The organism is Pseudaeromonas sp. HNCC25DJ180 (assembly GCF_055413345.1).
The window spans coordinates 1-115343 of sequence record NZ_JBVAYF010000006.1 but is presented as its reverse complement, the minus strand read 5'-3'; the positions used below and the strand labels follow the sequence as shown (position 1 = coordinate 115343).

The window sequence follows — 115343 nt, the reverse complement described above, 5'->3', positions numbered from 1 at the left end:
AGATTAACGCTATGAATAAATTAGTAAAATGGATGGCTGCCGTAGCCATGGTGAGTGTACTTTCAGGTGGTTCTGCTAACGCGGCACTCTATTCTGCCGATGGTAGCAAGGGTGAAAGTCTGGTCATTACACTGTTGTCTGGTTACTCCAAGTCCGTGCTGGACTTCACCGCGACCCTGCTGGGCCTGGGTGATTACACGCTGGAAGGGAATTCACTGAAGGCTTATGGTGTAGAAGCCGATGAAGATAATGCCTCTTTGCTGTCTGGTGTAGCTAAGCAGTTGAAGAGCAGCACCGGGACTTTGACCATCAAACCCAACGCGGGCACCACATTCCAACTCACCAACATTGTTAGCACCAATGGTGTTAGCAGCTTCACTGTGAACAAGGTTCTGCCTGCTGTGCCTGAGCCAGAAACTTATGCCCTGATGGGTGTGGGTCTGCTGGGTCTGCTGCTGGCACGTCGCCGCAAGAGTGCAACTGTTTCCTTCGCTTAAATTTGGCTTGTAAAAGGCCGAGTGCAAAATAGGAATAATGGCTGGTAGCAAATGAGAATATTCTTGTTGCTGACGACCATTATTCCTTTATTTTTATGCGGCTTATTTTTACAGAGCAAGATGAGATTGTGCTGAGATAAGTTCAGTCGAAAATATGAGTGAATGCCGAACATCACTATCTAGCACTCTCTATATTGTCTGTAGCAAAAAAAGAGATAACCTGATCCCCGTTACCCATTTTATTATTCACGCTGAGTCTTGAGGTATTGGATTTGCGACAATTAGAGAAACATAAAGGGCAATACCCTTATTGCCTTGCGGTAGCTATGGGGTTGTCCCTGATTTCTCTGCATGCCCAGGCTCACTACGATGAGACCGACCATTTTAAGGCGCTGGCCTCACTCTCTACCCTGCATGACGACAACGTGTTTCGTCTGGCCGATGGTCAAAGCAGTGGCGATCTGAGTCGTAGCGACACCATCTACACCCCTACCTTGCGTGCCCTGTACGACAACACCTTTTCGCGGCAGCAAGTGTCGCTGGATGCCTCTATCTTCCAGCCCCATTATCAGAACAACAGCGAAATGCAGTATACCGGGCATGACACCTCAGTTCGCTGGAACGGTGCAGTGGGGGAGCTCTGGCATCCGCAGTTAGGCTACGAAAACAGCCAAAATCTTGCCTCGTTCGAAGATGTCGCCTTGGGCGTGAAAGACATGATCAATGAGCAGATCTTTTCGGGTGGCGTGGCGTATGGGGGTGAGCGCAACGGTAAGGCGCTGTTTGATGCCAGCCGTAAAGAGAAGTATCACGACACTCAGCGTTATCTCAACCTGGTCGATCAGGGGTTTGGTGTGGCGGGTGGCTGGATAACAGATAAGGGCACCCAGGGCACTCTGCGCTACGACAATCGAGATATCCATTTTACCGAGCCACTACAACAAGTGCTCAGTCGCGACTACAGCCAAAACAAGCTCAAGCTCGGCACCCTGTGGCCTGTGACGCCTAAGGTGAATCTGGGGGCCAGTATCGGGCGTATCGCCTGGCAATTTGATGCCAATGGCAGCCATAGCAGTGACTTTTTTGGTGGGGCCGATGCAAGTTGGCAATACAGTGAAAAGTTGCGACTCAGCACGGCATATAATCGTGATGCCGATGATCCTGGGGCTAATCTGCGGCTGAGTATGACCAATGCCTATAACCTGCAGGCCGATTGGCGTATGACAACCAAGCTGGGTTGGAATGCCTCCTGGAAGCGACGCAAGACCAGCTATGGCGTGGTGGAGAACTCCCGGTTACCCCAACAGAATGATACGACAGACAGCTATCGTCTGGGGTTGGGCTGGAGCCCGCGCGACTTCTTCAGCAGTAATCTCTTCGTGCAAAGTGAGGAGCGCAGTAGCAATCTCTCCTTCAATGGCTACCAAGACGAGCAAATCGGTCTGGATCTTCAATTCAAATACTAACAGGACAGGATATGAACGATATTGCATCGCTTCCCCATGTTCAGCCTGCGAATGGGCAGCAGGAGAGGGAGTCACAAGCAGCGGCGAGTCATTATGAGCTGATGACGCCCACCATGGCGACCCGACTGGGCGAGATGGAGAAGATCGCTCCACTGACTACCCTGTTCAAATCTTTTATCGATCCCATTGTGGTGGTCGCCAGCCTCTACCTGTTGCATTTCTTCTTCGAGGTGACCTTTAGCGGCCCGGAAGTCATTTTGGCGGCCATGGCCTTTTTGCTGACCATCATCTTTATGGATGGGGCCTTCTTGTTTCTGCCGGGAAGTTTTCGCTCCTGGCAGGGGCTCGGCAGCTTCATCGGCAGTTGGCTCTTCATTGTCCTGAGCCTGGGTCTCATCGGCTATGTCAGTGGCATAGCCGAGTACTTCTACCCCCCCTATATTCTCACCTGGTTTGTCGCTGCGCCCATGGCCCTGCTGTTGACCCATACCGGGGTAAAAAGCCTGCTGTTGCCATCCCTGTTCAAGGCCAAACGCCGGCGAGTAGCCATAGTCGGTGCCAACCAGGCAGGTCAGGCCCTGCGGGCGCGGATCTGCGGCAACCCCTATCTGAATATGGAGTTTGTGGGTTTCTTTGATGATCGCGAGTTGAATCGTCTGGAGGGGATTACCCAAGCGGATCTGCTCTGCACGCTCAACCAGATGCCGGAGTATATAGCGCAAAATGATATCAATCGAGTCTATATCTCCCTGCCCATGTCGTCACAACCCCGGGTGATGAAGCTGCTGGATGAGCTGCAAGACAGCACGGCCTCCATTTATTTCGTCCCCGACTTCTTTATCTTCGATATGATACAAGCTCATGTGGATCACGTGGCGGGCATCCCGGTGGTTTGCATCTGCGAGTCACCTTTCCGCGGTATCAAAGCTGTGATCAAACGCGCTTCGGATGTGGTCTTTGGCCTGATGATTCTGGCGCTGATCTGGCCCATCATGCTGGCGACCGCGGTGGCGGTAAAAGTGACCTCGCCTGGCCCTGTGATCTTCAAGCAGCGGCGTTATGGTGCTGATGGCAAGAGCATCATGGTCTATAAGTTCCGCTCCATGACGGTGATGGAAGATGGCGCCAAGGTGACTCAGGCGCAGCAAAATGATCAGCGCTTCACCCCCATAGGCGGTTTCTTGCGCAAGAGCTCGCTGGATGAACTGCCCCAGTTCCTGAATGTGCTGGAAGGTTCCATGAGCATAGTAGGGCCGCGCCCCCATGCTAACGCCCACAACGAGTACTATCGCAAGTTGATCAAGGGCTACATGATTCGTCACAAGGTGCGGCCTGGCATCACAGGTTGGGCCCAGGTAAATGGCTGTCGCGGTGAAACCGACACCCTGGACAAGATGGAAAAACGGGTACAGTTTGATCTGGATTACCTGCGCCACTGGTCACTTTTTATGGACATCAAGATCATCTTCATGACCGTCTATCAGGTGATCAAGCGGGAAGGCAACGCCTACTAGCCCCTTCAACCACCTCCTTGGCAGGGTGAGGAGTAGATTTTCTCCCTCCCCTTTTTTCAAGGAGGGCTGGGGTGGGGTTAGGCTCTTGAGCTCTAGAAGCCAGAGTCACCCCCTCCCGGCCACCCCCTGGCAGGGTGAGGAGCAGCATTTCTCCCTCCCCTTTTTTTCAAGGGGAGGGCTGGGGTGGGGTTAGGCTCTTGAGCTCTAGAAGCCAGAGCACCCCCTCCCGGCCTCCCCCTTAGCAGGGGGAGGAGCAGCATTTCTCCCTCCCCTTTTTTTCAAGGGGAGGGTTGGGGTGGGGTTAGGCTCTGGAGCTCTAGAAGCCAGAGTCACCCCCTCCCGGCCACCCCCTGGCAGGGTGAGGAGCAGCATTTCTCCCTCCCCTTTTTTTCAAGGGGAGGGCTGGGGTGGGGTTAGGCTCTTGAGCTCTAGAAGCCAGAGCACCCCCTCCCGGCCTCCCCCTTAGCAGGGGGAGGAGCAGCATTTCTCCTCCCTTTTTTTCAAGGGGAGGGCTGGGGGCTCTATTTAATTTGATCGAGCGTTTGCTTAATGTTGGCCAATACTGCATCGATTTCGTGAGCAATTTGCGGGTTGGTGAATCTGAGAACAATCAGATTCAGTGAGTTAAGATATCGGTCTCTGGTTTGATCGGCATCTTGCGCTTCAGGTGTGAAATGACTTTCTCCATCAATCTCTATGACCAAACGCTTGGATGGGCAGTAAAAGTCGACAATGTAGCAACCGATGCCATGTTGACGACGGAATTTGACATCAAGCTGTTGTTTATTAAGACGGTGCCAAAGAATTTTCTCTGGGTTTGTTATGTTGCCACGCAGCTGTTGGCGGAAACCAATTAGAGTTTTTGGATTAAAAATATTGCCCATCGGTCGTGCACTTCAAATCGATGATGATGTAGAAAGTTTAGGCGACCTTCGGGACTAGGTGACTGACATTGTTACCGTTACCCCTCCGGCCCCCCCTCTTGGCAGGGGGAGGAGCAGCATTTCTCCCTCCCCTTTTTTCAAGGGGAGGGTTGGGGTGGGGTTAGGCTCTTGAGCTCTAGAAGCCAGAGCCACCCCCTCCCTGCCTCCCCCTTAGCAGGGGGAGGAGCGGCATTTCTCCTCCCGTTTTTAGCGGGGGGTTAACGAATTTAAAAACAAATTGATACCAACAGAGTTGAGAGCGAATGACTATGCATAAGAAAAAAGTGATGACCACTAGGACACTGCTGAGTGCTGCGCTTGTCATGGCGTTGGCCTTGACGGGCTGTGGTGATGATAAGGCTAGCTCGCCGAGCCAGGTGTTGGCGCGGGTGAATGGCAAAGAGATCACAGTGCTGCAGCTCAACTATCTGTTGGCGCAAAACCAGAACCTGCCCAAGGCCCAGCAACGCAGCAAGCAAGCCCTGCTGGATGAGCTGATCCAGCAGGAGCTGCTGGTGCAACTGGCGACCGAGAAGAAGCTGGATCGCAACCCCAATGTGCTGCAGGCCATGGAGTTTGCCAAGCGCCAGGTACTGGCCCAGGCTGCTGCAGGTCAAGAGATGGCCTCAATCAAGGATCCTTCAGAGACTGACCTGAAGGCGTTCTACCAGGCTAATCCTCATCTGTTCGCCGAGCGTCAGGTGTATGCCTTGGCGGCCTTCCTGGTCAAGGCCGATGCCCTGACGCCAGAGACGGCGACCGCCTTGAATAGCTCCAGTACTGATGAACAGACAGCCAGCATACTCAAAGAGCACGGCGTCAACTTTACCAGCACTCGTACCTCTACCCCGGCTGAAGCCCTGCCGGAAGCCGTGGTCAAGCAACTCACCCAGATGCAGTTGGGCGACATAGTGCAAGTCAAAGAGGCGGGCAACATAGTGATGATGCAGCTTAAAGGGCGCACTGCGGCCCCCATGAGCTATGAGCAGTCGCGTTCTGCCATTTTGCAGCATCTCAAGCAGGGCAAGTTGCAGAGTGAAGGCAGCAGCAAGCTCGAACAGTTGAAGCAGAAGGCCAAACTTGAGTATCTGCAAAAGTTTGATGAAGGCACAGCGGCTAAAGTGGAAAGCCCAGCGGCCTCTGCGGCTCAAAGTAGCCAAGCCGCGGGTGATGATCATCTGAAGTCTGGTTTGAAGGGGCTGAAATAATGGTGAAGAAATGGTTGTTACTCATCGGCTGCCTGGCGGCCAGCGTGGCACTGCAGGCGGCACCGACGCCAGCGAACCGCTATACCCTGGGTGCCGGTGATGTCATCAAGGTTGCGGTCTATGACCACCCGGACATGCAGTTTGAAGCCGAGATCACCGATGACGGCACCCTGAGCGTACCGCTTATCAAGCGGGTCAAGCTGGCGGGTCTCACCTTTAGTCAGGCCGAAAATGAAATCGCCAAACGGCTGGAGCAGGGCGGCTATGTGCAGGATGCCCACGTCAACATACTGATCACCGGTTACCGCAGTCAGCTGGTCTCGGTCATTGGTGAGGTGAATCGTCCAGGTCGCTATCGCCTGGAGGGGGAAACCTCGCTGGTGACCATGCTGGCCAATGCCGGCGGCGTCGCGGCGGCGGGGGGCGATATCGTCTACCTGCTGCGGGATGGCAAGCAGCAGCAGTTATATCTGCCTTCGCTCATCCAGGAGGGTAACCCGGTCGTCAATATGATGCTCAAGTCTGGTGACCAGCTCTATGTGCCGCGCTTCAAGCAGGTGTTTGTCTACGGTGAAGTCAACCGCCCAGGCTCCTATCGCCTGGAGCCAGGTATGACTGTGATGCAGGCGCTGGCCCAGGCCGGTGGCTTTGGTCCCAAGGCCGACAAGAGTGGTATCGAGCTGCAGCGCAAAGCCAAGAATGGCGAGCTGGAGAAAAAAGAGGTCGAGCTGACCCATTCCCTACAGGCCGAAGATGTGATCTTCGTGACTGAAAGCCTGTTCTAACGGAGCCTTGACCATGAGTTTTCAACAATTCCTGCAGATCCTTAAAGCCCGCCGCATCGCCCTCTTGGCGGTGCTGTTTACCGTGGTGCTCACCGCGCTGGGGGTTTCGTTACTGCTACCCAAGCAGTATACCGCCGAAGCCTCCATCGCCATTGATACCGGCAAGCTCGATCCGCTCAGCAATATGCCCATGTCGGGGCAGCTGATCCCGGGCTACCTGGCCACTCAGGTGGATATCCTCACCAGCCATGAGACCGCCCGTAAGGTGGTGGAGTTGCTGAAACTGGATCAATTCGCCGAGGCCCAGCAGCAGTTTGCTGAAGACCAAAAAGGTAAGGGCGATATTCGCGATTGGTTGGCGGATAGTGTTCTCAAAGGGTTGGATGTGAAACCCTCCCGCGAGAGCAACGTGATTAATCTGACCTATACCTCGCCGGATCCTGCCTTCGCCTCGACCCTGGCCAATACCTTTATTGATGCCTATAAGGCGCTGATCATCCAGATCCGCTCCGGCTCGGCGCAACAGAACAGCATCTTCTTCCAGCAACAACTGAAAACGGTGCAGGGCAAGCTGGAGCAGGCCCAGGTGCGCCTCTCTGACTTCCAACAGGCCCAGGGCATAGTGGCCACCGATGAGCGGCTGGATATCGAGACCCAGCGTCTGGCCGATATCTCCACTCAACTGGTGAATGCCCAGGCCCAGAGTTTCGATGCGGAATCCCGTGCCCGCAGCGATAGCAAGGATGTGGCGCCAGATGTGCTGAATAACCCGCTGATCCAGCAGCTCAAGGCTCAGGTGGCGCAGCAGGAGGCCAAGTTCAAGCTGTTAGCCTCCAAAGAGGGCCCCAATCACCCGCTCTATAAGCAGGCTCAGGCCGAGCTGAGCTCTACCCGTCAGCAACTGAGCGCCCTGATCCGTCAGTACACCAAGGGGCTGGATAATACTGCCGATAACGCTCAACTGCGTCAGGCCAGCCTGCAACAGGCGCTAGCCGAGCAGAAAGCCAAGGTGCTGGAGCTCAAGGCTCAACGCTCCAAGCTGGATATACTGCAGCGCGATGTAGACTCAGCCCAACGAGTCTATGAAGTGGCCATGCAGAAGCTCTCTGAAGCCGCCATGGAGAGTAACTCAGATGCTACCAACGTGGCTGTGCTCAAGGCGGCACCAGAGCCGAGCAACCCTTCGAAGCCTAAGGTGTTGATCAATCTGATCCTGGCCTGCTTCTTGGGTTCCCTGCTAGGGGTGGGGTTTGCACTGCTGCTGGAGTTGCAGGATCGCCGCATTCGCTCCACCGCCGATATCGAGCAACTGTTGCAGATACCGGTGCTGGCCGATCTCAGCGGTCACTACAGCGCCAAAGCCATCAAGCCCGCCGCAAGCAGCCATCTGGCCCCTACTGTCTAAAGAGGATCGCAACATGTCGCAACAAGATGTCATCGAAGCGCCGACTCAGGTAGGCAAGATTGGTCGTGTGCTGCTGGAGAGTGGTCGACTCACCGAGCAGCAGGCGGAAAAAGTATTGCTGCGCCAGCAGGAGCGCAAGATCCGCTTCGGCGAGGCCGCTATTGAATTGGGTTATATCAAGGAGGCAGACATTCAGTTTGCCCTGGCCCGCCAGTTCTCTTACGCCTATCTACAACCGGGGGATGGCTTGGTCTCTGAGCAGGTGGTGGCGGCTTACTACCCTTACACCCCCTATGTAGAGCGGCTGCGCAGCCTGCGCAGCCTGCTCAACCAGCGCTGGATCCAGCAAGGGCACAAGGCCCTGGTGCTGGTCAGCGATGAGGCGGGTAGCGGCTGTACCGAACTGGCGGCTAATCTGGCCGTGGTCTTCGCCCAACTGGGCGAGCGCACCCTGCTGATTGATGCGGATTTGCGGGATAGTCAGCAGCACCTGCTGTTCAAGTTGACCAACCGTCAGGGCTTGACCGATATTCTGGCCGATCGGGCTGATATTGGCTGCATCCACAAGATCAACCGCCTGCCGGGTCTTTCCGTGCTGACCAGCGGTACCCCGGCCCCTAACCCCCAGGAGCTGTTGGCGCGCCCCCAGTTCAAGCTCTTGCTGGATGAGCTGGAGCAGCACTTTGATGTGATCCTGATTGACTCGCCAGCTCTTGATAGTTGTGTTGATGCCCAAGTTATTGCAGCACCGGTCCACGGCGTCGTTTTAGTGGCAAACCAAAATGAAACTAAAACTAAAGGATTACAAGAGGCAATAGGTCAAATAAGAAACACGGGATCTCAGATCTTGGGTTGTGTGTTAAATAACCATTAAAGGCTCTATATGGCTCAGAATCCAATGCTGGCTAACATAAATGTGAACCGATGGTCGGTCCATCATGGGCTACTATTGCTAGGTATTCTGAGCCTAGTTATTCCATCAATTTTACAACTAGATAAAGAGTTGTGGAATTCTGTGGATCAAGACCATGGTCCCATCTTATTGGCTGTGTTTGCTTGGCTATTATGGCGTGAAATACCTGATTTATTAGGCATGCCCACACGAGGTTCATTAGGCGGCTGGATTATGATCACTCCAGCACTTTTACTCTATGTGGTTGGACACTCACAGAAAATACTACCGGTAGAGGTGTTTGCATATATTCCACTTACTGTCGGGTGGATAGTCTTATATAAGGGGTGGACAGGGGTATGCAAAGTTAAATTTGTCTTGTTTTTCATGCTGTTTCTAATCCCATTGCCAGGGGTTGTAGTCGATGCATTGACCAATGAGCTAAAACAAGGTGTTTCGGCAGTAGCTGAACAATTGCTGTATTATCTTGATTATCCAGTCGCACGCAGTGGTGTCACATTGACGGTAGGAAATTATCAGCTATTGGTGGCAGATGCGTGCTCTGGTTTGAATTCTCTTTTTAGCTTATTTGCTCTGGGTGTGATTTATTTGTATTTGCAGCAATACAAATCGTTACTTCATAATTTTATATTGATAGTTTTTATTCCTCCAGTCGCCATACTGGCAAATATCATGCGTGTTATAGTGCTAGTTCTTGTGACTTATCACTTAGGTTCGGCAGCAGGGCAAGGTTTTATTCATGGTGTGGCGGGTATGTTCTTGTTCGTAATTGCCTTGTTGACGCTTTATTGTATTGATGCATTTTTGATTGTGTTGTTTTTTAAAAAAGTAAGCAGGAGATGATATGTTAAACACTAAAAGCTTACTGTTATCTTTAGTTATGATTTTATCCGCCATAGCAGCATATGCCATGCGGCCGCATGCACAGGGCCATGTCAGTATCGAAAAAAGCATATTAGAAAATAGCATTCCAAGGGAATTTGATGATTGGGTGGCTGAAGATGATAAATCCGGTCTAGTTGTTAATGGTGACGTACAGAAGCAACTTGATGATATATATAGTCAGGTATTGTCAAGAAGTTATATACATAAAAAAACCGGATATAGGATCATGCTATCAGTCTCTTATGGAGGAGAGCAAAGCCGGGCTCTACAGATCCATAGGCCCGAGGTGTGTTATGCGGCACAAGGCTTCCATATTTCAGATAAGAAAAAAACAACATTGGATATAGGTTCTACAAGAATACCGGTCATGGAAATGCTTGCCACATATGAAAACAGACACGAACCAGTCATCTACTGGGTAAGAATAGGTGATTCATTAGTCAGGGGAAATATAGAGCAGGGTTTGGCCAGAGTTCGCTATGGTTTACAAAGGCAGATACCAGATGGACTCCTATTTAGAATTTCAAGTATCGATACAGATTATGTGCAAGCGTCAGCTGAGCAAAAAAAGTTTATCTCGGAGTTGGTATCAAATTTAAGTGTAAAAGGTCGTCAGCTTATTCTTGGTAATAATTAATTGCCTTAACTTAGATAACAGAGATAATTGTGAATAAATCGTCTACATTTAAGGCATCTCTCTGGGCTCTGACCAATAGTGTTGGTACGCGGGGGCTGTCATTTTTATTTTTTGTTGTATTAAGTCGAGCATTATCACCATTGGAAATGGGAGTAATGGCTCTGGCGTTGAGTATTTCATTTATTGCTGATACTTGTACCGATGCCGGTTTAAGTGAATCAATTATTCGTAGTGATGATACCAGCAAGCAATTTTTACGGGCAGTAACAACAGTTCAGGTTGGTATAGGCGTTGGTTTTACTTTATTGGCAACTTTGCTAGCACCTCTATTTTCTCTTGTATTTAAGCAAGACTTGAGTCTGGTTTTGCCAGCTGTACTTCTTACTACAGTAATTAATGCGATCGGATTGTGTCCGCAGGCGCAACTTAAAAAAGAGTTGCGATTTAAAGAAATCACCATAAGAAATATACTCGGAACTATCTTTGGTGGTCTCGTCGGTATAACTATGGCTTATTTCAACTTTGGCGTTTGGAGCCTGGTTGCAATGAATATGGTCAATGGTTTAACCGGGACGGTTATCTGTTGTATAGCAGCAAAATGGTTGCCCTATCCAACAGTAAATTTAATATCACTTAAAGCTTGTAAAAAATTTGCCATGGGCATGACCGCTACACGAGTACTGGAGAATTCTATATCTAGAGCCGATCAGTTTATAGTTGGCTCTGTTTTCGGTGCGGCCGTTTTGGGCTTATATGCGTTGGCAGTTAAATTGTATGATGTGCTATTTCAGGTAATTTGTGGTCCACTGTCTGATGTGTTTTTCTCTAAGCTTTCAAGTTTGACAAAGGATCGAGAAAAATTCAATTTGGCATTTTTTAAATTTATAAGTATTTCTGCGTTGGTGGGCCCTGCTGTATTTACCTTGAGTGCCATATTCTTTTATCTGTTTCTAGTGGAAATATTTGGTGCCCAGTGGGTGGGGGCTAGGCCATACATTTTAGTTATCCTGCTCTTTGGTTCACTGCAATCTATAGCTTATATCCATAGTGTCGCCTTGGTTGCGTTAGGTTTTGCTGGTGCTAGATTAAAACTCGCATTGACTAGCATTACGCTGTGGTTAGTTACAATTATATTTTTGGTACACTATGGTCCACTCATGGCAGCAGTGGCATGGGCATGCAGGGTTACGGTTGTTGTGCCGCTACAAATATTCATGCTAAAGCGTAGAATGGAATTTACATGGTTAACGTATATGCGTGCAATTTTACCAGGGGTACTTGGAGTTGTCGCAGCATTATTGCCATTCGGTGTATATGTGACCCTGCAGCATGGATATGGCGTGCAGTACGCAACAATATATTCAGTCATCGTTTTCTTGGGTGCTGCCTTGCTATTAATAATTACGCAATTTTCAACGTCGGCATTCGCAAGGCATATGTTGATGGAAATAAAGAGTAAAGTCCAAGTCAGGCTGGGGGCATAATGAAGTTACTAATTGTAAACTGGGCTGGCTTAAATACCGGTGATGATGCGATGCTGGAGGCTGTTGTATGTCGAGTCAGGAGTCGTTGGCAGAATCCAGAAATTGCTATTATTGGTCATCATATTACTGCTGAACTGGCTGCCAGGCTCAATGTTTCTGTTGTCGGAGGTATATTCGAAACAGAGCAGGGGCTGCGTAAGTGGGGCGCTATTTCGACTGCTATCCGTTGGGCTGATGTGGTTTTGGTCGGTGGTGGGGATATCATTCGTGAACGGATTGCCTCACTACTGCCCTTTGCGTTGGCCATGTTATATGGCAAGCCTGTTGCCGCGATTAGTGTAGGCGTTGTTGATATCTCGTCTAGTCGATTTTGGCAGAGTTGTTTTCAATTTCTGATGCTAGGTGTTACCAAAATGTATGTGCGTGATAAGAGAAGCTATGAGCTCTTATCTCTAGGTAATACGGACAACAAAAAATTAATTCTTGCTCCTGATGTCGCATTTACCCATCTTGTCGGTTGCGAGTCATCAGATAGGCATGGCGGTACTCAGGCGCATATTAACGTCTGCGTGAATATTCGTGAGTTGAACGATGCGGCTTATCTAGGTGTTATGTCTTCAGGTAAGAGTACGTTAGTTGATACAGTAAAACAGCTGATCCTCTCCATTCCTCCAGAAAAAATGGGGCGAATTAAAATGGTTCCCATGGTTGATGATGCGGCCATCCATATTACCTGCGATAACCGGGATAGTGATTTACCGACACTCCGTTTATTGGCCGAGCAGTTGCAGCCGCATGGGATTGTGACAGAAATTATCGAGTCCAGACCCACGGGGTTGGGCGAGTTGCACAACTACCTCGCTGATTGTCAGTTAATCATTGGGGCTCGTTATCACTTTTTGATAGGTGCACTGGCCACCGATGCAACCCTGTATAGCATTCCCTATGCCGCCAAGGTTGCGCAATTGATGCAGCAGGTACCAGGTATCCATGACTGCGCCGGTCAGCACTATGAAGCCGCTTCTGAGAGTGAAATTCAGCAGCGCAGAGCCACAGTCAACGAAATGAGTAAACAGGCTGCACATGCCCTGGAGATGATATTGACGTTGCTGGCTGAGGCTCCTCGCTCTGTTTTTAAATCTCGAGTGTGTGGCTTGTCCTTGGCTCTATTGCTGGCGTTAGAACCATTGAGCCGTGGTTTACGAGTTAAGCTTGGTGCCCTATTGCGGGTGCTCAAGCCGGGTAAGGTGGGCGAGTGATGCGGATCCTATTTGTTTTTCCCATGCCTGCTATCGCACCGGTTGGTGGCTATAAGGTTGTGTATGAATATGCCAACCACCTTACTGTGCTTGGGCATCACATCACCATTGCCCATAAGTTTTTGCCTAATCCCGCGGGTGGCTGGCTAAAGAATAAACTGAGATTCTGGAAGTGGCGGTTCGATACGCGTCACTGGCGCCCCGACCCATGGTTTAATGTAGATCCTCGAGTCAAATTGACCCTGATCCAGGATGTTACGGAGCGTGAACTTCCTGCCGCCGATGTCGTTTTCGCCACATCATGGGAGACAGCGGAGCAGGTGGCCAAACTCTCAGCTCGCTGTGGGCGGAAATATTATCTTATTCAGCATTTCGAGAGCTGGAGTGGGCAGCGAGAGCGCGTACTGGATACCTGGCGCCTACCGTTGGAAAAGATTGTCATCTCTCGCTGGTTGGCCGGGATCGGCGCTGACATTGGCGAAAGTACTCATTATGTACAAAACGGACTCAGTATGGCGGAGTTCTTCATTGAAACGCCACTTCCGCAACGTGACCAGAATCTAATAGGCACCCTCTACCATAAATATGATTGGAAGGGGTTTGCTGACGTAATGGTGGCGATGCAAGAGTTACGTTCCCAACGTCCAGAGCTCAAACTGTTGGCCTTTGGGGCTTCACCGAACCCGGGTAATTTGCCGGATTGGGTCGAATATCACCAGAGCCCCAGCGGGGCGTCATTGCGGGCACTCTATAACCGCATGTCCCTATTTGTTTCGGCTAGTTGGGAGGAGGGGTGGGGTTTGACGCCTTGTGAGGCGCTGCTGTGTGGTTGTCCGATTGTGGTGGCTGATAATGGTGGTCATCAAGAATTTGCGCTAGCTGAACAGACAGCCCTGCTGTTTCCCGTCAAGGATATTACCGCCATGGTTTCCGCTATCGTCCGTCTACTAGAGGATAGCGCTTTGCGCCAGCAATTGGCGATACAGGGTGAAGCGTATATCAGGCAGTTAACATGGGATCGGGCAACGGCAAATTTGGTCAAGGTATTAGGGGATGATGATGGGAAATAGAGTGGTGCCGTTGACACAAAGACCCATGCTGCCTGAAATAGAGACACTGCTTCGTTGGCTGGTTTTTGCTTTGGTCTTCTTCCTATTTCTTTGGCCTAGCTATGGTGAATGGAAAATGGCCGGCGTGCCTAATTTAGCACCCCCAAGATTATTAAAGTTAATTTTATTCCTTACTTTTATTTATGCTTATTTATTCGGCAGGTTTTCTTTCTCCACTGTCCGGGAACGCTTGCGGGAGCATTGGGTCCTCTTCATTTCTATATTATTTTTTGAAATTTTCAGGTTGATCTCAATCTCGATGGATGAAAACGCGGGAGTTTTGTTTTATGGCTATATAAAGGAGACTGTTTTCACCAATTATTTAATGTTTTTTTCTTTGTTGGTTGTACTGAAGGATAAGGATGATGTTCTCGCTTTACTCAAACTTATGATGTTTGGTTCGTTTCTCCTTTCAATATTTGTTGTTATTGAGTCTGTATTAAAGTTAAATGTTTTCTATTATATAGTTAGTGATGCGAATGTTTCATCATCCTTTGCATTTCATGATAAAACACGGGATCTTACATACAGAGCTAATGGCATTTTTGAACACCCTTTAGTATTGGCTAATTTCGCTGTGATAATGCTTCCATTAGCCATGTTTATCAAGGCTAATAATATATTCAAGAGTGTTATTGGTAAGGTTTTTATAGTATTGGTTGTGGCTGGGTTGTTTGTCTGCGCATATCTTTCGTCTTCCCGTTCGGGAATGCTTATGTTTGCGACGTGTTGGATTGTTTGTATTGCATATCATGGTGTCATGTGGTTTAAGACGCAAAAAGATCACGTGTTAAAGACCTTGTTAGTCTGTGTGGGAATATTATTGGTCGGGTTGTGTCTGTTTGCTCTTTTTTATAGTGATGTGAGTTTTTTTTCAAACTCTTCATATGAAGAAATAATGAGTAGCCATAATAGATTGCAGTCATTTTATTCTGGTGTGCCTGCTGTTTTTCAATCGCCGGTTTGGGGGGTTGGTGATACTAAAGTTGCTTATGAAGTGGCAATGTATGCTACGTATGGTAAGGCGATAGACAGTTATTTTCTACTGATTGCAGCACAAAGTGGTATTTTTGCGTTGGTGTTTTTTATATCAATATTTATTATTCCCATTTTAGGTTGCTTGCAACGTAGTGCTAGATGTACTTCTGGGTTGAATTTATATTCTTCACTGATGTTGTCTTTTATGTTTTTCTTTTTGTTCCTGCTTTTTGTGCATGCCCTTCAAAGTGTAATCGTGTACCTATATGTTTTGCTGGCTTGCTATATTTCAATGGCTTCATCGAGTAGTCAAATTATTGCTGATGACAAGCAAATAGGGGGTCGATTTGCCTGCCGTAACTAATCGTTTAGCTATTGTTATCCTTAACTGGAATGGCTGGCGGGATACTATTGCCTGTCTGGATAGCCTACTGGTCGCGTTGCCGACCAATATTCGGGTCATTGTTTGCGACAATGATTCTCAGGATGACTCTCTGTCTCATATTCAGTCTTGGGCTAACGGCCAATTGGCTGCTGAGTTACCCCCGTTTATTGCGACGCGTGCTTCGCTACCTATTTCCTGTCGTCTTTATGATCGAGCAAGCGGCGAGCAAGGTGGCGCGAGTGATGATCCGCAATTGGTGCTGATCCAGACCGGGGCTAATCTCGGGTTTGCTGGCGGCAATAATGTGGGGGTGCGCTATGCGCTGGCTTGCGGGTTTGACTATGTCTGGTTATTGAATAATGACACGGTTGTTAATGCTTCATCCTGGCAAAGCCTGTTGGCACGCATGGAGCAGGACGCAACCATAGGTTTATGTGGTTCTACCCTGATTTACTATCATGAGCCCGACATCATTCAGGCCATGGGGGGTTCTTCGTTTGATTATGCTCGGGGCGTTGGTTCGCACTTGGGGGTCGGCTTGCCGCTGGCTGAGTTTGAACAACTCAATCAAGAGCAGATAGTCGGCATTGAACAGCAGATCGATTACGTGGTCGGGGCCTCCATGATGGTGTCTCGCTCCTTTCTCGAAACTATAGGTCTCATGAGTGAGGATTATTTTCTCTATTTCGAGGAGATTGACTGGGCGACGCGGGGCAAGGAGAAATTTTCTTTGGCATGGGCGGCAAATAGTCGGGTTTGGCACAAGGAGGGGGGCTCTATTGGCTCCAATCATCGCCAGCGGGCCTCCAATATTTCTCTAACCTATATGAGCCGTAATCGACTGCGTTTTGCTCGCCGCCATACGCCGCATTATTACGGGTCAGTTTGGCGCCGGATGCTCTTTGAGGCGGTGGTTTATACCAAGCGTCGGGATTGGTCAGCGGTAAAAATTATTCTCGGTGCTCTCTTGGCTTCATGGAAGGATCGCTAGTGTGAAAATTGTCTGGATAGCTAATGAATCGCCATACCCGGCCACCCATGGTGGACGGGTCGACATCTGGCGTCGTCTGTGTGCACTGCATGATGCCGGTGCCGAGATCTATCTCATCTTCTGGTGCGGGGATTCGCCTACTGAGCAACCCACGGCTGAACATCTCGATGTACTGAAACAGAAAACCAGTGGAATGTCCTATCATGTGATCGGTCGGGGGTTCTGGTCGCGGCTCTACCGACTCTTGATGCTCTGCCGCTGGCCACTATTGGTGTCGACCAGAGCGTTGGCGTCTGAGGCTATGGTGACATTAGCCGCCGAGGTGGCGGCATTTGCCCCTGATGCGGTATGGCTGGATGGTATCTATGGTGGATTATTGGCCGAACAGTTGGCAAACCAATGTCAGGTGCCACTTTTTATCCGTTCGCACAATATCGAGTATCTCTACTGCGAGCGCCAATATCAGAAAGCATCGACATTACGTAGTCGACTGGCTCAGTTTATGAGTCTTCCTCATTTGCAGAAGCTGGAAACCCACTTGCTAGGCAGTTGTCGCCAGTATTTTGATATTTCGGCAGATGACCTGGCCTTCTGGCAGGGCAAGGGGCTGACTAATGGCCAATGGTTACCACCTATGGTAGACACCCACTTTGCCGAGCAACTTTCAGCTGAGTGGGAGGCGGTACCTGAGTACGATATCGGCTATCTGGGAAACTTGTACTCACCAAATAATGTGGATGGGGTGTTGTGGTTTATCAAGCAGGTGGTCCCGCTATTGCGGCAATCCAACCCTGCACTACGAATATTCATCGCTGGTTCGAAACCTGTCACGGCCATTCGTGAGGCAACCGCTGCCTATCAGGTGACCTTGCTAGAGAGTCCAGCTGACGTTATTCCAGTGCTGCGTAATGCTAAGGTATTGGTTAACCCTGTATTTGCGGGCAGCGGTGTGAATATTAAGTCGGTAGAGATGTTGTTTACTCCAGCACAACTTGTTGCAACACAGCAAGGTGTGGCAGGGCTCCCGGATAGCGTGAAGGCACATTTTCAACTGGCTAACAGCCCGGATGAATTTAAGTGGGCTATTGAACAAACCTTGCAAGTTCAAGGTTCAGTCATGGCAGATAGACATGATGCTAGAAGCTATTTTGCTGCAGACAAAGCCAATGAATTGATAGTCAAGCTTCGTGCCTATTGCAATGAATAGCAGATATAGATGGTTAACGTATAAAATATTTCGAGGTGGAAATGAGGGCGTTGAATTTTGGTAGCCATCTGATACATCAGGGCATGTTATTTTTTCTGTTTACTATTGCTATTTTCAGTGGCCAAGTTCGCGCGACTGAAAAATATATGATTGGTGTGTACTATTTTCCAGGTTGGCGCGATTACACGCTACACTCCCCCTCACCAAGGCCGTGGAATACTATCAAGCCTTATCCTGGCCGTAAACCTATCCTTGGTTGGTATTATGAGGGGCAACAAGAAATAGCGAATAAACATATAGCTTGGATGAAGGAGTATGGCATTGATTATGTAGTTTACGATTGGTATTTTGGTGATTATAAACGCATCTATCTGGAACATGCATTAAATGCTTACCTTCGCGCCCCGAACAGGGACGGATTGAAATTCTCAATCATGTTGGCAAATAATGACAGCCGTGTAAATAGTCAGTCAGATTGGCAGAAGGTAGTTCAATACTGGATCAACAATTATTTTTCCCGCCCGGAGTATTTGCGTGTAAATAACAAACCTGTGGTTTTTATTGCTGATGCCGGTACCTTTGCCATACAGGCAAAAAAATTCAAAATGACGACAGCCCAGTTGCTGCAGTTAGCCCAAACAATGGCGCAAAAATCCAAGTTAAAGGGGCTCTATTTTGTTGGTGGTACCGGAGCATATGTTCCCATGATTACCACAGTGGCGAAAGGCGATGGTTATTCAGCTTTGTCTGCATATAACTATCATGGAGCACCAGATTCCAAAGTGTTTTCACATAGCTATCCTGAGTTAGACTCTGGCTACCAACAACATTGGGAGCGGTTTTTAAAAAAGAGCACATTACCCTATATTGTTCCTATGAGTTCGGGTTGGGATAAACGACCATGGGGGGGCAGTGGTGATCGTAGACATGACAATTCAATCTCGACACCTGAGCAATTTAAACATCACCTACTTGCTGCGCGAGATTTGATGGATAAAGCTCCCAAAACGACGAATAAAATGGGCGTGATTTGCTGTTGGAATGAGTTTGGTGAGGGTTCTTTTATTGAGCCAACAGCAAAATATGGTTTTGACTACCTAGAGAAAATTAAAGAAGTTTTCAAATCAGAAGAATAGTCTGCTGTTTTAACCGGATGTATCGTTTTTACTCTTGAAGGTGCTGGGTTAGGTCTGATTAATCAGGAGAAAGGCTCTAAATGGGGCTGCATAATGTATGTTATGTGTAAATATTTGTGACGCCCGCATCTTTTGCTCGCAAAGGTTACTAAATTAGGCTGAGTTTAGATGTATATAATTCCCTATTGCTGGAATGTTAGTGACTCTGCGGAGGGTTTATGCGACATGTTAATTATAAAAGTGATGTAAGTCCGGGCTATTGCTTTTTCTTGAGGGCGTGTTTGCTTTTGCTCCTTGTTTTTTCAATGCCTTCATATAGTGCAAACGACTATAACATTGGTGTTTACTACTTTCCGGGATGGCGAAATTTGACTCTGCATGCTCCCTCACCACGGCCATGGGAGGCAATAAAGTCATATAGTGAACGTAAACCAAAGTTAGGATGGTACCCGGAGGGTGAACAAGCCGTTGCGAATCAACAAATAGCGTGGATGAAGAGTTATGGAATCGATTATGTTATATATGACTGGTACTTTGCTGAGCATCAGGTTTATCTAGAACATGCTCTGAATTCTTATCTGAAGTCACCCAATCGTGCTGGGCTAAAATTTTCTATAATGTTAGCCAATAACGATTGCAAGATTATTGGTAAAAGCGATTGGCAGCAAATAGTACAATATTGGATCGCAAAGTATTTCTCTCGAACTGAGTATTTACGTGTTGATAACAAACCTGTCATTTATATAGCTGATGCAGGTACATTTTCTACACAAGCAAAAAAATACAATCTAACATCTGCTCAACTGTTAAAGATTGCTCAAGATTTGGCAAAAAAAGCTGGATATAAAGGAATCTATTTTGTCGGTGGAACCGGTGCTTATATTCCAATGATCACTACGGTAGCCAAAAGCGATGGTTATTCGGCATTAACAGGCTATAACTACCATGGGGCTCCTGACGCTACAGTGTTTTCTCATAGCTTTGCAGAGCTGGACTATGGATATCAGCAACACTGGGCAAGATTTATTAAGAAGAGTTCATTGCCCTATATCGTCCCCATGAGCTCTGGCTGGGATAAACGGCCGTGGGGTGGAAGTCACGATCCGTTGCATGACAACTCTTATTCCACCTCTGGCAGCTTTAGAGATCACCTATTAGCTGCTCGCAATGTGATGGATGCATCCCCTACTTTGACAAAACGTATGGGGGTCATTTGTTGTTGGAATGAGTATGGTGAGGGTTCATATATTGAACCTACGGAAGCAGATCAAAATGATTATTTGCAAGAAGTGCTAAATGCTTTTGGCTCAAATAAGTAATCATATCTAGTTATATAAGCCAGCTCTGATGTGGAGCTGGCGGTATATTAGTCAGTATGTAGGATGTAGAGTCATTTTTTTGAGATGTTACGCAGCTAACTATGTATGAATTATGTGATGTTTATCTGAATACTTAATAGTTAACATTAATAACATATATAATATACTCCAATACGTGTTCTATTATTGTGGATAGTGGGTTGTATATTGGAGAATAAAATATGAAATTTGTCATTGCGAAATATAAATTATTTGTAAGATTGTTTGTTGGTGTTTTGATAGGCATGTTGTACGCAAGTGCCACATATGGAGCCGGTGACTATAAGATCGGTGTGTACTATTTCCCAGGCTGGAAAGATTATACCCTACATGCACCATCGCCTAGACCTTGGGCGCCAATAAAAAACTATTCAGATAAAAGACCATTAAACGATTGGTATACTGAGGGTGGTGCGGACGTTGCAACACAACAGATTAACTGGATGGCTGATAATGGAATAAACTATATTGTCTATGATTGGTATTATGGCAATCCAGGGACTGTTTATCTTGAACATGCATTGAAAGCCTATTTGGCTTCACCTGTTCATAATCGCCTTTCATTCTCTATATTATTGGCGAATAATGATTGTAAATTGGATGGTTTGACAGATTGGTATAATATTGTTTCGTACTGGATTTCTAACTATTTCCAGTTGAGTGAGTTTTTGCGAATAGATAATAAACCAGTAGTGTTCGTTGCAGATGCGGGGACAATTAATGCAAAGGCCGCCCTATTTGGTGAAACGGCTGCTCACCTACTTGCTATAGCACAGCAGATGGCGAGGGATGCAGGATATTCTGGCATTTACTTTGTCGGTGGTACAGGTGCTTATCTGCCGATGATTTCATCTACAGCTTCAGATATGGGTTTTTCTGCTCTCTCTGCATATAACTATCATGGACTCCCGGATAGTCAGGTTTTTTCTCATTCGTTCTCTGAGCTCGATCTTGGCTATCAGACTCACTGGGCCAGATTTGCTAAACGTAGCTCTTTGCCCTATATAGTTCCAATGACAGCAGGGTGGGATAAACGGCCATGGGGTGGGAGCGGAGATCCTCTGCATGATAATTCATATTCGGATCCGGCTTCTTTTAAAACTCACTTGGTTGCTGCACGAAATTTTATGGATTCGAATCCCGATTTAACAAGAAAGATGGGCGTTATCTGCTGTTGGAATGAGTATGGTGAAGGCAGCTATATAGAGCCCACAGTCTCCTACCAAATGGAGTATCTACAAGCTATCCGAGACGTTTTTTTAAATAACTAAAAGTTCAATGTTGTAATTTTAATAAAATGTCATTTTATGTTAGTGTAGGGATGTCCTGTTTTTTCATGACGAGATTTGACAATGGTTTGGAGCTATTTTGAAAAACATACTATTTGTTCATCAGTCTGCCGAATTATACGGTTCAGATAAAGTACTACTACTGCTCTGCTCGGAATTGGCAAAGGGTGGTGTTTATCACCCAATTGTATTAGTGCCTGAATATGGTCCATTGATAGCTGAGCTTAAAATTCATAATGTCGAAGTGCATGTTGCGGAAGTCAGTAAGATAAGTCGTGCTGTTTTTACTCCTCTCGGTTTGTTCAGACTGCTATTTTCTGTTATTCGTGGTTGCAAGAATATTAATCATATTCTTAAAGGCCGAAAGGTTACACTGGTGCACTCTAATACGTTAGCTGTATTGTCTGGAGCTGCGTGGTCATTTCTTAATCGGAAAAAACATATATGGCATGTGCATGAGATTATTCTATCTCCTCGCTTGGTTAGTAAAATATATCCTCGACTAGTCTCTTTCTTTTCTGATTTTGTAATATCTAACTCTTCATTGACCGAGAAATGGCTGTTGGATGAACAGCCAGCGCTCGAGTCCCGCTCTGTCGTTATATTTAATGGTTTACCTGAGACACCAAAACCAAATTCAGACTTGATCAATACATTCAGAAAGGCAATTGGTGCGACCCCTGATGATAAGGTGATCTCTCTGGTAGGTAGAATCAGTAACTGGAAGGGGCAATTCTTACTGTTGGACGCTTTGCATATTCTTAACCAACAATCGAAATTAGTTGGCGTAAAGGTTGCGATAGTTGGTGATGCCGCTCCTGGGAAAGAGTTTTTATTGGATGAGTTGAAGCAGCGCATCCTATTATCGGAGTTACAACAGGTTGTTTCACTTGTGCCTTTCATGAACGATGTTTGGCCGGTATGGTATGGCTCTGATCTTGCTGTGGTTCCATCAACGGAGCCTGAACCTTTTGGCATGGTTGCTATAGAGGCTATGTCAGCAGGCGTGCCAGTCATAGCTGCAGGTCATGGTGGATTATTGGATATCATAGAGCATGAAAAGAGTGGCTTGTTATTTCTGCCGCGTAATGCTGATGAGTTGGCAAAAGCCATTGCGCGGATCTTGGGTTCGAGCGAACTGGCATCAAGCATAGCGAACGAGGGGCTGTTGCGACAAAAACAACATTTCAGCTTATCTGCTCAGATACAGAAGACCATCTCTGCTTATCAAAAACTCGAAAGCTAATAAATTAATCTACATGGATGAATGACCTGAGCAATGGTATAGCTCATGCGTGATTATCCTTATTTTTTTGGCAACTAGTAGATAGAATTGAACGATGCCCTTATTTAGTTAAGGAAACAAGATGAGTGAAAAAAAATCTTTGCGCATTCTGGGTACCCGTGGTGTTCCGGCGGCGCACGGTGGGTTTGAAACCTTTGCTGAGTATCTGGCTCTGTATCTGGTAAAAAAAGGGTGGCGAGTTATCGTCTATTGCCAGCTCGATGGTGAGGGGCCGATTACCGAGGATGTGTGGGAAGGGGTAGAGCGCGTCAATATTCCTGTGCCGCAATCAGGTGCCAAGGGTACCGTGATTTTTGACTGGATAGCCACCCGCCATGCCGCCCGACATAAGGATCTCTGCCTGACCCTGGGTTACAACACGGCCGTGTTCTGCGCCCTGCTGCGTATCAAGCAGATCCCCAATGTAATTAATATGGATGGCATAGAGTGGAAGCGGCAGAAGTGGGGCATGATCGCCAAGACCTGGTTTTATTTGAACGAGCTGGCTGGTTTGTGGTTGGGAAACCATCTGGTAGCGGATCACCCCGGTATCAAGCAGCATCTGCAGCGGGCAGTGAACCCGGACAAGATCACCATGATCCCCTACGGGGCTGATAGTGTTGAAAAGGGGAGTGCAGAGCCGCTCGCCCGTTATGGGCTGAAATCAGGTCAATATGGCATTTTGATTGCTCGCCCCGAGCCAGAGAACTCGATCCTGGAAGTGGTTCAAGCCTATTCCCGGCAGGCGCGAGGCATGCCCCTGGTGGTGCTGGGCAACTACAAGGAGGATCATGCCTATCAGGCATCGGTTAAAGTGGCCGCCTCGGATGAGGTGCTGTTTGTCGGTGCCATCTATGACAAGACGATAGTGCAGGCGCTGCGGGCTCATTGCCGCTTCTATGTCCATGGTCATCAGGTGGGGGGCACTAACCCCTCATTGGTAGAGGCGCTGGGGGCGGGGAATCCGGTATTGGCTCACGATAACCCGTTTAATCAGTGGGTGGCTGCAGATAGTGCCGTCTATTTCAGTGATATGGACAGCTGCGCGAGGCAAATCGATAGGCTGTTAATAGATAATGAACTGCTTTCCTCATTACATCTGAATGCTAAGAAAATTCATAGTGAAAAATTCACATGGGAAACTATCCTACACCAGTATGAAGTCCTATTGGATAGATGGTTGCCAAATAGTTAATTATGTCTTATATGGGCTGAGAAAAAATCCATTTAGATATTTCCTATGATGAGCAGTTGCTCACTGTAATGAGTTCTTTATATGAATAGTCAAGAAATTTTCACTTCAAAGGTTGCGATAATAATTAAGGCTCTTAATGAGGAAAAGCATATAAGGAAATCTGTCGAGTCGGCGCTGCTGGCAGTCGAGCCATTTTCTGGTTTGGTTATTTTGGCTGACAGTGGTTCGACGGATAACACAATTGATATTGCCTCTTCTTATCCCATTCATATCGTTCAGTTGGCAAATAGAAGTGAGCGTTGCTGTGGTATTGGTGCACAGCTGGGTTATCAGTATTTGGATTGTGATTATATCTATATTCTCGATGGTGATATGGAGATCAATGCAGATTTTCTTATAAGTGCTGTCTCACACTTGGAAAACAATCACCACTTAGGTGGTGTTGCTGGTTTAGTGGAAGAACTTGGCGGTGGAAATTATGAGTTTGAGTCTCGTAAGGCACAGTCTGATGGACGAGTGATTGGCCTTCAGAATGAGCTGGATATGGGGGGGCTCTACCGTGGTTCCTCGCTGAAGAAAATAGGATATTTAACTAATAGAAATTTGCATTCGTATGAGGAAAAGGAACTTGGTTTGCGATTGCGAGCAGCCGGGTTTCTTATGGAACGTATTAGTGCTCCAGCGATAAAGCATTATGGAAAAACAGATGACTCTCTGTCTTTGTTGTGGAAAAGATGGAAAAGCCACCATATTGATGGTCCCGGAGAATGGATGAGAGCTAACTTGGGGAAACTAGAATTTTTCCATATAGCATTAATGTTCAAACAGCTATGGATTGTTGTTGCATCTTGGGTTTTGCTTCTGGCTGGATTGCTACTGTCAGAAGTTAACATAAGTTTATTGTTGTTCTCGCTTGTTGTTCAACTACTATTTGCTATTAAGTTGATTCATAAGAATAAATCATTAAAAAATGGCCTAATTGGCTATCTGAATATCAATTTTTATGCGGCAGGTATGTTTAGAGGTTTACTCCGATCTCAGCGGAATCCGTCGGTGGCAATTGATTCGATTGTTATTAAATAACTGGAGAGTCTGTTTTTATCTGTAGTGATTTATATTTGACTTTGATCTGGCTACAATAAATCACTGTTTATATATAAACGTCCAGCATGAGTTTTGAATGTAGTGATTAGAGTGCTTTTGGCGTTGATGTTATTGACTTAAGAGTTACACTGCTGTGGCGGATTTTTACAAACGGCGCATTCCGCATGTGGCAAAATCTTGAAATGCAGTCATCAATGGCGCAGGGCGCAGTTATGCTTAAGAGTTGTTGGGGTTTTTTCAATGAATATTGATGTTAAAAACAGCGTTACGATTTTCCCTGTCATCATGGCGGGTGGTTCTGGATCTCGGCTTTGGCCGCTTTCTCGCGTCTTGTTCCCCAAGCAGTTCTTGAAGCTGGATGGCGAGCTGACCATGTTGCAAAACACGGTCGCGCGGTTAGAGGGGCTTGCCTGCTCAAACCCCTTGGTTATCTGTAACGAAGATCATCGCTTCCTGGTGGCTGAGCAGTTGCGTGAGCAGGGCAAGCTAGCAGGCAATATCATATTGGAGCCGGTTGGGCGCAATACCGCTCCGGCTATCGCGCTGGCGGCCCTGACGGCTCTGAAGAACGGCCAAGACCCGCTGCTGCTGGTGTTGGCGGCCGATCATGTGATCAAAAATCCGGTTGCCTTCCGCCATGCGGTGCAGGCGGCCGTGCCGTTTGCCGAGGCCGATAAGCTGGTCACCTTTGGCATAGTGGCCACCGCACCTGAAACGGGCTATGGCTATATCCGCCGTGGCGACAGCCTGGCCGATAGCGGCTACACGGTGGCTGAGTTTGTCGAGAAGCCTAACTTGGAAACGGCCAAGGACTATCTCGCCAGCGGCGACTACTACTGGAACAGCGGCATGTTCCTCTTCAAGGCCAGCCGCTACCTTACCGAGCTGAAAGCCTTCCGCCCCGATATCTACGCCGCTTGTGAACAGGCACTTGCTAGCGATGGCTCGGATATGGACTTTGTCCGTGTTGATAAGGTGGCCTTTGCCGCCTGCCCTGATGACTCCATCGACTATGCGGTGATGGAGAAGACCCAGGATGCGGTCGTGGTGCCCATGAATGCCGGTTGGAGCGATGTGGGCTCCTGGTCTTCTTTGTGGGATATCAGCGAGAAGGATGGCCATGGCAACGTCAACCATGGCGATGTGCTGGTGCAGAACAGCCACAATAACTATGTCTACGCCGAAAGCTCCTTGGTGAGTCTGGTAGGGGTAGAGGATCTGGTGGTGGTGCAGACCAAGGATGCCACCCTAGTGGCGCGTCGCGATCAGGTTCAGGATGTGAAGAAGGTGGTGGAGCAGCTCAAGGCCAGCGGTCGTAAAGAGCACCACATTCACCGGGAAGTGTACCGCCCTTGGGGCAAGTATGACTCCATCGACAATGGCGCTCGCTATCAGGTTAAGCGCATTACCGTGAAACCGGGCGAGAAGCTCTCCATCCAGATGCATCACCACAGAGCCGAGCACTGGATCGTGGTCTCCGGCACCGCTAGCGTCACCAATGGCGACAAGGTGCAGCTGGTCACCGAGAACCAATCTGTCTATCTGCCGGTTGGGCAAATCCATGCCCTGGAAAACCCTGGCAAGATACCGCTGGAGCTCATCGAGGTTCAGTCGGGTTCTTATCTGGGCGAGGATGATATCGTCCGCTTCGAAGATCGCTACGGCAGAGCCTAACCCCCTCCCGGCCTCCCCCTTGGTAAGGGGGAGGAGTAGATTTTCACTCTCCTTTTTTCAAGGGGAGGGCTGGGGTTAAGCTGATGTCCCCATGTAGGTACGATTAGCGAAGCGTAATCGTACGAATGACGGGCAATCGTACGAATGAAATCTGATTGAATCAGTATTTCAAATAAAACAGGCAAAGCCGCAGAGTAAACATCAAATACACAATTGAGGCTTACACTCCCATGCGTACGATTACGCTTCGCTAATCGTACCTACGAAATCTGGGCGTTCACTAACGACAACGAGGTGAGTATGGCTGGCAAATTGCTGGTAACAGGCTTCAAGGGCCAGGTCGGGCATTGTCTGGTGCAGCAGGCGACACAACTGGGGTGGGATGTCCTGGCGGTGGATCGCGATGAGCTGGATATTACGCAACGCGAGCAGGTGCTGCGGGTGGTCAACGAGTTCCGCCCGACGGCCATCATCAATGCGGCGGCCCATACTGCCGTGGACAAGGCCGAAACCGAAGTGGATGCCTCCTATGCCATCAACCGGGATGGACCGGCCTATCTGGCGGAAGCGGCTAATGCCGTGGGCGCCGTGATGCTGCATATCTCCACCGATTATGTCTTTGCCGGTGATAAGCCAGGTCTCTATCTGGAAAGCGATCCGGTCGCGCCGCAAGGGGTCTATGGCGCCTCCAAGCTGGCGGGTGAAGAGGCGGTAGCGGCGGCCTGCCCGCACTATCTGATCCTGCGCACCGCCTGGGTGTTTGGCGAACATGGCAACAACTTCGTCAAGACCATGCTGCGTCTGGCCGCCAGCCGTGATTCACTCGGCATAGTGGCCGATCAGCTGGGTGGCCCAACCTATGCTGGTGATATTGCCGCCGCTCTGCTGGAGATGGCCAGGCAGGCTTCGGCTCCTGGGTTTGCCGATTGGGGCATCTATCACTTCGCCGGTGAGCCCCATGTGAGCTGGTGCGGCTTTGCCGAGGCCATCTTCAAGGTGGCTGGCGAGCAAGGTGTGTTGGCCAAGTTGCCGGAAGTGAAGGGCATTGCCACCAGCGACTATCCGACCCCTGCCAGCCGTCCGGCCAATTCACGCCTCGACTGCAGCATGATCAAACGCGTATTCGGCATTGCCCCCAGTGACTGGCAGGCAGCACTACAACGTATTCAGGCTTATGTCTGAGGAGCAACGATTATGAAAGGGATTATTCTGGCGGGCGGTAGCGGTACGCGTCTGCATCCGGCAACACTTGGCGTCAACAAACAACTGCTGCCGGTCTACGACAAGCCCATGATCTACTATCCGCTGACTACCTTGATGCTGGCGGGGATCCGGGAAATTCTGATCATCAGTACCCCCAATGATCAGGCCACCTATCAGCGTATTCTGGGGGATGGCAGCAAGTGGGGCATCCGCCTGGAGTATGCCATACAGCCCAGCCCGGACGGACTGGCGCAAGCCTTCCTGATTGGCGAGCAGTTTATCGGTGATGACTCGGTCTGCCTCGTGCTCGGCGACAATATCTTCCATGGCCACGGCTTGAGCGAGACCCTGCAGAAGGCGGCCAGCCAACCCACGGGCGCTACCGTGTTTGGTTACTATGTGCAGGACCCTGAGCGCTATGGTGTGGTGGAGTTTGATCGCGACGGCAAGGCGGTCTCTATCGAAGAGAAACCGAGTGAGCCCAAGTCCAACTATGCGGTCACCGGCCTCTACTTCTATGACAACCAGGTGGTAGAGATTGCCAAGCAGGTTAAGCCGTCACACCGTGGCGAGCTGGAGATCACCGATGTGAACAACATCTATCTGCAGCGCGGCCAGTTGCGGGTGGAGCGCATGAGCCGCGGTGCTGCCTGGCTCGATACCGGTACTCATGACTCCCTGCTGGATGCGGCGATTTTCATCCGGGTGCTGGAGAAGCGTCAGGGTCAGAAGGTGGCCTCCCCAGAAGAGACCGCCTATCGCATGGGCTTTATCAACGGCGAACAACTGGCCGAGTTGGCCAAGCCGCTGGTGAAGAGCGGCTATGGTGCCTACCTGTTGCGAGTGCTGGAAGAACATAACCACTAAGTTCTGACCCCCTCCCGGCCTCCCCCTTGGCAGGGGGAGGGGCAGTCTTTCTCCCTCCCCTTTTTTCAAGGGGAGGGTTGGGGAGGGGTTAGGCTCTTTGGTTTTTAAAGCCAGAGCGACCCCCTCCCGGCCTCCCCCTTGGCAGGGGGAGGAGCAGTATTTCTCCCTCCTCTTTTTTTTCAAGGGGAGGGGCGAGATTAGCTTCAGGTGTTGGGGTGGGTTAAGTGAAACCCTCAAGTTTGGGAAGACTATGAAAATCATTGATACGGATATCCCTGAGGTAAAGATCATCGAGCCTCGGGTGTTTGGGGATGAACGGGGCTTCTTCATGGAGACCTGGCGTGATAACTGGTTCAGCGAGAACGTCTGTGAGCGCCGCTTCGTACAGGACAACCACTCCAAGTCCCGCCAGGGTATTCTGCGTGGTTTGCACTACCAGATGGAGCAGACCCAGGGCAAGCTGGTGCGCGTGGTGGCCGGTGAGGTTTATGATGTGGCCGTGGATCTGCGCCGCTCTTCACCCACCTTCGGCAAATGGGTCGGTGTGTTGCTCTCCGCCGACAACAAGCGCCAGCTCTGGGTACCGGAAGGTTTCGCCCATGGTTTCTATGTGACCAGCGAGAGTGCCGAGTTTGTTTACCGTTGCACCGATTATTACCACCCGGCCTCTGAGCAGAGCCTGCTCTGGAACGATCCGGCTCTGGGCATCGACTGGCCTCTGGTCAATGGCGAGCAACCTCTGCTGGCTGCCAAGGATGCGAACGGTACTCCATTGAAAGATGCGGTGACCTTCAAGTAAGCAGGCGGCCTATTGTTGCGCTTACCCGAACCATTAATTTAACTCGTTTAGGAATATGACTGTGAAAAGACTTCTGGTTACTGGCGGAGCTGGTTTTATCGGTGCCAACTTTGTTCACTACTGGCTGGCCAATCACCCCGGCGATCGGGTCGTGGTGCTGGATGCCCTGACTTATGCTGGCAATATCGAAACCTTGACGCCCCTGATGGGCAATCCGAATTTCCGTTTCGTCAAAGGCAACATCTGCAATAACGAGCTGGTGGAGCTGCTGCTGCGTGAAGAGCAGATCGATACCCTGGTGCACTTTGCCGCCGAATCTCACGTCGATCGCTCCATCACAGGGCCGGATGCCTTTATCGAGACCAACATCATCGGCACTCACAGCCTGCTCAAGGCGGCCCGTACCGTATGGCTGGCTGACCCGGCCAATCCGTTGCCCCATCGCTTCCACCATGTTTCTACCGACGAGGTGTACGGCACCCTCTCGTTGACCGATCCGGCCTTCACCGAAGAGACGGCCTACGCGCCCAACTCTCCCTACTCGGCCTCCAAGGCGGCGTCGGATCATCTGGTGCGCGCCTACCTGCACACCTATGGTCTGCAGGTCACCACCAGTAACTGCTCTAACAACTATGGTTACTATCACTTCCCCGAGAAGTTGATCCCCCTGTGTCTGACTAACATCCTCGACAGCAAGCCGCTGCCGATTTATGGCGATGGCAAGCAGATCCGCGACTGGTTGTTTGTAGAAGATCACTGCCGTGGTATCGAGCTGGTGCTGGATAAGGGCGTGGTGGGTGAGACCTACAATATCGGTGGCGTCAACGAGTGGCAGAACATCGACATCGTCAATCTGGTCTGCAAGCTGGTGGACGGCGAGTTTGCCGCCGATGCCTCGCTGGCTGCCCGTTTCCCGCAGGCGCCCCAGGCGCGTGGTGAAGGCGCTGCCTCCTTGATCACCTATGTGACCGACCGTGCCGGCCATGATCGTCGTTATGCCGTAGGCACCGACAAGATCCGCGCCGAGCTGGGTTATGTGCCGCAAGAGACCTTCGAGACCGGTATCGCCAAGACCATCAAGTGGTATCTGGCGAACGAAGCCTGGTGGCGTCCGCTGAAGAAGTAATGACAGACATGAATCGAGTTAAGGGCCTGCGGGCCCTTTTTCTTTGCGCGCGCCGGGCAGGCGCCCCCCAGCCTGTATTGGTATTGACGCTGATTTTTTGCATTTAGCGGTATTTATGACGCGATAAAGCATGGGTGAGAGCCTTATGCCAGTGATATAAAGTAGCCAGTGGTTGTAGATAGGGTGAATTCATGAAGGTAACCGTCTTTGGTATTGGATATGTCGGTCTGGTGCAGGCCGCTGTGCTGGCTTCGGTCGGGCATGATGTAATGTGCGTGGATGTGGACAGCGCCAAGGTTGAGGCGCTTAAAAAGGGCAACATCCCAATCTATGAACCCGGTCTGACACCCCTGGTACAAGAGAATTATGAGGCCGGGCGCCTGCGCTTTACTACCGATGCCACCGAAGGTGTGTTGCACGGTGAGCTGCAGTTTATTGCCGTGGGCACGCCGCCGGATGAAGATGGTTCAGCCGATCTCAAGTATGTGTTGGCGGTTGCTCGCACCATAGGCCAGTTCATGCTGAGCCCGAAGATCATCATCAACAAATCGACCGTGCCGGTCGGTACGGCCGACAAGGTGAAGGCGATGGTCGCGGCCACGCTGGTGGAGCGCGGTGTGGCGTTCGAGTTCGCCGTGGCCTCCAACCCTGAATTCTTGAAAGAGGGGGCGGCGGTTAACGATTGCATGCGCCCGGATCGTATCGTGATCGGTACCGACAATGAGCGGGTGAAAGAGGCGATGCAGGAGTTGTATGCCCCCTTCAATCGCAATCATGAAAAGATCATCTTCATGGATATCCGCTCTGCCGAGCTGACCAAGTACGCCGCCAACTGCATGCTGGCCACCAAGATCTCCTTTATGAATGAGATGGCTAACCTGGCTGAGCGTCTGGGCGCCGATATTGAGATGATCCGCAAAGGGATTGGTTCCGATGCGCGCATCGGTTACCAGTTTATCTACCCAGGCTGCGGTTATGGCGGCTCCTGTTTCCCCAAGGATGTGCAGGCGCTGATCCGTACCGCTGGCGGCGTAGAGTATCAGCCCGAGCTGTTGCAGGCGGTGGAAAACGTCAACGAGCGGCAGAAACATAAGCTGTTCAGCTTTATCCAGCGCCACTTCAAGGGTGAGCTGGCCGGCAAGACCATAGCTCTGTGGGGTCTCTCCTTCAAGCCCAATACCGATGATATGCGAGCGGCCTCCTCTCGGGTGCTGATGGAGTCACTCTGGGCGGCTGGTGTCACTGTGCAGGCCTATGATCCCGAGGCCATGAATGAGGCGCAACGCATCTATGGTTTGCGTGACGATCTGCAACTGGCAGGTACCCGTGAGGCGGTACTCAAGGGGGCTGATGCCCTGGTGATCTGTACCGAGTGGCCGCAATTCAAGGCCCCGGATTGGGCCTTGATCAAGAGCTCCCTCAAGCAGCCGGTGGTATTTGACGGCCGCAATCTTTATGATCCGGTTCGTTTGAAGCGCGATGGCTTCACCTATTACGCCATTGGCCGCGGTGAGTCGATCGTCGCTGTTGCCTGAACTCGGCATTCTGGCTGGTGTGGCAAAGGGGCTGCCGTTCCTTTGCCATTTGCGTCAAATAATTATCCAATGAGCAAGGGAGCAAACATGGCCGTTTTAGTCACAGGTGGTGCGGGTTATATCGGTAGCCATACAGTCGTTGAGCTGCTGAAGGCGGGTCAGGATGTGGTGGTGGTGGATAACTTCTGCAACTCGCATCCTGTGGTGCTGGATCGCATCGCGCAGATTGCTGGTCGGGCGCCGATCTTTCACGAGCTGGATGTGCGCGATGGCGCGGCACTGGCTCGTGTCTTCAGCCAGCTCCAGATTGACTCTGTGATCCACTTCGCCGGGCTCAAGGCCGTGGGTGAGTCGTGCCAGATCCCGCTCACCTATTATCAGAACAATATCGCCGCCACCTTGACCCTCTGCGAAGAGATGGCCAAGGCGGGCGTATTCAATCTGGTCTTCAGCTCATCGGCCACCGTCTACGGTGACCCTCATGCGGTGCCCATCCGCGAGGAGTTTCCGCTCTCGGCCACCAACCCCTATGGCCGCTCCAAGTTGATGGTCGAGGAGATGCTGCGGGATATCGCCAAGGCGGATCCGCGCTGGGGCGTTGTGCTGCTGCGCTACTTCAACCCGGTTGGCGCCCATGAGTCGGGGTTGATTGGTGAAGACCCTAACGGTATTCCCAACAACCTGTTGCCCTTTATTACCCAGGTGGCCGTGGGGCGTCGTCCTCAACTCTCGGTCTTCGGTGATGATTACCCGACACCGGATGGCACCGGGGTGCGTGACTATATCCATGTGGTGGATTTGGCCCTTGGCCATCTGAAAGCCCTGGCCCGCATCGCGGCGGCGCGGGGTGTCTTCACCTATAACCTGGGAACGGGCAAGGGCTACTCGGTACTGGAGATGGTCAAGGCGTTTGAGGCGGCCTCCGGTCGTGCCGTGCCTTACCAGATCTCTCCGCGTCGTCCGGGCGACATTGCCGAGTGCTGGTCAGAGCCGACTCTGGCCCTGAATGAGCTGGGCTGGCGCGCCGAGCGAGACTTGGCCTGCATGATGCGCGATAGCTGGCACTGGCAGTCGAGCAATCCCCAGGGCTATGCCAGCCAGGCATAACGGAAAAATCAGAAACCACCTCAAAGGGCCTACGGGCCCTTTGAGGTGGTTTCTGCCGCAGAAGAAAAATCTGATGGTGGAGTGAGCAATCATTTTCCATCTGGAGCTCTGGTGGGGTATCATTTGACATCGCAATCGATGCGAGTCAATAAGGATGACATTAAATGAAATGGATTGTTTTGACGCTATTAGGTTCATTGTGGGCATCAAGTGCCATGGCTGAAACTAGCGTGGTCAATGGTAGCTTCGAGAGTAACAACGTCACTAATTACCCTAACTATTTGTATGCTGCCGATGGTGTCAGCGCTCAGGGTTGGACATTTCAATCTGGTGCCGGGATTTCAGCTAACGGTACGGCTTGGTATGGCCAGACTGGTGAGGGTAATTACTTCGCTTTTCTGCAAAATAGCTCAGTGGTGCAGCAGTTGTTTACTGTGGATACCGCGGCCGATTTGACGTTCTCCTTCAACCTGGCTCAGCGCAGTGCCTGGAATAATGGCGGCGCTCAGACCATAGCTGTGCTTTTTGATGACACTGTGGTGGGCAGTTTTACCCCTTATGCCAATACGGGTTGGGATCAGTGGGCTAATTATAGTGTGGCGGCCAGCAATGTGGCGGCTGGTCAGCATCTGATCTCCTTTGTGGGAACCAACCCCAATAATGCGCCGGATACCGCTGTGTTTCTGGATAAGGTTGGTTTGAGTGTTAGCCCGGTTCCAGAACCTGAGACCTATGCCATGTTGCTGGTCGGGGTCGGGTTGTTGGGGAGCCTCAAGCGTCGTAAATTACGCTTGCATCACTCAGCGTGATCCAGATGTGATCCAACAAAGGGCCTACGGGCCCTTTGTTGTTTCGGGCTTTCGCTACGGAGCGCTTCGACTTTTTGCCTGGCTTGCCGCACTATGAGCCCGTCTAACGCAAGTGGGAGTAGATGATGAGTTTTCAAAGCCTGGGTTTGGTCTCTGAGCTGGTACATAGCTGTACGGCCATGGGGTGGTCACAGGCCACCGAGGTGCAGCGGGCGGTGATCCCGGCGGCGCTGGCCGGAGAGGATCTGCTGGTTTCGGCTCAGACGGGCACGGGTAAGAGCGCTAGCTTCCTGCTGCCCTTGCTGCAGCGGCTGCAGGGAGAGGCCTGCGCGGCTGGTTTGCCTCGGGCTTTGGTGTTGGTGCCGACCCGCGAGTTGGCACAACAGGTGGCCAGTATGGCCCAGGAGCTGGCGGCCATGCTGACACCGACGCCTGCCATTCAACTGCTGATCGGGGGTGTGGAGTTAGAGCCGCAGCTAGCCGAGTTGGCGCTGGGGTGCCCACTGCTGGTGGCAACGCCTGGGCGCTTGCTGGAGCTGGTCAAGCGTGATGCCCTGAGCCTGGCCCAGGTAGCTTATCTGGTACTGGATGAGGCGGATCGCCTGCTGGAGATGGGGTTCCTCAAGGAGGTGCAGCAGATATTGGCCCTGCTGCCCGCTCGTCGCCAGAGTCTGCTCTTCTCCGCTACCTTTGCCCCCGCCTTGCTGGAGCTGGCCACGGGCCTGCTCTATCAGCCCCAGCGCATCGAGATAGCCCCACAAAACAGTGTCGCCGTGACCATACGCGAGCAGGGGTATAGGGTGAACAAGAGCAGCAAGGTGGCGCTGCTACTCCATTTGCTCAAGAGCCAGGCTTGGCCTGCCGCCCTGGTGTTTGTGCCGCGCCGGGATGATGCCGACGGTTTGCTGAAGCGACTGCAGAAGGCCGGTTTTAGCGCGGCGGCCTTGCATGGGGATAAGTCGCAGCAGGAGCGGGGAGCCGTGTTGGCGCAGTTCCGCGCCGGTGCGTTGCAGTTGCTGGTGGCGACCGATCTGGCGGCCAGAGGTCTGGATATCCGTGAGCTGCCGCTGGTGATCAATTTTGCTCTGCCCGATGCCAGTTCGGCCTATGTGCATCGTATCGGCCGCACGGGACGAGCCGGGCTGCCAGGGTTGGCCATCTCCCTCATCTGTAATGGCGATCTGCCAGCCTTGGCGGCTATCGAGGCGCTCACCGGGCGAGCCCTGCCGCTGGAGGAGCTGGCCGAGTTTCCGGTCACCGATCTGCCCGCCCAAGAGGAGACGGAGCGCAAGCGACCGTCCCGGGACAAGCAGGCCAATCGCCGCACGGCGCAAAAGCGCAGTATCAAACAGTTTGTGCGCAAGACTCCTTAGGCGTCACGCTGGCCCCCTACCACCCCTTGGCAAGGGGGGCGGAGCAAGCTCGACTCCTGCCCCTTTTCAAGGTGAAGGGGGTTAGCTGGGCAGTGCCAGGTAGTGCTGTACCCAGGCGACAAAGTCAGCTTCCGGCAGCGGGCGGGCGATGAGATAGCCTTGCAGTGTGTCGCAGCCATGTTCCTGCAGCAGGGCCTGCTGCTCGGCTGTCTCTACTCCTTCGGCCACTGTGCGTAGCCCCAAGGCGCCAGCCAGGGCGATGATCGACTCTATGATGGCCAGCGCCGCCTCATCTTCCAGCAGTTCGCGGACGAAGGATTGGTCTATTTTCAGCACATCGAGTGGAAAATGGCGCAGGTAGTTGAGGCTGGAGAAGCCGGTGCCAAAATCATCGATGGAGATGCGAAAGCCCATCTGCTTGAGCTGCTTGAGCTTGGCCGTGGTGAGCTGGATATCTTTCATTAGCATGCTTTCGGTGAGCTCCAGCTCCAGCAGGTGGGGCGGGATCCCGAATTCGCCCAGGGTGGCGCCTATGGTCTCGACAAAACTGGGTTGCCGGAACTGGCGGGCCGAGAGGTTGACGGCAATGGGGATCTCCGGCAGGCCCAGACTCTTCCAGTGCAACAGGTGGCGGCAGCTTTGGCGCAGTACCCAGTCGCCTATGGCCTGGATCTGCCCTGTCTCTTCGGCCAGGGGAATGAAGCGTCCCGGTGGGATCAGGCCATGCTCTGGATCGAGCCAGCGAATAAGGGCTTCGGCCCCGATGATGGCGCCACTGCGGCTGTCGATTTGGGGCTGAAAATAGAGCTGGAACTCATCGGCTTCCAAGGCATGGCGCAGGCGTAACTCCATGCGCAGCCGCTCCAGATTCCTGGCATTGAGTTCGGGAGAGTAGAACTGGTAGTTGTTGCGGTCATTCTCCTTGGCCAGGTACATGGCCACATCGGCGTTGCCGATCAGGGTGTTGGCATCCTGACCGTTATCCGGGTAGAGAGCTATGCCTATGCTGGCGGTGACTATGAGTTCAGTATCGGCTAGCTGATAGGGAAGGGAGATGGCCTGCAGCAGTTTGTCGCCTAGGCTGGAGGCATCGGCTGGCGTGGCGCAGTTGGGACACAGAATGATAAATTCATCGCCCCCCACTCGGCTGACGGTATCTCCCGTGCGCACCCAGGCCTTCAGCCGTTTACCCACCTCCTTGAGCAACTGGTCGCCGACCTGGTGCCCAAGCGAATCATTGATGTTCTTGAAGCGATCCAGATCGACGAAGAGGATGGCTAATCCCTGCGCATCCCGTTCGGCTTGAGCAATGGCCACCTGAATCCGGTCGATGAGCAGGCGGCGGTTGGGTAGCCCGGTGAGCAGATCATGAAAGGCCAGGTGTTCAATCTGCGCTTCTTGCCGTTTCCGCTCCGTGATATCGGCGAAACTGGCAATGTGGTACTCCACTGTGTCCTGGTGGTTGCGCACCAGGCTGACCGAGAGCGCCACAGGGTAGAGTTCGCCACTCTTGCGCCGCTCCATCACCTCGCCCTGCCAGGAACCGCTCTCGTTGAGAATGGCCCAGAGGTTGCGATAGACGCTGGGGTTTTCCATCCCGGCGGTGAGAATGGTGGCCTCACTCCCGGTGACCTCATCGGCCCGGTAGCCGGTGATCCGCTCGAACATGGGGTTGACCGAGATGATGCGATTATGTCGATCCGTGATCAGGATCGCCTCGTTACTGGACTCGAACACCTGGGCGGAGAGGCGTAACTGGTTCTCCATCTGCTTGCGCAGCGAGATGTCGCGCACTACCAGCAAGGCCTCCTCCTTGCCGCGGGGTAAAATCCGGGCTTCCCAGCAGTGGTTATTCTGGGTTAACTCCAGAGTGCGTGGGACTTGTCGCTCCAGACTCTGCTGCAGCTCCTGCTGTAGGGGGTGGCCCAACTGGGGATTGAGGTGGGTCAGCAGGGGAGTGCCGGGGGGCAGATCCCATTCGCCCCAATCTGGGGCCTGGCTGCCGGCCTGGCGATCGAGGATCAAGCCATCTGCCTGCAGATGAAACAGCAGGTCGGGGAGGGCGGAGAGCAGAGCCCGGGTCTTGCTTTCGCTCAAGGCCAGCTCACCGAAGGCATGGTGGGCGCGCAACAGGTAGCGCACCCGGTGGCCCAATGTGCCCCAACTGATGGGCTTGGTGATGAAGTCGGTGGCTCCCGATTGGTAAGCCAGCTGGATGGAGTGTACGTCATCCAGCCCGGTGGCCATGGCGATGGGTAGATTGCGCCCCCGGGGTAACTGGCGCAGGGCGGAGCAGAACTGGATGCCATTACCATCGGGCAGGATCACATCCAGTATGATGAGATCCAGGTCATGGCGGGCGAATTGTTCCGCAGCCTCGGCCACGCAGCCCGCTTCCAGCACCTCGAAGCCTGACTCCTCCAGCGTGGCGCGCATGATAAGGCGCGCGCTGTGTTCATCGTCGACCACTAGCACTAGAGGTCGAGTCTGGGTTACCTGCTGCTCTGGCATCAACTCTCTTCCTTTCGTAGCCTGATAATGGCCTGTTTCGCGTTCATGAACTCGGTTTCTATCTCGGAGAGCAACTGGCCTGTTTCATTAGCATCCCTGGCTCGAGCCTTCTCCTCCATGGCAAAGCAGCGTCGCGACAGCATGGTGGCTCCCACATTGGCTGCGCTGTTTTTCAAGGAGTGGGCGGCACGCAGCAGGCGGTTGTTATCACCCTGATGTACCCCCTGTTGCATATCGGCCAGCAAGACCGGGGATTCCTGTAACCAGATATCAAGCACCTTCTTCAGCAGGCCAGGGCGCAGATTGCGCAAGGAGTCAATGGCGCGGGGGTCCAACTCAATGGCCTCGCGGCTCACCGCCCGACGCTCGACTCGGGGAGCGACACGCTCGGCCCCTGTGGCGGGGGTCAGCCAGCGACTGAGCAGACCAAATAGCTGTTCCTGAGTGAAGGGTTTGGAGAGGTAGTCATCCATGCCGCAGGCGAGGCAGCGTTCTCTATCACCTGCCACGGCGTTAGCGGTCAGGGCTATGATGGGTTGATGCCGCTCGGAGCCAGCCTCGCTATCCCGGATGGCGCGGGTGGCCTGGAAGCCATCCATTTCTGGCATCTGGCAGTCCATCAATACCACATCAAATTTCTGCTTCTTCAATATCTCCAGGGCATCCAGGCCATTGCCGACGGTTTCAAACCCCAGGCCGAGATTCTCCAGCATGGCCAGCGCCACTTCCTGATTAACCAGATTATCTTCAGCCAACAGCACACGCCCTTGCAGGGGTTGGAGCGGCTGGCTGGGCTGTGGCCGTTCCGGCTGGGCGGGCAAAGCTTGGTGCAGTACGCGGACTATGGCGTTGTAGAGGTCTGACTGGCGTACCGGTTTGGTCAGCAACTGGTTGTGGCTAATCTTGGCACTGAGGCTGGGTGAGAGTTCATTGCCAGCAGAACTGAGGATGATGACTGGGATGTGCGCCAGTCGCGGGTTGCACTGCATCTGGTTCAGCAGGCTGAAACCATCCTCGCGGGGCATCATCATATCCGAGATGACCAGATTGAACGGCTCCTTACTCTGGGCCGCCTCCTGCAATAGGAGCATGGCTTGTGGCACGTTCTGGGTCATCTGGATCTGGCAGTGCCAGGAGGTCAGTTGGTGCGCCAGGATTTCCAGGTTGGTGGTGTTGTCATCGATCAGCAGCACCTTGATATGGCTCAAATGGGCCGATGGCTTATGGGAGCGGAACTGCTTTTCGATGGGGAACTGTAGGGTGAAGAAGAAGTCGCTGCCGTGGCCGGCCACGCTGTTGAGGTCGATGTGCCCCCCCATCATTTCCACCAACCGCTGGGAGATGGCTAACCCCAGGCCGGTGCCGCCGAAACGGCGCGTGGTGGAACTATCGGCCTGAGTGAAGGCGCGGAACAGATGACCCTGTTGCTCTAACGGAATGCCGATGCCGGAGTCCTGCACACTGAAACGGCACTGCGCCTGATTATTGGGTTGCTCTATGAAGTCGACACGCAGCACCACCTGTCCCTGTTCGGTAAATTTGATGGCATTACCCAGCAGGTTGGTGAGCACCTGATTCAGCCGTTTACTATCACCGGTTAGCAGCAGGTTGCGGGTGGGGGCGGCGCAGAGAATTTCCAGTCCTTTGCCGTGGGCCACCGGGGCGAAACGCTCGACCAGATCCTCGAGTAACAGGGTGAGATTGAAGGTGCCGTAGTCCAGATCCAGTTTGCCCGCCTCAATCTTGGAGAAGTCGAGAATGTCGTTGATGATGGTCAGCAGATCTTCCCCGGAACGACGAACTATGCGCACGTAGCGGCGCTGTTTCTCATCCAGCTCGGTGGCATTGAGCAGATCTGTCATGCCGATGACGCCATTGAGCGGGGTACGGATCTCGTGGCTCATCATGGCCAGAAACTCACTCTTGGCACGGTTGGCGGATTCGGCTGCATCTCTGGCTTGAACCAGGTCGGCGGTCCGCAGGCTCACCTCCTGCTCCAGATGGTCTCTGTGCTGTTCCAGCGCGTTATCCCGCAGGGATATCTGGCTCAACATGTCGTTAAAACTCTGGGCCAACAGCCGAGTTTCACTCTGCTCGCCGCCCTCATCGGCACGCAGGGCGTAGTTTTTATCGCGGGCGATCAGATCTGCTACTTCGGAGAGGCGGATGAGCGGGCGAGTCAGAATTTGCGCCAATAGGCGGGCCAGCAGGGCGGCCAGCAACAGGGCGGCTATGCCCATGGTCGAGCAGAGTAAGATAGCCTGACGCATCAGGTCATGGATAGAGGCCTGTGAGGCATGCAGTTCAAGGGTGCCGAGGGACTCGCCCTGGTAGCTGATCTGGGCGCTGGCGACCAGATCATTGCCGGAGGAGGGGGCGGTCGGGTTATCGTATTGGGCAAACAGGCTGCCATCAGTCAGGTAAATCTTGGCATAGAGAACCTGTGGGGCGGCTTGCAGTGAGGCCAGGGTCTGAGTGGCCGAATTGCTGTCATTGAAGGTGACGGCTGATATGGTGTTATAGGCGACGCTGTTGGCCAGTATGCTGAGGCCGTTCTGGGTTTGTTGCTTGAGCATACTGTACTGCAGGGATAGGAAGGCAATACTGAAGATAGTCAGGGCCAGCATGCAGACTAAAACGACCAGACCTGCGGTCTGTTTGGAGAGTGATTGTTTGCGCCAGACTGATGACTTCATGGTAGTGTCCGTGTGTTGCGAGCCAGTTTGAGTAATTGCGAACTAATCTTGTAGTTGGCTCTCTGTATCAACTCAAGATTGATCTCAAATTGCAAATGCCCCTGCTTTTCTAGCAAACCAATAATACCTCCCTTGGCGATAAAATCGTCTGCATCACCCACTGTCAGCAGGTTCGGGTGATGTTCCGCCAAGTTGCGCAGGGCCACGGGTGCTCCCCCTTCCCTTAGATAATAGACATGGCAACCCTCTACATCTGTCGTACTGCTCAATTGTCTGACCAAAATCGACCTGCCATTGGCTTTCTGCTGATTTAAATTCTCAAAGGCACTCAGCAGGGCCTGATTGGCATTGACCAAACAAACTACGAGTGGTGTCTGTGCACTTTTTTCGGATGGCCACTCAGTAAACTTCAGGAAGTTATATACATAAGCAGCCTTGAGCCGCTCAGGCGTTAACTGGTTATCCATGGCTATCAGGCTCGAGCTTACCAGTAATGCCACCCAAATGAGGCAGTAAAGGTGAAACCCTGGCGTCGAATGACCACTCTTTACCATGTTAACTACTCGTGCGCAAAAGAAGGGGGTGCTCCATCGCACGGGCGAGATGCTGCGGGAGCCCTTGTGGGTGGCATCCATCCATATGACGGGGGTTCCTTCTTCTGTGTGGTGGCCAGCCACTTATGATTATTGGTATGTGGGTACTGCTAGTTATAGTGGAAAGCGCGGCGGTTATCTCGTGTTGACGAGTGAGAGCGCGAGCGGAGTCAAAATAAGTCAAAACAAACATCCGCCAGTGGGATCACAGGCTGGTGTTATGCCCGTGTTAAAACGTTTACTGTCAGCTATAACAGAGGGTAGGGTTGTTTCTCGCCTTCTGGAGTTGGCCATGCCGAGCAAGCATAACAAATGGAACTGGTTATTCGCACTCTTGCCCTGTGGGGCCTTGGCAGAGCCGGTCGCGAACAACAATGATGAGTTGCTTAACCTGGATCTGAACCAATTGATGCAGGTGACTATGGATAGTGCTGCGACCTTGACACCAACGGCCAGCAAGCAGATGCCCGCATCCATTACCAGCATAGATCGCGACATGATTGGCCAGTCTGGCGCTCGGTCGCTGTTTGATCTGCTGGAAATCTACGTGCCCGCTTTTCACTACCTGCCCCACCACTGGGAGGCTTCCCATATGGGCATGCGTAGCATCATAGGCGATCGGGATGACAAGTACCTGCTGGTGGTCAATGGCCGGGTCATGAATGAGAAGACGCACTTCGGTGCCTTGAGTGAACGAGATATGCCCATGTTGGGGGATATTCGTAAGATCGATGTGGTGCGAGGGCCGGGCTCAGTGGTCTATGGCCCTGGGGCTGTCTCCATGGTGATCAATATTCAGACCGACACCTTTGAAAATAACTCCGGTGACAGCGTGACGGCGAAAGGGGGGATCGGCGAGGAGTTTGGTTCTCTGGAGCTGCAAAAGGCCATTAGCTTTGATGAGAGTGGGCGGCACGGTCTGTTGCTGTATGGCGGCATCAGCGACTATCAGGGGGCGGATCAGAGCCATGCTCCGCTGGTTTATGGCCTGAGTGACAAGACTACCTGGGGCGAATCGATCACCGGTGGTCAACCTACCGCCTATGACCCGGGGAATAACCATGCCGCCTTTCATGACAGGCCCAAGGCCAAGCTGCACGCGCATTACCAGAAAGATGACTTCAACGCCTGGTTGCGCTTCACCCAAGGCGGGGAGCAGCTCACCTGGGAGCACAAGACCATCTATCCCAAGCCCAATGGCTCGGGCGTCAAGGGCACCCCAGAAGAGGCCTATACTCCCAATGGTGTCGGCTATCGTCAGCTGACCCTGGATTTGGCACAGATGTGGGTGCTCTCTCCGGCTATGTGGTTTGAGCTCAAGGGTGGGTATGACACCACCCTCTATGAGCGCGAACTGTGGGACTCGTACCGCCCAGGCAAGATACCGGAGAATCATAGGGAGGAGGAGTACCTCACCCGCGGCACCCTGAACTGGAATCATAATGAAAAACATGCCTCGGCTGTGGGCAGCGAAATCATCTACTCCCGTTGGGGTCTCAACAGCTCGGATTATGACTACGCCTACTCATCCACCCTGGGCAAGATGGAGCAGTGGAATACCTATACTGTGGGCCTGTTTGGTGAGCACCAGTGGCAGATGACGCCTTGGCTCACCAACTTCCTGGGGTTGCGGAGCGACAAGGATCAATACACAAACTGGATGTGGTCACCGCGGCTGGCGTTTGTCGCCACCCTCAGCGACAAGGATACGGTCAAGACCATATTCAGTCGCTCGTTGCGTAAAAACAATGCCGAGGAACTACGCGCCCAGCATGAGGCAGGGGAAGCTCCGCAATCAGAGAAACTGAGCAGTGCCGAGCTCATTTATAACCGCCAACTGACCCAGGCGACCGATGTGACGCTGACCGGGTTTTATAACAAGGCCGATGTCTTGGGGATCAACTTTACGACCTTGAAGACCCAGCCAGTGGGCTCCTTCAAGTATGGTGGTATTGAGTTGGAGTTGGGTTACAAGGTCGATGATCTCTCTTTCGGCTTCTCCCATGCCTGGAGCAAACTGGATGACTTCGATCTGGCACCGGGGGGATCGACTCGGATCACGGGTTCCCACATAGGTTATGGCAATGATCTCAACAACTGGAGTAACCATATCACCAAGCTGACATCGGCTTGGCAGATGACGCCAGCCTGGCAGTTGACCAGCGACCTGCGGGTGTTCTGGTATTACCCGGGGGCCAAGGATCAGATTGAGAGTACCAACGATGCTCGGGCTAACAATCCTAACTCCTCAGCCACCAACCTGACCGATCCGGGCAACTTTGATTCGATTGAAACGGCGGCCTTCTTCGATCTGGGGCTGCACTACCAGACCCAGGGTTATGGCAAGTTCAGCCTGAATGGATATAACTTGTTGGGGCTGCTGGATGACACCTACAACAAGCGCCTCTATCTGTTGAACGTGGGTAACTACCGGGCTGAGGCCACGGCGGCGGCGCTGACCTATGAGTACAAGTTTTAATTAAACAGGCGGGAGGTCCCTCAGGCTGTGGGCTCTTCACTCCCTTCCTGCTTCCCCCTTGGCAAGGGGGCGGCTTTTCTCTGCTAATCACGAAAGCTCAACCTTGGCTAATTCAGTACCCGTTGCCGTATGGCGTGTACCATGGCGCGCAGGCCATTGCCGCGGGAGGGGCTCAGGTGTTTGCTCAGCTGCAGCTCGGCAAAGTAAGCCTCCATGTCGAAGGCGAGGATGGCCTCGCGATTGTGGTGGTTGAGAGCGGCCAGCACCACGGCCAGTAGTCCGCGCACTATCCGTGACTCGCTGTCGGCGGCAAAGTGCCAGAGCCCCTGCTCATCCTGTTCCCCCAGTAACCAGACTCGACTCTCACAGCCCGCCAGCTCCTGCTCCTCACCGCGCCATGCGGTGGGGAGGGGGGGTAACTGTTTACCTAACTGGATCAACTGCCGATAACGCTCCTCCCAGGCACGGGCTTGGGCAAACTGCTGACATAGGGTGGCGGCGTTGAGTGTGGGCTCTCCCAAGGGGTGATTGCGCAAAAACTGAGCCTGTTCGCTTGGCATTAGAAAAACTCCGGGATGCGCTTGAGGGCGGCCAATAGGGCATCGATCTCCTCGCGGCTATTGTAAAGCGCCAAGGAGATGCGCAGTGTGCCCTCCAGCCCCAGTGCCTCCATCAGTGGCATGGCGCAGTGATGGCCGACGCGTACGGCGATACCCTGTTGATCCAGCAGCTCACCCACATCCTGCGGGTGATAGTCAGTAAAGCGCAGGGAGACAGCCCCACAGCGTTCGCGGGGGGAGCCTATCACCTCTACCCACGCCAGCTCGGCTAACCCGGTCAGCAGTTGGCTCATCAGGGCCTGCTCGTGCTGCGGCCAACCAGAGGGCAGGGCTTGCAGGTAGTCGAGGGCGGCGGCCAGGCCAATGGCCTCGGCAATCGCCGGCGTTCCCGCCTCGAAGCGCAAGGGTATGTCATTGAAGCTGCTGCCGCTGAAACTCACCTTGCGGATCATCTCGCCCCCGGTTTGCCAGGGGGGCATACGCTCCAGCAGTTCGGCGCGGCCATAGAGCACGCCTATGCCGGTGGGGCCGTAGAGTTTATGGCCGGAGAAGGCGTAGAAGTCGCAGCCCAGGGCTTGCACATCGACACTCAGATGGCTGACCGCCTGGGCGCCATCCACCAACGTGACCGCCCCCACGGCCCGGGCTGCCGCCACCATCTGGGCCACCGGATTGACCGTGCCCAGGGCATTGGAGACCTGGGTGATGGCCAACAGGCGGGTGTGGGGCCCCAGCAGTTGGTGAAAGGCCTGCAGATCCAGATCACCCTGGGGGGTGAGGGGAATGACGCGAATCTGGGCGCCCGTAGCCAGGGCCAGCTGTTGCCAGGGAACTATATTGGCGTGGTGTTCCAGGGTGGAGAGGAGGATCTCATCCCCCGGCTGTAGCGTGGTGCGGCCCCAGCTGTGGGCCACCAAGTTGATGGCCTCTGTGGTGCCCCGGGTCCAGATGATCTCCCGGCTCTCCCGGGCATGCAAAAAGGCGCGCACTCGCTCGCGGGCGCCCTCAAAGGCCTGGGTGGCGCGACAGCTCAGGGTGTGGGCGGCGCGATGCACATTGGCATTGTCCTGGCGGTAGTAGTCATCCATGGCCTGCAGCACGGCCAGGGGTTTCTGGGTCGTGGCCGCATTGTCCAGATAGATCAGTGGCTTATCATTGACCTGCTGGGCCAGGGCGGGAAACTGGGCGCGAATGGTGGCCAGATCGAAGTTGGATGACATGGGACTCTCTCCTTTGCTGCCGCTATGATCGGTAAAAGCGTGTCAGAAGGCAAACTGTCATCACGGGGCAGGCTTTTTGCTACAATCGCCCCCTCGAGTGTGGTTGGTGGAGAAATGATGCAATGAAATTGAATCCTCGGCAGTTGGAGGCGGTGCACCATGTCTCCGGCCCCTGTCTGGTGCTGGCCGGCGCCGGTTCGGGTAAGACCCGGGTCATCACCACCAAGATCGCCTATCTCATCCAGAAGTGTGGCTATCAGGCCAGGCAGATCTGCGCCGTCACCTTCACCAACAAGGCCGCCAAGGAGATGAAGGAGCGGGTAGCCCAGACCCTGGATCGCAAGCTGCTCAGAGGCTTGATGGTTTCCACCTTCCACTCCTTGGGGCTCGATATCATCAAGTGTGAACACAAACTGTTGCGGCTCAAGGCCAATTTCTCCCTGTTTGATGACACAGATCAGATGGCCCTGCTCAAAGAGCTGACCGAGGTGGAGCTGCAGGGGGACAAGACCAAGCTGGGCTTGCTGCTCAATGCCATCTCCAACTGGAAGAATGATCTGGTGCTGCCCGGGGTGGCGCTCAAGCGCGCCCAAGATGGCGATGAGCAGCAGATGGCCCTCTTGTATGAGCGCTATCAGCGGCAGATGACCGCCTACAACGCCCTGGATTTTGATGATCTCATCCTGATGCCCACCCTGTTGCTCAAGACCAATGCCGAGGTGCGGGAGCGCTGGCAGCAGAAGATCCAGTATCTGTTGGTGGACGAATATCAGGACACCAACACCAGCCAGTATGAGCTGGTCAAACTGCTGGTGGGGGAGCGGGCACGCTTCACCGTGGTCGGAGATGACGACCAGTCTATCTACTCCTGGCGCGGGGCGCGGCCCCAGAATCTGATCCTGCTGCAGCAGGATTTTCCGCGGCTGAATGTCATCAAGCTGGAGCAGAACTATCGCTCCAAGGGGCGCATTCTCAAATGTGCCAACATCCTCATCGCCAACAACCCCCACGTCTTCGAGAAGCAGCTCTTCTCCGAGTTGGACTATGGTCAGCCGGTCAAGGTGTTGCAGGCCAGGAACGAGGAGCATGAGGCGGAGCGCGTGGCAGCCGAGATCATGGGCCACCGCTTTATGAACCGCTCCCATTGGGCCGATTACGCCATTCTCTACCGCGGCAATCACCAGTCGCGGTTGCTGGAAAAGGTGTTGATGCAAAATCGTATCCCCTACCGCATCAGCGGCGGCACCTCGTTTTTTTCCCGCACCGAGATCAAGGACATCATGGCCTACCTGCGGCTGCTGGTGAACCCGGATGATGACAACGCCTTTCTGCGAGTGGTCAACTTGCCGCGGCGTGAGATTGGCCCCACTACGTTGGAAAAGCTCGGTCATTACGCCAATGAACGGGGCAAGAGTCTGTTTACCGCCAGCTTCGAGCTGGGGTTGGAGCAGACGCTGACCGGGCGTGGCCTCTCGGCCTTGCGCCACTTCTGCGACTGGCTGGTCCGCTTGGGTGATGCCGCCCTGCGCGGCAACGCGGTGGAGGCGGTGCGGGATATGATACGGGACATCCACTACGAGGAGTGGCTCTACGAGAGTTCGCCCAGCCCTAAGGCGGCGGAGATGCGGATGCAGAATGTCTCCACCCTCTATCGCTGGATCACCGACATGCTGGAAGGGGATGCCAAGGAGGAGGTGGCCCCCATGACCCTGCCTGAGGTGGTCAGCCGTCTCACCCTGCGCGACATGATGGAGCGCAACGAGGAGGAGGGGGCGCTGGATCAGGTGCAGCTGATGACGCTGCATGCCTCCAAGGGGTTGGAGTTCCCTTATGTCTTCCTCATCGGCATGGAGGAGGGGCTGTTGCCCCATCAGGTGAGCATAGACGAGGATAATGTGGATGAGGAGCGGCGCCTGGCCTATGTGGGCATCACCCGCGCCCAGACTGAGCTCACCTTCATACTGTGCAAGGAGCGGCGCCAGTTCGGCGAGTCGGTGCGGCCTGAGCCGAGCCGTTTCCTGCTGGAGTTGCCCCAGCATGATCTGGAGTGGGAGGGAGATAAGCGTGAAGTGACGGCAGAACAGCGCCAGCAGACGGGGCTCTCGGCCCTCGAGCGGTTACGCCAGCAGCACAATCTCAAACGGGGCGGCAGCTGATCAGGGCGCCGTTTCGGCGCCTATCAGATCTGCGCTATTCGGACGTCGAACAGACCACAGATATGGTCGGCCGACATGGGCGCATCGAATAGCAGTCCTTGTGCCAGGTCGCATCCCATCTCCTGCAGGGCAACCAATTGTTCAGCCAACTCCAGCCCCTCAATCACCACCTGCATGCCCAGGTCGTGGCTGATATCGCGGATGGCGCGGATCAGCGCCTTGTCCCTCGGTGAATTAATCAGCCGGTGGGTAAAGCTGTGGTCGACCTTGATGTAGTCCACCGGGAAGTGGAACAGGGCATTGAGCGAACTGCAGCCGGTACCGAAGTCATCGACGGCGATGGCAATGCCGCGGGCGCGCATCTCGTGCAGCAGGTTCAGCGCCAGGGTGTCACGTCGAACCAGATCCCGCTCCTTGAATTCAAACAACAGGTGACGAGGTGAGACCTCGGCCTCCTGGATGATCTGCAACAGGGCGTGGATCTGCTCCCGCGAAGCCAGGTGCTTGCCAGAGAGGTTGATGCTCAAACGGAAGTTGTGATTGTGCAGTAGGGGTTTGAACAGGCCATTGAGCAAACCGCAGGCATGGCGCAGCATCAGGGTATCTATCTCCAGTACCAGTCCACTCTGTTCAGCCAGGGGCATGAAGTCATAAGCCTCTCGCAGGGTGCCCTCCTCATCCAGCCAGCGGGCCAGCAACTCCACCTGCACTATCTTTTGGTTGTCCAGGCGCCGGATCGGATGAAAGTAGGGCAGAATGCGTTTTTCTTGTAGTGCCTGATGGAGGGCCTGCACGGGTGAGAGACGTTCCGAGCTCTGGCTCAGCTCAGAGTAGAATAGCGCCGTGTCATGGCCTCGCTGCTTGGCCTGGAAGGTGGCAATATCCACCTGGCGCAGCAGTTGACTGATATCCGTGATCTCAGGTGTGATGGTGACGACCCCTAGATTGGCATGTACTTGGATGGTTTCGATGCCTAATAGCAGGGGATCTTCCAGACTTTTCAACACCCGGCTGATGACGGGGGTGATGGCATCCGGGTGGTGGCTGGCATCCAGAAAGAAGATAAATTCATCGCCGCTCAGCCGTGCCAGCATGTCATTCTGGCGTATGTTGCGCAGTAGCAGTTGCGCCATGTTCTTCAGCAGCAAGTCACCTAACTGATCGCTGTACTGCTCGTTGATATGGCGCAGGGAGACCAAATCCAGCAGCATGATGGCAAAGCCATGCTCCGGGTAGCGTTTATAGTGGCGGAAGGCCAGCTCCAGCCGATGAATGAACATGGCTCGGTTGGGTAACTGGGTGAGAGGGTCCTTTTGACTCTCTATTTGCAGTTGGCGCTCGTACTCCTCACGTTGGCGTAACTCTCGGTGCAGTCGTTGATTTCTCTTGCTCAGCTCGCGTACCCGTTGCAGTAACCTGTGACGCGAAAATGACCACTTCTCATTGCTGCCATTTTGTAGTCTGTGCTCCTCCAGCTCAATCAACAGCCCCAGCTGTAGAGCCCCGGTATGTAATAGGTGAAAATCCTCTTGTGACAACTTCCCCACACTGGAGACCGCCAGGGTGGTCTGGTGTTGTCTATGTACTCGGATGGGGAAGCAGTACCAGTGCAACTGCAACTGCTCAAATTGACATTCGTTCTCCACATCAAACAGTTGCTGTAGAAAGGGGGGCTCATAGTGAGCGCTGGAGGGGTAGAGCAGAGTTAGTTCGCCCTCATCCTGTTGTAGTAGCAAGAGATCATGGGTGCCCATCCAGTAGTGTATGGTGGCATCCAGCTGGGCAAATAGCTGGCGGCTGGGCAGGGAATCGACTAGCCGTAACAGGCGGTTGAAACTCTCCAATTTCTCCTGCCAATGGGAGATGTGCTGACGCAGTGGAGAGGAGAAACTCTCGATGCGAACTGTGGCTTGCTGCAGGGAGTAACGCCGGGCCAATTGCTCGAGCAACAATTGTAGTTGTTGCGTGTGAGCGGGCGAGGTTTGTCCGACCAGCCAGCGAATGGTGCCGTGTTCGACTTGGCACTTGCACCACCCCTCTTCAGCGGTCAGCAAGGTGGTCAATTGCTCATCACTGATCGTTTCATTTTGCTGAAAATGGGTCGATAGCGGGGACGTTGTTGCCGGTTGCCAGGTCAAGGTACCCCTATCTTCTACCAGCGCAGCGAAATGGTGCACTGGCAGATGTTGCTGCAGTGCCTGCAGTATGGCAGCCAGTTGCGCAGAGAGGGCGGCGTTGGCTAATGGCAGCCGATCCAACTCGGATGCCGCCTCCAGGGAGAGCACAGGGGCAGGCTCAGGGCCGCCTGGGGGCTTGAGTTCCACGTTATTCTCTCCATCTAGACGCACCTTCCTCAAGTGTAGTCGGCAAGTTTCTAGTCAGCAGGAGAAAGCAGAAGGAAAGCCAGCCTCTCCCCCAGAACAGGTTGCTGGATGCACAGATTGTTTGAGCGGAAGAGAGAACTGGCTAGATCGCCGTGGCGCCACTCGTTGGCGTCACTTTTATCCCTCCCCTATTTTTCAAGGGGAGGGCAGGGGTGGGGTTAGCTGGCGACTTGCAAGAAGCCGCTATAGGTGAGGGCCAGGATCACCAGGCCCGCCACGATGCGGTAGACGGCAAAACCGCGGAAGCTATTCTTGCTCACATAGCGCAGCAGCCAACCTATGGCCAGCAGGCTGACGATGAAGGAGGTGAAGAGGCCTATGCCTATATTGAGCAGACCATGTTCACCTACGCCCTGCAGATCCTTCATCAGCGAGTAGAGGCTGGCGGCCCCCAGAGTCGGGATGGAGAGGAAGAAGCTGAAACCGGTCGCGGTGGGGCGATTGAGCCCGACCAGCATGCCGCCCATTATGGTGGAGGCACTGCGGCTGACGCCGGGGATGAGTGAGCAGAGCTGAGCGCAGCCAATGGTGAAGGCCTGCTTGGGGGTGATGTGCTGGAGCTCAGTGGTGGCGACTGCTGGCTGTGGTCGCCCCTCAATCCACCACATCACCACGCCACCCATGATCAGGCTGATGGCAACTGTGATGCCGTTGAACAGGTAGTGGGTGATGTAGCTGTGCAGTGCCAGGCCGACGAAGGCCGCTGGCAGGAAGGCCAGGATCACCCCCATCCAGAAACGTTGCACCTCTTTATCGCTTTTAACTGTCTTGGCTTGTTGCCACAGGGTCTGGAAGTAGAACCACATTACAGCCAGGACCCCGCCCAACTGGATGACAATTTCGAAGGTATCGCTACCTTTGAAGCCCAGGATCTCCTGAGTGACGATGAGATGCCCGGTACTGGATACCGGCAGGAATTCGGTGATGCCCTCGACTATGCCGAGGATGATGCTGTTGAAAATATCTGACATGGGGTGCTCATAGAGAGATGAGAGATGGTTCGCATTATGCCAATGAAAAAGGGTGAGAGGAATCGGTAGGCAGGATTGAAGAAAAATAAAAGTGGATAAAAAAACGGCCCCGAAGGGCCGTTTGTTCTAGCAGTAGGGTGATTAAGGGGTAACCACCTTCAACAGGCGACCAGTCAGGGCCGGAGCCGGGACAGCAGTCAGATCTGTGATGGTTGTGCCGCTCACCAGATCCAGCAGCGCCGTACCCTGCAGACCCGCACTACTCAGGTCATAGGTGGTCTCTGCAGTGCCGGTGTTGAGCAGGTAGACTACTTGCTCGTTCACTGTCTGCTTCAGATCCACATACAGAGTCGCGCTCTTGGCCAGGTTAATGCGCTTGCCACCGAACAGTGCCGGGTTGGCTGCACGCACTTCCAGCAGCTTGGCAACATAGGCCTTCAGATCGGCTTGAGCCGTGCTAGGAACGAAGCCGTTGAGGCCTGCGATCTTGGCATCGCTACGAGCTATGTTGTCATCGTCGCGGCACAGGGTACCAGCAACACAGACGCCATCGGTCGGATTGCGCTCTCTGGTGGAGAAGCCTGGGACTTCATCACCGATCTCATCACCATAGTAGAGGGTGATGGGGCCAGAGTTGGCTGCCATGAAGCTGAAGGCCGCCTTGTTACGCAACCAGTAGGCCGGATCGTCAACCCCTGTCACCAGACCACTACGTTCCAGCAGGTCACCGAAGCGCACCAGATCGTGGTTGGATACCATGAGGTTTGGCATGGCATGCATCGGATAGTTGTCGATGCTGTTCCAGCTAGCGTTCAGATGGGTAGCATCGCCAGAATCCATCCACTCACCTGTGGCCAGGGCATGCACCACACCATAACGCAGCGGGAAGTCAAAGGCAGACTTCAGCGCAGGCGCAGCGGCCGGGCCGTAGGCTTCGTTGCTGATTTCACCAGAGCTCTTCCACACTTCACCCACCATGTAGCCCAGGGTACCCCAGGCTTCGCCAGCGGTTTTACGTGCAGCGGCTGCAGTTTCGACAGCGGTGCGGATTTCAGTCCAGGTAGCAGGCGGAACCTGATAAGCCTGGTCCAAACGCCAGCCATCGATGCCATACTCGGTCACATAGTGGGTCGCCACTTCCTTGAAGAAGGTGACGCTATCGGCCTTGGTATAGTCAACCGTGTAGCCTGTGCCCGCCTTCACCATAACCGGGCTCACCTTGGAGAGTGGTGCGGCTGGAATGGTGTCGGTGATGGTGTGGCCAAAGACGCCGTCCAGGAAGACATAGAGTCCCTTGGCATGAGCGGCATCGACCAACTCCTTCAGCTTGGCATTGGTACCGAACTTGGGATCCACGTTGAAGTAGTCACAAGCGAAGTAACCGGTAGCGGCCAGCTTCTTATCGGTCACGGTGGCGGCACAGGAGTCAAATACCGGAGTCAACCACAGAGCATTAACGTTCAGGCTCTTGATGTAATCCAGGCTGTTGATGATCCCTTGCAGGTCACCCTTGTGCGCAGACGGACCATAACCCACATCGTAGTTGATGGTGTCATCGCCGTTGACAAAGGATTCGACCATTACCTGATACATACGCAGATCGCAGGCGCCATCCTTGTTCTTGTAGCAGGTGTAGTTCGGGGTCTCCTGGATAGTCAGGGTCGGCTTGGCTGGATCATTCGCATCCAGCACAAACTGCCACTCGCCATCGGTGGGGATGGTGATCTTCAGGTTACCGTTACCGGCATCTTCGATCAGTACCGCACCCTTGCCGTCAATCACATCGCTATAGCTCAGGATCGGACCGGCCCAGGCGGCATCGGCGATCTTGAACTCATAGCTACCCGCCTTCAGCGCCATGTTGGCCAAGTAGAGGCCATTATCGCCGGTATAGGGCATTTCGTTGCCTGTGCCCCAACCATTAAATCCGCCCTTGAGGTACATGGCGGTCTTGCCATACGGTGCTGGCGTGACTGCCGGAGCAATTACATTCAGTACCGGTTTTGGTTGGCTTACATCCAGGGTAAAGGTGTATTCACCCGCCTTTTTGGCTGTCATGAACAGGTTGCCACTGTTCAGGGTGACAGGGAAAGAACTGGAGGCCAGAGCGATATCGTAACCACCATATGACTTGTCCCAGCCGCTGTTGGCGAACTTGAACTCATAGGTTTTGGCGGTCAGTGAGGCTTTCACCTGATAACGACCTTGGCCTACATAAGTCAGGGGTTGGCTGGTGCCCCAATCATTCATCACACCACGCAGATAGTAGGGTTCGGTCAGCGGAGCTATATCCAGACCGGCACCAACGCTATCGACTTGCTTCTTGACGAACACCACGGCAGACAGAGGCGGCAGAGTGAATTTGCCGTTCTCAAACTTGGCGCCCTTCAGTTGCTCGTCGCTGGAGGCGGCGAAGACAGGGTGCAGCTCAAAGCCCGCAGTGCCACCGGCATAGACGGTTTGTTCTGTGGTATTTGCGTTGATGGCTACCATGATGGCGTCATAGTTAGGGTCCAAATCAGCACCCATGGCCGCACCATCGTCTACACCCATCATGATCACGCCTGGGGCATAATCGGCACCCGTGTTGAAGAACTTCACGCGTTTGATGATGTCGTCAGCCGTGGCCAGACGCAGCAGTTCGGTGGTGGAGCGAACCTTCAACAACTCCTTGACGCGGGCATCAGACCAGGCGATATCGGTCGGAGTCGCCACGCTGTTGGGGTTGTCCAGTACCGTCTGGATGTTCTTCCAATTGCTCTCATCCTTGTCGGCACGGGGCAGGCCCACGTTCCAGTTATTGGTTTGCTTGCTAAAGTCGACCTTGTTGAACCAGTCGCCAGAGTCATAGCTGTCGCGGTTCATGGACTTGGAGCGCAGCAGCTCGGAACCCATGTGCATGAAAGGCACACCTTGGCCCAGGAACACAGTGGCTTGACCCACCACTTCCATGCGCGCGCGATCCGCCGCCGTCACATCAGCCTCAACCTTGTACTGGATAATATCCCACAGGGTCTGGTTGTCGTGCTTCTCGACATAGTTGATGCTTTCTTGCGGATCCAGGGTGTAACCAGCCATAGCGCCATCGGTGCCATAGGGTATGGTATTACCCTTCTTGGTGGTACCGTCAGCGGTAGTGAAGGCGTAATCCTGCAGGCCACCGGCCATGCCGATACGGATCAGATCCATGCGGCTGTTCATGGCGGCATCGAAGCGGGAACCGGCGTTGGCAAAGCCCAGATTTTTTACCACACCTACGTTGTCATCACAGCACCCACCACCACGTACGCCATCGCGCAGACGGTCGTTGAAGGTCCCTATGCCAGTGCCAGCCATGTTGAGCTGGGTGGCGTTGACACCGCGGGCACCATTAGCCACTTCGCCGAAGTTCCAGCCTTCGCCGTAGATCCAGGAGTCAGGACGGATAGCCTGAATGGCGGCCAGTGCCTTCTCGACGCTGGACTTCATCAGGTGTTCCATCAAGTCCATACGGAAGCCGTCGATCTTGTAGGCATCGGTCCAGGTCACCATGCTGTCGGTCACCAACTTCTCGAACATGCGATGTTCGGAGGCGGTGTTCTGGCAGCAGGTGGAGGTTTCAACCACACCACTTTCCGGATTCAGACGGTGATAGTAACCAGGCACTGTCTTGTCCAGCACTGAGCTGTTATAGAGGCCGGAGGCGTTGGTGTGGTTATAGACCACATCCTGCACCACGCGGTAGCCCAGCTTGTGCATGGCCAGGATCATGGTGCGGTATTCCTTGATCCGCGCCAGACCTTCGCTGTTCACCGCATAGCTGCCTTCCGGCGCGGTGTAGTGGTAAGGGTCGTAACCCCAGTTGAAGCTGTCTACGCCATTCAGGTCGGAGAGCAGGGCTTGGGCAGCGCCTGTCTTGGGATCCATGGCGCTGAGCAGTTCACGGAAGGTCTTGCTCTTGTCGACAGTGGAGTCTTTAGCACAGCTGGTAGCCGTCGGCTTGACTTCACACAGGCGAGCGACTGTGTCGTCCAGGTTGACCTGGCGAGCGGTCTCTTCCGGTATGGTGTCGATGTCGTAGGTTGGCATCAGCTCTATGGTGTTGAGGCCAGCTTCGCGCAGGGACTTCAGTTGCTGTACGCTGTCACGTTCGGCTTCGGTGAAGGCCAGGTACTTGCCGTTCAGCGCCTTGGTGCCCTTGGTGTCGGCAGAGCTGAAGTCACGAACATGCAGTTCGTAGACTATGTTGTCTTCCGGCTTGGCCATGGCAGGAATGGTTTGTTCATCCCAACCCTCCGGCTTGGCGGCGGCACTGTTCAGATCCACCAGTTGTGAGTAGCGACTGGAGGTAGAGAGTGACAGCGAGTAGGGATCGGTCGTGGTCAGCCACTCAACCTTGTTAGTCACAGGGTGGAAGGCTTGCAGACGGTAGCGGTAGTAGACCCCTTCCAGGCTGGCGGCGCCATCATAGGCCCAGATACCGGTCGCCGGATCCAGAGTCATCTTGACTGGGGTGTCGGAGAGCGGCTCTTTCTTGGCATTGTAGAGATAGAGCTCGACGCTGCGAGCGGTTGGTGCCCAGAGGCGGAACTTGGCTTGACCGTTCTCCAGGTAGGAGCCCAGCTTGGCCTCGTCGGCATTGTTGTCGCCCTTGGTGTAGAGATCATCGAGCACGCCCGGGATCTGCACCTTGGTGAAGGAGAAGGCTTTGCCATCCTTATCCAGGGCAACGGCGATCAGCTGTTGTTTGACCAGCGCCTTGGCTTGGTCGGCTGTGATGCCATCCTTGAACTGGAAAGCGTTCCAGCTAGCCAATTGGGGCCGCTTGCTGGTGTCTATGCTGCCCTTCTGGACCAGACCATAGCGCACCATGTTTTCGGGTTTGGTGATATCGGCATCACCATCGGCCGCAGCCCACAGCTCGTAATGATCAACATCGGTAACAGGCTGAATGGCCAGGGTGTCGGTAGTCAGCCAGTGGCCGGCGGCGCCACGCAGCACCACAGGGGCTGTTTCGTGGGGCTCGTAGTAGAGGTGGCTGTCGTTATCAAAACCATAGACATCGTTGCCATGGCTCAGATCGATCTTCTGATCGCCACCACCCAGCCCCTTGGTGCCGCCGTTGTGGGCGATCATACTGATGCAGGAGCCATGACCAGTTTTGAGCTTGAGGCGGAATACGGCGCCGTACTTGGGATCTATGCTTTCTGGCAGCAGGGGTTTGTCCCAGGTGAGGCCAGATGACGTGTTGTTGGCATCCATGCTGGCAACCAGGCTATCACAGGTGGTATTGGCCGTGTTCCACAGATGCAAACCCCAGCCGGTATAGTCACCGTCAGTGCGCTTGTAGTGGAACAACACTTCGGTATAGCCATCAATGGTGGCTTGATCCTTGGTGTCGCTCCCGGTGTTGCTCGCATTCTGGATGCTGTCGGGTACGCCATCGCCATCGTCATCGCTGGAGGCAAAGTCACCCCAGCCATCATTGTTGCTGTCTTTACCTTCGAAGCGGTCAGTTGGGAACGCATCGGCGGCATTCAGGACGCCATCCCCATCGATATCCGGGTCTTCAACGTCGGCGATGCCATCTTTGTCCAGGTCAGCAGGAACAGACTTGGGATCCCACTTATCGCTACCAGCCAGGATTTCTGTGCTGTCGCTCCAGCTGTCACCATCGCTATCGACCACCACCTTGCCTGCGCCACCAGTGAGGACAACGCGGCTCAGATCAATGGTTTGTTCACTATCTTGTTGCTCTTTGACCAAGTTGCCAAGAATTTCAGCAGCTTGTTCCAGCGTGCTCTTTTGGCTGTTTAGCGCGTCACCCTTGACTGGCAGTAACTGTACCAGTGCAGCAGCCAGCTCGGTCAGCGCGTGATTCTTGGCGACCAGATAATCGGTGCTAAGTGAGCCGGTTTTTTGTTCCAGCAGAGCCAGGACATTGCTTTCGGCATTCGCCAAAGAGCTACCCGCTTTGACCTGCAGCTGAACCAGAGTGGTCAGCGGGGTAATCACCTTATAGCCCGCCGGAGCAGACATCACGTAATCTTCGGTGATGATGGTATCAGGGGCACTTTCATCGACTGTCTTACCAGCGATCGCGCGTACCATCAGCGGGAATTTGCTCGTCGGCTCTTTGAGTGAGCTGACGTCCAGCACGGCTTTACCACCGGCGCCGGTCGTGGCGGTCGGTTCATTGCTATCCAGCAGGCCGTTGCCATTCAGATCCAGCCATACCTGAGCATTTTTCAGGTAGCCGTCAATGGCTTTAACCTCAAGGGTTTTTTCCTTGGGCTGGTAATCCTTGTTGTCGGCACCACCACATGCCGTCAACAGGGGCAGCAGCGACATAGTTGTCAGCGCTACCCGTGAGAGTTTCAATTTCATAAGTTAGATTCCCGCAAGCAGTTGTTTGTTCGCGCGATCCTTCACCGCGCTAGGCCATGCTATGCAGGTCGTCACCCGTTAGATGTGACAGCTAAGGCAAAAAAAAAAGTGAACAAATTGTGAAAATGATTTCAAGAGTATGATTTTTTTCTATCTGTGAGGCGGGGCAACTTGTTCTAAAAAACAGGCCCGTCAGTTGACGGGCCTGGGGTGCGATGGCGAGAGAAGTTACTGTTCTGTGAGCGCCTTATGCGGAATCGATTCGTCGAACTCCTCCAGCGGTTTGTGATTTTCACCCAAGTAGGTGTAGATCACCGGCAGCACAAACAGCGTGAACAGGGTACCGATGGAGAGACCCGACACGATCACCAGACCTATGCCGAAGCGGCTGATGGCCCCGGCTCCGGTGGCACCCATCAGCGGGATGAGACCGGCGACCATGGCGGCTGTGGTCATCAGGATCGGGCGTAGACGGATGCGGGTGGCGTGCTTCACCGCCTCCATCTTGGAGAGCCCCCTGTGCAACTGTTCCTCCTTGGTCACTTCGCAGATCAGGATCCCGTGTTTGGTTATCAACCCGACTAGCGTGATGAGGCCGACCTGGGTGTAGATGTTCATGGTCGACAGGCCCCAGGCCATGGCGATGAGCGCGCCGCAGATGGCCAGCGGTACCGAGACCAGGATCACCAGCGGATCGCGCACACTCTCGAACTGGGAAGCCAGCACCAGGAAGATGACGAACAGCGCCAGCACGAAGGTGCCTAGCAAAGCGTTCCCTTCGGTGACGTACTGCCGCGCTTCACCCATGTAGTTGTGTTGGTAACCCAACGGCAGCTGCGGAGTGACCTGTTGTTCGAAGAAGTTCACCGCATCGCCCATGGTCACGCCCGGAGTCGGAACCACGCTGATGGTGGCCGAGTTGAGCTGACTGAAGGTCGGCAGCGAACGGGGCTCGGTGACCAGTTCGACATTGACCAGATTGCCCAGCGGCACGGCGGTACCATCGGCGGCGCGGACGTAGTAGCGCTTGAGTGACTCTGGGTTGAGGCGGTACTTACGCTCTACCTGCGGTATGACTTCATAGCTGCGGCCGTTCAAGTCGATACGGTTGACATAACCATCGCTCATGAAGGTGCCCAGCGTGACGCCGATATCCTGCATTGTGATGCCGTAAGCACCGGCCTTGTCCCGATCCACGGTGATGCGCATGGTGGCCGAGTCATAGGCCAGATCCAGTTCCGAGTAGATGAACTGTGGGTTGGCCTTCACCTTCTGCAACATCTCATCGGCAACCTGGAACAGGCTCTCGAAGTTGTTCGGGGTGGTGATGACATATTGCAACGGCATGCCGCTACCGGCGCCCGGCAGTTCCGGGAACTGGAAGGAGCTGACCGTCATCTCGGGAATATCCTGCATCTGGGCGTTGGTCCGCTCCATCACCTGTTTCAGCGGGGGACGCTGACTCCAGGATTTCATGACCGCAATCCCCATGCCCTGATTCGAGTTGGGGATACCAGCAAAGGAGAGGCTGGTGGCCATGGCCGGATCTTTACCCAAGCGGGAGGTGATCTCGCTCATGCTGTTCTGGATGTAGTCCAGGTTGGCGGTGTTGGGGGCCTTGGCCATCATCATGTAGGCACCCTTATCTTCGGAGGGGGCCAACTCTGCCGGAATAAACTTGAACAGCACCGGCAAGGAGGCGAAGACGATGATCGCAAAGGCGATGACCACGGGTCTGCGTTCCATCACCGCATCCAGTGCCCGGGAGTAGGCATTGGTGAGCCGCTCGAAGGTCTTTTCCACGCCGCGCTCGAAGGCATTCGGGTTGGTGTGGGCCTTGAGCATCTTGGAGCACATCATGGGTGAGAGGGTCAGGGCGACGACGCCGGAGACGAATACCGCACCCGCCAGGGTGAGGGCAAACTCCTTGAACAAGGAGCCGGTTACCCCGCCCATCAGGGCAATCGGCGCATACACGGCCGCCAAGGTGATGGTCATCGAGATAACCGGCAGGGCGATTTCCCGGGTACCTATAATGGCGGCGCGGAACGGCTCTTCACCGGCCTTGATATGCCGATCGACGTTTTCCACCACTACTATGGCGTCATCCACCACCAGACCTATGGCCAGCACCATGGCCAGCAGGGTCATCAGGTTGATGGTAAAGCCGAACAGCTGCATCAACATCACCACGCCGATGAGCGACAGGGGTATGGTGATGATGGGGATCACCACGGCGCGGAACGAGCCGAGGAACAGGGTGATGACGATAAGTACGATCACCCCGGCTTCGGCTATGGTCTTCACTACTTCGTCAATGGATTCGTTGATGGCCTCGGTGGAGTCATACAGCATCTCCATCTTGATGGTGGGCGGCAGGTTGCGACGCAACTCCGGCATCATCTTGACCACGCTGGCGGCAATCTCCAACGGGTTAGCCGTTGGGGAGGGGTCCAGACCAACGACGACCGCCTCTTTACCATTGGCCATGGCTCGGTAGGTGTCGTGGTTCTTCTCCAGGCTGACCTTGGCTATGTCGCGCAGACGAACGACGGCCTTATCCCGGCTGGCGACCACCAGTTTTTCCAGATCGGCGACGTTGTCGACCTGGGTATTGGCGTCGGCGTTATAGAGCATGAAGTAGCCGGTGACCTGACCGGGCGAGGATTGGTAGTTGTTGGATTGCAACACCGACATCACTTCGCTGGCGGTCAGGTTGTAGGCCGCCATCCGCTCCGGATCCAGCCAGATGCGCAGGGCGAACTCAGTGCCGCCGTAGAGGTTGACCTTGGCCACGCCGCCGACGGTGAAGAGTTGCGGCTTGATAACCCGCTCCAGGTAGTCGGTGATTTGCGAGGCATTCAGCTCATCACTGGAGAAGGAGATATACATGATCGAGGTACTGGAGCCGGTGGACATATCCAGGCTCGGATCTTCCGACTCCTTCGGCAGCTGGGAGCGCACCGAGTTGACCTTGGCCAGCACATCAGACAGGGCCGCGTTCGGGTCAGTATTGAGCTTCATATTCACCGTGATGGTGGATGAACCCAATTGACTCTTTGAGGTCATATAGTCGATGTTATCGGCCTGGGCTATGGCCTGCTCCAGGGGCTGGGTGATGAAGCCCTGGATCAGGTTGGCGCTGGCCCCGTAGTAGCTGGTGGTGACCGTGATCACCGTATTGGTGATCTTCGGGTATTCCCGGACCTGCATCCCCTTCAGTGCCTGCAGACCGAGCAATACGATGAGCAGGCTGATGGAGAGGGCAAGAACAGGGCGCCGAATGAAAATGTCTGTAAATTTCATGTCTTGCTCCGTTACAGCATCGGGGTCGTAGCCGGCTTATTCAGCAGCGAATCTTCAATAATCTTCACATGGCTGCCGTTGGAGAGGCGGACCTGACCGGCAACTACCACCCGCTCGCCAGCCTTGAGACCACCCAGGATATGGGCGACTTCTTCCTTGCGCTCGCCGACCTTCACCTCAACCTGCTTGGCGACCAGAATGGGCTTACCATCGGTATCGGTGAGGGCTTGCCCCTTATCATCCTTACCCTCTTCCACGACGAAGACGGTCTGGCCGTAGAGGGTAAAGTTGATGGCAGTCTGTGGAATGGCGATCTGCGCCGGTTCCACAGGCAACTGCAACTGCACCTTGGCGAACATGCCGGAGCGCAGCAGGCTGTCGGAGTTCGGGATCGCGGCCTGGACCTGGACTACACCGGATTGAGCATTGACAGCGGGCTCGATGGCGTTGACCGTGCCCTGGAACGGTTGTTGTGGATAGGCATCGACATAGATGTGCAGCGTCTGGCCAATCTTCAGTTTGGAGATATCGGTCTGCGGAATGGTGAAGCGGATCTTCATCACGCTGGTGTCTTCCAGACGGACGATTTGGGAGCCCACCTGCAGATATTGCCCCAGGTAGGCGTTACGGATACCGACCTGACCGGAGAAGGGGGCGCGGATATACATGCGGTCTATGGTGGCTTGCAGTGACTCGATTTGCCCGGCCAGCTGCATGTAGTCGGCTTCGGCGTCATCCAGGTTACCCTTGGAGACAGTCCCCTTGGTAAACAGGCTGCGCATCCGATCCAGATTGGCCTTGGTGGCGGGCATGCGGCCTTGAGAGGCTTTCAGATTGGCCTCTTCCACGGAGGCATCCAGACTGATCAGCAGGTCATCCTTTTTCACCAGCTGGCCGGATTCAAACTTGATGGCTTTCACCTTGCCTGCGGTTTCATTGCTGATGTCCAGCCCCTGATTGGGCTCAATGAAACCGATGGCCTCTATGGTGGGGGTCCAGTCAGCCGGTTTCACCGGTTGCACTGAGACTGGAAAGGTCGGGATCGGCATGTTGGCAAAATACTTCGCCATCATGTGATTTTTAAACAGGTTAAAGCCAATTACGCTACCGAAAATCAGCAGGGCAATCAGCAGCATCACGGCTGTCCACTTTTTCATTCTTTGCTCCCAGTTTGGTCTACATTGTCGGCCAGGATGGCTTTCCAGCTCGCCGCAGCCATTTGCTCTTTCAACAAATCGGTTAATTCAACATCATGAAATTTATGTTCGTGCATCACGCACTGCACAGTGGCCAGACTCAAGGCGCCCAGCAGATGCGAAGGTAGATCCAGAAACAGTCCCTGGCGGACACCTTGCAGGAAAAAGTCATCCAGAGGTTGCCAGCACACTTGAGCCCATGCCTTATCCTCTTCGGTGAAGAAGGGAGAACGCTCGTAAAGATCCTTGAACAGTATGACATGACCATTACCGTGAATGGCGGTGGCCGCATTCAACCAGAGTCGCCGATAGCTGGGGAAGCCGACCTGTGAAAGATCAACCTCATCAAACAGCTTGAGCAGCATCTCCTCTACCGCTTTACGGTAGATAGCGCGGATCAGCTCATCCTTACCCTGGAAATAGCGGTAGAGGGAGCCGGTCGCCATGCCCACCTGGTTGGCAATCATCTGCACCGAGGTGCCATGGAAGCCCTGCTCAATGAAGAGCGCCATGGCAACCTGCATGATCTGTTCACGTTTGCTCATGGTAATGATGTGCCTTTAGCCTTTAATAGAAGCTGAACTGTAGTTCATACATGACATAAAAAGCGAGATACAATGAATGAACGTTCATTCATCGCCTCATTCTAGAAAAGTTGTATAAATAGTCAAATATTACTGCGCGCAAAAAGTCGACAAAATTGGCTATGCCCGTTGGGTTGGCGTGGCCAAAAATGTATTCTTTTTAATCGGTTGAGCCAAAAAGTAGGCGAACGAACTTTTTTTAAGGAAAATGCTGGACAAGGCGATCCCCGATTCGTACTATTCCCACCCGTTCCAATGACGAGCGCCCGTAGCTCAGCTGGATAGAGCGCTGCCCTCCGGAGGCAGAGGCCACAGGTTCGAATCCTGTCGGGCGCACCATATTGTGGTTCGCAGTGACAATTCACTACGGGAAGCAAATTGGACAGCAGTGGTGGCTGTAGCTCAGTTGGTAGAGTCCAGGATTGTGATTCCTGTTGTCGTGGGTTCGAGCCCCATCAGCCACCCCACTTCACTCAGTGTAAAAGAGTAATATGTGCGAAGGTGGCGGAATTGGTAGACGCGCTAGCTTCAGGTGTTAGTGCCTTCGGGTGTGAGGGTTCGAGTCCCTCCTTTCGCACCACTATTTAACTGTTCGGTTCAGGCCGGATGGTAACAAGTTTCTCGGTGATTAGCGCAGTCTGGTAGCGCATCTGGTTTGGGACCAGAGGGTCAGAGGTTCGAATCCTCTATCACCGACCAACCAATAAAAGCCTCGATAGCAATATCGAGGCTTTTTTCTTTTACTGCTCGTTACTCAAGCCCCTTCATCCTGTTCCTTCCCTATTCGCGGTTGGCTTTGCTCTCCGGCATCTGCTCCAGGTTAATCGTTGTAAAGAACTCTCCCAGTTTGGAAAAATGGCTTGCTCCCCGCATTGCGCTTACATACCATCATTTGATGGTTTTTTGTCCGGCTCTGTTACCTATTAGGGTCTGTCACCATGCTTTCGGGGGTAGTTCATGTCTCAATCGCAGCTGTTGACGGCAGAAGAGTTGGCCATGTTACTGGAAGGCGATGCTGACCCGTCGCCGCCCAGTCTCCGTGCCGAGGGTGGGCTGGCGGCCGCTCAGCCACAATATATGGAGCTGGTCTCTCGTCTGGCTCTGCAGGATCTCCTGCCCTTGCTGGGGCAGGCCGATCATCTGGTGCTCCATGCCGAATATAAGCAACGTCGGTTCGCTTTCTCCCTCTCCTTTATCGAAGATAGTGCCGGTAACCTGTTACCCAGATTGAATCCGCCTATTATCCAGGAGTTGGGTGAGGAGCCGCCGCGGGAGTGGCGCATGCCACACCCCCAGGATGCGCGGCTTTTTGATGGGAGTGGTGAGCCTTTGCCTTGGCAGATCAGCAATCTTTCGGCTTCCGGTCTGTTGCTGGATGGTGTTGAAGAGATGCCGGAGCCGGGTACGCCTTTTCAGGCATTATTGCGCTGTGAGGGGGATTGGAAAATCCGGCTGCGCGGCCAGGTGATCCGTAAGTTTGCTCATGCCGATGGTAGCCAGACCTGTGCCATTCAGCTACGACTCAAACGCCAGGCCCAGCAGCGACTGCAACACTACCTCTACCATAAACACTGCGAACAGACCGAATTAGCCCCTCACGGCAGGTGATGGCGTGGGCCCATCAGACTCTGGGCAACTCAGCCTCGCCGGGCTCTATGCCAAAGCGCTTCATCTCCCCCAGGATCAGCGGTGTCATGCGCTCAACGCAGGCCACGCCCTCCGCAATCGCCTCACTGGCGCGATGAAAATCCATGATGGCCAGCTCTCCCAGATGGGGGGTGAGACATAGCTCTGGCGGATCGCCCGCCATTCGTGCCCGGGTGATGCGCTCCTGCATTATGCTGATGCTGCCGTTCATCACACTCCACATTCCGGGCGTTCCCTTGCCGCCATTGCTGCGCTTGGCTAACCATTGCAGCAGGGGATGCTTGGCGGTGATCTCATCGTCACTGCGATCGACCCAGGATTGCCGGGTGTCGGCATTGAGATTGACGGCTATCACCAGATCGGCGCCCATGGCCCGAGCCAAGGAGACGGGAACCGGGTTGACCACGGCGCCATCGATGAGCCAGCGCTCATGATGCCGAACCGGCACAAACATACCAGGAATGGAGCAGGAGGCACGTACCGCACTCATCAGTTCGCCCTCCAGCAACCAGTGCTCGCGGCCACTCTCCAGCTCGGTGGCCACGCAGGCGAAGGGGAGTTTCAGCTCAGCAAAGGTGAGTTCGCCCACTCGCTCCTCGGCTACGCCAAACACCTTGTCACCCCGAAACAGGCCGCCGGAGAAGGCGGGATCCAGTAGACCCATCACCTGTAGCGGGGTAAAACCGCGTACCCAGCTCTCCAGTGAGTCCAGCTCGCCTGCCGCGTAAGCGGCCCCGACCAGGGCGCCTATGCTGCAGCCAGCGATCAGATCTGGCTGAACGCCCAGGCTAGCCAGGGCGCGTAGTACACCTATGTGTGCCCACCCGCGCGCCGCCCCACTGCCCAGGGCCAGGCCTATCTTAGGTTTTCGGTTCATCTCTTCTCCCGTTGCACCATGGGTATATGGTCATGCTGAGTTAGCGATTTGTCGCGGCTCCGCTTGCCACTTTACGGCATGATATGCGGGGAACCCAGTATGAGGAGAGATGATGAATAAATGGTTGATGGTCGCCGGTTTTTTCGGGTTTTCTGGGGTGGGATTGGGCGCCTTTGCCGCCCACAGCCTGAAAAACCTGCTGACACCGGAGCAGTTGGCGGTATTCCAGACCGGCGTTCAGTATCAGCTCTGGCATGCCCTGGCGTTGCTGATAGTCGCGCTGTGGCTCAGCCGCGACGCTTCGCGCTGGCTGCGTTCGGCTGCCTGGTGCTTCGCCCTGGGTACGCCGCTCTTCAGTGGCTCTCTCTATCTGCTGACGCTGGCTGGTTGGCGGGTGGGGCTCGTCACTCCGCTGGGCGGGCTCTTTCTGATGGCCGGTTGGAGTTGCCTTATGGTACAGGGGGGGCGCCATAAGGTAACAAAGCACCTGGGGTGAACTAGGGATAGCTCATGGTAAAGGTCGCGGTGGCATTGGCTTGGCCTGCGGTCACCGCCACGTTGTTCTTAATATAGCGAGCTTCCATGGGTAAGGTCAGGCTACCGCTGGTGTAGTTGCTGGTCCAGGTATTGTCCTGATTGAGTGGCATAACCACGCTGGTATCCCGGCGGCGCAGCTGTATGCCCACCCCGGTGGCGCCTCCGGTCGTTGCCAGTACGCCATTGGTGGCGGCGCTGGTGTAGTTCGGGTCGGCAGTGCCGGTAATGGTGATATGCACCGAACTGGCCGAGCAGCCGGTGAGATTGATATCAAAAGCGGTCGGGGTGCTGGCATCCCCCACATTGACGAATTGATTGGCTTTTTGGGTACCCAACGAGACGGCGATATTAGTGGTAGTGATGGTACAGGGTTGGGTGACGTTTAGGGTTATGACTCCCGAGGTGCGGGCACGCAGCACGGCCTCGGCGCTACTGTTGCCCCCTAGGCGAACCTCACCCAGAGTGGTGCCACTGGGAATAGTATAGCTTCCGGGAGTCAGGGCTCCAATCACAAAAAATCTGAGTTTCAGGTTGGCCGAGTTAGAGTTGTAGTAGCTAGGGTTATACAAAGGTCCATATCTGGAGCCACTGTAGGCATCGCAATAGTTGCTGCTGCCAACCACGCATAACTTCTCGTTGGTGGCATTATTCGAGGTCAGTGAATACCCAATACCCGGAATCGCCAAACCAGTGAGATTGAAGGTCGGGGGCGAGGCAGGGTTGGCGGCTACGGCTTGGGTGCCAACCAAGTTGATATAGCCAGCGCCGGACGTGGTATCGCAATTAGAGCTCCAGACTTGACTGGTGTTGCTGGCACCTACATCCCACTGCCTGATCATGGTATCAATAGCGGCGGTCGTGGAGATAGTTCCAGTCTGTGCCGGGTAGGCAAAGACAACTGGCGGCGCCGAGCCCGAGACGGAAGAGAAGCACAGGCTCCAGCCTGGATGGCTAATAAAGCAAAAAGCCATTCCCACCCACCTGAGATACCACAGCTTCCTTCTCCTCTCTGGTTTCATGGTGCTTTCCTCTTGAACTCGTTGAGACTGGATAGTTCGTTACTGCCACATACCACACTCTGTGCCATTTGTTGCAGCGGCTCATCTATATTGCCGGTTATTTGGTAAGGCAGCAGGCACTCCTGCTGGCCCCAACGCACTATCAGATACCCCTTGGCGGACTCCACCTTGGCATAGAGCTGCCCCCCCTGCCCCACTATGCCTAGCGGCTCTCCCCAGACGCTGAGAATATCGGCGCCAAAGGGCAGGGGTTCACCATTGGCCAGTTTACCATTGACCAGTAGCGAATAGCCGCGGCGAGTAGCAAAAGTGACCTTCATCGCCGCCCCAGCATCCGGGATGACAATTTGCGATGAATTGACCAACTCTACCGAGCTGGCCATATCCCCTGGCTCCAGCGCTATCTGGTTGGCACTGTAGGGGGTCAGGTAGGGGGCGATGGCATAGCCATTCGCATCCACTTGTACCTGGGCACTGCTGAGTTTAGCCCCCGTGGCGTGAGGGGCTTCAATAATGGCAAAGGTTTCCCCCACATCACGAGCCGGGAGTATACCGCCGGAAAAGGCGACCAAGGCGCCACGCACGCCAAAACCATATTGGCGAGTATGCAGATTATCGTAGCTGCTATTGGCACTCAGGTAGAGTTTGTCGGCACTGTAGCCGCCATTGATGGCCACCGAGTGTTGGTCCGGACCTGTGTTATTGCTGCGCTGGTTGGCATAGAGGTAGTAATTGGAGCGATTCTCTTTATCCAGCGTGCCTGACAACGAGGCCTGGATGCCATCACCTAGCACAGGATCATGGCTCAACTGTAACTGCAGGTAGTCTGGTAGGCTCTTGCTTCCCAGAGGTAAACTCAAGCTCAGGTTGTAGAGGGTACTGGTGCCTTGCTGGCTATCCCAGCTCTTCTGCAATGAAAGCTGATAGCTGACATCCCCCAGTCGACTGCCATACCCCACTTGACCATTATCGGTATGCCCCGAGCGTTGCCAGTAGTAGTTTCGCCCCCAGGCGAGGTAGACGTCACCACGCTCTGTGCCCAGCGGCTGACTGATATTCACATCCAGTCGCTGTTTGCTATGCCCGTACTCATATTGGGTGGTGGGGCCGCTCAGGTCGAGCCGTTGAATGGCTTCATTCAAGCTGTAATAGTCTTGATTGGAGTAGCGATAGCTGGCCAGGGTCAGGTTGGTATCTGTGGCCCTTAACAGGCGAGAGTAGGTGACTCGATAGCTCTCCCCCTGCTGTAACTGCGTGAAGGGGTCTTCCAGGCGGGAGTGGGTCACATCGAAGGAGATGGCGCCCAGTGTGGTGTTGAACCCCAGCCCCACTAGGGCGGCCCCATAATCCGGGATCAGGGTGGCGCCGGTATAACCCGTGAGCAGATTATTGAAGCCATGCTGCAGTGTGAGCTGTCCAAACGGGCTATCCGGTTCGAACTGCTGTTGATTGCGTAGCCAGCCCAACGTGGTGTCGTAGAAGGTGACATCTTCGCGCACCATGCGTGGCACCGAGGCATAGGGAACGGTAAATTGCTGCAGGCTGCCATCGGCCTCATGCACTGTGATTTTCAGATCGCCCCCGTAACCGGCAGGGTAAAAATCATCGATGGCAAACGGGCCGGGGGCGACCGTCGTCTCATACACCACTATGTTGTTTTGCTCTATGCTGATGCGGGCCTGGGTGCGGGCTATGCCACGAACTACAGGTGCGAAACTGCGTTGGAATTCGGGAAGCATTTGTGGCTCTGTGATCATGTTGGCACCCAGATAGCTTACCGAATCAAAAAAATCCCCATGGCTCCAGTTTTGCCCCAGTGTGAGGCGAGAACGCCATGTGGGTAGGCTGCGCTGTAGATAGCTGCTGTTATTCTCCCAGCCACTATTTTGTAGACTAGAGCTATGATGAAAACGCCACGCACCCAGACTGGCGGCCAGCTGTAGACCCAGATATTGGCTATCATAGTGACCATGTGGCGTGTCACTGTTATAGCTATTCATATCGTAGTTAAGGGTGGCCACCGCTTCGCCTTGCTGCCATTGGCTGGGGTCAATGTCATTTTGCCGACTCGAGAGCAACAGGCTCTGAGGAATGGAAAGATAGAGGGCCAGCTTGCCGGGAACATAGCGCCAAGTCATGGCCGGGCTCAGGGCCTGGGAGGGAACGCAGGTGGCAGGGTTGCGCAGTTGGCTAGAGAGCTCATGACTAATGGCCTTGGGCTTGACCTTGGCCAACTGTAACAGTTCCGGATCTAGGCAGAGGGTGACGTCTGCACCGCTCGACGCTTGATCCATGCGAATGGTGTGGCGCCCCAGTAACTGATCATTGAGATAGATATCGCTGTCATAGCTGCCCGCAAACAGCGCCTGGCCCTTATTGAAGTGGCTGATATCGGCGGCATGGGGGCTGGGCGCCAGCAAGGAGGGATCAAACTCCACTTCTTCAGCTGCCTTGGCATCAAACGCCAGCAATAACAGCAAGCAACCCATCCCACTTCTTGATGGCTTGGCTGGCGGCCACATACTTACTTCTCGACCTGGGCTCTATGCTGCTTCTGGGCCCCATAATCATCCACTATGCTGAACGCCACCTCGGTAGGCGCCGAGATTGACTTGGTCAGCGACAGCTCTTCCCGACCAAATGGCGACACCATCTTGCCCTCTTGGCTCTGTCCACCGAGGGTGAGCTTGGTGACAGTGACATGGTATGGGCCTGGATTCTGCACTTGCAGGGTTTTGCCGCCATCAATGAGCCGCCACATCAGTCTTTCAGCCGCTTCGGCGGGATCGGCCTTCAAGCCACTGGGTCGATAAAACAGCTTGAAGCGGGAGCGAATGGAAAACTGCAGGTAGTTCTTGATCTCGCCTCGAGGCTTGGGTGGAATATCCAGCATATTGAGCCAGAATACAGATTCCCGATCCTGAGGTAGCGCCTGGTTATGGGTAAAGGTGATACGTAGCGTCTGCTGCTGACCTGGGTCGAGGCGAAACATGGGCGGCAACAAGACAAATGGCACCTGGATCTTTTCCGGTGAAGCATTAGCATCGCCACTGTCGATCCAGGTCTGGACTAAAGCCGGCTGTTTACCCGGATTGTCAATGGTGACCGTAACCTCACGAGCCTCACCCGGATAAATAATCCGGGTGGTATTGATGACGACATTGGCTTGTAAAGCAAAAGATGCACAACCCAACAGCGCACTCAGCAGAAGTGGAACTTTATAGTTCATGTACCCTACCTATAATTTAACAGGGTGAACCACCTCAAGGGTATATAAGATCGAACGGTAAGACTGCAGCAACGCTACCGGCGCTGACAACAGCCGCACCCGGAGCATAATATTCGGCATAAAGGGTAAACGATGCATTCCCTCCGGTCGGTGTCAGCGGCAGGGAGTTGGTATTATTAACAAGGTTGATCTCAGCTTGTGCGCTATTCAGTAATCGTATCTGGACGTGAGTGGTATCTGTCGTTTCTTTCAAGTTGTGCGTGGTCTGGTCAATATTGGTCCCATTACGGAAACCAATTTTTACCGTCCCATCGCCTCCTGTTATGGTGCAACCAGAAAGCGTGATGGTAAATTGAGTTCTACCCGCTGTGCTCCCCGTTGTTTGCAGTCTGGAGGTTGGGATCCCCTTCATCTCCACGGTGTCAATAGCACCAACGGTACATGAACTGGAAGTCAATGTACCTGAAAATGAGATAGTTCCAGTATCGGCTGCGCCGAATGCAGTACCCATCATCAGTACAAAAAGCAAGGCGGCTCCGCTTAGCCGATTCATCATAGTATTCATAGTTCTATCCTCAGATGTTTTGTTAATCCGTGCCCTGAGGTGGTTGGAATGCCTTTGGCTTCCTAACTCTAATTATCATTAGCTATCAGTTTTGTATCTAAAACGTTAATGCTTACTTACGGCTAAATGCTAAGAAATTGACCGACTGGATACAGTGATATGCATTAGGTTTTTAGCGGTGGCGTCAAAGAGAACCTTAATAGTGTGATCAATATACATATTCTCTGACCTGACGTCGATCGGACGCTAGCTAGCTGAAAGCAAACGACTTTTAGAGTCATCGCTCAATTTTAGACTGTGGGGAGCGGCGGGTTAGCCTGGCGATCAGTGGTAGACGAGTGTCAGGTAAGCCAGATGAACCCGGCCATTGGGGTGGGCGGCCGAAGGGTATTGCGCGACTAGGTTGATCTGCTGGTTGTTGGAGCCCGCTATGACACTCTCTTGTTGCAGTGGATGCGGTTGGTTGGCATGGGCGGTATGCACTGGGTGGCGTTGTTGGTCGAGCAGCACCAGCTCAAGAGGTGAACGGCGTGCCTGGGTAACAGCTTGGATTGTGGATAGCGGCTCGATATACACATCCACTGCCGGTTGCTTAGCAAGAGTGTTGCCGCAATTACTAAGGCGCAGTTGAAATGTCACCAAGTGGGAGTCCTGGTTTACATCATCCCTTGAGTTGGATAGCGGTATGGCTAGGCGGGGATGATGGCGAGTATTTAGCTGGCAACTTGCTTCGGTAAGCATCCCCTGGATCAGGAGCTGGCCCGAGGCGGCGCAAAGCGGTGCTAAACAGCTGGAGAGCCATAGGGCATAGAATGTGACTAGATAACCCAGGATCCGGCTCATGGTGCTCACTCGTTCAGAGAATGGGACACGGCTAAACGAAGTATAGTATCAAACCTAGATCACGTTTTGAGCCTCTACTCTAAATAAATAGCGATAACGCTCCAATGTTCGTCACTTAAGCATATTAACTCCGTTCACCCTGAGCTTGCGGCAGGGTGAATAACTAATAATATCAATTTATTAATCAGTTAATGGTCCGGCGGGCTCTTCACGAACGGGTTTAGCCAGCACCATTATTGAGTCTTAACTGACAGGCATTGGCACTAATGTTCCATCTTTAGTTGGGGTGTGGTCTTGCGTGTTCCGTGTAGCGGTTGGAACGGCGGGCTATTGGTAAGCCACCACAAACTGAACGAGGGCATTGGCCTGCCCCGGTGTGACCTGGCTGCGTGTTTGTAGGTAACGCACGGCAAACGGCAGGGTCAGGTTTGAGGCCGGAGCGCTGCGCCATACCTCTTGTCGGCTGTTAAGCGGCTGTGGCAGCAGGGCGCTATTGAGCAGCTGTACGCCTATCCCCGTGGCATTCTGCGCACTGGCTTGTAGCTGAATAACCCCTTGTTGGGCGGCGTTGGCATAGTCTGGGTCGGCGCTGGCATTGAATTGCATGAGCACGGCATAGACGTTGCTGCAGCTTTGCAGATGGATGTTGAAGTTGCGGCTGGCACTGCTACTACCGATCCCGGTGAATTGCTGGGCCTGCTGAGTGCCAAGGGGCACTGTGATGTTTTTTGAGTCGGTACTGACGGTACAGGTGGGGCCCACTATGTTGACACACAGGCCGTTGGTCAGCCGCGCCTCCACCACGGTCAAGTTATCGAAACGCACATTGCCCAACAGGGAACCGGCGGGCAGACAGTACTGGCCCGTGGTCATGTTGCCAGTCTTCCAGAAGTCGACCCGGATCTTGGATGTGGCATCGAAGTAGTAGTCTCCGCTTGGTGCTTTCACCTCACCATAGGGGCGAAAGTAGTTGGGGGCGTTGTAGAGGGCGGTATCACTCAAGCTGTAGCCAATGCCGGGTATCGTCGAGATGTTATAGATAGGCCCTTTTTCCGAGCTGCCGATGGCTGGAGCCGTGGCCCCCACCAGATTGCTGTAACCCGCACTCTCACTGCCGCTGCAGTTGCTCTTCCAGGAGGGGGTGCCATCCATGCCGCCGATATCCCCCAGCCGTTGCCCCACAGCGGTGTTGATGCTATTGACCGTCAGCGAGGAGTTGGGGGCGCTGTAGCGTGCCGGGCCAACCAGTCCATCTTTCCAACTACAGTTGGCTAGGGTGGCAGGGTTCCAGCTCAGGGCCAGGAGGAGCGCGTAGCAGAGGGATGCCAGAGGGCGAGTGAGCGTCATGATTACTCCTGATGGTCGGCAGGCAGGGGGAGACAGGTTTGGGGCTCGGCTATCAGGCTCAAACCTGCGGCGTCGGCGGGTAACTGGTAAGTAAGCAGGCACTGCTGATGGGTTTCGCCCCCCCAGCGCACATGCAGCTGGCCGCGCAGTTGGCTGACGCGGGCATAGAGCTGGCCTCCTTGGCCAACCGTTCCCACCTCTTGCCCCTGAGCATCCAACACTTGGGCACCGAACGGCGCGGGCTGTTGGTTGGCTAAATGGGTGTCCAGTAGCAGGCCGTAGCCTACCTTGGTGACGAACTGCACCGGCACGGCGGCCCCCGCATCCGGCACCACCCACTGGCTGGTGGTCGAGAGTTCCACCGTGTCCAGGGTGCCTTGTGGATCGAGTTCGATGTGATTGCGGCTGAAGGGGGTCAGATTGGGGGCGATGGCATAGCCCTCGTCGTTGATCGTTACCCCGGACCAGCCGGTCACCTTGGCTCCCGCCGCCTGAGGTGCTTCTATGATGGCAAAGGTATCGCCCAGCTCAGGCACGGCCAGCCAACCGCCCGTATGGGCGACTATGGCCCCACGCACCCCTACTGAGTATTGCCGTTGTTGCTGGCTATCCTGACTCAGGCTGCCGTTGTAGTAGGCGTGGGGTGAGCGATAGCTGCCGTTGACGCCTAAGCCGCTGACGTTTTCACCCTGTTGCGGGGCTTGATGGCTGGCGGTGAGGCCATAGCTGTACTGACTCTCTTCTCCGAAGGCGCCCGCCAGACTGCTTTGCAGTTGGCTGCCGTTGGCCGGATCATGAGTCAATTGCATAGTCACACTACCATTGAGGCCGCGGCTGCCCAGGGGCAGCGAGAGGGTGAGACCATAGAGCCTGTTGCGCTGACCTGTGCTCGTTTGGCTCTGCTGGGCCGAGAGCTGATAGCCGAGGTTGCCCAGCATGTCGCTGTAACCCAGTTGCAGGCTGGTCTCCTCGGGCTGTGCTTGCCAATACCAGCTACGGCTGCCGATCAGGTAGAGGCTACCTGAGCCCAGCGCCTGGTTGATACTGAGATCCAGCCGCTGCCGTTCATGTAGCTGGCGGGTGAGATCCTGGTTCTGACCATACAACCGGGAGATGGCCTCCTGCAGACCGTAATACTCCTCATTGCTGGTGCGCGATGCGGTCAGCGACAGGTGGGTATCTGTGGTGCTCAATTGGCGTGAGAAGTTGGCCCGGTATTTTTCTCCCTGGCTGGAGCTATCTCGCTCGCTCAGGTTGGCGTGGGTCAGATCCAGGGAAAAGGCTCCCAGCGAGGTGTTGATGGCGCTGCCCACCAGCAGGGCTGAATACTCTTCCAGCAGCGAGAGGCCGCTGTAACCGGTCAGCAGGTTGCTGACGCCTTGTTGCAGGGTAAATTGGCCCAACAGGGGGCGCTGGCCCTGCAAGGCGTCATCGCGCACCTCACCGAAGGTGGCATTGTAGAAGGTGGTGCCGGCTCGCACCATGCCAGGCACGGCGGCATAGGGCACACGAAACGCCTGGCGGCTGCCATCGGCCTCCTGGATGGTGACCTGCAGATCGCCGCCATAGCCGGTCGGGTAGAGGTCATCTATGACAAATGAGCCCGGTGGCACAGTGGTCTCGTATAGCAGGTAGCCATTCTGCTCTATGGTGACCTTGGCATGAGTGCGGGCTATGCCGCGGACTGTGGGGGCAAATCCCCGTTGCGACTCGGGCAACATGCGCGGATCACTGCCCAGGTTGATGCCCTGATAGCTGACGGCATCGAAGAACTCCCCCGAACTCCAGCTCTGACCCAGGGTCAGCCGTGAGCGCCAATCGGGCAGACTGCGCTGGGCATAGGTGGCAATATTGCTCCACGCCTCCTCTTGGTCGCCTTGTTGCAGACTCGACTGGTGGCGCAGACGCCAATTCCCCAGATTGGCGCCACCGTTGAGCCCCAGATAGCGGCTGGTGTAGCTCTGCCCTGCATAGTCGCTATGGTAGTCATTCAAGTCATATCCCAGGCTGACCATGGGCTCGCCCCAGCTCCACTGCTCAGGGGGGGGCCCGGCCCGGTCGGTGCGCAGTTGCAGGCTCTGGGGAATGTCCAGATGCAGGGCCAGCTCAGCGATGGCGTAGTGCCAGCTGAGCTCCGGAGAGATCTGCTCTGGGGTGACGCACTCTGCCGGGTCTTGCAGTCGTTGGTTCAAGGCTGGAGTCAGCTGCTCGGTGTTGAAATACCCCTGGTTCAGCAAGGCCATGTCCAGGCAGAGCTGGGGTTCCGCTTGGTCTGTCACCTGGTCTAGCCGCACCATCAGGCGCCCGCTCAGGTTCTGATTAATATAGATATCGCTGAGGTAACTCCCCGCGTAGAGCGGATTGCCCTTGTTGAATTGGCTGACATCTATGGCCTCCAGGTTGGGGTTAAGAAAGCCCGCATTGAAGGTCACCTCCTCGGCGGCTTCGCAGCTCATAGTCAACGCGATCAGCGTCACCAGCAGAGGGGAAGGGCGTGGCGCGCGCTTCAGCATGGCGATTACTTATTCAGGGTGATCTGGTGCGACTGTTGGGCGCCATAATCATTGATGAGGCTGAAGTTCAGGGTCTGGGGCAGTGGAACCCGTAACTTGGCGGGTAGGGGTAGCCTCAGGTTGGCGAACGGGGCCACCATATCCCCTGATAGTTCATACCCGGCCAAGCGGACTGAGCTCAAGGTCACATGGTAGGGCGTCGGATTGTGAACCGTGAGCGCCGGTTCGCTGCTGGATTCCAGGTGCCATTGCAACTGCCCGGCGACCTTGGCCGGATCGGCCTTGAGACCCGCAGGGCGGAAGAAAAATTTCAGGCGGGAACGGACGGCAAACTGCAGGTAGTTTTCGTTGTTCTTGGCATCGGGTTGCGGTGGGATCTCCAAGAGATTGAACCAGTAGAGGCTCTCCCTGTCCTGCGGCAGGGGGCTGCCGTTGTACATGATGCGCAATGTCTGACCGCTCTTGGCTTCGACCCGAGAGACAGGGGGAAGAATGATGAAGGGGGCCTTCTCCTGCTCGGGTTGCGAGAGTGTATTGCCTCTATCGATCCAGGATTGCACCAACGCCGGGCTGTCACCGGTATTGTTTAGTTGCAGGGTGATCTCTCGTTTGTCAGCCGGGTAAATGATGCGCGTACCGCTGATGACAATCCCTGCCTGGGCGACGAGGGGCAGTAACAGTAGGATCAAAGGCCAGAGGTATCGGCGAACATTCCGGGACATGAGCGGCTACCTTGTTAAGTCGGCGGATTCGGTACCAGAACGGCATAGCCGGGAGGGCTCCCGACTATGCCGTTCTGGTTTACCGCTCAGAGTAGACTCATTGATAGGTCAGGGTAAAGAAGGTATCTGCCTTGACTGCGCCCGCCGTCACGCCACCTAGGGCGGAATAGTATTCGGCGAAGTAGGTGAGGGTCGCGGCTCCGCCGGTAATATCGACCCACTGGGAGTTCTGGGCGGCCTGGGGTTGATTCAAGGCGATCTGGCTGAAGTCGGCATTGCTCAAGCCGACCTGCACATTGTTCGCCCCCGATGGTGCCGTGTTCTTCAGTTTGCCCGTGCTCATATCGGTGCCGCTACCCGGTTCGAAGAAGAGGGAAACCTTGCCGCTATTGGGAGTGCAGTTAGTCAAGCTGATGGCGATCGGGGTGCGTCCAGCCGTCGTTCCTGCTGCCGTCAAGGCATTGGCCGAGACGGTGGGGAGTACCACAGCGTGCTTACCTCCGGTACCTGAGGTGATATCGCAGGTGTTGGCGACTATGGTGCCCGTGATGTTGATTTCACCATCGACCGCGTGGGCCATCAGCGGCAGCAGGGTCAAGGTGCTTACCAAAGTCATACGGAGGTTGAGTTGCATGGTGTTTCTCCTAACAGTGTCTCTGCCTCTCGGTTGCTCCTTACAGCACACCGATTTGGGGCGTGCCGTGTAATGAGCGTTGCCTGACCACAGGCACCCGTCACGCGGGGTGCAGGGAGAGGCAATCTGGCCTGCCTGTTCATTAAACGCCCCCTTTCCTGAACCCAAGCCAAATGGCGGTAACGATCGCGAGGTATTGGTTAGTAAAACCGATTAATTCCAGGTTATTGGCTATTAATGCCAAAAGGTGCTTGTTATCTGCATGAATGAACTAAGGAGAGCGTTAAGAACCTGGCCACTTTTGTCGTCCGGATCGTAAAAACACAATTTGCACTCTCATTTGGCACCGGGTTATGACGGGCAATCGAGTAAGACGCCTGGCGTAGGCTATACCTTATAGGTTAGCAAGAGCCATGACCCGACTGGCCGACCATCCACAAGTGCACAGGTGACGACGATGACAGGGGTAATGCCAATAGTGTGCGTCATGGTTGATGACGACAACCTCAGATGCTGGTTATGCAGTGTGTTGGAGCGAAATTGCCGGGTGGTCAATGGCTCGATGAACGCTGAGCCTAGCGCGGCCAATCTCTATCTACTGGATGAGTCGGCGCTCGCTGCGCATGCTCCCTGGCTGCGGATTCTGCGGCAGGAGCTGCGCCCGGATTCCCCGCCTGTCATCTTGATCCACGACGGGGGTGAGGCGTCCGCCGCGGTTGCGGTGCCACCGCTGGTGGATGCGGTGCTTTCTGCCCGGCTCAGTGCCGAGGCGCTAAGAGAGCAACTGATGCATTGGTTGCGTCTGCAGGCGAGCAACAAACGGTGGCTGGCGACAGCCAATCCGGCGTCCCAACCTGAGGCTGTGGTAGACGATGTTGCCCAGTGCGCCATAGCCAAGTTGCAACTCTCTGCTCAGTTGCAGAGTGAGTTGCTCTCCTCCTTGTTTGAAGCCCTCTCCCAGGGGGTGTTTCTGTGTGATCAACAGGGCACACTGCTGGCGGCGAACGAAGCCTTTTTGCAACTGACCGGGTATCACTGTGAGGAGCTCCTCGGCCACCCCTCGGCTGTGTTGCCCATGAATGCTCAGGGCGAGTTGGCTGCCGATTTTTGGCGCTTGATCCATGAGCGCAGTCGCTGGGAGGGGGAGACCTCAGCTTGTCGTAAGGGGGGGGAGGTCTTTCCACTCTGGTTGCAGGTGCGTTACCTGGTGGCTGAACCTCAGGCGCCGGCCGAGGCGGCAGCGGGTTATTTTCTGGGGCTGACTACCGATCTGCGTGCCAGCCGCCAGCTGGAAGAGAGTGTGCTGCAGTTATCACGCACCGACTCCCTCGCCGATTTGAATCGCATCCTGCTTGAGGAGCGTCTGGCACTGGATATTCGCCAAGCCGAGTTGACCCACAGCCGAGTCGCCCTGATCCGGGTGCATCTGAGTCGTTTTCGCGCCCTGAATGAGCACTATGGCCGAGCCATTGGCGATTGGGTGTTGATGAGCCAGATGCAACGCCTGCAGGCCCTGGTTGGGGAGCAGGGTCTGGTTTCTCGTCTGGCGGCCAATGACTACGCCATTATCTTGCCACGTCTGGCGGATATGGCTTCCGCCTTGGCTCTGGCCGAACAGATAGTCACTCAGCTCTCCACTCCGCTGCAGTATGACAAGCGGGAGATCGTCAGCCAGCCGCTGGTGGGGTTCAGCGATTACCCTGAACTGGGGAGCAGTGCTACCGAGTTGTTGCAGCAGGCCGAGCTGGCTCTGGAGTGGTGTCGTCAGCAAAGCCAGCTCACCCTGCAGCGCTTTAACCTGGCGTTGTCCGCCCAACTGCGGCAGCAACATGAGGCTGAGCAGGCGTTACGCAATGGGTTGCTTAACAATGAGTTTTTCCTGGTTTATCAGCCGCAGCTGGACATTAAACACCATCGCATCGTCGGGGTTGAGGCCTTGATCCGCTGGCGACAACCGGATCGTATCGTGCCGCCGGGGGAGTTTATCTCCCTGGCCGAGAAGAGTGGCCTCATAGTGCCTATCAGTAACTGGGTATTGAAAACCGCCTGCGAGCAGGGGGCGGAGTGGCTGCGGCAGGGGTTGGATCTGCGGGTGGCGGTGAACCTGTCGGCCCTCCATTTTCAGCATGTGTTGCTGGTGGAGCAGGTGGCCCAGTGGTTGCGAGAGAGCGGTTTGCCGCCTGAGCGGCTGGAGCTGGAGGTCACAGAGAGCTGCATCATGGCTGATGTGGAGTCAGCCATCACCACGCTGCAGGCGCTCAAGCAACTGGGCGTCACTCTGTCGGTGGATGATTTTGGTACGGGTTACTCCAGTCTGAGTTATCTGAAGATGTTTCCGCTAGACAAGCTCAAGATTGATCAATCCTTTATCCGTGACTTCCTGCATTCCAACAGTGATGCCGTGATAGTTCGCGCCATCATAGCCCTGGGCCATGCCATGGGGCTGACGGTCATAGCCGAAGGGGTCGAGACCCAGGAGCAGTACCGCTATCTGCGCGGTCTGCATTGCAACGAGCTGCAGGGCTTCTTGTTTGCGCGTCCCCAGTTACCTGAATTCATTCTCGAGCTGATGACCAAAGATATTGCCGGGCAACTGGGCTTCTCGGCCAGCGATGGGGTGGCCGAGGTGCCCGTGTTGTTACTGGTGGATGATGAACCGTCGATCCTGAGTGCCCTCAAACGTACCCTGCGCAGCAGCGCCTACCGCATCATTACCGCCAGCGGCGCCAGCCAGGCCCTGGATGAGCTGGCCCATCACAGGGTCGGAGTCATCATCTCCGATAGCCGCATGCCGGATGTCTCCGGTATTGAGCTGCTGCGTCAGGTCAAGGAGCGTTACCCCCATGTCACCCGCATCATGCTTAGCGGCTATGCCGACTTGACGGCACTCTCGGCGGCCATCAATGGCGGTGAGATCTTCCGCTTTATCGGCAAGCCTTGGGAGGAGGGGGAGATCAAGGAGGCGGTGCAGGCCGGGTTTCAGAAGTTTGATGAGCTGTGTCATCAGGGCAAGGTGCTTTTTTAATGGGCGGGAAGCCCGAGTGAGGAGTGAGCGTATGAGCTCTCCTGCAACACTGTTATTAGTGGATGATGAGGTCAATATTCTCAAGGCGCTGACCCGCTTGCTGCGCCCGGCGGGCTACCAGCTGCTGACCGCCGAGAACGGCGCCGAGGCCTTGACTCTGCTCGCCAGGCAGCCGGTCGATCTGGTGCTTTCGGACATGCGCATGCCAGTCATGGATGGTGCCGTGTTCCTGGCTCGGGTGCGGGAACACTGGCCGGAGACCATGCGCCTGCTGCTGACTGGTCATGCCGACATGCAACAGACGGTGCAGGCCATCAATCAGGGGGAGATTTACCGCTACATCGCCAAGCCCTGGTCGGATCAGGAGCTGTTGCTGACGGTGCAGCAGGCGCTGGAGCAGCAGCAGCTGAAACGGGAAAACCGCCGCCTGCTGGTGCTGACTGCCGAGCAGAATGAGGCCCTGCGCCAGGCCAATGCCACCCTGGAGAATCGGGTGGCCCAGCGAACGGCCGAATTGCAGCAGTTAGTCGGTTTCCTGACCCTGACCCAGCAGGAGCTGAAGGCCTCGTTTCGCCACTCCATCCAGGTCTTCTCCGCTATTTTGGATATGCGCTTCCCCGATTGGTGCGGCCACAGCCAACGGGTGGCGGTGCTGGCCGAGCGTCTGGCCAAGGCGGCAGGCATGGCATCCGAGGCGGTGGATGCGGTGATCCAGGCGGCCCAGCTTCATGATCTCGGCAAGATGGCCCTGGCCGATACTCTGCTGGGTAAACCCTTTGCCGCCCATAACCGCCAGGAGCGTGCCGATTTCATGGCCCATCCGGCCATGGGGCAGATGATGCTGTTACCCATCAGTGCCCTGGACCAGACCGGCATTTTGTTGCGTCATCAACATGAGCAAGTCGATGGCCTCGGTTTCCCTGATCATCTGCATGGCGAGAGTATACCGCTTGGCGCCCGCATCCTGGCGCTGGCTCGGGACTATGATGAGCTGCAGATGGGCTTGCTGCTGCCGCAGAGCCTCTCGCCGGAGCAGGCCAGACTCTACCTCCGAGAGAATGGGGGGCGTCTCTATGATGCCGAGCTGGTGACTCTGCTGATCCAGTTACTGGAATCGGTGGAGCAGAAGATCCGGGAAGTGGCCCTCACCAGTAGCCAGCTGCAAGCTGGCATGGTGTTGTCGCGGGATCTCTATAGCGCCGGTCGCTTCCTGCTGCTGACCAAGGGACGCAAGTTGGATGACTCTGTCATCAAGCATATCTGGCACTTTGAGCACACAGAAGGCAAGCCAGTGGTGGTCTACGTGCTACAGAGTTGAGGTGTGGAATGGAACATATTGTACTGGTGGATGATGAGCCCTTGGTGCTCAAGGCCATGAGCCGGCTGTTGATGCGCACCCCTTGCCTGTGTGAGGGGCAGTTATTTCGTCTGGAATTGCTCACCTTCACCGACCCTCAAGCCGCGCTGGAGCATGTGCGAGCCCATGAGGTGTCGTTGATCCTCTCGGACTATCGAATGCCTCAGATGGATGGCGTGGCCCTGCTCAGTGCCTGCCGCGAGTTGCAGCCGCAAGCCCCCAGGCTGATTGTCTCGGGTTACGCGGATCTCAATGCCCTGATTGGTGCCATCAATGAGGCACAGATCTACCGCTTCCTGGCCAAACCCTGGAATGATTACGAGCTGGTCAGCACCCTGGCCCAGGCGCTACGTCACCGTCAGCTGCAGTTAGAGAATCAGCGGCTGGCGGATATTCACCATCTGCAGCAGAAGACGTTGAACCCTCAGGAGCGGGAGCGGCGGCGGCTGGAGCAGGAGGAGCCCGGTTTGACCCAGGTGCGCTGGGCGGCCGATGGCTCGGTGATCCTGGATGATGATGAAACCTAAGGTGTGGGCTAAACCGGTCGTGCAGATGGCGAGGGTAAGGAGTGGCTATGGCATTGAGTTGGAATGAGCAGTACTCGGTTGGCATGCCGGAGTTGGATGAGGATCATAAGGGGTTGTTCGCGGCCATAGCCCGCTTCGGCATGCTGCTGCTCGAAGGCGCCAAGGTGGATAGGTTGCGTCTGGCCTTGCAGGATTTTGCCCAACTCATGGCCGAGCACGCCAACCATGAAGAGTTGCTGATGTTCGAGGAGGGATGTCCCCCTCATGTCATTCAGGCGCATGGCAAGGATCACCAGGATTTTTTGGTACAAATGCAGAGTGCCTGCCACGAGCTGGACTCTATTGAGGCATTTAAAGCCTTCTTGCGCTATACCACCTTCTGGTTGCGGTTCCATGTGCTGACGGTGGACAAGCCCTGCTGTCATCAGATACTGGCCATGCGGCAAGGCCTGTCGGCCAAGAAGGCCTATGAACAGTCGGCCAGCGTGGCGGTGGAGGCCATGCCTTTCTTGCTGGAGGGTATGAAGAACACCTACATAGCCCTCTACGACTCCCAGCTGCAGCTGGTGCATCAGAATTTTCGCCTCAAGGAGACCCAGGACAGCCTCTCCCAGGTCAATCAGGTCCTGGAGCAGCGGGTGGCCGAGCGCACGGCGGAGTTGACGGCGGCCAATGAGCGCTTGCGGGAAGAGTTTATGAAACTGCAGCAGCTCAACCAGCAACTGGATAAGACCCAGAACCAACTGCTGCAGTCGGACAAGATGGCGGCCATAGGCCAACTGGCCGCCGGGGTGGCGCACGAGATCAACAACCCGGTCGGCTTCGTCAATGCCAACCTGGGGACCCTGCGTAGCTATGTGCATACCCTGCTCGGGCTCATCACCACCTTTGAACAGGTATCCGATGAGCTGCCAGAGCCAGTACGGCAGCGCCTGGAGAGCCATAAGCAGGCCATAGAGCTAGAGTATGTGCGGCAAGACATAGTGGAGCTGCTGGATGAGTCTTCGGAGGGGTTGGATAGGGTCAAGCAGATAGTCCAGGACCTGAAAGATTTTGCCCGCGCCGGGGAGGCGGTATGGCAGGATGCCGATCTGCACAAGGGGCTCGATAGCACACTTAACGTGGTGTGGAACGAGATCAAGTACAAGGCCAAGGTGGTCAAGGAGTATGGCGAGCTGCCGCTAGTGCGCTGTGTGCCAAGCCAGATCAATCAGGTGTTTATGAACATGCTGGTGAATGGAGCCCACGCCATCGAAGGGTCGGGTCTCATCACGCTGCAAAGTGGGCAAGAGGGGGATTTCGTCTGGATTTCCATTGCCGATACGGGCAAGGGGATGAGTGAGGCGGTGCGGCAGCGTATCTTCGACCCCTTCTTCACCACCAAACCTGTGGGGCAGGGCACGGGGCTCGGGCTCTCTTTGGCCTACAGCATAATCCAGAAGCATCAAGGGCGTATCGAGGTCGAGAGTAAAGAGGGGGTCGGCACGCGCTTCACCCTCTGGCTACCTATAGCCGGTCCCGCCGCAGAGTAGCCCGGCGGCTACTCCCGCCTTTCCCGCTTCAGTCTTGGTTTGTCTTCAGCTCTGCGGGCAGGGGCCGCGGGCGCCCTTGCGGATCGACCGCTACATAGGTGAACGCCGCCTCGGTGACGCAGTAGCGCTCGCCTATGGGTTCGCTGGCTACCTTCTTCACCCAGGTCTCCAGTTTGATCTTGAGGGAGCTGTTGCCCACCTTGACGCATTCGCCGTAGCAGCAGACCACATCCCCCACCGCCACCGGCTTCAGGAAGGTGATGGCATCGACCGCTACCGTCACCACCCGGCCCCGGGCCAGCTCCTTGGCCAGTATGGCGCCGCCCATATCCATCTGGGCCATCAACCAGCCACCAAAGATGTCGCCGCTGGGATTGGTATCGGCTGGCATGGCCAGGGTGCGCAGCAGTAGAGTGCCAGCAGGTTGGCGCTCCTGGGTTGAGGCTGGGTGATGGGGCATGATGACTCGTGGGCGGTGAGAAATAAGTTCCTTGATGTAACACACTGTTAACTTCTTTGCCACGTCAAGCTGAGGGGCGCCGCGTCGTTCGTGGTGCATCCTCAGTTCTCGGTGTCCGCGCAACACGGTAGCCGTTTGGTCAAATGTAGCCGTATTGAGATAGGGGCTTTCGGTGGCCAGCCAAGGAGGTGGCCTGTGGCTATCCCTTTTGGCGCCATATTTACGGGATTTTTACGCCACCAGGCTGCCTTTTTACCTCATTTTTGCCCGCATCCCCCTAGGCTTGAGAGTGAGGACCTGTGCCGTTCGCTTAAGGAGAAACGAGATGACGTTTTGGATGTGGTTGGGGGGCCTAGGGGCCTTGGCTCTGGCCGTGTATCTACTGTATGCCCTACTCAATGCGGAGAAATTTTGATGAGCGCCCACGCTTGGATCCTGCTGTCACTGTTTTTGTTGCTGCTGGGCCTCTTGGCCTGGCCCCTGAGCCATCTCTTGGCGCGTCTCATCGATGGGGAGCTGCCCAGACCCCTGCTGCGCCTGGAGCGGCTCTGTCTGGGCGCGGCCTGTGGCGAGATGGATTGGTCGCGTTATGCGGTGGCGATTGTACTGTTTAACCTCTTGGGTGGGGTGGCGCTCTTTGCCCTGCTGCTGTTGCAGGGGCAGTTGCCCTTCAACCCTCAGCAGTTGCCTGGGCTCAGCCTGGATCTGGCTTTCAATACGGCGGTCAGCTTCATGACCAACACCAACTGGCAGGCCTATGCCGGTGAGAGCAGCCTGAGTTATCTCAGCCAGATGGCGGGGCTGACGGTGCAGAATTTCCTCTCTGCCGCCACCGGTGGCGCCGTGGCTTTTGCGCTGATCCGCGGCCTGACCCGACATGGGGCCAAGGCGATTGGTAATGCCTGGGTCGACTTGTTCCGTATCACCCTCTATCTGTTGCTGCCACTCTCCTGCCTGCTGACTCTGCTGCTGGTGCAGCAGGGTGGTCTGCAGACCCTGCAGGGGTATGTTCATCTGACCACATTGAGCGGGGCAGAGCAGATGCTGGCCATGGGGCCGGTGGCCTCGCAAGAGGCGATCAAGATGCTGGGCACCAATGGTGGGGGTTTCTTCAATGCCAACTCGGCGCACCCCTTCGAGAACCCGACGGCAGTGACCAATTTTCTGCAGATGATCGCCATCTTCCTCATCCCGGCGGCTCTGGTGTTGGCCTTTGGCCGTGTCGCCGGAGATAGACGCCAGGGCATAGCGATCTTGGCGGCCATGACCCTGATGTTTGTGCTGGCTGTGGTGGTCGTCACCCAGGCCGAGCAGGTTGGCACGCCGCAGCTGGCTGCCAGCGGGGTGGATCTGCATGCCTCAACTCTGATGCCGGGAGGCAACATGGAGGGTAAAGAGAGCCGCTTTGGCATAGCGGCTACCAGCCTCTTCTCCGTCATCACCACGGCCGCCTCCTGTGGGGCGGTTAACGGCATGCTGGACTCCTTCACGCCGTTGGGCGGACTCGTTCCGCTGCTGCAGATGCAACTGGGTGAGGTGATCTTCGGTGGTGTGGGGGCTGGCTTCTATGGCATGGCGCTCTTTGTGCTGCTTACCGTCTTCATCGCTGGCCTGATGATAGGTCGCACCCCTGAGTACCTGGGCAAGAAGATTGAGAGCGGTGAGATGAAGTTGGTGGCGCTGGCCATTCTGATCTCGCCGGCTCTGGTGCTGCTCGGTACGGCTGTGACCCTGCTGCTGGCGGCCGGACGTGCGGGCATCTTCAATCCGGGAGCCCATGGCTTCAGTGAGGTGCTCTATGCCTTCTCCTCGGCCGCCAACAATAACGGCAGTGCCTTTGCTGGGCTTTCGGCCAACACCCCCTATTACAACCTGATGCTGGGGCTGGCCATGTTTTTTGGGCGCTTTGGCGTGATAGTGCCTGTGCTGGCCCTGGCCGGTTCCCTGGCGGGTAAACGGCGACAGCTTGAACACCCAGGTGCGTTGCCAACCCATGGCCCGTTATTTATCGCTCTGCTGGTGGGAACTGTGTTGCTGGTGGGTGCCTTGACCTTCATCCCCTCTCTGGCCCTGGGTCCTATTGTCGAACAGCTGATGATGCTGAAGTAAGGAATCACTATGACACGCAAGAAGCTTTCTCTGTTTGATCCCGCTCTGTGCCGCGAGGCGTGCAAAGACGCCCTTCTCAAGCTGGATCCGCGTAGCCAGTGGCAGAACCCCGTGATGTTCGTGGTCTGGCTGGGTAGCGCCCTGACCACTCTGGTCTGGTTGGCCCAGGGCTTGGGGCTGAGTGAGCGGAGCGAACCGCTCTGGTTTACCGCCAGCATAGCCCTCTGGCTCTGGTTTACCGTGCTGTTTGCCAACTTCGCCGAAGCCTTGGCCGAGGGGCGCAGCAAGGCCCAGGCCGCCAGTTTGCGCGGACTCAAGCAGACGGTGTGGGCTCACAAGTTGACGGTGGCCAAATATGGCGCCCCCAGCCAGAGGGTGAGTGCTGACTCACTGGTTAAGGGCGATGTGGTACAGGTGAGTGCCGGTGAGGTGATCCCCTGTGACGGTGAGGTGGTCGAGGGGGTCGCCTCGGTGGACGAGAGTGCCATCACGGGGGAGTCCGCTCCCGTCATTCGCGAGTCGGGTGGTGACTTCAGCTCGGTGACGGGCGGGACTCGGGTGCTCTCCGATTGGCTGGTGATCCGCTCCACGGTCAACCCGGGTGAGACTTTCCTGGATCGCATGATCGCCATGGTGGAGGGGGCCAAACGCCGCAAGACCCCCAATGAAATCGCCCTGACCATACTGCTCATCGCGCTGACCCTGATCTTCCTGCTGGCCACAGTGACGCTACTGCCCTTCTCCGCGTTTGCCGTGCTGGCGAACGGCAGCGGCCAGGTGATCACGGTAACTGTGCTGGTGGCCCTGCTGGTCTGCCTCATCCCCACCACCATAGGTGGGCTGCTCTCGGCCATAGGGGTGGCGGGCATGAGCCGCATGCTGGCGGCCAATGTTATCGCCACCTCGGGGCGTGCCGTCGAGGCGGCAGGCGATGTGGATGTCCTGCTGCTGGATAAGACGGGGACCATCACGCTGGGTAACCGCCAGGCCAGCAAGTTTTTGCCGGTGGCCGGGGTGAGTGAGCAGACGCTCGCCAATGCTGCCCAGCTGGCCTCGCTGGCCGATGAGACCCCGGAGGGGCGCAGCATAGTGGTGCTCGCCAAGCTGCGCTTCAACCTGCGCGAGCGGGACATCCATGCCCTGGGGGCGACCTTTGTTCCCTTCTCCGCCCAGAGCCGGATGAGCGGCGTCAATCTGCAGCAGCGGATGATCCGCAAGGGCGCCGCCGATGCCATTCGTAAGCATGTGGAGGCCAATGGCGGTGAGTACCCGCGCCGGGCTCAGACCCTGGTCGAGCTGGTGGCTCGCGAGGGGGGAACCCCGCTGGTGGTGTGCGAAGGCAATCAGGTGCTGGGGGTGGTGGCGCTGTCGGATATCGTCAAGGGGGGCATCAAGGAGCGCTTCCTGGAGCTGCGCCGCATGGGGATCAAGACTGTGATGGTGACGGGCGACAACCGCCTGACCGCGGCGGCCATCGCCGCTGAGGCCGGGGTCGATGATTTCCTGGCCGAGGCAACGCCTGAGACCAAGCTGGCCCTTATTCGTCAGTATCAGAGCGAGGGACGGCTGGTGGCCATGACGGGGGATGGCACCAATGATGCGCCGGCCCTGGCTCAGGCCGATGTGGCCGTGGCCATGAACAGCGGCACCCAGGCGGCCAAAGAGGCCGGCAACATGGTGGATCTGGACTCCAACCCCACCAAGCTCATCGAGGTGGTGCATATTGGTAAGCAGATGCTGATGACGAGGGGGTCGCTCACCACCTTCAGCATCGCCAACGATGTGGCCAAGTATTTTGCCATCATTCCCGCCGCCTTTGCGGCGACCTATCCCCAGCTCAATGCCCTGAATCTGATGCACCTGGCCACGCCTCAGTCCGCCATCCTCTCGGCGGTGATCTTCAACGCGTTGATCATCATAGGGCTGATCCCGCTGGCGCTGCGCGGGGTTCACTATCGCCCCTTAACCGCGGCCAAGCTGCTGCGTCGCAACATGGTGATCTATGGCTTGGGTGGGCTGGTCGTGCCCTTTATCGGGATCAAACTCATCGATCTGCTGCTCAGTGCCGCAGGTTGGGTATAAGGAGATCGTCATGTTGATGCAATTTGGTTCTGCACTGCGTTTGTGGTTCGGCTTTACCCTGCTGTTGGGTCTTGTCTATCCCCTGGCCATGACAGGGGTAGCCCAGTGGATCTTCCCGACTCAGGCCAATGGCTCCCTGCTCTATCAAGGCGACAGAGTGGTGGGTTCCCGTCTGATTGGGCAAAACTTCGATGCCCCCGGTTACTTCTGGAGCCGACCTTCGGCTGTGGAGTATAAGGGCGATGCCTCTGGTGGTAGTAACCTGGGGCCCCTCAACCCCGAGCTGCAAAAGCAGGTGGCCGCGCGCATCGCCAGGCTGCAACAGGGGAGTGAGCACTCACAGGGGGAGATACCTGTGGATCTGGTGACGACTTCCGGCAGTGGTCTGGATCCGCACCTGAGCCCGGCTGCTCTCTACTACCAGGTAGCGCGGGTAGCCAAGGCCCGAGGCTTGCCTGAGGCACAGATCGACTCCTTGGTGACGCAGCAGATCGAGCGTCCGCTGCTGGGGGCACTGGGGGAACCTGTGGTAAATGTATTGCTATTAAACCTGGTACTGGATGAGCTTCAGTCGTCAGTGGTTAGCCAAGCAAGGAAGTAGTCATGAGTGTGGAAGAAGGTCGTCGCCCGGATCCTGATGCCCTGCTGGCCAAGATGCGCCATAAAGGCAAGCTGAAGCTCTTCTTTGGTGCCAGTGCTGGGGTGGGTAAGACCTACGCCATGTTGCAAGAGGCTCAGCGCCTGCGGGCCCAAGGCTTGGAGGTGCTGATCGGCATAGTCGAGACTCATGGCCGCAGCGAGACAGCGGCGCTGCTCGAGGGACTGACGCTACTGCCCTTGCGGCACCACTTCTACCGGGGCCATCGCTTGGCCGAGTTCGACCTGGATGGGGTGTTGGCCCACCGTCCTGCCGTGGTGCTGGTGGATGAACTGGCCCACTCCAATGTGCCCGGCTCTCGCCACCCCAAGCGTTGGCAGGATGTGGAGGAGCTGCTGGAAGCTGGTATTGATGTCTTTACCACGCTCAATGTGCAGCATCTGGAGAGCCTGAATGACATAGTGGGCGGCATCACAGGTATCCGGGTGCGGGAGACGGTGCCGGATCGGGTGTTCGATGGTGCGGATGAAGTGGTGCTGGTGGACTTGACCCCGGATGATCTGCGTCAGCGGCTGAAGGAGGGGAAGGTCTATCTGGCAGGGCAGGCCGAGCGGGCCATAGAACACTTCTTCCGCAAGGGTAACCTGATGGCGCTGCGGGAGCTGGCCCTGCGTCGAACCGCCGAGCGGGTGGACGATCAGATGCGGGAGTATCGTAGCGACAGCGATATTACCCGTGTCTGGCATACCCAGGATGCCCTGCTGCTCTGCCTGGGCCCTCAGGATGGCAGCGACAAGGTGGTGCGCACCGCCGCTCGTCTGGCCGCCAGGCTGGGTAGCCCCTGGCATGCCGTCTATGTGGAGACGCCTCGTTTGCACCGGCTGCCCGAGGCCAAGCGTCGTCGGATTTTGCACACTTTGAAGCTGGCCGCCGAGTTGGGGGCCGAGACGGCCACGCTGGCGGCCCCGGATGAGGCGGAGGCCCTGCTGGGGTACGCCCGGGAGCATAACCTGGGCAAGATAGTGATAGGTCGGCGAGCCAGGGAGTACTTCTGGCAGCGTGGGCGCCACTTTGCCGAGCGCCTGGGACGTCTGGGGCCGGAGCTGGACCTCATCATAGTGTCGGTGGATCGAGAGACGGGAGCACCTCGTCAGCCCGAGGTGTTGCCTCCTGACCTGCGTAGTTTCGCTGAACGTTGGCAGGTACAGCTCAAGGGGTGTCTGGCCACCCTGGTGCTGGGCGTCGCGTTGACGGGGGTATCCCGGCTCATGATGTCCTTTCTGGATGCCGCCAACATTGTCATGATCTTTTTGCTGGGGGTGGTGCTCATCGCCCTGCGTTTTGGTCGAGGCCCGGCCACCCTGGCGACCATACTCTATGTCGGCATTTTCGATTTTTTCTTCGTGGATCCCCACTTCTCCTTTGCCGTCAGCGATGTGCAATATCTGGTCACGTTTGCCGTGATGCTGGCAGTGGGCATGCTCATTGGTCAATTGACTGCCGGAGTGCGTTACCAGGCCCGAATTGCCCAGTACCGGGAGCAGCGTTCGCGTCAGCTTTTCGAGTTGGCCAAGGCGTTGAGTGGTGCTGTCAGTGCCAACGAAATTGCTACCATCAGTTGTGATTTTGTAGCGCGCAGCTTCCATGCCCGAACTCAGTTGCTGGTGTTGGATGCGGATCAGCAGTTGCAAGAGGGGGGGAGTGGTAATGAACGCTGCGGTGTTGACCGTGCCGTGGCCCAGTGGTGTCTGGATCACCGGGCGCCAGCTGGTCTGGGGAGTGATACCCTGCCGGCCCTGACTCAGCGCCTCTTGCCTCTCTTCAGTGGCAATCTGGGGTTGGGGGTGTTGGTGGTGGAGCCGGCTAATCTGCGGCTCTTGATGATACCCGAGCAGTTACGGCTGTTGGATCTCTATGGCGTACTCATCTCCATAGCGCTGGAGCGGATTGTCCTGGGGCAGGAGGCCGAGCAGGCCCTGCTCAAGGTAGAGTCGGAACGGTTGCGCAACTCCTTGCTGGCGGCGCTCTCCCATGATTTACGCACCCCCCTGACTGTGCTGTTTGGCCAGGCCGAGATCCTGACCCTGGAGCTGGGGATGGCGAACTCACCTCAAGCCGAGCAGGCCGGAGCCATGCGCCAGCAGGTGCTGGACATGACCCGGCTGGTCAACAATCTGCTGGACATGGCCCGCTTGCAATCCGGGGGCATGGCGCTGCGTTGGGATTGGCAGTCACTGCCGGAGCTGGTAGGCAGTGCCCTGCGGGAGCTGGCGGTGCCGCTGGCGGGGCACCCACTGCAGCGGCAACTACCCGATATGCTGCCGTTGCTCTACTGCGATGGCACCATGCTGGAGCGGGTGCTGGTCAATCTACTGGAGAATGGCTGCAAGTATGCCGGCGCTCAGGCAACCCTGGGCATTGGGGCTCAGGTGCGAGGCGAGGAGCTGGAGATCCGGGTTTGGGACTCAGGCCCCGGTTTGCCGCCAGGCAAGGAACAGCTTATCTTTGAAAAGTTTGCCCGAGGTGACAAAGAGTCGGTGATCCCGGGTGTCGGCTTGGGGTTGGCCATCTGTCGTGCCATAGTGGAGGCCCATGGCGGTCGTATCTGGGCGGAGGAGCGGCCCCAGGGCGGGGCTTGTTTCGCCTTTACTCTGCCGCTGAAGACGCCACCCCCGCTGTTAGATGATGCCCTGGAGGTCGATTGAACGAGTCACCCACTACCCTGTTGATCGTTGAGGATGAACAGGCCATTCGGCGTTTCGTGCGCAGTGCTCTGGAGGCTGAGGGGTTCCGTGTCCATGAAGCGGATTCGCTGCAGCGCGGCCTGATCGAGGCGGCGACTCGTAAGCCGGATCTTCTGGTGCTGGATCTGGGGCTGCCGGATGGGGATGGTCTGGATCTGATCCGCGATCTACGCCAGTGGAGCTCGATACCTGTGATCGTCTTGTCGGCGCGAGTGGATGAGGGCGACAAGATAGCGGCTCTGGATCTGGGGGCGGATGATTATCTGATCAAACCCTTTGGCATGGGGGAGTTGCTGGCCCGGGTGCGTGCCGCCCTGCGTCGGCGGGGGCCCCAGGCCGAGAGTCTCTCGCCTTGGGTACAACTGGGGGCGGTGAGAGTCGATCTGGCGCTACGTCGGGTGACGCGAGGTGACGAGGAGCTGCACCTTACCCCCATCGAATTCCGCCTGTTGGGGGAGTTGCTGGCGCACCCTGGTAAGGTGTTGACCCACCGCCATCTGTTGAATGCGGTATGGGGTCCTACCTTCGTTGAGCACAATCACTATCTGCGCATCTACATGGGTCATCTGCGGCAGAAGTTGGAGCGCGACCCCACCCTGCCGAGCTACCTCATCACCGAGACTGGCATCGGCTATCGCTTTATTCCCGATCCGATGGACTAGGTCGCTTGGCTTAGGTTTTTTGCCCTACTTTCTGTCAATTCGTTGATTTTTCCATCATATCTTGTGGCATAGGGACTCTTTACGGTCTAAGCTTTGCCTATCACGTGTTGCGTGATGTAAATCGCTGGATGATCGCCGCGGTGGCGCCATGTGGCGGTTGAGCACAAGGAAAGGATGAGTGGTGTGACCCTTCGCTGAGGTCGCATCAAAATGGATAAGACTCAAAGAGGCGTAATATTATGATTAAGAAAACAGCTATTGCAGTGGCCGTGGTGGGCTTGATGATGTCGACTGCGCAGGCAGCTCCCAAAGATAATACCTGGTATGTCGGTGGCAAATTGGGCTACGCCCAGTTTTTGAGCCCGGATTACAACTCAGTGCTGACTGGTGTGAGCAATGAAGACAAGAGCGATGTAGGCGGCGGCGCCTTCCTGGGTTATCAACTCAATTCCTGGCTGGGTTTTGAAGCTGGCTATGATTACCTGGGTAAATATAAGTTCGATTTTGCCAATGGCGCGGATGAGCTGAAGGCTCAGGGCGGGCAACTGGGCGTCAAGCTGGGTTTCCCTGTCAATGATGCCCTGGATATCTACACCCGTCTGGGTGGTTTCGCCTACTGGGCGGACAGCGAAAATAACAGTGATGATGGTTACTCACCGCTGGCGGCTCTGGGTCTGGAGTATGCCATGACCCGCGATTGGGCTACTCGTCTGGAGTACCAGTGGATTGGTGGCGTGGGTGATAAGCAGTACGTGGGTAGTGAAGTGGATAGCGGCTTGTTGAGCGTTGGTGTGAGCTATCGCTTCGGCCAGGCCGAGCCTGTGGTGGCCGCGCCTGCCCCGGCTCCCGCCCCTGCTCCGGCTCCTGAGCCTGTCAAGGTGACCAAGGAGTTCAATCTCTCCTCCGATGTGCTGTTTGACTTCGGCAAGGCGAGCCTGAAGTCTGCAGGGGTTGCCGCCCTGGATGGCCTGTATGGGCAAATTCAGGCGGAAACACCGAAGGATGGTACGGCTCTGGTGGTGGGTTATACCGACCGTATCGGTTCCGATGCCTCCAACCAGATCCTCTCCGAGAAGCGCGCCAAGAGCGTAGCCGACTATCTGGTGAACAAGGGTATCCCGGCGGATAAGATCTCTACCCAGGGTCGAGGCGAAGCCGAGCCAGTCACTGGCACCCAGTGCGATAGCGTCAAGGGCAAGAAGAATATCATCTCCTGCCTGGCTCCGGATCGCCGCGTGACCATCCAGGTCACGGGTACCAAGGAAGTGACGGAATAAGTCGTCTCTTCTCCATGAATAACGCCAGCCCTAGGGCTGGCGTTTTTTTTTGGTGCGCTCACTCGCTGGGCGGCTACCGCTGTGTGCTCAGAACTCGTTGGAGAGGGCCTTGTAACCTTTGACCAAGTCGATATTGGTGTGGGCCACATCTTCGGAGAACTCGGTGGCGTCGGCACTGACTCGGGGGATCTGGGAGAGATCGGTTTTCGGGCCTATGCGGGTGGTGGAGGGGACATAGAAGCCAGAGGGCAGATCACAGCCATCTACCACCGCATTGTGCCGCACCACACAGCCAGCGCCGATGCGACAGTTGAAGAGTACGCTGTTGAAGCCGAGGAAGACTCGGTCACCGACTTCACAGGGGCCGTGGACTATGGAGCGGTGGGCAATGGAGGTGTATTCACCTATCACCACGGGCGCCCCGGATTTGGAGTGGATGACCACGCCATCCTGGATGTTGGAGTTGGCGCCAATGATGATGGGCTCCATGTCGCCGTGCTCATCGACCTCATCGGCGCGGATCACCGCATAGGGGCCGACGAAAACATTTTCCTTGATGATGACCTTGCCGCAGATGATGGCGGTCTTGTCGATATAGGCGGATTCATCAATAACCGGCAGGTGGCCGGAAGGATTTTTACGGATCATGCTACATCCTGTCATTGGCTAGTTCGATAACGTACGCGATTGAAAAACCGGCAAGGGATGCCATACCGTCATCACCGCTGCCAGCCCAGCTTACGCCAAAAAAGTGCGGTAAAGGAACCCTTTACTGGTCGCTCCCCGACTCGTTGGGGTTATTCTCCTCGAACGTGGCGGCGCCGATTACACCTCATGCCCTGCGGATGGTGGGTTGAAGCGCGCATAGAGTTGTTCGGCCAGCGTGGGTTCAGGTTGGCTCAACGCCTGTTGAAATAGCGCTTCGATCTGCTCCTTGGCTGCGGCTCGCACGATAAACACCAAGCTGGTCTGGGCCTTGCCTTCCGGCCACTCACCCAGGCTGGTGAGGGGATAGAGCTGACCATGAACCCCGTGGATCACCAGAGGCTGGCTCTCGCCCTCCAGTTGCAGTATGCCCTTCAGACGTAACAGGGAGTCGCCAAAGTTAGCCTGCACCGCCTCGACGGCGGCAATCAGCCTGGCGGCCTGTAGCGGCGCCCCGAAGCGCAGGCTGAAACTGACCACATCGGCATGGCTGCTGGGCAACTGCGGTTGTATGCCCAAGCTCTGATCCTGTGCTGCAGTTGGGCGCAAGGGGGAGGCCAACCCCAATTTGGGAGCTTCGGTGCGCAACCAGGCCAAGAGGGCGCGCACATTCTTGCCCGCTTCGGTGCTGTAGGGGCCTATCTTCTCCAGCACAGCCGGACTCAAAGTCCCCTGTTGCACCACATGCTGCGGGGCGGCAGGGTTGAGCTGGGTCAGCCGTTGTTTGAGCTCGGCGAGTTGTTCGGGGGGGATGAGATCGCTCTTGCTGATGACCAGCAGATCGGCCAAGGCTATCTGCTTGACCGCCTCATATTGGCGCGCCAGCTGTCCGGCAATATGCACCCCATCCACCAGTGTGACTATGCCATCGAAGCGATAGCGCTGGGCAATGAAGTCATCCTGACGCAGGGTGAAGAGCACGGGGGCCGGGTCGGCTAGCCCAGTGGTCTCTATGATGAGGCGGCGGAAGGGTTTGATCTCCTTGCGCAGCGCCTTCATAAACAACTCCTGCAGTGTACTGGCCAGCGAGCCCTGCACCGAGCAGCAGATGCAACCTGAATCCAGCAGGGTCACCTGTTCATCCACCTGGCGCACCAGTTGATGATCCAGGCCAACGGCCCCGAACTCATTGATCAGGATGGCGCAATCGGCCAGTTCCGGTTGTTGGACCCAATGGTTGAGTAGGGTGGTTTTGCCGCTGCCGAGAAAGCCGGTGATGATGGTGACGGGGATGCGGGTATCTTGGTTTGGCTGCATGACAAAGGCCTGGTGAGATGCGAGTAGGCTATTGTGCCCGTGGGTCGATGAAGTGCAAGCCTGGAACGAAGGGGAAAATAAAAACAAACAAGCCGCATCAAGTGCGGCTTGTCAGGGTGAGCTGGGTCTGGCCAGCTTGTGCTTAACGCTCATAGCGGAAGAAGTATTGGCGAGTGGCTGGAGCGTACTGCTCTTCTTGCTTGCCAGTCAGCAGGTTGGTCAGGTTCTTATAGATGCTTTTCATATCTCACCTCATGGTGTTTTGTGATCTTTGTCACCTTTGATACTAAGGATTATGTGAACTTGATCAAGTTCTATTTTTATGAAACCGCTTGATTTAGCTATGATTACGCTTTCATCTTGCCTGGTCGGATGAGTTGATGGGTTTGTAACCGATTGCAAAAGCGTCCTCTGGGCTGCGGTAGGGTTTCTACGGGGTGCAAGAGTAGGCGCTATGGTTCATATTGAAGAGAAGAGGTTGATGGCCGTCCACCAGTCGGTGGTAACGGGTCGCTTCGTATGAGCCGCTTATGGTTGAAGTGGAGGAGGGATCCATGCAAGTAGAACATCAAGTGAAAGAGCAGCGCTTTGTGGTGCAACTGCCGGAGGGAGATGCTCGGCTGGAGTACTCCCTGCAGACGCCCTGGGTCAATATCTTTCATACCTGGGTGCCGGAACCTCTGCGGGGGCAAGGGGTAGCCGATGCCTTGATGCGTGCCTGTCAGAGCTGGTGTCAACAACAGGGGTACCAGTTGGTGGCCACCTGCAGTTATGCGGTGCGCTGGCTAGAGCACAAGCAGCGCTGAGTCAGACGATGACCAGCCCCTCCAGGGCATGGCGCCAATACTCCAGGGTTGGTGGGTTGACCCGGTTCTGGCCCGCTAGCAGTACCAGTTGTTGCAGTTGCAGGGCCTCGGTCAGCAGATGGCAGGCGCCCAGGCTGCGGATGGTGCGGGTGAGGCGCAGTTGGTTATGGTTATACCGTTGCAGCCAGGCGGCCGTGAGTTCGGTATGCGTTTTTAGCGCATACTCTCCGCCTTGGTCGGTGATCCCCCAGAAATTGAGCATCAGGTTCAGCGAGTGCCGCATCTGTTGCTGCAGTTGTGGGTCTGTGGCAAAGGCCTGGCGGCAGGCGGCCGTGAGCAGCGGAGCCTGAGGGGTGACGCTACTGGGTTCCGGCAGTGGAAATAACCAGGGTATGTAGTCATGGGTCTGCTCCAGCCAGTGGGCGTTGGTGCGCCATATCTCGTGCAACCAGCGTCCTCTGTGGTCGGGAGCCAGGCCACGATAGAAGGCTAAGATCGGTTCCATTCGCTAGACTCCCCAAAAGGCAAGGCCAGCACTGGGCTGGCCTTGCGGCTGGAGCTGTGAGGGTTACTCTTCATCATCTGTGTCGTCGTCTAGGTCATCTTCGCCGAGCAGATCGTCATCTTCATCCCAGGCATCATCATCATCGTCCCAGTCATCTTCGTAACCCTCCTCCTCTTCGTCTTCCCACACCGCATCATCTGGATCGTAATCGTCATTATCTGCCATGACTTGCTCTCTTTGTTGGGGGACCTCTTGTTAGTCTATACAAAAATTTTGCGACTAAGCGAGAGGGTGACAGAAAATTCATCATGGTCGGAGCGAGGCCACAGACTGGTGATGGGCCTAGGGTTTAGGCTAATGGTCAAGGGCAAGCCAAGCGCTTGCCTAGGGGCAACAAGCTGCTTGCCGCCGCCACGAGTGAGTGATAAAACCGCTGAAGATGATGCTGCTGGAGTAGCTACTATGTCCCATCCTCTGGAACAACCCCTGCTTACCACTAGCTTGCTGAACAATGAGGCGCTGTTGGGGCGCATGGTAGAGCAATTGGGCGTGGGCTGCTGGCAGTGGTCTGCTGATACCGGCCTGGCTCACAGTCCGGCTTGCCTGGCCTTGATTGGACTGGGCGCTAGGGTGCGTGATGATCTGGGTTGGCTCGATCGCGTGCATCCAGATGATGTGCAGCCCCTATGTGGCCAATTCGATCGTTGTGTGACGGGCGAGATTGCCGACTATCAGAGCCAGTATCGTATTCTGCATCATGATGGTCACTACCGTCGGGTGTGGGAGCGGGTGGCGCGCACCGAGCAGGGAACCCTGTTTGCCCTGGTACACCCATTGGCTAATCATGCGGAGCCTGCCGTTCAACAGGTACCGCTCACGGACCCGCTAACCGGCAGTGAGAGCCGTCTGCGCTTTGAGGCCAGGTTGTCGACTTTGGTGGCGGCCGCGACGCCCTTTAGCGTCATCGCCTTTGAAGTGGACTACCTGGAGAAGGTGCGGCAGTTGTATGGCAAGGATGCGGCCGACGACACGCTAGTGCGCCTCATTCGTCTGGTGCGTCATCAGGAGGGCGAACCCTTGGCCATTGGCCGCTGGGAGGATAATCTGTTTCTGCTGTTGTTGCCCCAGGTAGAGATGGAATTGGCCCTGCTGCGTGCCGAAGGGTTGCGTGAGAAGATTGCCGAGGCTCAGTTACTGCCCCACAGACCCCTCACCGCCAGTTTTGGTGTGGTCATGCTCAAGCCAGGTGAGCCGCTGGATCATATGCTGGCGCGTCTGCTGCAACGCTTGCAATCGGCTCGCCAGATCCATAATCGGGTGGCCGGAGAGGTGGCCACCCAGAGTGTGCTCGAGTAAAAAGCGTGGTGGTTAGCCCTTGATGGGAACCACCAGCATGTCGCACTCCACATGATTCATCAGTTGGCGGGCTGAGGAGACCAGCAGGCTCCAGAAGCTTTGATGATGGCCACAGACCAGCAGGTCGACACCAAACTGCTCTATGGCTTCATTGACCCGCTCACTCAAATCGCCGCAGAGGATCAACTTCTTCTCTATGGGGAAGTCGAGCCCCACCAGCACCTGCTCCAGCTTCTGTTGGGCATCCTGGATCACCTGATCCTGCACTCGGTTGAGATCAATATCGATCATCTCGGTGTAGAGATCCTTTACATCGACATCCACATGGATGACCGAGAGCTTGGCCGCATGGGTCTTGGCTAGGGCTATGGCTTTTTGCAGCACAGGGCCGCTCTCTTCATCCAGATTGATGGCAGCGAGTATGTGTTGGTAACTTTGGCCTCTCATACAAATTCTCCTTAAAAGACAAGGCAGCCCCTCAGACTATAGCGCCCGTGGGGGAAGGGGCTTGTGCCAGATGACACACATCATGCTCTGGCATGACAGAGTGGGCATGAGTAGCATAAAGGGGTGACTGACCTTTTCAGCCTGAACCAATGGGCAGATTAATGCAAATATACGACCCCCATCACAGAGTGAGGTTGTCATGCGAAGCCATGACCACTAGCCTGAAAGAGTGCCTTGCCATGAGGCCTCACCCTTCCTACTTCCTATATGTTGCATGAACAGAGAAAGAGAGATGCTCATGCATCTCTCTTTTGCTTTTTGGAGGTCCTATGTGGGAGCCGCTGATCCAGGGCTGTGTTGCCAAGAATTGTCACCCCTTGGGGTGTCAGCGTGCCGTAGAGGCGCAGATCGCCTATGTCCAGCAGCAGCCGCGTTTTGCCGGGCCCAAACGGGTGCTGATCCTCGGCGCCTCCTCCGGCTTCGGTCTGGCGGCGCGCATTGTCTTGGCGGTGGGCGGTGGGGCCGAGACACTGGGGCTTTCGTTCGAGCGTGCCCCCTCGGCCCAGGGGTTTGGCAGTGCGGGTTGGTATAACCAACATCACTTCCAGCAATGGGCCGAGGCTCATGGTGTCCCGGCTACTAGCCTGTTGGGCGATGCCTTCGCTCCTGCGATGCAGCAGCAGGTGGTGCGCTGGATCCAGCAGCAGTGGGGGCAAGTCGACCTGCTCATCTACTCGCTGGCCAGTGGGGTGCGCATCATGGCGGGTGGTGAGCGTTATCGCTCCGTACTCAAGAGCATAGGTAACCCCGTGACGGGGTGGGGGTTGGATCTGGGCGCCGAACAGCTGATCCAGCAGGAGATGCCTGCCGCGACCTCTGGCGAGATCGCGGCCACAGAGCGGGTGATGGGCGGCGACGATTGGCAGCAGTGGGTGCTGCAACTGGCCGAGGCTGGCTGCCTGGCTCCGGGCTTTCGCACTCTGGCCTTCTCCTACGAGGGGCCGGCCATTACCCACTCCTGGTATCGGGATGGCACCCTGGGATTGGCTAAGCAGCACCTACAGCGCAGCGCCGAGATGCTGCGTAGCGGGCTTGGCGAGCAGGGCGATGCTCGGGTGGTGCTGTGCAAGGCGCTGGTCACCAAGGCCAGCCTCTTCATCCCCTTCTTGCCGGTTTACCTTATGGTGCTGATGAAGGTGATGAAGGCCCAGGGGCTGCACGAGGGGTGTATCGAACAGATGAGTCGGCTATTTGTGCAGCAGCTCTATGGCGAGCAAGCGGTGAAGGTGGATAACCAGGGGCGCTGGCGTCTGGATGAGCGGGAGTTGGATCCTGAGGTACAAACCGAGCTGCTCAACCGCCTGGGCTCCCTGAACGGCGACAACTTCCGCGAAATAGGGGATTACGCCGGGCTGCGGCAGGAGTTCCTGCGGCTCAATGGCTTTGACTGGCCCGAGATCGACTATTCGGCCCCCTTGTCGCTGGAGTTGACGGGGGTAAAGGCGTAAGCGTTCGTGATCCTGACCCGCATCCCCGCTACAATGGCGCCCGCATGGGGTGAGGGAAGGGGAAGGCAAGTGCAGAGTCAGCAAGAGTGGGATGTGATTGTTATCGGTGCCGGTGCGGCGGGGCTTATGTGTGCGGCCCAGGCGGCCTATCGCGGACGCCGGGTACTGCTGCTGGATAACGCCAAGAAACCGGGGCGCAAGATCCTCATCAGCGGCGGTGGTCGGTGCAATTTCACCAATCTTTATGCCAGCTCCAAAAACTTCCTGTGCCGTAATCCCCATTTCACCAAATCGGCGTTGGCGCGCTATACCCAGCGGGATTTTATCGAGCTGGTGGAGCGTCACGGCGTGGAGTACGAGGAGCGCGAGCATGGCCAGCTCTTCTGCACCGACTCTGCCAAGGAGATAGTGCGGGTGCTGCTCACCGAGTGTGAGTGGGCTGGGGTGACGTTGCAATTGCCGACCGAGATCCTCGCCGTCAACCCGCAGGCCGGGGGCGGATTTGCCCTGCAGACTAGCCGAGGCTCTGTAACCTGTCACTCGCTGGTGATTGCCACCGGTGGCCTCTCCCTGCCCAAGCTGGGGGCCACCCCCTATGGCTATCGACTGGCCGAGCAGTTCGGCCTCAACATGGTGCCAACCCATGCTGGGTTGGTGCCCTTTACCCTGCACACCGCCGACAAGGAGGCCTTCGCCGAGCTCTCCGGCATCAGTCTGCCTGCCGAGGTGAGCGCCGAGGATGGCACTGTGTTTCGGGAGGCGCTGCTGTTTACTCACCGTGGCCTGTCGGGGCCGGTGATCCTGCAGATCTCCTCCTACTGGCAGCCGGGGCAACGCATACAGATCAACCTGTTGCCGGGCCAGGATATTCCGGCCCTGCTGCAGCACTGGCAGAGCGAGCATCCGGCGAGCGAGCTTAAAACCCTGCTCTCCCGCGAACTGCCCAAGCGGCTGGTGGAGAAGCTGATCGAACGCCACGAATTGCTCAGCAAGCCCCTGCGGCAATATACCCCCAAGGAGTTGAGTGGCGTGGCTGACTTGCTCGCTGGCTGGAGTCTACTGCCCAATGGCACCGAGGGGTATCGCACCGCCGAGGTGACGCTGGGGGGCGTGGATACCGACGAGCTCTCCTCCAAGACCATGGAAGCGAAGAAGGTGCCCGGCCTCTACTTTATCGGCGAGGTGATGGATGTCTCCGGCCATCTGGGGGGCTTTAACTTCCAGTGGTGCTGGAGCTCAGGCTGGGTCGCCGGACAGTTTGCTTAGGTCATTCCCCTTGGTTGGGGTAGCTCAACACGGCATGACTCCACTGCCCTTAATCTTGCTCTCTCATCACACTCTTGGCTTATTGGGCTGGGAACAAAATAACAACCATGCCAGCCAGGTTTACCCGGCTGGCATGGCTTCAACCATACTAGTAGTTAGTAGTTAGTAGTTAGTAGTTAGGGTTGAACCTCGCTGTTGCGGCTCGGTGTCTGGCTCGGGAGTTAATATGCTCACTCGTGCGCTGCTGCTCCTCTTATTGACTTGGGCTCTGCTCTCAGACGCCAAGGCGGTGACCTTGATTGGCGCCGAGGTGCCTCCTTTTGTCATGCATGAGACCAAGCCGCTGGGGCCAGGGCTAACGGCTGAGATCTTGTTGGTCGCGGCGCAACGACTCGGTGAACCCGCGCCGCTGGATGTTAAACCTTTTGTGCGTGCCTTGATGGTCACCGCAAATGGCCACGATACTCTGTTGGTGCCGCCGGGCCGTATCCCTGAGCGGGAGGCGCTGTTTCGTTGGGTTTCGCCTCTGGTCGATGAGGCCTTTGTGCTCTTCACCGATCGTCAGTACCACCCCCGCCCGATCCGGCAAGAGGAGTTGGCCGGGCTTACGGTCGGCGTGATGCGAGACTCAGTGGCTGAGCAGCTGATGAAGAAAATCCCAGGGGTGCATATTGAGAACGCCGCCTCTGAGATCATCAATGCTAAGAAGCTGGCGCGAGGGCGTATTCATGCCTGGGCGGTCAGCCTCAATACCGGGTTTTATGCCCAGCGCGTTGCCGGGTTGGATGAGCGGCAATTGGTCCGCGGCGCCACGTTATCGCAAGTAACCCTCTATCTGGCGGCTTCGCCGGATTTTCCCGATGCCGAGATGGTCCGCTGGCAACAGGTGATTGAAGCCATGCGGCTAGATGGCACCCTGCAACGGCTGAAACAGCGCTACCACTATGTGGAGCCTTAGGTGCCCACCCTCTGCACATGGTGTGTTCTCTGGCCATACCCCTGCATTTTTGCGAGCAAACAAGAACGCTGAGCTTATGGCTGCGTGAAAATGGATCTCGCCGTTGAATATTGCATATGCCATTAACCAAGCGTATATATGGCATATGCCAATTAGGAGGCGCTATGCCAAGACCCAAGATACCGCGCCACATCTGTGGCCGACCTGCCGATAGCTGTTTTAAACCCAATGCTCGCCCCATGAGCCAGCTGGAGCAGGTACACCTGGCGGCGGATGAATTTGAAGCGCTACGTCTGGTTGACTTGCTGGGGATGCAGCAGCAGGAAGCGGCGGTGGCAATGGGCGTTTCCCGGCAGACCCTGGCCAATGTTCTGAAAGCAGCCCGATTTAAGGTGGTGGACTGTTTGACTCAGGGCAAGGCACTCATCATGCACAAAGAAGAAGAGGGCGTTACCCATAATGATCACCGCGATTCCCATGAATGAAAACCGTGTCGCTAGCCATTTTACCAAGGCCGACACCCTGCTGTTTATTAATGAACAAGGCGTGGAGATCAGTCGCCATGCCAATCCCTCCTTGAACGCCAACTGTGCCGGCAAGCAGAGTCTGCTGGAGTTGCTTAGTGCCGAGGGGGCTGAGCGGGTTGTGGTACGCAATATCGGCGAACAGATGCTGGGCAAGCTGTTGGCTCGCCAACTCGCCGTGCTGCAAACTGAATGTGGTCGTCGTCAGGCGAGTGAGTTGGCCGCGCCAAGTGCCGAGGGACTGCGGCTGTTGACCGAGGCCAGCCAGGGGCGCCAATCCCTGAACCATGAGGCCAAGGCGAAGTCTGGGGGCTGTGGCGGTCAGGAGGCTGCTGGCCAATCGTGTTGCCAAGCTCAGGGTGAGGCACAAGGCCCGTGTCAGCACGATCACACCCATGCACCTGGTCATGAGCATAAGCCCGGGGCAGGACGCCGCCGCTGTTGTCACTCCTGAGCTGACAGGCGTAGCTAACCGAATGTGACCATCAGGCTCTCCTGCGACAGCCTGATGGTCACACATTGCGCGCTACATGGTGGGAGTAGGCCGCTCTCTCGCCAGCAGCAGAAGACGCGACACTGTGCCGCCAGACGGGCATGCTCTGGACCTCACATCAGCTAAGAAGGGTGTCATGAATCGCTATCACATTGCCCGGCAGAGCCATGTCCATTGCATGGTCTGTGGCGAGCGTACACAGAACCCAGGTTCGCTGAACTTGCTCTTTACCCGGAGTGAAGAGGGGAGTATTCACTCGTCATTTCTCGTGACTGAGCACCATCAAGGCTACACAGGAGTGTTACACGGCGGCATGACCAGCACACTGCTGGATGCGGCCATGACCCACTGTCTCTTGATGGAGGGGATCCAGGCGTTGACAGCCGAGTTGACGGTACGATTTTTGGCTCCTATCCGGGTGGGACAGCGGGTGCAGTTGGGCGCGCGTCTGGTCAGTCAGCGTCGCGCTATCTATCAACTGGAAGCCTGGATCGGATTGGGATCACAACAACTGGCTCGAGCTTCGGCCAAGTTTATGGCGGAGAGTGGCGGGGCCATACTCAATGACCGTTAAGCTTACCCTGACTGTGCTGTGCGATAACCTGGCTAAGGCGCCGCTGAGGCCGGAACATGGCTTGGCGCTTTGGTTGCAGGGGCCGGGTCTGGCCCTGTTGCTGGATTGTGGTAGCGGAGAGACCCTGCAACACAATGCCGAACAACTGGCCATTCCGCTGGCCGCCTGCCAGCGGGTGATCTTGAGTCATGGCCATTATGACCATAGTGGCGGGCTGGTGGCGTTTTGGGCGCAGGGCGGAGAGTGCCCCATACTGGCTCATCCCGATGCGCTGTTACCGCGCTATAGCCATCACCCAGATAAACCGGTGCGTAGCATAGGTATGCCCAGGGCGCTGGTGGCAAGACTATCGGCACTTGCCGAGTCTCAGCGGCAGTGGCGAACCGAGCCCGAGAAGTTGACCGCCTATCTGGGAACCAGTGGTGAGATCCCGCGGCATGACCCCTACGAGGATGTGGGTGGCCCCTTCTTCCTCGATGAGTCGGGCCAAACGGCGGACCGACTGCAAGATGATCAAGCCTTGTGGCTCAGTACCCCGCGAGGCTTGGTGATACTGTTGGGTTGTTGCCATGCCGGGTTGATCAATACCCTACAGCATCTGCAACGTATCACGGGTATTCAGCGGGTGGCCGGCATTATTGGCGGGGTGCATCTGTTGCATGCCGGTGAGGCGCGTCTGGCCCATACCCTGCAATTTTTGCGTGACTGTTCTCCCGATTTCATCTGGTTAGGTCATTGTAGCGGCAAGGCGGTGATGACGCGGCTGCGACACGAGCTACCTCGGGTGGATGTGCAACTACTCCATGTCGGGGCGCGCTATGTGCTTGTTGGAGATGCCTGTTCGGGGGCGTGAGTTTGGGGTTGGGCATGGTCGCCGGCCCAGTTGATGATCAGGTGTCGATAGGAAGCGTAAGGAGCAATTATGAAAGACAAAATGTGGGTAGCGCTGGCTTGTGTGCTCTGCGCCTTGCCTCTTGAGGCCAAGGAGTGGCTCATTGACGTACGTACGCCGGAGGAGTTTGCTACTGAGCATGTGTCAGGTGCCCTCAATATTGAATATCAGCAGATAGTCAGCGGTTTGCAACTGTTGGGTGGGAGTAAACACGATCCGGTACGCCTCTACTGCCGTTCGGGTCGTCGCGCCGGGTTGGCTCGTGAGGCTCTGCTCCAGGCGGGCTATCCGCAGGTAGAAAACTTGGGCTCCCTGGCGGAGGCCGAGGCGTGGCAAGCCAGCTACCGGCCTGGTTCGGGTAAGTAACCGGGGGGCGCTCTGCGGCTGCGCGTCAGTCGATGGCGCTCTGGCAAATTGAGAGATGAGGAGCGAGTGTATGCAGTGCGTGTTATCCGATGATCAGTTGCTGCAGCTACTGCATGATGATGTACCTTATGGCGATCTGACTACAGATCTGTTGCTTGACCCCCGGCAGCAGGTGGAGATGGTTTTCTCGGCCCGGCAGGCTATGACGCTGTGCGCCAGCGAGGAGGTGGCCCGCTTGTCTGTTCTCAAGGGGGTAGAGACTCAGTTGCTGGTGGCCTCGGGTCAACAGGTCGAGGCCGGCACGCTGCTACTGCGTGCCCAGGGGCCTACCGGCGAGCTGTTTGCCCTGTGGAAGGCGAGTCAGATCCTGCTGGAGTGGGCCAGTGGCATTGCCAGTGCTACCCGAGCCCTGGTGGCGGCAGCAGCGCCTGTTCCTGTGGTCTGTACTCGCAAGCAGACCCCCTTCACCAAGGCACTCTCGGTGAAGGCGGTGCGCGCCGGGGGAGGGGGCATGCATAGACTCGGGCTCTCCGAAACCATTTTGCTGTTTGCCGAGCACAGGCAGTTTTTGGTCCAGAGTCCGGAGGCCTTGTTACACAGCTTGCAGCTGCGGGCACCGGAGCAGCGGCGGGTGGTGGAGGTGCACGATCTGGCGGATGCCAAGCGCTGGGCCCAGGCCGGAGCCGAGGTGCTGCAGATGGACAAGTTCACCCCGGAACAGGTGCGTCTCTGTGCCGACTATTGTCGCGAGCAGGGGTTGCCAGTGGTCTTGGCCGCGGCGGGGGGCGTCACCTTGGCCAATGCCCGTGACTATGTTTCAGCCGGAGCCAGCCTGCTGGTCACCTCCGCGCCCTATCATGCTAAGCCGTTGGATGTGCAGGTGACGTTTCACCCCGTGTGACCCCTCGTTGATCAGGCGGGAGATCTCCGCTGTTTTGTCCAAGCGCAGCCGCTCCCAGCTTTATCCTCCCGCAGCCGTTGCAGCCGCGCAACGAAGGCGGGTGGCTGTGTAGCCTCCATCACCGGCATCTGCACATCCATCAGCACCAGATCGTAGTGGCTGGCGTTGCTTTGCAGACGCTCGACGAAGTAATGGATGTCTCCGGCCATCTGGGGGGCTTTAACTTCCAATGGTGCTGGAGTTCCGGCTGGGTGGCCGGGCAGTTCGTCTAATCCGTAGTGCTACTCTTCTCTCTGTGATGCAGGCGTGGAGGGTTCGATAAAAGAAAACCGGTCAGTAACACTGACCGGTTTGGGTGACGCCATAAGCCCGCCTTATCTCAGGTGGGCGCCATCAGGTTTTATTTCTGCGGTTTGAGTTTGAACTGGCCGAGCAAATTGGTGAGCTGAATGGAGAGCTCGGCCAGGTCGCGCGCCGCTGCAGCACAATTTTCCGAGGTCTGGCTGGTTTGGTGAGTGACCTCGTCAATCTGATGGATCCCCATGCTGACCTGATCGGCGCCAGAGGATTGTTCACTGGCCGCCTGGGCAATTTCATGCACCAAGCCAGCGACTTCATCGGTATGGTGCACAATGCCGGAGAGTACCTCCGCCGTCTTTTTCGATAACTGGATGCCCTTTTGTGTCCGCTGGGCCGAAATATCGATCAGGGAGGCGATCTGTTTGACGGCCTCGCCGCTGCGTCCTGCCAACTTGCGCACCTCATCGGCGACGACGGCAAACCCCCGACCTTGCTCACCGGCGCGCGCGGCTTCGATCGCGGCGTTAAGTGCCAATAGATTAGTCTGTGATGCGATCGCCTCTATGGTATTGATGATGTTGTGTATATCAATGCCGGAGGCTTCGATTTCCTGCATGGCGCCCTGTAACTCTACCATCAGACTATTGCCATTCTCGGCATCTTGCGCCGATTGCTTGGAAAGCAGGCTCGCCTGATCGGCGTGGTTGGCACTCTGCCGGATCTGGGCGGCAATCTGCGTCACAGTGGCGCTTACCTCGGTCACGGATGCCGCCGATTCGGTGGCGCCACTGGCCAAATCATGGCTCATGGCCGAGACCTTATCCGCATTGTCACCTATGTGCTCGGAACGCTGCCGGATCTGCCCTACCAGGTTGTTCAAGTCGAGGATCATTTGACCGAGGGCGCGCCCCAGCTGATCTTGCTCTGAAGCCATCTTCACGCTCTGGTTCAGATCACCTTGCGAGATCTTGTCCGCCACCATGACATGGGCGTGCAAGGTATCGGCCATGCCATCGAGTGCGCTGGAAAGCTGACCTATTTCGTCTGCACTTTGGTAGCGCAAGCGCTTGTCGAATTGGCCCTGGGCAATGGTCTTGGCCATATCGACAGCCGCCAGGATAGGACGAGCCAGACTGCGGGCGACGAGAAACATGGCCCCTATGGCCACGACCGTGACCAACAAGCCTATGAGGATCTGCCAGTAGGTATTTTTGGCATTGCTGTCGGCTATTTGGTGTGACATGGCGTTGACATCACCCAGCACCAGATCCTTGTCCAGCCGGATCAGTATCCCCCAGCGGGTATTACTGTCGCCCAAGGTGATCGGCGCCAACACATGTAGCAGGCCGGTCGCCTCATCGGTATAGATAGCTTTCTCACCACGGCGCATCAGTTCACGGATTTTATCGGCCTCTTGGCTATAGAGAGCATCAAGAGATTTGCCAATGGCCTCAGGGTGCTTGCTGGCGGCAATCACCAGATTATCGGCCGTGATGATCGAAACATCGGCTTTATCCGGGTAGATGGCCTTGGCCACCTGTTCACTGATTTTTTGCACAAAGTCCAGATTGTAATCGGCCCCGGTCACGCCTAAGAAGCGCTCATTGACGATCACCGGGACTGAGAGAGTTGCCAGCCAGACATCTTTACCCTGGACCACATAGGGCAGGGGGGCGGTCACGGTCTGGCGATGGCTTTTTTGTGGATTCTGATACCAGGCGCCTTTGATGATGCCGTTGGGATGCGCCTCGGTAGAGTCATATTCCACCAGGGATTGCACCTTTAAGTTGTTGTTATTATCCCGGATCCAGTAGGGGGTAAAACGGCCGGTCTGGCCATTATTACCATTATCTCCATTCAGGTTTTTGTCATCACTGTTGTCAAAGAGATTGGGTTCCCAACAGCTGTAGGTGCCATTAAGGTCTGCGTTGCTCTTCAGCACTTCGCTTAACATATTATTGAAGACGCTGCGATCCAGGATGGCGGCACTCTGGCTAGCATCTGCGGCATGAGTGGCGGCGGCTGTATTCGCCAGCGTCTGGGCGGCTTGCATCCCCTTCTCCAGTCGGCGACTAATCGACAGGGCATACTCGGAGGCCACGCTCTGCATCTTTTCCAGCGTGATACGCTCAACCAGAGTCGATACCGTTTGGTTGATGAGGTGATTATTCGCGGTAGTGGAAGAGATGCTATAACCGACCAGAATGGCTGCCGTAATCAGTAGTCCAATACCCGCAGGGAAGGCTATTTTTGATTTTATTGATTTAAAATTCATGGTTATTCCCTCTTGGGCACTCTTTAGCGGTAGGTAAAAAGAAGAGAAGGCTCGAGCTTATTAATGTATAGGTCATATTCCGCAGTTGAGTGTGGCGTATTTGTGATAAGCCCTTTGAGTAAGCCTGATATCAGAGATGAACCGTGTTATCGGAACTTGCCCCCGCCGGCAATCTTGTTGTAGACCGCCAGGGAATGGCGGGGGTTGGCGAGTTTCTGGGTGCTATTGGCTGGATCCTCGTCGTTCCCTCCTTAGGGTCTCTTCCCATTGCGGTCGCTAGAGGTGCCGCGGGTCACTGAGGCTGATCCAACTCCAGCAGTAGCAGGGCGGCCGCAAAATCAAAACTTTCGATGGCACTACCGATCTGTTTGAGGCGCTCAGCGCGGAATAGGTGGATAAGTTCGGGTCTTAGCTGTTCGAACAGCTCTTCGGCCGCAAAGTTTTGCTCATGTAGCAGGCGCTTGAGTTGTTGCAACTGTTTGGGGGTTTGTATCGCACAGCGCAGGGCGATCTCGGTTTGCGGCAGAATGGGGGGGGGCTGTCGCTGGGCCGCAAGCCAAAGCAACATATCCTCCCGCAGCCGTTGCAGCCGAGCAGCGAAGGCGGGTTGCGCCTCGGCAAACAGGGTGTGGTCTTGCTGGCGCACTGCGAGCTCCAACCGCTTGGTCTCCGCTGCCAGTAGCTGGGCGCCGAAGGTGGCGGCATGGCCCTTCAGGGTATGCAATAGCCGTGCAGCATCGTCGCGCTCGCCCTGGTTGAGCAGGCGGTTCAGTCGACTCAGCAGCGCTTCGGTCTCTTGCAAGAAGGGCTCGATGAGGTGGGCCAGTAGCAGTTCATCCCCCCCCAATTGCTGGATGATCCGTTCAGGCTCGAAGTGATCCTCCAACAGCACAGGGACTTCTGCTGGCTTGACCAGCCGTACCTGAGTGGGGTGACGATCGGCGGGCAGGTGCGCCAGTATGCTTTGCAACAGGCGCTGAACCTCCAGGGGTTTGGCGATCACATCATTCATGCCGGAGTCCAGGCACTGCTGGCGCTCCGAACTCATCACACCCGCGGTGATCGCCAGCACGGGCAGGGTCAGGTGGAGTTGATGGCGCAGAATGCGGGTGGCAGTGTAGCCATCCATCACCGGCATCTGCACATCCATCAGCACCAGATCGTAGTGGCTGGCGTTGCTTTGCAGACGCTCGACCGCCAGTTCTCCATTCTCCACCGCATCCAGGGTGGCGCCAGCCTGCTCCAGTATATGGCGGGCGACCAACTGATTGAGCTCGTTATCCTCCACCAGCAGCAGATGGACGCCTAGCAGCGGTTTATCCTGGGCCGCCAGCTGCGGCAGGCTGGCCAGCAGTTTAGTGGGGCCGCCGCTGATATGGCTCTTGGCTTCGATGACCGCATTGTAGAGGCTGGAGCTGGTGACGGGCTTGAGCAGTATGCTGTCCAGCCGCTCGGCATGGGGTTGCGCCAGCACTTGCTCCCGGTAGAAGAGGGAGGTGACCAAGACTATGGGCAGAGATGCGGGCACCTGCTGGGCCAGGGTGGCGAGCAACAGGGGGAGATCCCGTTGGCTGCAGGGCCAACTGACCAGCAGCAGATCCCGATCCTGGCCCAACTCCGGGGTGAATTGGGGCAGACTCTCCTCGCTTTGCAACGACCAGCCCAACGTGGCCGCGGCCTGTTGCAGCGAGGTGCGACTGTTTTGCCCCTCATCCACCAGTAGCAGGCGCAACCCCTGTAGTTCTGGACTGCCGCTGTAAGCCTCTAGCTGCTGGGGGGCCAGTTGCAAGGGCAGGGTGAACCAGAAGCAGCTTCCCCGACCCAGTTCACTCTGGACGCCCAGGGTGCCACCCATCATATCGACCAGGCGTTTGCAGATGGCCAGACCCAGACCGGTACCACCGAAGCGCCGGGTGGTGGAGGCATCGGCTTGGGTGAAGGGGGCAAATAACCTGGCCTGCTGCTCGGGCTCTATGCCTATGCCCGTGTCCTGGACGCTGAAGGTGATCCAGACTTGCTGGGCCAGTTGCCGCTCCAGTGTTACGCGCAGCGTGACCTCACCCTGGGGGGTAAACTTGATGGCATTGCCCGCCAGATTGATGAGGATCTGTTGCAGACGCAAGTTGTCGCCGATCAGCTGTCGTGGCACTTGCGGCTCTATGGCGATGGTGAGCTCCAGGGATTTTTCGGCGGCATTGACTGACATGATACTGGCCAGGCCATCCATGACTTCGTTGAGATCAAGTGGGGCATGGGTTAGCTCCAGGCGGCCCGCTTCAATCTTGGAGAAGTCGAGTATGTCGTTGAGTATCCCGAGCAGTGAGCGCCCCGATTGGGCAATCATCTGCAGGTATTTTTGTTGTTGCGGCATCAGCGGCGTGTCGCCGAGCAGATGGGCTATCCCCAGCACCGCATTGAGGGGGGTGCGGATCTCGTGGCTCATGTTAGCCAGGAACGCACTCTTGGCGCGGCTGGCGCGCTCGGCTTCATCCCGTGCCAGAGCCAGGTCGCGCTGGATCTGCTTGAGCTCGCTGATCTCCTTGGCGATACCCAGATAGCCCGTGATCTGGCCCTGGGCATCCTTGATGGCGGTCACCGCCAGCAGCACAGTCAGGTGATGGCCCGATTTATGAATATAGGTCCACTCCCGCACCTCATAACTGCCTTGGCGGGCGCGACTGATGAAGACATCAAAGTCGCTGACCGGGTAACCCAGCTCCTGACTCAGCTCTTGAGCGTGGGCTATGACCTCCTCCTGCAGGTGGAGGATGGCGGGACTTTGCTGGTCAATCATCTCGGCGGCGCTATATCCCAGCATACGCTCGGCTCCCGAGTTGAAGAGACGAATGGTGCCATGGGTGTCAGTGGCTATGATGGCGATCTCGCTGGCGGCATTGATCACTCCCTGCAACTGCTCCTGTACCGCCAACAGGTTCTGCTCGCTGCGCTTGCGTTCGCTGATGTCGTGCAAGAAGCCGGTATAGAAGTGACCGCCTTCGAAGTGGACTTCACTAACGCTCAGCTCCAGGGGAATGGTAAAGCCGCTCTTGTGTTGCCCGTTCACCTCCCGGCCTATGCCGATGATCTTCCTTTCACCGGTTTTGGCGTAGTGACTCAGGTAGTCATCATGCTGGCTACGGTGTGGCTCTGGCATCAGCAGCTTGACGTTTTTCCCCGCCACCTCGGCTTGCCGATAGCCAAACATCCGCTCGGCGGCCGGGTTGAAGGATTCGATAAGACCTCGTTGATTGATGGTGATGATGGCATCCACCGCCGAGTCCAGTATGGCCTGCAGCCTGGCCTGGCTTTCGCGCAAGGCGCGCTCCACCTGCTTTTGCGGGGTCACATCCTGACTGACACCCAGCAGACGCTGGATCTGGCCCTGCCCATCCAGCTCCACCAGGACTCTGTCGTCAATCCAGATAAGCCGCTGATCCCGGCAGCGAACCCGATAGCAGTGGTTGTAACCCTGTTTTTCCCGAAACATGCGTTGGACGAGTTGCTCCAGTTGTGGCTTATCCTCCTCATAAACCAGGCTGAGCCAGTTCTCGTAGCTGGCGTTTAACTCCTCCGGTTGATAACCGATCAGCCGATAGAGCTCGGCACTCCACCACTGGCTATTACTGGTCGATTGCCACTCCCAGGCGCCAGCGTTAGCGCTCTCCAGGGCCAGTTGCAGTCGACGCTCGCTGGCCTTGAGTTGGGATTCGGCCAGCCTGCTGGCGGTGATGTCCCAGTTCATGCCCACCATGCGCAGGGTCTTGCCGGTCTCGCTGAGCATGGGCATGGCCGCCGCCTGGATATGGCGCACCGAGCCATCGGGCCAGAGGATGCGAAATTCGGCCTCAAACTCCTGGCACTGCTGGATGGCCTGGTGCAGTTTCAGCTCGGTGGGGGCCAGGTCATCCGGGTGTACGCAGCGGCGCCACATCTGGTAGTTGTGTTGGCGCTCCCCCTCCGGGAGTTGGAACAGCTGATACATCTGCTCATCCCAGATCAGGGCGTCCTCTTGCAGATTGAAGTCCCAGATCCCCATGCGGTTGGCACGGGTGGCCAACTGTAGGCGCTCGTTGAGCTGGCGGATCTGCAACTCATCGGCGCGCTGCTCAGAGATATCATCCACATGGATGATGAGTTCATCTTCGGCATGGGGGCCATGATGAAGTAGTGAGACATTGAGGGCGCAGAGCAGAGTGTGACCATCCTTGCTGAGATAGCGGCGCTCTGTGCTGTAGTGGCTCAAGGTGCCACGGCGCAAGGCCTCTAATTGCGTAGTCGCCAGCCCCCAGTCATCGGCATGAGTCAGCGCCTTGATGTTCATGCCCAGCAGCTCTTCACGACTATAACCCAGCTTACGGCAGAGATAGGGGTTGACCTCGGTCAGGTTGCCTTGAGGGGTGCAGAGGGCAAAACCGGTCGCCGCCAGATCCAGGATGCGGCGCAGGCGCTGCTCACTGGCCGCCACCGCGCTATTCTTGCTGCGCACCTCAAGGAGCCACAAGCTCAGTAGCAGGCTGAGCGCCGCGCCATTGGCTAACCAGACAAAGGTGCCATGAGAATCCACTGGGGAGAGTTGAACGCCCAGGTAGACCAGCAGCAGGCCTCCAATCACCCAGAGAGCCCAGCGAGGTAACGAAAGGTGCGGGCACTTCATCATTGGGGATCTCCTGACCGGCTCTTAACCTTCAACGGCGGAAAAGGCGATGACTCGGTCTCGCCCCTGGGCCTTGGCGGCATAGAGCGCTTGATCTGCCTCGGCTATGAGTTGCAGGGGGGAGCTCTCGGCCGAGGGGATGCAGGCTGTGACCCCTATGCTGATGCTGACGATTTCGCGCCCCACCGCGCCGCGGTGGGGAATGGCCAACTCCCGGATCTGTTGGTTCAGCCACTGGCCGTAACGCAGGGCGTCCTCCAGGTTGGTGTTGGGCAATATGATGGCGAACTCTTCGCCACCATAACGACAGACGGTCTCCGCCGGTCGGCGGGTGGCGGCCACGGCGGTATTGGCTATGGTGCGCAGGCAGTCATCACCGGCCAGATGGCCATAGCAGTCGTTGAAGTGCTTGAAGTGATCCACATCCAGCATGGCCAGGGCCAGGGAGCTGGTCGCCCTTTGGTGGCGGCGAAACTCTACCGCCAGCATGCCGTCGAAGGCCCGGCGGTTGAAGACGCCTGTCATGCCGTCAATATTGGCCATGCGCCTGAGCTTGTCGGTCTGCTGTTTCAGGGTCAGGTGGGTGGTTACCCGGGCGCGAACGACCGGCGGGTTGAGCGGCTTGGATATGAAGTCCACGGCTCCCGCCTCCAGGGCGCGGATCTCGTGCTCCATGCTCTGGTGGGAGGTGACGAAGATGACCGCCGAATCGCACAACAGGGGATCATTTTTCAGCGCCAGGCAGACCTCGTAGCCATTTTTTCCCGGCATCTCCACATCCAGCAGTATCAGATCGGGTAGCTTGTCGTGAGCCATTTGCAGCGCCATATCCCCATTGGTGGCGACGAACAGATCACCCATGCCGCGCAGCATGTTGCCGAGAAATTTGAGGTTGGTGGGGCTGTCATCCACCAACAGGATGCGAGGGGCTATGGCTGGGGGCACGTTTGGACTCCTCGTATACGGCACTCCTTTATCTATAGGCGATGTCGGGGGGAGTTGCGAGTCGTTCCGCCGGGATCTATGGGGGGCGCAACTTGTTCTGTATCTAGATCTCTCTGGTTGTATCCCGGTTGAGCCTAGTTCGCGTAAGCTGGATAGCCAGTAAGAGGTCACTTTTTGAATTCAGACAGGGGGTAGTAATGAGCAGACGACAGTGGATGGGCTGGATGTGTGGGGTATTCCTGGTCGCCGGGTGCGGCAAGGTGCAAGAGACGCCGGGCAAGGCTGAGGCGGCAAAATCAGTTCAGGTCCAAGTGCAGGCGAACGTGCAAGTGCAGCCACAGGGCCAGGCCCAGCTGACGGGCCAGGTGAGCTATCTGCAGCGCATGGCCCTACCGCCCGATGCGGTGCTGGAGGTGAAGTTGCTGGATGTCTCCCTGGCTGATGCCCCCGCCAAGGTGCTGGCGACGCAACGCCTCGCTCCGGCGGGCCAGATCCCCATCGCCTTTACCCTGAGCTATGATCCGAGCCAGATAGTGCCGCAGCATAGTTATGCGGTACAGGCCCGTGTACTCCAGGGGGCGCAGCTGCTCTTCATCAACACCCAGCGCTACGCCGTGTTGACCGGAGGGGCGCCCCAGGATCAGCTCCAGGTGCGGGTTGATCCCGTCGCCCACTAATCCTGGTCTTCTCTTCTCCCCATGGCGGGCATGAGTGACTCTGCCCGCTTTTTATTTTTCCGCCAACAGGTTCTGGTGCACTCTTAGCTGCCGATCGATGAGTACCACCTTGAGATCGGTGGGCAGTGGCAGGGCGGGATTGATCATCAGCGCCGTGCTGAAGATGCCGCTTTGCAGGGCGCTGTCGCTGATGACGGTGGCCGAGAGGATCTCCCCCTCCAGGCGCGAGCCTATGATATGAGAGCGCTCTTCCTCTCCCACCTTCAGGGTTCGTTCATAGTTGGCCGAGGTGGTGAGGGCCTGATCTTCGAGCGCCAGCACGGCGATATTCTGCTGTTTCTGATGAGGGTGGCGTAGCCCGACCCGAAAGGGAGTGCCATCAGCCTTGCGCCCATTGACGAAGAGATCGCCGCCGAAGTTGATGAGGCTGCAACTGGCCTCCTCTCTGGCCAGGGCTGCGGCCCTGTCGACCGCATACTCCTTGATGACGCCACCCAGATCGAAGCGGGTGAGGGGGTGGGCAAAGTGCAGTTGTTCCCCCTCCAGCCACCAGCTGGGCAGCCCGATGGCCTGCTCGGCAGCGGCAATGGCAGCCTCCCGACTGGCGCTGTCGCTCTGGCGATAGGCCTGCTTGAGGGTGCCTATGGTGATATCGAATACCCCCTGACACGCCTCGCTCCAGCGCCTTACCTGGCGCAGCACCTGTGCCGTCTCCCTGTCCAGGGTGACACTTGGCTGGGGGCGGCGATTGAGTTTGCGATTAAGCCAGGAGTTCTCCTGATAGAAGTTATATTTTTGCTCCAGTCGCCGGGTTTCCGCCTCAATGCGTTGGGCTAACCGTTGCGCCTTACGCTCGTTTCCACACTCCAACTGCAACTGACAGGGCGTGGTCATGGCTTGAAAATTAACGATATGGATGGCCATAGCACCCACTCCTGTGGTTATGAAATACCAATAAAATAGATACAAAATAACCAATAATTTCAATTAGATATAATGCATTGATTTTATTGATTATTTTATTCATGTTTAGCTAAACCCCACCCCAACCCTCCCCTTGAAAAAAGGGGAGGGAGCGGCTTGCTCCTCCCCCTGACAAG

At 55.7% G+C, this 115343-nt stretch carries 90 protein-coding genes and 4 tRNA genes; 61 read left to right on the top strand and 33 right to left on the bottom strand.

From position 1 onward, the window contains the following. Positions 1-11 precede the first annotated feature (11 nt). The 3 genes from ACZYTD_RS07245 (at position 12) to ACZYTD_RS07235 (ending at position 3477) form a co-directional block, all read left to right on the top strand. Entirely contained in the window at positions 12-497 is a 486-nt protein-coding gene (locus ACZYTD_RS07245; RefSeq protein ID WP_463890714.1) for a PEP-CTERM sorting domain-containing protein, read from the top strand. A gap of 332 nt (positions 498-829) precedes the next feature. Next, on the top strand, positions 830-1963 hold the full coding sequence (locus ACZYTD_RS07240) for a hypothetical protein (RefSeq protein ID WP_463890712.1): 1134 nt from the start codon (positions 830-832) through the stop codon (positions 1961-1963). A gap of 11 nt (positions 1964-1974) precedes the next feature. Continuing rightward, entirely contained in the window at positions 1975-3477 is a 1503-nt protein-coding gene (locus tag ACZYTD_RS07235; RefSeq protein ID WP_463890710.1) for an undecaprenyl-phosphate glucose phosphotransferase, read from the top strand. A 521-nt stretch (positions 3478-3998) separates the two neighbouring features. Here the strand turns inward: ACZYTD_RS07235 and ACZYTD_RS07230 are convergent. Continuing rightward, positions 3999-4361, bottom strand: a complete 363-nt coding sequence (locus tag ACZYTD_RS07230; protein ID WP_463890708.1) for an endonuclease domain-containing protein — start codon at positions 4359-4361, stop codon at positions 3999-4001. Between the two features lie 308 nt (positions 4362-4669). Between ACZYTD_RS07230 and ACZYTD_RS07225 the strand changes: the two genes are divergently transcribed. From ACZYTD_RS07225 to ACZYTD_RS07095, 27 genes are all read left to right on the top strand, one after another. Continuing rightward, a complete protein-coding gene (locus tag ACZYTD_RS07225) occupies positions 4670-5608 on the top strand; it encodes an EpsD family peptidyl-prolyl cis-trans isomerase (protein ID WP_463890706.1) in 939 nt (312 codons plus the stop codon). Then, entirely contained in the window at positions 5608-6393 is a 786-nt protein-coding gene (locus ACZYTD_RS07220) for an SLBB domain-containing protein (RefSeq protein ID WP_463890704.1), read from the top strand. Before ACZYTD_RS07225 ends, ACZYTD_RS07220 begins: the two co-directional genes overlap by 1 nt. 13 nt (positions 6394-6406) lie before the next feature. Continuing rightward, positions 6407-7798 (top strand): chain length determinant protein EpsF, encoded by a 1392-nt coding sequence (epsF, locus tag ACZYTD_RS07215; RefSeq protein WP_463890702.1) that lies wholly within the window; start codon positions 6407-6409, stop codon positions 7796-7798. A gap of 13 nt (positions 7799-7811) precedes the next feature. Then, positions 7812-8672, top strand: coding sequence for a chain length determinant protein tyrosine kinase EpsG (gene epsG, locus ACZYTD_RS07210; protein WP_463890699.1), 861 nt, complete (start codon positions 7812-7814; stop codon positions 8670-8672). A gap of 9 nt (positions 8673-8681) precedes the next feature. Continuing rightward, positions 8682-9554, top strand: coding sequence for an exosortase B (gene xrtB / locus ACZYTD_RS07205; RefSeq protein WP_463890696.1), 873 nt, complete (start codon positions 8682-8684; stop codon positions 9552-9554). Between the two features lies 1 nt (position 9555). Continuing rightward, entirely contained in the window at positions 9556-10233 is a 678-nt protein-coding gene (epsI, locus tag ACZYTD_RS07200) for an exosortase-associated protein EpsI, B-type (protein WP_463890694.1), read from the top strand. Positions 10234-10262: 29 nt separating this feature from the next. Next, positions 10263-11717: an oligosaccharide flippase family protein gene (locus ACZYTD_RS07195; RefSeq protein WP_463890692.1), complete on the top strand. Its 1455-nt coding sequence runs from the start codon at positions 10263-10265 to the stop codon at positions 11715-11717. Then, on the top strand, positions 11717-12976 hold the full coding sequence (locus tag ACZYTD_RS07190) for a polysaccharide pyruvyl transferase family protein (RefSeq protein ID WP_463890690.1): 1260 nt from the start codon (positions 11717-11719) through the stop codon (positions 12974-12976). The genes ACZYTD_RS07195 and ACZYTD_RS07190 overlap by 1 nt, the downstream gene beginning before the upstream one ends. Further along, positions 12976-14046 (top strand): glycosyltransferase family 4 protein, encoded by a 1071-nt coding sequence (locus ACZYTD_RS07185; protein WP_463890687.1) that lies wholly within the window; start codon positions 12976-12978, stop codon positions 14044-14046. Before ACZYTD_RS07190 ends, ACZYTD_RS07185 begins: the two co-directional genes overlap by 1 nt. Then, entirely contained in the window at positions 14030-15427 is a 1398-nt protein-coding gene (locus ACZYTD_RS07180; protein WP_463890685.1) for an O-antigen ligase family protein, read from the top strand. The genes ACZYTD_RS07185 and ACZYTD_RS07180 overlap by 17 nt, the downstream gene beginning before the upstream one ends. Next, entirely contained in the window at positions 15411-16439 is a 1029-nt protein-coding gene (locus tag ACZYTD_RS07175) for a glycosyltransferase family 2 protein (protein ID WP_463890683.1), read from the top strand. The genes ACZYTD_RS07180 and ACZYTD_RS07175 overlap by 17 nt, the downstream gene beginning before the upstream one ends. Before the next feature lies 1 nt (position 16440). Further along, on the top strand, positions 16441-17646 hold the full coding sequence (locus ACZYTD_RS07170; protein WP_463890682.1) for a glycosyltransferase: 1206 nt from the start codon (positions 16441-16443) through the stop codon (positions 17644-17646). Positions 17647-17696: 50 nt separating this feature from the next. Further along, positions 17697-18782, top strand: coding sequence for a glycoside hydrolase family 99-like domain-containing protein (locus ACZYTD_RS07165; RefSeq protein ID WP_463890681.1), 1086 nt, complete (start codon positions 17697-17699; stop codon positions 18780-18782). Between the two features lie 218 nt (positions 18783-19000). Then, positions 19001-20101: a glycoside hydrolase family 99-like domain-containing protein gene (locus ACZYTD_RS07160; protein WP_463890680.1), complete on the top strand. Its 1101-nt coding sequence runs from the start codon at positions 19001-19003 to the stop codon at positions 20099-20101. 221 nt (positions 20102-20322) lie between these two features. Continuing rightward, positions 20323-21411: a glycoside hydrolase family 99-like domain-containing protein gene (locus ACZYTD_RS07155; protein ID WP_463890679.1), complete on the top strand. Its 1089-nt coding sequence runs from the start codon at positions 20323-20325 to the stop codon at positions 21409-21411. A gap of 97 nt (positions 21412-21508) precedes the next feature. Then, positions 21509-22675, top strand: coding sequence for a glycosyltransferase family 4 protein (locus ACZYTD_RS07150; RefSeq protein WP_463890677.1), 1167 nt, complete (start codon positions 21509-21511; stop codon positions 22673-22675). Positions 22676-22796: 121 nt separating this feature from the next. Next, positions 22797-23909 carry a DUF1972 domain-containing protein gene (locus ACZYTD_RS07145; RefSeq protein ID WP_463890675.1) on the top strand — a complete coding sequence of 371 codons (1113 nt, stop codon included), beginning with the start codon at positions 22797-22799 and terminating at the stop codon, positions 23907-23909. Positions 23910-23990: 81 nt separating this feature from the next. Then, entirely contained in the window at positions 23991-24992 is a 1002-nt protein-coding gene (locus ACZYTD_RS07140) for a glycosyltransferase family 2 protein (protein ID WP_463890673.1), read from the top strand. Between the two features lie 261 nt (positions 24993-25253). After that, a complete protein-coding gene (locus tag ACZYTD_RS07135) occupies positions 25254-26687 on the top strand; it encodes a mannose-1-phosphate guanylyltransferase/mannose-6-phosphate isomerase (protein ID WP_463890671.1) in 1434 nt (477 codons plus the stop codon). Between the two features lie 300 nt (positions 26688-26987). Further along, positions 26988-27869 carry a dTDP-4-dehydrorhamnose reductase gene (gene rfbD, locus ACZYTD_RS07130; RefSeq protein WP_463890669.1) on the top strand — a complete coding sequence of 294 codons (882 nt, stop codon included), beginning with the start codon at positions 26988-26990 and terminating at the stop codon, positions 27867-27869. A 12-nt stretch (positions 27870-27881) separates the two neighbouring features. Then, complete coding sequence (gene rfbA / locus ACZYTD_RS07125; RefSeq protein ID WP_463890667.1) at positions 27882-28757, top strand: glucose-1-phosphate thymidylyltransferase RfbA; 876 nt, start codon at positions 27882-27884, stop codon at positions 28755-28757. 250 nt (positions 28758-29007) lie between these two features. Continuing rightward, a complete protein-coding gene (gene rfbC, locus ACZYTD_RS07120; protein ID WP_463890665.1) occupies positions 29008-29556 on the top strand; it encodes a dTDP-4-dehydrorhamnose 3,5-epimerase in 549 nt (182 codons plus the stop codon). Between the two features lie 55 nt (positions 29557-29611). Then, complete coding sequence (gene rfbB, locus ACZYTD_RS07115) at positions 29612-30682, top strand: dTDP-glucose 4,6-dehydratase (protein WP_463890663.1); 1071 nt, start codon at positions 29612-29614, stop codon at positions 30680-30682. Positions 30683-30873: 191 nt separating this feature from the next. Beyond that, positions 30874-32217 carry a UDP-glucose dehydrogenase family protein gene (locus ACZYTD_RS07110; protein ID WP_463890662.1) on the top strand — a complete coding sequence of 448 codons (1344 nt, stop codon included), beginning with the start codon at positions 30874-30876 and terminating at the stop codon, positions 32215-32217. Between the two features lie 87 nt (positions 32218-32304). Then, on the top strand, positions 32305-33324 hold the full coding sequence (galE, locus tag ACZYTD_RS07105; protein ID WP_463890660.1) for a UDP-glucose 4-epimerase GalE: 1020 nt from the start codon (positions 32305-32307) through the stop codon (positions 33322-33324). Positions 33325-33488: 164 nt separating this feature from the next. Next, positions 33489-34133, top strand: coding sequence for a PEP-CTERM sorting domain-containing protein (locus tag ACZYTD_RS07100; protein ID WP_463890658.1), 645 nt, complete (start codon positions 33489-33491; stop codon positions 34131-34133). A gap of 125 nt (positions 34134-34258) precedes the next feature. Beyond that, entirely contained in the window at positions 34259-35506 is a 1248-nt protein-coding gene (locus ACZYTD_RS07095; RefSeq protein ID WP_463890914.1) for a DEAD/DEAH box helicase, read from the top strand. A gap of 81 nt (positions 35507-35587) precedes the next feature. Here the strand turns inward: ACZYTD_RS07095 and ACZYTD_RS07090 are convergent, their stop codons facing one another. Genes ACZYTD_RS07090 through ACZYTD_RS07080 form a run of 3 tightly spaced genes read right to left on the bottom strand, consistent with a single transcriptional unit; the run spans position 35588 to position 41180 of the window. Then, positions 35588-38017 carry a two-component system response regulator gene (locus ACZYTD_RS07090; RefSeq protein WP_463890656.1) on the bottom strand — a complete coding sequence of 810 codons (2430 nt, stop codon included), beginning with the start codon at positions 38015-38017 and terminating at the stop codon, positions 35588-35590. Further along, positions 38017-40713, bottom strand: coding sequence for a response regulator (locus ACZYTD_RS07085; protein ID WP_463890654.1), 2697 nt, complete (start codon positions 40711-40713; stop codon positions 38017-38019). Before ACZYTD_RS07085 ends, ACZYTD_RS07090 begins: the two co-directional genes overlap by 1 nt. Beyond that, the gene (locus tag ACZYTD_RS07080; protein WP_463890652.1) at positions 40710-41180 is read right to left on the bottom strand and encodes a YfiR family protein; all 471 of its coding nucleotides are present in this window, start codon (positions 41178-41180) and stop codon (positions 40710-40712) included. The genes ACZYTD_RS07085 and ACZYTD_RS07080 overlap by 4 nt, the downstream gene beginning before the upstream one ends. A 418-nt stretch (positions 41181-41598) precedes the next feature. Here ACZYTD_RS07080 and ACZYTD_RS07075 point away from each other — a divergent pair, with 418 nt between their 5' ends. Then, positions 41599-43785 (top strand): TonB-dependent receptor plug domain-containing protein, encoded by a 2187-nt coding sequence (locus ACZYTD_RS07075; protein WP_463890650.1) that lies wholly within the window; start codon positions 41599-41601, stop codon positions 43783-43785. A 107-nt stretch (positions 43786-43892) separates the two neighbouring features. Here ACZYTD_RS07075 and csdE read toward each other — a convergent pair whose 3' ends face one another. Together csdE and ACZYTD_RS07065 are read right to left on the bottom strand one after the other, a co-directional pair. Further along, positions 43893-44345: a cysteine desulfurase sulfur acceptor subunit CsdE gene (gene csdE, locus ACZYTD_RS07070; RefSeq protein ID WP_463890649.1), complete on the bottom strand. Its 453-nt coding sequence runs from the start codon at positions 44343-44345 to the stop codon at positions 43893-43895. After that, positions 44345-45565, bottom strand: a complete 1221-nt coding sequence (locus ACZYTD_RS07065; RefSeq protein WP_463890648.1) for an aminotransferase class V-fold PLP-dependent enzyme — start codon at positions 45563-45565, stop codon at positions 44345-44347. Before ACZYTD_RS07065 ends, csdE begins: the two co-directional genes overlap by 1 nt. A gap of 122 nt (positions 45566-45687) precedes the next feature. Here ACZYTD_RS07065 and rep point away from each other — a divergent pair, with 122 nt between their 5' ends. Next, on the top strand, positions 45688-47721 hold the full coding sequence (gene rep / locus ACZYTD_RS07060; protein WP_463890647.1) for a DNA helicase Rep: 2034 nt from the start codon (positions 45688-45690) through the stop codon (positions 47719-47721). A 23-nt stretch (positions 47722-47744) separates the two neighbouring features. Here rep and ACZYTD_RS07055 read toward each other — a convergent pair whose 3' ends face one another. The 6 genes from ACZYTD_RS07055 to ACZYTD_RS07030 form a co-directional block, all read right to left on the bottom strand. Continuing rightward, entirely contained in the window at positions 47745-50045 is a 2301-nt protein-coding gene (locus tag ACZYTD_RS07055; RefSeq protein ID WP_463890646.1) for a putative bifunctional diguanylate cyclase/phosphodiesterase, read from the bottom strand. Between the two features lie 218 nt (positions 50046-50263). Then, complete coding sequence (locus tag ACZYTD_RS07050; RefSeq protein WP_463890644.1) at positions 50264-51076, bottom strand: undecaprenyl-diphosphate phosphatase; 813 nt, start codon at positions 51074-51076, stop codon at positions 50264-50266. Positions 51077-51217: 141 nt separating this feature from the next. Then, on the bottom strand, positions 51218-57442 hold the full coding sequence (gene pulA / locus ACZYTD_RS07045; RefSeq protein ID WP_463890642.1) for a pullulanase-type alpha-1,6-glucosidase: 6225 nt from the start codon (positions 57440-57442) through the stop codon (positions 51218-51220). A gap of 228 nt (positions 57443-57670) precedes the next feature. After that, entirely contained in the window at positions 57671-60748 is a 3078-nt protein-coding gene (locus ACZYTD_RS07040) for a multidrug efflux RND transporter permease subunit (protein WP_463890640.1), read from the bottom strand. A gap of 11 nt (positions 60749-60759) precedes the next feature. Next, positions 60760-61905: an efflux RND transporter periplasmic adaptor subunit gene (locus ACZYTD_RS07035; RefSeq protein WP_463890638.1), complete on the bottom strand. Its 1146-nt coding sequence runs from the start codon at positions 61903-61905 to the stop codon at positions 60760-60762. After that, positions 61902-62489 (bottom strand): TetR/AcrR family transcriptional regulator, encoded by a 588-nt coding sequence (locus ACZYTD_RS07030; protein WP_463890636.1) that lies wholly within the window; start codon positions 62487-62489, stop codon positions 61902-61904. Before ACZYTD_RS07030 ends, ACZYTD_RS07035 begins: the two co-directional genes overlap by 4 nt. A gap of 301 nt (positions 62490-62790) precedes the next feature. Here ACZYTD_RS07030 and ACZYTD_RS07025 point away from each other — a divergent pair. The 5 genes from ACZYTD_RS07025 (at position 62791) to ACZYTD_RS07005 (ending at position 64136) form a co-directional block, all read left to right on the top strand. Then, positions 62791-62867: transfer RNA gene (locus ACZYTD_RS07025), tRNA-Arg, on the top strand. 52 nt (positions 62868-62919) lie between these two features. After that, positions 62920-62995, top strand: a tRNA-His gene (locus tag ACZYTD_RS07020). 28 nt (positions 62996-63023) lie between these two features. After that, a tRNA-Leu gene (locus ACZYTD_RS07015) sits at positions 63024-63108 on the top strand. A gap of 42 nt (positions 63109-63150) precedes the next feature. Beyond that, positions 63151-63227, top strand: a tRNA-Pro gene (locus ACZYTD_RS07010). A 258-nt stretch (positions 63228-63485) separates the two neighbouring features. Then, a complete protein-coding gene (locus ACZYTD_RS07005; RefSeq protein ID WP_463890634.1) occupies positions 63486-64136 on the top strand; it encodes a PilZ domain-containing protein in 651 nt (216 codons plus the stop codon). A 13-nt stretch (positions 64137-64149) separates the two neighbouring features. Here the strand turns inward: ACZYTD_RS07005 and rssA are convergent, their stop codons facing one another. Then, positions 64150-65052: a patatin-like phospholipase RssA gene (gene rssA, locus ACZYTD_RS07000; RefSeq protein ID WP_463890632.1), complete on the bottom strand. Its 903-nt coding sequence runs from the start codon at positions 65050-65052 to the stop codon at positions 64150-64152. A gap of 112 nt (positions 65053-65164) precedes the next feature. On the opposite strand from rssA, the gene ACZYTD_RS06995 reads away from it, so the two are divergent. Continuing rightward, positions 65165-65548: a DUF423 domain-containing protein gene (locus ACZYTD_RS06995; RefSeq protein WP_463890630.1), complete on the top strand. Its 384-nt coding sequence runs from the start codon at positions 65165-65167 to the stop codon at positions 65546-65548. A gap of 1 nt (position 65549) precedes the next feature. On the opposite strand, the gene ACZYTD_RS06990 is transcribed toward ACZYTD_RS06995, so the two are convergent. The 9 genes from ACZYTD_RS06990 to ACZYTD_RS06950 all read right to left on the bottom strand — a co-directional run bounded on the left by ACZYTD_RS06990 (position 65550) and on the right by ACZYTD_RS06950 (position 76461). Further along, positions 65550-66560, bottom strand: a complete 1011-nt coding sequence (locus ACZYTD_RS06990; RefSeq protein WP_463890628.1) for a fimbrial protein — start codon at positions 66558-66560, stop codon at positions 65550-65552. A gap of 44 nt (positions 66561-66604) precedes the next feature. Continuing rightward, positions 66605-69097: a fimbria/pilus outer membrane usher protein gene (locus tag ACZYTD_RS06985; RefSeq protein WP_463890626.1), complete on the bottom strand. Its 2493-nt coding sequence runs from the start codon at positions 69095-69097 to the stop codon at positions 66605-66607. A 35-nt stretch (positions 69098-69132) separates the two neighbouring features. Next, positions 69133-69837, bottom strand: coding sequence for a fimbrial biogenesis chaperone (locus ACZYTD_RS06980; protein ID WP_463890624.1), 705 nt, complete (start codon positions 69835-69837; stop codon positions 69133-69135). A gap of 34 nt (positions 69838-69871) precedes the next feature. Then, a complete protein-coding gene (locus ACZYTD_RS06975) occupies positions 69872-70402 on the bottom strand; it encodes a fimbrial protein (RefSeq protein WP_463890622.1) in 531 nt (176 codons plus the stop codon). Between the two features lie 324 nt (positions 70403-70726). Beyond that, positions 70727-71245 carry a hypothetical protein gene (locus ACZYTD_RS06970; protein WP_463890620.1) on the bottom strand — a complete coding sequence of 173 codons (519 nt, stop codon included), beginning with the start codon at positions 71243-71245 and terminating at the stop codon, positions 70727-70729. A 327-nt stretch (positions 71246-71572) separates the two neighbouring features. Beyond that, complete coding sequence (locus ACZYTD_RS06965) at positions 71573-72592, bottom strand: fimbrial protein (RefSeq protein WP_463890618.1); 1020 nt, start codon at positions 72590-72592, stop codon at positions 71573-71575. Positions 72593-72594: 2 nt separating this feature from the next. Continuing rightward, a complete protein-coding gene (locus tag ACZYTD_RS06960) occupies positions 72595-75105 on the bottom strand; it encodes a fimbria/pilus outer membrane usher protein (RefSeq protein WP_463890616.1) in 2511 nt (836 codons plus the stop codon). Positions 75106-75110: 5 nt separating this feature from the next. Continuing rightward, positions 75111-75827, bottom strand: coding sequence for a fimbrial biogenesis chaperone (locus ACZYTD_RS06955; RefSeq protein WP_463890614.1), 717 nt, complete (start codon positions 75825-75827; stop codon positions 75111-75113). Between the two features lie 97 nt (positions 75828-75924). Beyond that, positions 75925-76461: a fimbrial protein gene (locus ACZYTD_RS06950; protein WP_463890612.1), complete on the bottom strand. Its 537-nt coding sequence runs from the start codon at positions 76459-76461 to the stop codon at positions 75925-75927. 526 nt (positions 76462-76987) lie between these two features. Here ACZYTD_RS06950 and ACZYTD_RS06945 point away from each other — a divergent pair. Genes ACZYTD_RS06945 through ACZYTD_RS06930 form a run of 4 tightly spaced genes read left to right on the top strand, consistent with a single transcriptional unit; the run spans position 76988 to position 82902 of the window. Beyond that, complete coding sequence (locus ACZYTD_RS06945; RefSeq protein WP_463890610.1) at positions 76988-79486, top strand: EAL domain-containing protein; 2499 nt, start codon at positions 76988-76990, stop codon at positions 79484-79486. Between the two features lie 31 nt (positions 79487-79517). After that, on the top strand, positions 79518-80804 hold the full coding sequence (nosR, locus tag ACZYTD_RS06940) for a response regulator c-di-GMP phosphodiesterase, NosR family (RefSeq protein ID WP_463890608.1): 1287 nt from the start codon (positions 79518-79520) through the stop codon (positions 80802-80804). Positions 80805-80812: 8 nt separating this feature from the next. After that, a complete protein-coding gene (locus ACZYTD_RS06935) occupies positions 80813-81370 on the top strand; it encodes a response regulator (RefSeq protein WP_463890606.1) in 558 nt (185 codons plus the stop codon). A 47-nt stretch (positions 81371-81417) separates the two neighbouring features. Beyond that, positions 81418-82902, top strand: a complete 1485-nt coding sequence (locus tag ACZYTD_RS06930) for an ATP-binding protein (protein WP_463890604.1) — start codon at positions 81418-81420, stop codon at positions 82900-82902. Between the two features lie 28 nt (positions 82903-82930). On the opposite strand, the gene yciA is transcribed toward ACZYTD_RS06930, so the two are convergent. Next, the gene (yciA, locus tag ACZYTD_RS06925; RefSeq protein ID WP_463890603.1) at positions 82931-83362 is read right to left on the bottom strand and encodes an acyl-CoA thioester hydrolase YciA; all 432 of its coding nucleotides are present in this window, start codon (positions 83360-83362) and stop codon (positions 82931-82933) included. Between the two features lie 325 nt (positions 83363-83687). On the opposite strand from yciA, the gene kdpF reads away from it, so the two are divergent. The 7 genes from kdpF (at position 83688) to ompA (ending at position 92834) form a co-directional block, all read left to right on the top strand. Continuing rightward, on the top strand, positions 83688-83777 hold the full coding sequence (gene kdpF, locus ACZYTD_RS06920; protein ID WP_463890602.1) for a K(+)-transporting ATPase subunit F: 90 nt from the start codon (positions 83688-83690) through the stop codon (positions 83775-83777). After that, the gene (gene kdpA, locus ACZYTD_RS06915; RefSeq protein WP_463890601.1) at positions 83777-85471 is read left to right on the top strand and encodes a potassium-transporting ATPase subunit KdpA; all 1695 of its coding nucleotides are present in this window, start codon (positions 83777-83779) and stop codon (positions 85469-85471) included. The genes kdpF and kdpA overlap by 1 nt, the downstream gene beginning before the upstream one ends. A gap of 9 nt (positions 85472-85480) precedes the next feature. Next, on the top strand, positions 85481-87553 hold the full coding sequence (gene kdpB, locus ACZYTD_RS06910; RefSeq protein WP_463890600.1) for a potassium-transporting ATPase subunit KdpB: 2073 nt from the start codon (positions 85481-85483) through the stop codon (positions 87551-87553). Positions 87554-87563: 10 nt separating this feature from the next. Further along, on the top strand, positions 87564-88154 hold the full coding sequence (gene kdpC, locus ACZYTD_RS06905; protein ID WP_463890599.1) for a potassium-transporting ATPase subunit KdpC: 591 nt from the start codon (positions 87564-87566) through the stop codon (positions 88152-88154). A 2-nt stretch (positions 88155-88156) separates the two neighbouring features. Continuing rightward, the gene (gene kdpD / locus ACZYTD_RS06900; protein ID WP_463890598.1) at positions 88157-90856 is read left to right on the top strand and encodes a two-component system sensor histidine kinase KdpD; all 2700 of its coding nucleotides are present in this window, start codon (positions 88157-88159) and stop codon (positions 90854-90856) included. Next, positions 90853-91557 carry a two-component system response regulator KdpE gene (gene kdpE / locus ACZYTD_RS06895; protein WP_463890596.1) on the top strand — a complete coding sequence of 235 codons (705 nt, stop codon included), beginning with the start codon at positions 90853-90855 and terminating at the stop codon, positions 91555-91557. Before kdpD ends, kdpE begins: the two co-directional genes overlap by 4 nt. Positions 91558-91799: 242 nt before the next feature. Beyond that, positions 91800-92834, top strand: a complete 1035-nt coding sequence (gene ompA, locus ACZYTD_RS06890) for a porin OmpA (protein WP_463890913.1) — start codon at positions 91800-91802, stop codon at positions 92832-92834. A gap of 87 nt (positions 92835-92921) precedes the next feature. On the opposite strand, the gene ACZYTD_RS06885 is transcribed toward ompA, so the two are convergent. Then, a complete protein-coding gene (locus ACZYTD_RS06885) occupies positions 92922-93482 on the bottom strand; it encodes a gamma carbonic anhydrase family protein (protein WP_463890595.1) in 561 nt (186 codons plus the stop codon). 177 nt (positions 93483-93659) lie between these two features. Then, positions 93660-94796, bottom strand: coding sequence for a CobW family GTP-binding protein (locus ACZYTD_RS06880; protein ID WP_463890594.1), 1137 nt, complete (start codon positions 94794-94796; stop codon positions 93660-93662). A gap of 554 nt (positions 94797-95350) precedes the next feature. Here ACZYTD_RS06880 and ACZYTD_RS06875 point away from each other — a divergent pair. Beyond that, positions 95351-95602, top strand: coding sequence for a GNAT family N-acetyltransferase (locus tag ACZYTD_RS06875; protein ID WP_463890593.1), 252 nt, complete (start codon positions 95351-95353; stop codon positions 95600-95602). A gap of 1 nt (position 95603) precedes the next feature. Here the strand turns inward: ACZYTD_RS06875 and ACZYTD_RS06870 are convergent, their stop codons facing one another. Then, a complete protein-coding gene (locus tag ACZYTD_RS06870; RefSeq protein WP_463890592.1) occupies positions 95604-96107 on the bottom strand; it encodes an opioid growth factor receptor-related protein in 504 nt (167 codons plus the stop codon). 63 nt (positions 96108-96170) lie between these two features. Continuing rightward, complete coding sequence (locus ACZYTD_RS06865; protein WP_463890591.1) at positions 96171-96332, bottom strand: hypothetical protein; 162 nt, start codon at positions 96330-96332, stop codon at positions 96171-96173. Between the two features lie 237 nt (positions 96333-96569). Between ACZYTD_RS06865 and ACZYTD_RS06860 the strand changes: the two genes are divergently transcribed. Further along, entirely contained in the window at positions 96570-97463 is an 894-nt protein-coding gene (locus tag ACZYTD_RS06860) for a sensor domain-containing diguanylate cyclase (protein ID WP_463890590.1), read from the top strand. Between the two features lie 12 nt (positions 97464-97475). Here ACZYTD_RS06860 and ACZYTD_RS06855 read toward each other — a convergent pair whose 3' ends face one another. Beyond that, positions 97476-97910, bottom strand: coding sequence for a universal stress protein (locus ACZYTD_RS06855; RefSeq protein WP_463890587.1), 435 nt, complete (start codon positions 97908-97910; stop codon positions 97476-97478). A 329-nt stretch (positions 97911-98239) separates the two neighbouring features. Here ACZYTD_RS06855 and fabV point away from each other — a divergent pair, with 329 nt between their 5' ends. The 9 genes from fabV (at position 98240) to modD (ending at position 105392) form a co-directional block, all read left to right on the top strand. Next, on the top strand, positions 98240-99418 hold the full coding sequence (fabV, locus tag ACZYTD_RS06850; RefSeq protein ID WP_463890585.1) for an enoyl-ACP reductase FabV: 1179 nt from the start codon (positions 98240-98242) through the stop codon (positions 99416-99418). A 69-nt stretch (positions 99419-99487) separates the two neighbouring features. After that, positions 99488-100684 carry a BaiN/RdsA family NAD(P)/FAD-dependent oxidoreductase gene (locus ACZYTD_RS06845; protein ID WP_463890583.1) on the top strand — a complete coding sequence of 399 codons (1197 nt, stop codon included), beginning with the start codon at positions 99488-99490 and terminating at the stop codon, positions 100682-100684. Positions 100685-100910: 226 nt separating this feature from the next. Beyond that, positions 100911-101642, top strand: a complete 732-nt coding sequence (locus tag ACZYTD_RS06840; protein WP_463890581.1) for a substrate-binding periplasmic protein — start codon at positions 100911-100913, stop codon at positions 101640-101642. Positions 101643-101806: 164 nt separating this feature from the next. Beyond that, positions 101807-102127: a DUF134 domain-containing protein gene (locus tag ACZYTD_RS06835; protein WP_463890579.1), complete on the top strand. Its 321-nt coding sequence runs from the start codon at positions 101807-101809 to the stop codon at positions 102125-102127. After that, entirely contained in the window at positions 102120-102620 is a 501-nt protein-coding gene (locus tag ACZYTD_RS06830) for a NifB/NifX family molybdenum-iron cluster-binding protein (protein WP_463890577.1), read from the top strand. The genes ACZYTD_RS06835 and ACZYTD_RS06830 overlap by 8 nt, the downstream gene beginning before the upstream one ends. A 175-nt stretch (positions 102621-102795) precedes the next feature. Then, positions 102796-103233: a PaaI family thioesterase gene (locus tag ACZYTD_RS06825; protein WP_463890575.1), complete on the top strand. Its 438-nt coding sequence runs from the start codon at positions 102796-102798 to the stop codon at positions 103231-103233. After that, positions 103223-104086, top strand: a complete 864-nt coding sequence (locus tag ACZYTD_RS06820; protein WP_463890572.1) for an MBL fold metallo-hydrolase — start codon at positions 103223-103225, stop codon at positions 104084-104086. The genes ACZYTD_RS06825 and ACZYTD_RS06820 overlap by 11 nt, the downstream gene beginning before the upstream one ends. Before the next feature lie 69 nt (positions 104087-104155). Further along, positions 104156-104491 (top strand): rhodanese-like domain-containing protein, encoded by a 336-nt coding sequence (locus ACZYTD_RS06815; protein WP_463890570.1) that lies wholly within the window; start codon positions 104156-104158, stop codon positions 104489-104491. Between the two features lie 70 nt (positions 104492-104561). After that, on the top strand, positions 104562-105392 hold the full coding sequence (modD, locus tag ACZYTD_RS06810; RefSeq protein WP_463890569.1) for a ModD protein: 831 nt from the start codon (positions 104562-104564) through the stop codon (positions 105390-105392). 11 nt (positions 105393-105403) lie between these two features. Here modD and ACZYTD_RS06805 read toward each other — a convergent pair whose 3' ends face one another. The 4 genes from ACZYTD_RS06805 to ACZYTD_RS06790 form a co-directional block, all read right to left on the bottom strand. Next, on the bottom strand, positions 105404-105622 hold the full coding sequence (locus tag ACZYTD_RS06805) for a hypothetical protein (RefSeq protein WP_463890921.1): 219 nt from the start codon (positions 105620-105622) through the stop codon (positions 105404-105406). Between the two features lie 170 nt (positions 105623-105792). Further along, complete coding sequence (locus ACZYTD_RS06800; RefSeq protein WP_463890567.1) at positions 105793-107967, bottom strand: methyl-accepting chemotaxis protein; 2175 nt, start codon at positions 107965-107967, stop codon at positions 105793-105795. A 292-nt stretch (positions 107968-108259) separates the two neighbouring features. Beyond that, positions 108260-112624 (bottom strand): PAS domain S-box protein, encoded by a 4365-nt coding sequence (locus ACZYTD_RS06795; protein WP_463890565.1) that lies wholly within the window; start codon positions 112622-112624, stop codon positions 108260-108262. Positions 112625-112645: 21 nt separating this feature from the next. Then, positions 112646-113566 carry a diguanylate cyclase gene (locus ACZYTD_RS06790; RefSeq protein WP_463890563.1) on the bottom strand — a complete coding sequence of 307 codons (921 nt, stop codon included), beginning with the start codon at positions 113564-113566 and terminating at the stop codon, positions 112646-112648. A 197-nt stretch (positions 113567-113763) separates the two neighbouring features. Between ACZYTD_RS06790 and ACZYTD_RS06785 the strand changes: the two genes are divergently transcribed. Then, the gene (locus ACZYTD_RS06785; protein ID WP_463890561.1) at positions 113764-114243 is read left to right on the top strand and encodes a YbaY family lipoprotein; all 480 of its coding nucleotides are present in this window, start codon (positions 113764-113766) and stop codon (positions 114241-114243) included. A gap of 51 nt (positions 114244-114294) precedes the next feature. Here ACZYTD_RS06785 and ACZYTD_RS06780 read toward each other — a convergent pair whose 3' ends face one another. Next, a complete protein-coding gene (locus ACZYTD_RS06780; protein WP_463890559.1) occupies positions 114295-115167 on the bottom strand; it encodes an FAD:protein FMN transferase in 873 nt (290 codons plus the stop codon). Between the last annotated feature and the right edge of the window lie 176 nt (positions 115168-115343).

Coding starts and splice junctions, on each gene's coding strand:
- ACZYTD_RS07245 (WP_463890714.1), top strand. CDS start 12: ATGAATAAATTAGTAAAATGGATGGCTGCCGTAGCCATGGTGAGTGTA.
- ACZYTD_RS07235 (WP_463890710.1), top strand. CDS start 1,975: ATGAACGATATTGCATCGCTTCCCCATGTTCAGCCTGCGAATGGGCAG.
- ACZYTD_RS07230 (WP_463890708.1), bottom strand. CDS start 4,361: ATGGGCAATATTTTTAATCCAAAAACTCTAATTGGTTTCCGCCAACAG.
- ACZYTD_RS07225 (WP_463890706.1), top strand. CDS start 4,670: ATGCATAAGAAAAAAGTGATGACCACTAGGACACTGCTGAGTGCTGCG.
- ACZYTD_RS07220 (WP_463890704.1), top strand. CDS start 5,608: ATGGTGAAGAAATGGTTGTTACTCATCGGCTGCCTGGCGGCCAGCGTG.
- epsF (WP_463890702.1), top strand. CDS start 6,407: ATGAGTTTTCAACAATTCCTGCAGATCCTTAAAGCCCGCCGCATCGCC.
- epsG (WP_463890699.1), top strand. CDS start 7,812: ATGTCGCAACAAGATGTCATCGAAGCGCCGACTCAGGTAGGCAAGATT.
- xrtB (WP_463890696.1), top strand. CDS start 8,682: ATGGCTCAGAATCCAATGCTGGCTAACATAAATGTGAACCGATGGTCG.
- epsI (WP_463890694.1), top strand. CDS start 9,556: ATGTTAAACACTAAAAGCTTACTGTTATCTTTAGTTATGATTTTATCC.
- ACZYTD_RS07190 (WP_463890690.1), top strand. CDS start 11,717: ATGAAGTTACTAATTGTAAACTGGGCTGGCTTAAATACCGGTGATGAT.
- ACZYTD_RS07185 (WP_463890687.1), top strand. CDS start 12,976: ATGCGGATCCTATTTGTTTTTCCCATGCCTGCTATCGCACCGGTTGGT.
- ACZYTD_RS07180 (WP_463890685.1), top strand. CDS start 14,030: ATGATGATGGGAAATAGAGTGGTGCCGTTGACACAAAGACCCATGCTG.
- ACZYTD_RS07160 (WP_463890680.1), top strand. CDS start 19,001: ATGCGACATGTTAATTATAAAAGTGATGTAAGTCCGGGCTATTGCTTT.
- ACZYTD_RS07155 (WP_463890679.1), top strand. CDS start 20,323: ATGAAATTTGTCATTGCGAAATATAAATTATTTGTAAGATTGTTTGTT.
- ACZYTD_RS07145 (WP_463890675.1), top strand. CDS start 22,797: ATGAGTGAAAAAAAATCTTTGCGCATTCTGGGTACCCGTGGTGTTCCG.
- ACZYTD_RS07140 (WP_463890673.1), top strand. CDS start 23,991: ATGAATAGTCAAGAAATTTTCACTTCAAAGGTTGCGATAATAATTAAG.
- ACZYTD_RS07135 (WP_463890671.1), top strand. CDS start 25,254: ATGAATATTGATGTTAAAAACAGCGTTACGATTTTCCCTGTCATCATG.
- rfbD (WP_463890669.1), top strand. CDS start 26,988: ATGGCTGGCAAATTGCTGGTAACAGGCTTCAAGGGCCAGGTCGGGCAT.
- rfbA (WP_463890667.1), top strand. CDS start 27,882: ATGAAAGGGATTATTCTGGCGGGCGGTAGCGGTACGCGTCTGCATCCG.
- rfbC (WP_463890665.1), top strand. CDS start 29,008: ATGAAAATCATTGATACGGATATCCCTGAGGTAAAGATCATCGAGCCT.
- rfbB (WP_463890663.1), top strand. CDS start 29,612: ATGACTGTGAAAAGACTTCTGGTTACTGGCGGAGCTGGTTTTATCGGT.
- ACZYTD_RS07110 (WP_463890662.1), top strand. CDS start 30,874: ATGAAGGTAACCGTCTTTGGTATTGGATATGTCGGTCTGGTGCAGGCC.
- galE (WP_463890660.1), top strand. CDS start 32,305: ATGGCCGTTTTAGTCACAGGTGGTGCGGGTTATATCGGTAGCCATACA.
- ACZYTD_RS07100 (WP_463890658.1), top strand. CDS start 33,489: ATGAAATGGATTGTTTTGACGCTATTAGGTTCATTGTGGGCATCAAGT.
- ACZYTD_RS07095 (WP_463890914.1), top strand. CDS start 34,259: ATGAGTTTTCAAAGCCTGGGTTTGGTCTCTGAGCTGGTACATAGCTGT.
- ACZYTD_RS07090 (WP_463890656.1), bottom strand. CDS start 38,017: ATGCCAGAGCAGCAGGTAACCCAGACTCGACCTCTAGTGCTAGTGGTC.
- ACZYTD_RS07085 (WP_463890654.1), bottom strand. CDS start 40,713: ATGAAGTCATCAGTCTGGCGCAAACAATCACTCTCCAAACAGACCGCA.
- ACZYTD_RS07080 (WP_463890652.1), bottom strand. CDS start 41,180: ATGGATAACCAGTTAACGCCTGAGCGGCTCAAGGCTGCTTATGTATAT.
- ACZYTD_RS07075 (WP_463890650.1), top strand. CDS start 41,599: ATGCCGAGCAAGCATAACAAATGGAACTGGTTATTCGCACTCTTGCCC.
- csdE (WP_463890649.1), bottom strand. CDS start 44,345: ATGCCAAGCGAACAGGCTCAGTTTTTGCGCAATCACCCCTTGGGAGAG.
- ACZYTD_RS07065 (WP_463890648.1), bottom strand. CDS start 45,565: ATGTCATCCAACTTCGATCTGGCCACCATTCGCGCCCAGTTTCCCGCC.
- rep (WP_463890647.1), top strand. CDS start 45,688: ATGAAATTGAATCCTCGGCAGTTGGAGGCGGTGCACCATGTCTCCGGC.
- ACZYTD_RS07050 (WP_463890644.1), bottom strand. CDS start 51,076: ATGTCAGATATTTTCAACAGCATCATCCTCGGCATAGTCGAGGGCATC.
- pulA (WP_463890642.1), bottom strand. CDS start 57,442: ATGAAATTGAAACTCTCACGGGTAGCGCTGACAACTATGTCGCTGCTG.
- ACZYTD_RS07040 (WP_463890640.1), bottom strand. CDS start 60,748: ATGAAATTTACAGACATTTTCATTCGGCGCCCTGTTCTTGCCCTCTCC.
- ACZYTD_RS07035 (WP_463890638.1), bottom strand. CDS start 61,905: ATGAAAAAGTGGACAGCCGTGATGCTGCTGATTGCCCTGCTGATTTTC.
- ACZYTD_RS07030 (WP_463890636.1), bottom strand. CDS start 62,489: ATGAGCAAACGTGAACAGATCATGCAGGTTGCCATGGCGCTCTTCATT.
- ACZYTD_RS07005 (WP_463890634.1), top strand. CDS start 63,486: ATGTCTCAATCGCAGCTGTTGACGGCAGAAGAGTTGGCCATGTTACTG.
- rssA (WP_463890632.1), bottom strand. CDS start 65,052: ATGAACCGAAAACCTAAGATAGGCCTGGCCCTGGGCAGTGGGGCGGCG.
- ACZYTD_RS06995 (WP_463890630.1), top strand. CDS start 65,165: ATGAATAAATGGTTGATGGTCGCCGGTTTTTTCGGGTTTTCTGGGGTG.
- ACZYTD_RS06990 (WP_463890628.1), bottom strand. CDS start 66,560: ATGGCTTTTTGCTTTATTAGCCATCCAGGCTGGAGCCTGTGCTTCTCT.
- ACZYTD_RS06985 (WP_463890626.1), bottom strand. CDS start 69,097: ATGGGTTGCTTGCTGTTATTGCTGGCGTTTGATGCCAAGGCAGCTGAA.
- ACZYTD_RS06980 (WP_463890624.1), bottom strand. CDS start 69,837: ATGAACTATAAAGTTCCACTTCTGCTGAGTGCGCTGTTGGGTTGTGCA.
- ACZYTD_RS06975 (WP_463890622.1), bottom strand. CDS start 70,402: ATGAATACTATGATGAATCGGCTAAGCGGAGCCGCCTTGCTTTTTGTA.
- ACZYTD_RS06970 (WP_463890620.1), bottom strand. CDS start 71,245: ATGAGCCGGATCCTGGGTTATCTAGTCACATTCTATGCCCTATGGCTC.
- ACZYTD_RS06965 (WP_463890618.1), bottom strand. CDS start 72,592: ATGACGCTCACTCGCCCTCTGGCATCCCTCTGCTACGCGCTCCTCCTG.
- ACZYTD_RS06960 (WP_463890616.1), bottom strand. CDS start 75,105: ATGCTGAAGCGCGCGCCACGCCCTTCCCCTCTGCTGGTGACGCTGATC.
- ACZYTD_RS06955 (WP_463890614.1), bottom strand. CDS start 75,827: ATGTCCCGGAATGTTCGCCGATACCTCTGGCCTTTGATCCTACTGTTA.
- ACZYTD_RS06950 (WP_463890612.1), bottom strand. CDS start 76,461: ATGCAACTCAACCTCCGTATGACTTTGGTAAGCACCTTGACCCTGCTG.
- nosR (WP_463890608.1), top strand. CDS start 79,518: ATGAGCTCTCCTGCAACACTGTTATTAGTGGATGATGAGGTCAATATT.
- ACZYTD_RS06935 (WP_463890606.1), top strand. CDS start 80,813: ATGGAACATATTGTACTGGTGGATGATGAGCCCTTGGTGCTCAAGGCC.
- ACZYTD_RS06930 (WP_463890604.1), top strand. CDS start 81,418: ATGGCATTGAGTTGGAATGAGCAGTACTCGGTTGGCATGCCGGAGTTG.
- yciA (WP_463890603.1), bottom strand. CDS start 83,362: ATGCCCCATCACCCAGCCTCAACCCAGGAGCGCCAACCTGCTGGCACT.
- kdpF (WP_463890602.1), top strand. CDS start 83,688: ATGACGTTTTGGATGTGGTTGGGGGGCCTAGGGGCCTTGGCTCTGGCC.
- kdpA (WP_463890601.1), top strand. CDS start 83,777: ATGAGCGCCCACGCTTGGATCCTGCTGTCACTGTTTTTGTTGCTGCTG.
- kdpB (WP_463890600.1), top strand. CDS start 85,481: ATGACACGCAAGAAGCTTTCTCTGTTTGATCCCGCTCTGTGCCGCGAG.
- kdpC (WP_463890599.1), top strand. CDS start 87,564: ATGTTGATGCAATTTGGTTCTGCACTGCGTTTGTGGTTCGGCTTTACC.
- kdpD (WP_463890598.1), top strand. CDS start 88,157: ATGAGTGTGGAAGAAGGTCGTCGCCCGGATCCTGATGCCCTGCTGGCC.
- ACZYTD_RS06885 (WP_463890595.1), bottom strand. CDS start 93,482: ATGATCCGTAAAAATCCTTCCGGCCACCTGCCGGTTATTGATGAATCC.
- ACZYTD_RS06880 (WP_463890594.1), bottom strand. CDS start 94,796: ATGCAGCCAAACCAAGATACCCGCATCCCCGTCACCATCATCACCGGC.
- ACZYTD_RS06875 (WP_463890593.1), top strand. CDS start 95,351: ATGCAAGTAGAACATCAAGTGAAAGAGCAGCGCTTTGTGGTGCAACTG.
- ACZYTD_RS06870 (WP_463890592.1), bottom strand. CDS start 96,107: ATGGAACCGATCTTAGCCTTCTATCGTGGCCTGGCTCCCGACCACAGA.
- ACZYTD_RS06865 (WP_463890591.1), bottom strand. CDS start 96,332: ATGGCAGATAATGACGATTACGATCCAGATGATGCGGTGTGGGAAGAC.
- ACZYTD_RS06860 (WP_463890590.1), top strand. CDS start 96,570: ATGTCCCATCCTCTGGAACAACCCCTGCTTACCACTAGCTTGCTGAAC.
- ACZYTD_RS06855 (WP_463890587.1), bottom strand. CDS start 97,910: ATGAGAGGCCAAAGTTACCAACACATACTCGCTGCCATCAATCTGGAT.
- fabV (WP_463890585.1), top strand. CDS start 98,240: ATGTGGGAGCCGCTGATCCAGGGCTGTGTTGCCAAGAATTGTCACCCC.
- ACZYTD_RS06840 (WP_463890581.1), top strand. CDS start 100,911: ATGCTCACTCGTGCGCTGCTGCTCCTCTTATTGACTTGGGCTCTGCTC.
- ACZYTD_RS06835 (WP_463890579.1), top strand. CDS start 101,807: ATGCCAAGACCCAAGATACCGCGCCACATCTGTGGCCGACCTGCCGAT.
- ACZYTD_RS06830 (WP_463890577.1), top strand. CDS start 102,120: ATGAATGAAAACCGTGTCGCTAGCCATTTTACCAAGGCCGACACCCTG.
- ACZYTD_RS06825 (WP_463890575.1), top strand. CDS start 102,796: ATGAATCGCTATCACATTGCCCGGCAGAGCCATGTCCATTGCATGGTC.
- ACZYTD_RS06820 (WP_463890572.1), top strand. CDS start 103,223: ATGACCGTTAAGCTTACCCTGACTGTGCTGTGCGATAACCTGGCTAAG.
- ACZYTD_RS06815 (WP_463890570.1), top strand. CDS start 104,156: ATGAAAGACAAAATGTGGGTAGCGCTGGCTTGTGTGCTCTGCGCCTTG.
- modD (WP_463890569.1), top strand. CDS start 104,562: ATGCAGTGCGTGTTATCCGATGATCAGTTGCTGCAGCTACTGCATGAT.
- ACZYTD_RS06800 (WP_463890567.1), bottom strand. CDS start 107,967: ATGAATTTTAAATCAATAAAATCAAAAATAGCCTTCCCTGCGGGTATT.
- ACZYTD_RS06795 (WP_463890565.1), bottom strand. CDS start 112,624: ATGATGAAGTGCCCGCACCTTTCGTTACCTCGCTGGGCTCTCTGGGTG.
- ACZYTD_RS06785 (WP_463890561.1), top strand. CDS start 113,764: ATGAGCAGACGACAGTGGATGGGCTGGATGTGTGGGGTATTCCTGGTC.
- ACZYTD_RS06780 (WP_463890559.1), bottom strand. CDS start 115,167: ATGGCCATCCATATCGTTAATTTTCAAGCCATGACCACGCCCTGTCAG.